The organism is Anaerobutyricum soehngenii, assembly GCF_009697165.1.
GTDB lineage: Bacteria > Bacillota > Clostridia > Lachnospirales > Lachnospiraceae > Anaerobutyricum > Anaerobutyricum soehngenii.
Map to the genome: position 1 here is coordinate 1 of NZ_VULP01000003.1, position 115343 is coordinate 115343.

Consider the following 115343-nt stretch of genomic DNA (forward strand, 5'->3'; position numbering starts at 1 on the left):
TGGTGTTTGTGGTGAACTCATTATACTTCATTTAAGGGGGTAATGCTCTTTTTATTTGCAAACCTCCGATAAATCAAGGTTTTTAAACGTTTTAGAACAATAAAAAAGGGTAGTTTTTGACACTACCGAGCTTTAAAGGGGAGGAAATATATGAAAAAGGAACTTACAAATCAGGAGTATGCCAAAAGAGTGAAGCAGTTAACACCAAAGTTTAGCTCCTTTTCAAATTGCTGGCATGCATTTGTATCAGGAGGTGCCATCTGTGTTCTGGGGGAAATCATACGTCAGATTGCATATAATAAAGTGGGAGTAAATGAGGAAAATTCCTATATTGTAGTCAGTATCTGCCTGGTATTTTTGAGTGTGATTCTTACTGGGTTTCAAGTGTATGAGCCACTGGCAAAATGGTGTGGGGCTGGAACGTTAGTTCCAATTACAGGATTTGCGAACTCGGTTGCCTCACCAGCGATTGAATATCAAAAAGAAGGACAGGTTTTTGGAATCGGCGTAAAGATTTTTACAATAGCAGGACCTGTTATTTTATATGGTGTATTTAGCAGCTGGGTAGTAGGAGTAATCTATTGGCTCTTTTCTAGATAAAATATTTTGCAAAGTAATTCCCAGTAATATATAATGATATTAGGGTCAAAAGATATTTTGCCCCTAACTTGATGCCACGAATTACTCCGTAGCTAACTAGACTACCGTAATTCTGAAAATAACAGGGAAAAAGATTCCCTGAATTTCAAGTCGAGCAGCCGCGAGACTTGGCGCGTGATTCTGGTCAGCGTAAGCTGACATATTCTTTACAGAATCACTGCGCATCCTCGCGGAGCGTTTATCTCAGTCGGAGATTGGACTCCCACTGAGACAAATTTGCTGTCACTCACCATCTGAAAGAGGTGGGAGTCTTCTCGACTGAGATAAACATTTGGAGAATGAAATGACAGGGAAAGAACATTTAGAAAAAATTATCCTATCGATGGATTTGAAGAAGGAGTTACACCAAAAAGTATTTGATAATTATGAGGAAATGCTCAGGGAAGGATTTAGGGAAGGGGATGCGTTGTTTCTTGTAGCAGCGTATTTTACAGGTAAGCCCGATGAGACCATCGGCCCATTATTACGAAGACTTAAAAAAATAATGGAAAGTCGGAAGGATATGATAAGTGGTGCAGTATTAGCAGCATCCTATTATGGTATAGAAGAACTTTCTATGCGTCTTACAATTTTAGAAGAGGGAGTAAGGAATTTATATACAGACCAAAAGTGTGTAGAAGCGCTTACAGGAAGTATTATGATTGCTGACGGAGGACCGGCAGAAGTAGCCAAGGCGATTCAGTGGTATATGTTTTTGATGAAGAATCAGTACGATATGAATAATGAACGTATGGCAAGGCTGCTTGGAATATTGGCAGTAATCTCTTCACCAAATATCCTGGGGAAAAAGATGCTAAGCAAAATAACAGAGAAGATTGAGCAGAACACAAAAGAAGAAAGTGCAGCAGACGAAGAAACAATCTTTTTTGAAGAAGCCTGTCAATTTATCAAACAGTTACAAAGGCAGGAAGAAGAACGTGTAAATAAGATGGAGAGAACAAGTTACAAGATGCTGACAGGCGAAAAGAATGTTACGGCATCGGACTTTGATTATAGTAAAGAATATCATCAGGAAGAAGAGATTAGTCTGAATGGAAGTAACCTTTTTACCGGTATGAAACAAGAGGTAGATATTATTTTATCAACGATATATTTTGATTTGGTGTAGACTGAGATATAAATAATGAGACAGGTAAAATAGAGAAAAGCCTGGAGTCAGGCAAAAAGAAAGAAGAGGTACATAGTGAAAAAGAATTATAAATTAACAATATGCTATGATGGCAGCAGGTATTATGGATGGGAGCACCAGCCGGACAGAGATACGATACAGGGAAAACTGGAAAATGTATTAACGAAAATGTGTGGAGAATTCATAGATGTACTTGGTGCCGGAAGAACGGATGCAGGAGTGCATGCAAGAGGAATGGTTGCGAATGCAGTATTTGATGCAGCAGATAAGGAAAGAGGCGGCAGGGAACGGACACCAGATGAAATTCGTGATTATATGAATCGCTATCTTCCGGGTGATATTGCGGTAAAGGAAGTGAAAGAGGCATCCGAACGATTTCATGCAAGATATAAAGCGGTTGGTAAGTTGTATCGTTACACTTGTTATGATGGTCCGGTAAAACCGGTATTCCAGAGAAAGTATGTAACGATTTTAGAAAAAAGACCAGATTTAGAAAAGATGCAGCAGGCGGCAGCCTATCTTGAAGGAAAACATGATTATAAAAGTTTTTGTGGAAATCCTCGGATGAAGAAGTCAACAGTACGAGTTGTTGACAAAATCGAAATTACGAGAAAGGGAAGTTTTATTTACTTTGATTTTCATGGAACAGGTTTCCTTCAAAATATGGTGCGGATTCTTGTTGGAACACTTTTAGAAGTAGGAAAAGGAAAGATAAAACCAGAACAGATTCCGGACATACTTGAGGCAAAGAACCGGCAGATGGCCGGACCGACAGCTCCTCCACAGGGATTATGTCTGATTAAAGTGGATTATTAATTAAGAAAAACAGATGAAACGGGATAAAGTATAGGAAACGTATAATTATGACGATACTTTATTCCGTTTTTTTGTTTTTCTAATGAAAATATCATACATAAATTTATGGAAAAGGGAAAATACTATTCCTGAAATTTCTATGGAGAGGTGGTATTATATGCTGCAAATGAAAGGAAAACAGAGTGTTTTATTTCAAGAACCGGTGAAAATAATGAGTCATGCGTGTGTGGGCGGAAAAAAAGAAGGGGAAGGACCCATAGGGAAACATTTAGATTTAATTGTAGATGACCCGATGTTTGGAAAAGAAAACTGGGAAGAGAGTGAAAGCAGTTTTTTGAAAACAGCAGGTGAAATTGCTATTCGAAAAGGAAAAAAGAAAAAAGAAGATGTAAGAATGGCCTTTTGTGGGGATTTATTAGGACAGCTCATTGCTTCCTCTTTTGGAATTGCTGAACTGGGAATCCCTTATTACGGAGTGTATGGAGCCTGTTCTAGTATAGGGGCAGCCTTATCTATTGGTGCGATGACGGTAAATGGAGGATTCGCAGATTTGGTATTGACCGGTTGTTCCAGTCATTTCGCCAGTGCGGAAAAAGAGTTTCGTTTTCCTCTTGGATATGGAAGTCAGCGGCCGTACAGTGCGACCTGGACGGTGACCGGAGCAGGAGCTTTTTTACTGAATACACAAAAAGGTGACGTACAGATTCGGGGGATAACAACAGGGAAGATTAAAGATTACGGTGTGCAGGACCCATTTAATATGGGAGCGTGTATGGCTCCGGCTGCAGCAGATACTATTTATCAGAGTCTGTTGGATTTTGAGATGAAACCAGAAGATTTTGATCAGATTATTACGGGAGATTTAGGAAGTGTAGGTCAGAAGTTGTTATTTGAACTTCTTGATGAAAATCATAAAGATATTAAGAAAAACCATATGGACTGTGGAATGCAGATTTTTGATGCAGGCAGTCAGGATACACACGCAGGTGGCAGCGGGTGTGCCTGCTCTGCGCTGATGTTATCAGCAGTGATTTTACCTAAAATAGCCAGTGGAGAATGGAAAAAAGTTCTTTTTGTTCCAACAGGAGCGTTACTGTCTCAGGTTTCTGCGAATGAAGGACGGACAATTCCGGCGATTGCACATGCAGTATGGCTGGAATCCGGAAAGGAGAAAAAATGATATATGTAAAAGCGTTTGGAGTAGGAGGAATTATCTGCACATTAGTACAGATCTTTTTGGAGCATACAAAGTTAATGCCGGGAAGAGTAATGGTGTTACTCGTAATAACAGGAGTAATCCTTGGGGCGGCAGGCATCTATGAGCCTTTAATAAAATGGGCAGGATGCGGAGCAAGTGTTCCGCTGTCCGGATTTGGATATAACCTGTCCAAAGGTGTGATAGAGGCAGTAAAAGAGGAAGGGACCATTGGTTTATTTAAAGGAGGATTAAAAGCCGCCGCTGCCGGTACGAGTTCTGCATTGATTTTTTCTTATCTGGCAGCACTTATTTTCCAGCCTAAAATGAAAAAGTAGCAGCAGCAGAGGGATATGAACTATCGCAGGATATTGATTATTTTAGTCGGTTTTTAAATTCCTGAATAGAAATTCCCTCTACCTTCTGAAAGACTTTCTGAAGATAGCTGCTCTCATTAAAGCCGAGCATGAAAGCCACATCGGAGGTATTATGAGTAGTAAAAATAAAGTTGATTTTAACCATTTGAATTTTACGAAGACGGATATACTCCATCATACTAATGCCAAACTGATCACGAAAAATACGGCTAAGATATCCCTGGCTTATCATACTTCCTTCTGTAATCTGTACTAAAGAGATTTTTTCTTTAATATGTTGTTCGATAAAAAGGAAGACACCTTCTAGAATACTGTAACGCCGTATGCTTTTTTGCTGATAAATATAATCTGCTATCTTAAAAAGCCATATTTTCATAATTTCCTGATTGATCAACCAGGTATCAGGTAAAGGAAATAAATCGGTGACTTCATTGTGTGGGCTGGCATATTCAAGAGAGTCTAAGAGTCCCTGTCCAATTTCGATAAAAGTTTTTTTCAGGGATTCTATGTTTGTATTCTGATTGGAATAAATCTTGTTGATAATATCAGAAAGTCCGGTATAAGTTTTTGAAAAATTCTGAGAATTCATCAATTCTAAAGCTAGAGAGAGATGAGGACAGATACTTTCAAAAGAAGAAAGAGAAAAATTCTCCAAATAATGATTAATATCAAGAATGGATACCGGTTTGGAAAAGTATTTCTTTATATGCAGTTCCATTGCTTCTTTAGCAAAGTGAAAATCCGAATAAGCAGAAAGAATACATATTTCTGTTTGTGGAGAAACTTCTTTTATTTTTTTACTGGCTTCGATCCCCGTAATTCCGGGCATGATAATATCCATAAAAATCAGATGTACAGGATAATGGCGGCAGATAGAGAAAGCCTCAGAGCCACTAGCTGCTTCTCCTATAATCTGAAAATTTTTAAAACGTGAAATCATAGCACGTAACGTATCTCTCATTAATGTGTCATCATCTACAATTAATACATTATACATTACATAATCCTTTCCTCGTGAGATATTGGCAGTTTAATTATATCATGGATTTTAGAATTATCCTGATAGCTTTCCTTGATCTCATAATCATTACCAAAAATACTGTGAAGTCTCTGGCGGATATTTTTGATCAGAGAGTGGAAGGTTGTGTTATCCGGAAAATTTTTGAAAGAAGAAGCAGGATTGTCTTCTGTATGCTCCGGATTAAAATCAGATACGATATCAATAATTATGTAGCCGTTCTCATAGGAGATACAAATAGCAATGTCAAGATGTCCGGTATTTACTGTGATCAATGATGCAGCCCGGTCTAAAAAAGGAAAAAGGATATGGGAAGGTATCCGTAACATATCTATATTCTTTTTTATCGTAATTGAATAAGTGAGCGCATCTTCATAAATAAAATCCTTTCGTTTGCCATAGGCGGAAACCCACTACCTTTAGGTGGTGGGAGGAGCCTTGTTAACTGTTACCCAATATGCTACAATAGCCGTAGCAGTTCTTAAAGAGAAAACCGTTAGATGTGCTGCTCATTAAAGACACTCTTTTGTACATTGACAAGATATGAGGTTGCAATACGAAATTCGTGTATTGCGTAAAATCTTAACCGTAAAAGATTTTTTTACTGTATAGCATGGGAAGTTTAGTACCTGATACAGTTACAGATGAGCATGTCTTGTCTGTAAAGGGTGCTGTCAGCCACCCTATGATGTAACGCCACTTTAGATAGCAATATCTATCGGGGATTAAAGGTCGGAGGTGTAATCCGTTAGTACGACTGGGCAGTTACAAGCCCATGACCTTTAGGTCGTGGGTAGTTGACTTTCAGCAAGCTGGTTTATCATCTGATAAATAAGTTCAGCAATATTTGAAAACTTTTCATATTCATAGACAGGAAGCTGCTGGAAATATTCATTAATCTTTGTCTGATCTTCTTCAAGGTATTCTGGATGAATAAGACCGGAAAAGCGAGGAATATCATCGGGGGCATCGTTGCATCTTACCTGTCCGGAAAGAAAGCCGCCTAAGAACTTTCCATGAACAATAATGGGAATGGCAACTTCCATTAATCCGCATGGACAAAAATAGATGCAGTATTTTCGGGTAATCGCAGAGCGGACAATACCAAACGCATCTGAAAGATTACATAGTTTCCCGTTATTTCCTCTTTCTCTTGTAAACTTGCAAAAAGGGGTAAAAGAAGTCATAGTAGTGAGTGGTTCACCACGAAAATCAGCAGTAACGAGACCCAATCCAGTAACTTTAGCAATAATGGATTGTAAGTTTTCTAATGTCTCTTTTCCAAATAATTCAAGTATGCCAACATCGGTGTCAAAATTGTCTCTGTTTTCTTCATCATTGTTGGCAAGTAAATCTTTTTCGGTATGCAATGCAATCTCCTTTCTAAAATACTCAAAGGGGTTGTCACAGTAAGAGGATAGGATAAGACCTCCTGTGACAGCCCCGGAAAATTTATGATGCAAAAGGATTATAAATTAAAAATCAATAAGTTTCTAAAATAATTTTTGAAATTAAATTTTTATGTTTGTTTACTCAGTTCGTGTTGATTAAAATTTAGAAATGCTGTTCTGTTCTGCTGATAATATCATCCTGAACTTCTTTTGCAAGCTCAGTAAACATTGCGCTGTAGCCGGCAACACGTACAACTAAATCTTTATAGTTTTCTGGATGTGCCTGTGCATCAAGAAGAGTTTCTTTGTCTACAACGTTGAACTGAACGTGCATTCCCTTCTTATCAAAGTAGCTTCGGATAACAGCAGCAAAGTTCATTAATCCCTGATCTCCGGCAACTGCGGAAGGAAGGAACTTCTGGTTATAAAGAGTACCGTTAGAAGCAACTTCGTGGTCAAGTTTTGCAACAGAAGCAGCGGCAGCAGTAGGTCCCTTTACGTCTTTACCGGCTCTTGGGGAACAACCGTCAGCCAGAGGCTTTTTAGCAAGACGACCATCAGGAAGAGCACCGACATCTTTACCAAATAATACATTAGCAGATACAGGATAGATACCAGCCTGGAACTGACCGCCACGAGGATTTCTGTATTTTTCAACTTCATAGCAGTAAATTTGTGCACAACGTCTTGCAATCATATCAACTTCGTCAATATCATTACCAAAACATTCTGTTGCATCCATCATAGCACGAATACGTTCGTATTTTTCATTGTTGCTGCATACAGCAGGAGCAACGGCAGCAGTAGACTGTTTACTAAAACTGATACCTTCTTTTCCAAGAATCTTACAAATCTGGTCATATAAGTCTTTTTCGATATCTGTTTCAGCGGATGCAGAGCAAGGAGCAGTATCACTATCTACAGGATAACCGAAGTTGGCATCCATAGCTTCTTTTAACTCAGCAAACGTGATGTCTTTATTGTCAAAGACGTGCTTTTTAATTGCGTACACAGAGTCTCCACTATCGGCAACACCAAATGCCTGAGGACCGGTAAAGTTGTATTTTGCACCACCGGCACAAATACCTTTCGCGTCAGAGATACAATTTGCAACAAAGCTTGAAAGGAATGGGAGTTCGCCACGTTCCATATGTGCATAGTCTACACAGTTATCAGCTTCAGCCACGTAGTATACAAAATATTCGATCTGTTTCTGGAAGGCCTCCATGAAGTCTTCTAAAGTATTAAATGTATCAACTTCACCTGTCTTAGGTCCAATCTGAAGATCGCCAACTTTACCATTATGAATAGTAATCTCGAGAATCTTAGCAACATTTACGAAAGCCGCATCATGCCAGCCCTGTTCTTTTCCAGGAACAGAAGGTTCTACACAGCCGATCAGACCATAACCACGTGCATCATGAAGGGAGATTCCGCGGTTTGTAAGTGCAGGAATAATAACTTCATCATTATACATAGCTGGAAGTCCATAGCCAAGTCTGGCAAGTTCGCATGCACGATAAAGGAATTCATCCGGAGTTCCCTGCCATACACGAATTGAGAAAGATGGTGCGCTAAGACGAAGGTGAGCAACTGTTTCCATCATCATGTAAGATAATTCATTTGTTGCATCCATACCATCTTCAGTTTGTCCACCAGCACCGATATTCTGAAATACCTGGAATCCGGCAAATGCCTGTGCAGAAATCTGGTCACGTACTTTATTAAGATCATTTAATTTTACGAATACACAGTCTAACAGTTCCTGAGCAAAATCTTTAGTAATAGAACCATTTGCAAGATCTTTTTCAAGATATGGGTACATATACTGGTCAAAACGTCCCGGAGATTCAGAATGTCCACTGGATTCTACCTGAAGGATCATCTGTGTGATAATGAAGGACTGACATGCTTCATAGAAGTTTGTAGCGCCATTTGCAGGAACATTTTCACAGTTAGCGGCAATCTGAAGTAATTCTGCCTTTCTTGTTGGATTTGTTTCAACAGCAGCCATTTCTCTGGCTTTATCAGAATAACGTTTTGCAAAGTTGATAGCAGCAGATAATACAGTGATAACAGCTTTACAGAACTGTGTTTTCTGAATGAATTCAGGGTCGTTACAATCAAAGCTTTTCAGCGCTTCTACAGCATCCTGAATAATTGCCTTATAACCACGACGGATGGCTTTATCGTAATCAATGATAATATGACCAACACCACCAAAGAAATAGTTACCTACGGTAAAGATACCATTAGCAATACATTCCTGTGTTTTTTCGGACATATAGCTGGAAGCAAGGTCACTGATCGTTTTATCTTCCCAGTACGGAAGTACTTCCCTTAAAGTAGCCTTGTCTTCTTCTGAAATTTTAAATGGATCAGCCATTCTGGTTTCGATTGTATCGAATTCATCCATAACCCATTTGTAAGAGTTTTCAGGGAAAAGCTGGCAGGAACGAACCGCTTTTGTAAGAGTACCAACAACAAGTTCGTCATCTCGAATGGTAACAGTTAAATTATTTAAAATATTTTCCAATGCTTTTGCGCGGCGCATGATCATTGGAAGACCTTCGGTTGCCTTGTAAGACTCTGTAATCAGTACAGCTCGTTCTGCTTCGATACAAGGAACAGCATTAACAATCATACTTCTAAGACGTTCAACTCGATCAGTTGGTTTTGAAAAACCTTTTGCTAACATAAATTCATCCTCCTTTAAATTTGTATGTACTCTTGGAGTTTTTCTCACAAAATCAAGCACAAAAAGATTCCGAGAGTACATTTGGTTAATTGGTTTTCCTGTGTCAATGTATCATCATACGAAATACATAATATAATTATATTGTTTACAGGAAAGGAATACCAATACGGAACAAACCAAAAAAAGGATTTTCAAAACTAATTCAAGTTTAACTTTTTAAGTGAAAAATCGAGTAGTAAAAAAAGAGATATTTTGTTGGAAAAAATGAAAATAAAAATGTTGAAAGAATAAAAAAATATCCTATCCGGACAACAAAGATACCGGATAGGATATTTTTTTGCGCTGTTTGACACGCATCTTAAAGCAAGAATACCAAGGTATTCTGGAATGTTGTGAAATTATTGATTAAGTATTTTTTTAATCTGGTTACTTATATCATCTGGAGTAGTGATATTATTGTTATTCTGCTGTTCCTGCTGTTTTTTTAATTTATCTTCCTGTTTTTTCTTTTTCTTTTCCTGCTTCTTTAAATACCATTCATTGGTATGGATATTACATTTCTTCTTGTTGATATCAATATTCAGGAAGTAAGGTTCATCCTCTGTTTTACCGGTAGAATGTTTTGGTCTCACGCGGAAGACTTTAGTATATCGGAACTTTTCAGGACAGAACTTCTGTGCAACTAAATGAGATTTAGAACAGAAGGTGACAGCAATATGTGCATCACAACTGTCTTTTGGTACAGTGCCGGGTGCAAAGTATTCTGTACGAACCATAGATTTTTGAGGATCCTTTGCACATATATCAGGAAGAGGCTTTTTACCTGATTTCATACAGATAGAAGCCTTTTTAATGCTTTTGCATGCAGGAAAGCTTTTTGCAGACTGTTTCGTTTCTTTGATGATACGGTCCATAATCTTCTTCCAGATTACTTTATGATAATCTTTATCATTATCAAACGAAGTGTTGTAGTCGTACCCGGTCCACACAGAAGCTGTGTAGTAAGGGGTATATCCACAAAACCAGTAATCGTAGTTATTAGATGTAGTACCGGTCTTTCCAGCAACTGCCATATCAGAATCAAGCTGCGCCTCCCTGCCGGTTCCCTTCTTTATAACATCTTCCATGGCATTTGTAAGAAGCCATGCAGTTGACTTTTTCATTACCTTTCGGGAAGAAGTTTTATTACTGAGGAGAACATTACCATTACTGTCTTTTACTGTAGTGTAAAGAACAGGTTTGTTATAAGTTCCCTGATTAGCAATTGTAGCATAGGCAGCAGTCAGTTCAACATTAGTTACGCCATCGGTGATTCCTCCAAGAGAGAGTGACTGGTTCACATCACTTTCATAAGCACCATTTGTATTTACACGATTATTTACTAACGTTGTAAATCCAAGCTTTTGAAGAAAGTCAAATCCAACCTGTGGGGTAAGAGCTGTGATTGCCTTTACAGCCACAATATTATTAGAATCGATAATGGCATCACGAAGTGTTGTGAGTCCCTTATAGCTGGTAGATACATAGTTTGTAACTTTCTGACCATTTTCATAGCGGTAAGGTGCATCATCAAATACGGTTGCGAGTGTCATACTTCCGGTATCAATGCCAGGGGCATACGTCGATAAAATCTTAAAAGTAGATCCTGGCTGGCGCTTTACAGAAGTTGCCCTGTTTAAGGCAAGATCATCTTGTTTCTGACCACGTCCCCCTACGAGAACTTTTACCTGACCGGTTTTCTGGTCAATTAAAGAATAAGAAAGCTGCGGTTCCATAGAATAGTGTATGGATTGCGACTTCTTTGCATCCCCTTTTTTTATGACAGACTTTCTAAATGTCTTTACGGCAGCCTTCATTTCTTTTTTTGAATTATAAATTGTTTTATAACCTGGATCCTTTTTCTTCTTACGGAAATAGGCAGCTACATTAGATTCTGTATAAGTACTGGTAGTACCGTCTTCATGTGTAACTTGAAGCTTATACTCCAGGGAAAACTTTGTGTCTACCGGATAATTATCAGGATTGTTAATTACAGAATCCGCAATCTTTTGCAGCTTGGTATTTTGCGTGGAATAAATACGAAGTCCTCCACGATAAACAAGCTGATAAGCCTGAGACTGTGTATATCCTTTTTGTTCCTGTAGATCAGAAACTACTTTAGTGATTACAGCATCTGTAAAATAGGAATATACAGAATTCTTTCGTCCTTGTGCTGTTTTATTCGCAATTCTTGCATATACTTTATCTTCAAGAGCAGATTGGTACTCCGTATCTGAAATGTAGTTTAACTGGTACATTTTTTTCAAGATCAGTTTACGTCTGGCATCATTATCTTCCGGATAATCAACAGGGTTTAAGAAAGTTGGATTCTTTGTGATGCCAGCTAATACAGCACATTCTGACAACGTAAGTTCATTTACAGACTTGCCAAAATAATACTTTGAAGCGGCTTCCACTCCAAGATTTCCCTTACCAAGATTAATTGTGTTTAGGTAATTAGTCAGAATATCTTCTTTGTTGTATTTTTTCTCAGCGATTATAGCAAGATATTGTTCCTGAATCTTTCTCTTTACTTTTGCGATAATATTAGTTTCTCCGCCAGCTTCAAATACATTATTCTTAATGAGCTGCTGGGTAAGAGTACTAGCACCCTGTGAAGTAGATCCTTTTCGGATATCTGTCCACAAAGCACGAAGGATTCCCTTGAAATCAATGCCATCATGCTCGTAAAAACGTTCATCCTCAATAGAGATAAATGCATTTTTTAAATTATCGGGAATCTGTTCATAGGCAACAGGAATTCTGTTAGAAGAATAATCAGAAAGCTGCTGCACTTGTTTATTGTCATCATCGTAAACAATGGTGGCAGAATACTTCGGTGCGAGAGAAAAGTCTTTTGGTGCACTGTCAATGATTCCTCGAAAGGAGCCGTATAGTAAACCGGATCCACTGACGATTACAGCGCAGATCAAAATCAAAACAATTCGAAAAACAATTGCAGAAGCAGTAGTTTGCTTTCGCTTCTTTTTGGAGAATACTTCTTCTCTTTTCTTTTTTATAGATGGTTCATTATAATTCATAAGTATATCCTATTATCGGATGAAACTCCTATCTTACAGGAACAATTTCGATCCAGTATCCGTCAGGGTCATTAATAAAGTAAATTCCCATAGAAGGGTTTTCGTAGCAGATACAGCCCATCTCTTCATGCTTCTTGTGGAATGCATCATAGTCATCTGTTTTAAATGCAAGATGGAATTCTTCATCGCCAAGGTTATAAGGTTCCTTTCTGTCTCTCATCCATGTAAGTTCCAGATTGAAGCCTGTTCGACCGTCACCGAGATAGACGATTTTGAAACTGCCATCACTGGAATCTTTTTCGCGGACAACGGAAAGACCGATTGCTTCCTTATAAAAAGCAATACTTTTTTCAAGGTCTAAAACATTAAAATTAAAATGGTTAAATTCAATCATAGTGAGCCTCCTTTAACATTTCAAGTCGAGCCGCTGCGAGACTTGGCGCGTGATTCTGGTCAGCGTAAGCTGACATATTCTTTACAGAATCACTGCGCATCCTCGCGGAGCGTTTATCTCAGTCGGAGATTGGACTCCCACTGAGACAAATTTGCTGTTACTCACCACCTGAAAGAGGTGGGAGTCTTCTCGACTGAGATAAAACATATATTTGCTATGTTTTGTATTATAACATAGAAGAACGTACAGGGCAAATTTACAAATTTACAAACTTCTTCTTTACAAAAACCAGAAAGATTATATAATAAAAATGGAGTTTTGCGTACTTACCTGAATAGAAAGATTTCATAATGAGAGGAAGGAGAAGAGATGAAGCAAAGAAACAAGCAAAAAAGAATACTTTTACTGACAGCGATGCTTATGTTTGCATTTGCATTCTTTCGATTTAATACGATTGATGCGCAGGCTGCAAGTAAATATACTATTTATGTAAATCGAAAGACAAATCTCGTGAATGTAACAGATTCAAGAACTGGTAAGCTTGTAAAAGCAATGTATTGTTCTACAGGAAAGAATTACAGAACGATAAGTGGTACATATAACACAACAGCAAAGTATAAGTGGCGTGCATTGATACATGGTGTATATGGACAGTACAGTACAAGAATACATGGTCCTTATTTATTCCATTCTGTACCGTATTATAGTGTGAATAAGAGTAAGGTATCCACGAAGGAATATAATAAGTTAGGGGTGCAGGCATCGGCAGGATGTATCCGCCTGGCTGTTACTGATGCAAAGTGGATATATGATAATTGCAGGATTGGAACAAAGGTTGTTATAGGCGAGAGCCGTACCTTAAAGAAACCGGCACGCCCTAAAGTAAAGGTATCAACAAAGCGTAAAGCATGGTGGGATCCAACCGATCCGGATACACGCAATCCATATCGTCCGAAGCTGACATTAAAGAAAAAAGGAAAAAGAACGATTGATTACGGAAGTACATTTGAGATAAAAGATGTATTAAATGTAAGTTCGCCGTATGCATCCGCCTCCGCTTTACTTGAAACATTAAGTGTAAGAGGAAGTGTAAATACAAAGAAGGCTGGGACATATAAAGTGAGCTGTACGATTACAGACCCATATACAGCCGTAAGCGTAACGAAGAATTTTAAGTTTAAAGTTGGCAAAAAGCCGGTGAATACAACAACAGAAGTGAAAGTACCGGAAAAGGACAGTACGCAGATAAAAACACAGAAGTAGCTAACTATCATCCACCCTTTTGATAAGATTAAGATAAGAACAAAAGGAATTGGATATAATTATATTATATTTTATGATGCAGGAGGAAAAACCTATGGCAGAACCTTATAACCATAGAGCCGTTGAGCAAAAATGGCGCCAGAAATGGGAAGAGAACCCGATTAACGTAAATGATGGAAAGAAACCGAAATATTATTGTCTTGATATGTTCCCATATCCATCAGGAAGTGGACTTCATGTAGGACATTGGAGAGGATATGTAATCAGTGATGTATGGAGCCGTTACAAGATGCTTCAGGGATATTATCTGATTCATCCAATGGGATGGGATGCATTTGGACTTCCAGCAGAGAACTATGCGATCAAGATGGGAACACACCCGAAGATTACAACAGCATCCAACATTAAGAATATCAAAAGACAGATCAATGAAATCGCTGCAATTTATGACTGGGATATGGAAGTAAATACAACAGATCCAAACTTTTATAAATGGACACAGTGGATTTTCGTAAAAATGTTCAAAGCAGGTCTTGCTTATGAAAAAGAGATGCCGATTAACTGGTGTCCTTCCTGTAAGACAGGTCTTGCAAATGAAGAAGTAGTAGACGGATGCTGTGAGCGTTGTGGTTCTCCAGTAACAAAGAAGAACTTAAAACAGTGGATGCTTCGTATTACAAAGTATGCAGACCGTCTTTTAAATGATCTTGATAAGCTTGACTGGCCGGAAAAAGTTAAAAAGATGCAGACAGAATGGATCGGTAAGAGTTACGGTGCAGAAGTAGATTTCCCTGTAGAAGGAAAAGATGAAAAGATTACCGTATACACAACAAGACCAGATACTCTTCACGGAGCAACATTTATGGTATTAGCGCCAGAACATGCCATGGCTAAAGAACTTGCTACAGATGAAACAAGAGAAGACGTAGAGAAATATATCTTTAACGCTTCTATGAAGTCGAATGTAGACCGTCTTCAGGATAAAGAAAAAACAGGAGTATTCACAGGCTCTTATGCGATCAACCCATTAAATGGAGCAAAAGTACCAATCTGGTTATCCGATTATGTACTTGCTGATTACGGTACTGGAGCGATCATGTGCGTACCTGCTCACGATGATCGTGACTTTGAGTTCGCTACAAAGTTCAATATTCCGATTATTCAGGTAATTGCCAAAGACGGAAAAGAAATCGAAAATATGACAGAAGCTTATACCGAAGCAGCAGGAACAATGATCAATTCCGGCGAGTGGAACGGAATGGAATCCTCTGTACTTAAAAAAGAAGCTCCTCTTATGATCGAGAAGATGGGAATCGGAAAGAAAACAGTAAACTACAAGCTTCGTGACTGGGTATTCAGCCGTCAGCGTTACTGGGGTGAGCCAATTCCAATCGTACACTGTCCAAAGTGTGGTGCAGTACCGGTTCCAGAAGAAGACCTTCCATTACTTTTACCAGAAGTAGAAAAATACCAGCCAACCGGAACAGGAGAATCTCCACTTGCTGACATTACAGAATGGGTAAATACAACATGTCCATGCTGTGGCGCTCCGGCGAAGAGAGAAACAAACACCATGCCTCAGTGGGCAGGATCTTCCTGGTATTTCTTACGTTATATTGACAGCAAGAATAATGAAGAATTAGTAAACAGAGAAAAAGCAGATAAATACCTTCCGGTCGATATGTATATCGGTGGTGTAGAACATGCCGTATTACATCTGTTATACTCCAGATTCTATACAAAGTTCCTTAATGATATCGGAGTAATCGACTTTGATGAGCCATTCAAGAAGCTCTTCAACCAGGGAATGATCACTGGTAAAAACGGTATCAAGATGAGTAAATCCAAAGGAAATGTCGTATCCCCAGATGATCTTGTAAGAGATTACGGATGTGACTCCTTAAGAATTTATGAACTCTTCGTAGGACCACCAGAACTTGATTCCGAATGGGATGACAAAGGAATCGAAGGTGTAAACCGTTTCCTCAAACGTTTCTGGAAACTTGCTCTTGATAACAAAGATAAAGATGTAAAAGCAACACCAGAATTAATCAAAGTACGTCATAAACTTGTTCATGATATCACAAACCGTCTGAATACTTTCAGCTTAAATACAGTAATCAGTGGATTTATGGAATACAACAATAAACTGATGGAACTGTCGAAAAAAGGCGGTGTAGATAAAGAAACATTAGAAACATACATTATCTTATTAGCACCATTTGCTCCACACGTTTCCGAAGAACTCTGGGAACAGTTTGGACATACCGATTCTGTATTCCACGCAACATGGCCAGAATACGATGAGGAAGCTATGAAAGACGATGAAATCGAAATTCCAGTACAGATTAACGGAAAGACTAAATGTACAATCGCCATCAATCCAGATGGAGATAAAGACGAAATCCTCGCAAAAGCAAAAGAAGCACTTGGGGATAAAGTCAATGGAACAATCCGCAAAGAAATCTATGTACCGGGAAGAATCGTAAACTTAGTTATTAAATAATAATTTGCTGGGGACACAGACGCCGCTTTAGTAGAAGATATTGAGCTGAATTGTAGTTGGTCTTCTAAAGAAAAAAGAATTGTGATAAGTTAGATTTTGTTCCGTTGCGCTAAACATTCCATTCTGCCCAGGAAAACAGGAACTTGGGAAAAACGAGTCCCAAGTTCCTATGGTCAGAATTCCACAGCGCAAAGTCACAAAATGCAATACTTATAACAATTCTTTTTTCGTTATCGCAGTTCTCTTACAATTCAGCATAAAAGTTTATTTCAGCGGCTGTCTGGTTTTGATAACAAATAGCAAATTAGTGATTTCTGTTGGAAAGAGAAGGGGATTGCCCAGAAGATTATGAGAGTTAACCTGAGAAAAATTCTCCATAAGTGAGGAGTAGGTAAATATAATTTTTATACAATCGAGTAAGAAAGTATCCCTTTCTGGAAATGTTCATTCTAATAAAAACCATAGCCTTCTGGGCAATCCCCTTATTCCCATCCAAGATTTAAATACTAATTTTCATCTGGAGCCAAAGAACAGAAAACCAAAAATTTAATAGAAAAGAAAATGTGATGTCGGAGCTAGTAAAAATGCCGAACAGGCATTTTCTGCGAAGCGACTATCTTCACAATTTCTTTTCTATTAAATTTCTGGTTTTCGTTTCTTTAGTCCCTCAAATTAGTAGTTAAAGAATTTTCCCTTGATTTTGGTTCGAAATAGTAGTAGAGTTTTATTTGAATAACGATTATACTATTTGAAAGAAGGGTTTAAGTTGAGTAAAATCGAAGAAGTCCGTACCGCAATGTACGCCGCAATGAAAGCAAAAGATAAAGAAAGAAAAGATGCATTATCTATGCTTCTTGGAGCTTTAAAGGCAAAGGCAATTGATAAGAGAGAAGATTTAACAGAGGCAGAAGAGAATAGTATTATTGCAAAAGAAATCAAACAGTGCAAAGATACGATTGAGATGTCTCCTGCTGACCGTACAGATATTATCGACCAGTGTAAACTGAGAATCGCTGTTTATGAAGAATTTGCTCCAAAGCAGATGAGTGAGGATGAGATTAAGGCAACGATACAGTCTGTACTTGATGAACTTGGAATTACAGAACCAACTGGTAAAGACAGAGGTAAGATTATGAAAGACCTCATGCCAAAAGTAAAGGGCAAAGCTGACGGTAAGCTTGTAAACCAGATGGTAGCTTCCATGCTTAAGTAAATTTGTTTGAGGGACGAAAGAAACGAAAGAAACGAAAGAGACGAAAAGCAGAAATTTTATATTAAATAAAATGTGAAGATAGTCGCTTCATAGAAAATGCCTGCTCGGCATTTTTATTTGCTCCGACATCACATTCTGTTTAATATAAAATTTCTGCTTTTCTGTTCTTTGGCTCTAGATGGGAATTAGGATTGGAGTCTGATGGGAAGAGGGGATTATCCAGAAATCTAGAATCCCCATTCTTACTAACTGTAGATTTAGATAGTCAGAAAAAAGAAAAAACACTCTATCCCAGATGCGGCTTCGGAGCGTGTTTAAGATGCGGATGAGCATCTTAAATACAGCGACTACAGAGCAGATGTGATAGAGTGTTTTTTCTTTTTTCGTCTACACCAAATCTACAAATTAGTAGTTAGCTCTTGCCAAAAGTTCTTCCCATTTCCTATCAACCTCTGCCTGGATTCTTGTGATTAATTCTTCTTTTCCAGGTTTGAATAAATGTTTGAATCTTCCTTGTGGACGTAAGAAGTCTTCGATTGGGAGCTTTTTCTTTGGAACGTAGTTTACGATCCATTTACCGTCAATGACTTCAAATAATGGCCAGAAGCAGGTGTCTACTGCAAGCTGACATATTTCAAGAATATCAGGGGTGTTGTAGCGCCAGCCTCGTGGGCATGGAGCCATAACGTTTAAGAAGGCGGCTCCCTCGGTATAGATTGCTTTTTCTGCTTTTGTGTGCAGATCTTTAAAGTTTTGTACAAAGGTGGTCTGTGCAACATAAGGAATATTATGTGCGGCGATTACCTGAGTCAGATCTTTTCTGTTTTGTGCTTTTCCGTCAGATTCGGAACCAACAGGTGTGGTTGTTGTATCAGCGTACATTGGAGTTGGAGAGGAACGCTGGATACCGGTGTTCATGTAAGCACCGTTATCGTAACAAACATAAACCATATCATGATTTCGTTCCATTGCACCGGATAAAGACTGGAATCCGATATCGTATGTACCGCCGTCACCACCGAAAGTGATGAATTTATGAGTGTTTTTTACTTTTCCTTTTTTCTTTAAAGCACGATAGGCAGCTTCTACTCCACTGCAGGTTGCTCCGGCATTTTCGAAAGCGTTATGAATAAAAGAATCTTTCCATGCGGTGTATGGATACATGAAGGAGGATACTTCAAGGCATCCGGTTGCACAGGTGATAACGGCTTCGTCTTCTTCGTGAAGGCCGCGCAGTACATTTCGTACAGCGATGGTAGCGCCACATCCGGCACACATTCTATGGCCTGGTGATAAACGTTCTTCTTTATTTAATGTTTGTTTTAAATTATAAGCCATGATTGTTTCCCCTATTCTCTGACAGATAAATAACGGTAAGTTTCACCGAGCTTGCCTGTTTCCTCGACAGTTTTTAAATCTTCAAAAACAGAAGCGAGGCTTTCTACAGTAACATCACGACCACCGATACCATAGCAGTAGTTTAATGTAGCTGGGTGAAGGTCTGCGTTGTAAAGAGCAGATTTGATTTCTGCATCAAGAGGACCACAGTGACCATTGTAATCTTCGGTACGATCCATGATCGCGAGATATTTTACATTTTTAAGGGCTTCTGCGATTTCTTCTGCAGGGAATGGACGGAAAAGGCGGATTTTTAAAAGTCCGGCACGAACTCCCTGTTTGCGAAGCATATCTACAGTATCTTTTCCTGTTCCGGCGGCAGATCCAATGATGACCATGGCATAGTCTGCATCTTCCATACGGTATTCTTCAAATAATCCGTAGGAACGTCCGGAAATTTTTTCAAATTCTTTTGCCACATCAAGGGTAACCTGTTTTGCATTACGGAGTCCCTGCATCTGAGCACGTTTTGCTTCCATAACATAGTTTGTAACGGCATAAGGACCGACAGCAAATGGTTCGTTATCTTTCAGTAAGTAATGTTCTGGTTCATATTCACCAACAAAAGTTTTTACAATATCGTCTTCTAATAATTCGATATTTTCTACAGCGTGGCTTGTGATGAAGCCGTCCTGACAGATCATAATAGGAAGACGAACATCTTTATGTTCTGCGATGCGGTAAGCCTGCACCCTGACCGCCGCGTCCATGCCAACGGATTTCAACTAAATCTTTCATGTTAACCTCCAATGTATTCCTATTAAAAACTCATGTCCGCCATGCACGGAAAAAAGACGCAAAAAATATAAACAATGGTAATTGCATAAAAAATCATTGTTTAAAAAAGCCTTATATATGAATTCTTATAAAATTTATGTACTATCATAAACCGGACTGAAAATAAAGGAAATAAAAACAAGAGAAATGCCGATTTATGATAGAAACGAATCAATTATAACAGAGAAGATTCAATTTGTGAAGTAAAAATGATAAAAACTTTCAAAAATATCGTATAAAGTTCTCTATTCTTTTATGACACTGCTTCCGCTTCTATTATTTTTCAAATAAACATTTAAGGTGTTTTGCTGGTTTCCTGTTGCAAGGAAAACATCAGAAAGACGTTTGCATCCATGGGAAGAAAGTTGCTTTTTTAGCCATTCTTCGTCCTTTCCTGAATGAAGGAGATTCTCATAAAGAATTTCTCCGTCCATTACATAAGTTGGGAGCAGCCATTCTTTTTCAGGAGTGAGATTTAAGTCGGAAGGGCAAGCGGGGCGGTTTTCGGATTTTGCAAGAAAACTAATTCTTCCATTCTCTTCAAGAATTGCGGTTTGTAATTCTTTCAAATCAAAAAATCCATTCAGACGGCACTGCACGAGGAATTCGGACAGGTCGATATGTCCTTTTTTAAAATTTCCTTCATATAAATGTCCATCATTAAACAAAATGTATGGAGAACCTGAAATAAAACGTCGAATTTTCATATTTTTACTTGTGATAAAAGCAAGCAGAGCGGTTATAAGTCCGTACACAATCATAGCAGTAAGTGGTTCTAAAAAACTCGAATCAAGAGCGGTTGCCATCTCAGCGGCAATCGAACCAATCGTAATACCGCTGATATAATCAAACATACTCATTTCAGACATCTGACGATAACCGATGAGCTTCGTTAAAAGAAAAAGAACAATGAGAGAAAAAACAGAAAGCAGGATAACATATAAAATATTCATGAAAACCTCCTTAAGGAATTAATGTACTCTCGGAGTCTTTCTTGCACTTGCTTTTGTGTTTGATTTCGTGAGTACATATTGTTACTGAAACCGAATCAATAGTTAAGATGTGAGACCATGATGAAAAATATACATTTTACGATAGAAAAATTTCATGTTAAAATTACTTTATCAATGTTTTAGATTATCAGGAAAATGCGATCAATATGATGCAAATGATGAAGGTTGGTTTTACAGCCCAGGGAGGACATAATATAATGAATAAACAAGACAGAAAACTAATCGAAAAGATGATGGAATATTATGCAGGAGATCCGAAGAGAGTGCAGCACTTTTTAAAAGTGTATGAATTTGCGAAGTTAATTGGTGAATCGGAAGAATTAGAGTCGGAAAAGCTGCATATTCTCAGAACCGCAGCGATTGTTCATGATATCGGAATTAAAATAAGTGAAAAAAAGTACGGAAGTTCTGGCGGAAAATATCAGGAAAAAGAAGGTCCGGCTGTAGCAGAACCAATGTTATGCGCACTTGGATACGACGAAGCAGTCATTGACCGGGTACTATTCCTTATCGCTCATCACCATACTTATACAGGAATAGAAGGAGAGGATTATCAGATTCTTGTGGAAGCCGACTTCTTAGTAAATCTATTCGAAGACGGAAGCAGCAGAGAAACAGCCGAAAAAGTGAGGGAAAACATTTTTAAAACAAAAACAGGAATGAAGTATCTTGAGACGTTATTTTTAACGGAAAGAAGGTCTTAGGAAATTCAAAAATAACAGGCAATCCAGATATAGAGATATTCCTGAATTATAAAGAAATAACCGAGAATGTTAAAAAAGTAATTTAATTGACATGATACCCTAATCTGGTATATGATAACGCTATATTACTTTATGTGTAAAAAGGGATTTTCCCTTGAACAAAAGGAGGAGCAAATGGTTTTTGGAGTAATTTTAGCCGGAGGAATCGGCAGCAGAATGGGAAATGTTGAGAAGCCAAAGCAGTACCTTAATGTTGGTGGCAAGCCGATCATTCTTCACACATTAGAGAAGTTTTATGTGAACAGTAAGTTTGAGAAGCTGATCGTACTTTGTCCTTCTCAGTGGATTAACCATACGAAGAATCTGGTGAAGAAGAACTTTAATGATGATAGTAAGATTGTAGTGATCGAGGGTGGTTCTACTCGTAATGAGACGATCATGAACTCTATTCGTTATATTGAAAAAGAATATGGTCTGGATGATGATACGATTATTGTAACACATGATTCCGTTCGTCCGTTCCTGACATATCGTATTATTGAAGATAACATTCGTTATGCACAGGAATATGGTGCATGTGATACAGTTATTCCTGCTTCTGATACTATCGTAGAGAGCGTAGGTCACGAGGTCATCAGCAATATTCCTGATCGTTCTGTTATGTATCAGGGACAGACTCCACAGTCTTTCAAGGCGAAGAAGTTAAAAGAGCTTTATGAAGGTCTGACAGAAGAAGAGAAAGAGATTCTTACAGATGCCTGCAAGATTTTTGTTATTAAAGGACAGGATGTACATCTGGTAGAAGGAGAAGTTTTTAACATTAAGATCACTTATCCATATGACTTACGAGTTGCTGAAACGTTGATTAAAGGAGAAGATAAATAAATGTTGAATACAGTGTATCGTCTGGTAGCACCCAGAAGATTTGAAGTAGCATTTAATGATATTGATTTAAATAGTGACAAGGTAGTTGTGCGTCCGACACATTTATCTATCTGTCATGCGGACCAGCGCTATTATCAGGGAACACGTCCGGCAGATGTTATGGCGAAGAAGCTGCCGATGGCTCTGATTCATGAAGCGATTGGCGATGTAGTTTATGATGCGACAGGAGAATTTAAACCAGGGGAACTGGTTGTTATGATTCCGAATACACCAGTTGAGAAAGATGATATTATTGCAGAGAATTATTTGAGAAGTTCTAAGTTCCGCGCAAGCGGTTTTGATGGTTTTATGCAGGATAATGTCGCTTTAGACAGAGACAGACTGGTTCGCTTACCACAGGATATTGACAGAACTGTAGCAGCATTTACAGAGATTGTCAGTGTCAGCGTACATGCTCTCCGCCGATTTGAACGTTTTACTCATGCAAGAAGGAACGTTGTAGGAATCTGGGGAGATGGTAATCTTGGTTATATTACCGCTGTATTTTTCCGGTATATGCATCCGGATACGAAGCTTATTATCTTTGGAACGAATGAAGATAAGCTTAGCAGCTTCACTTTTGCCGATGAGACCCATCTGGTATGGGAGATTCCAGAGGGACTGACGATTGATCATGCAATCGAGTGCGTAGGTGGAGATGCATCCCAAAAGGCAATCGATCAGATGATCGATCTTATTCAGCCAGAAGGAACAATCGCACTTCTTGGTGTTTCTGAATATGCGGTTCCTATTAATACACGTATGGTATTAGAGAAGGGGCTTCATCTTTATGGAAGCAGCCGAAGCGGAAGAGCTGATTTTGAAAAAACAGTGGAATTATATCAGGAGTATCCGGAGATTCTCGGTTACCTTAGTAATATCGTGGGAGCGCAGGTTGAAGTTAGTTCTATTGCAGATATGACTAAGGCTTTTGAGATGGATATTAATAAGATGATGGGTAAAACTATCATGATATGGAATAAGTAGAGAATCCTTTTCTTTTTGCAGGACAGATAACCTGAAAGTGAAAATGAAGGAATCTTAAGTGAAAATTGCATATTGACATACTTGTCATATATGATATACTTGATTCATAAGTTGAAGGAGCAACGAATATTCGTTGCTCCTTTTGTTATTTTCTGATATATAGGAAATCCGAAAAAAGAGAGGAGAGAGAAAGATGTTAAGTATAAGTAAAATGGTAGCCCAGATTGATGCATTTGTCTGGGGACCAGTCATGTTAGTTCTTTTAGTCGGAACAGGAGTACTTTTAACGGTTCGCTGTAACTTTCTTACATGGAGAAATCTTCCATGGGCATTAAAAAAGACTCTGAGTAAAGAGGCACGAACAAAGAGTCGTGGAACAGGAGATGTTTCCCCGTTTTCGGCACTTACAACCGCCCTTGCGGCAACAATTGGAACCGGCAATATCGTAGGTGTTGCAACTGCTATGGTTTCTGGTGGAGCAGGAGCATTAGTATGGATGTGGATATCCGCCTGTTTTGGTCTTTCTTCTAAATTTTCCGAATGTATGTTAGCGATTAAATACAGAGAAGTTAACGAAAAAGGCGAAATGTCCGGAGGACCAATGTATACTATGAAAAAAGGGCTGAAAAATAAAAAGCTAGGTGCAGTACTTGGCTGGCTGTTTGCCCTGTTTGCAGTAATCGCTTCCTTTGGTATTGGAAATATGACACAGGGAAATTCCATTGCAACATCCGTTCACGCAACCTTTGGTGTGTCAGTAACGATGGTCGGTGTCGTGATCACAGTACTCGCACTTTTAATTATTATTGGAGGAATTAAGACCATTTCTAAAGTTTCTTCCGTAGTAGTCCCTGTTATGGCTATTTTTTATGTAGCTGCCGGAATTATCGTCATTCTTGGAAATATACATAACCTTCCAGCAGGAATCTCTATGATATTTAAAATGGCATTTAGTGTGAAAGCAGTAGGTGGTGCTTTATGTGGAAATATCGTAGCATCCATGATGAATGCAGCACGTTACGGTGTAGCACGAGGCTGTTTCTCAAATGAAGCGGGAATGGGATCAGCCGCCATTACAGCTGCCGCAGCAACAACAGATAATCCGGTAAGGCAGGCATATATCAATATGACTGGAACCTTCTGGGATACTATCGTTGTCTGTACGATCACAGGTTTTGCTATTGCAAGTTCTGGTGTACTTGGGCAGATTGACCCGTCAACAGGCCAGCTTTATGTCGGCTCTGCCTTAACAATCGCAGCCTTTTCTACAGTACTTGGAAAAGCAGGTGGCTATCTCGTAACAATCGGTATCGCCTTATTTGCATTTTCCACAATACTCGGATGGGAATATCATGGAGAAAAAGCTTTTGAATATTTAATGGGAACCCATAAATGGAATATGATCTATCGAATTGTTTTCTCACTTGTAGTTTACACTGGAGCAACCCAGACATTAGAACTGGTATGGAACTTCTCCGATATTGCCAATGCTTTGATGGCAATACCGAATCTTATTTGTATGATACTTATGAGTGGGGAAATCGCAAAAGATGTGAAAGAATTCCAGAAAATTAAATCTTGATTATAGGTTTTGTATAGACGAAAAAAGAAAAAATAATATATCCCATCTGCTCTGTAGTCGCTGTGTTTAAGATGCTCGTCCGCATCTTAAACCCGCTCCCAAGCCGCATCTGGGATATATTATTTTTTCTTTTTTCTGTCTACTCCAAATCTACAGTTGGGTAAGAATGGGGATTCTCCAGAAGGATATGGATTTCCATGGAATTAAATCCCAAAAGGCTGACATTCCAATTGTTGTGTATACTTAAAATTTAGTTATATCAGATGTGGAATAACTTTATTCTAGAACTAACTCCGTTGCAAAAATTGTACATACTCCTGCAAGTAAGCTGAGCACCATATAGAGAAAAGCCACCTTAGGATGTCCCTCTTTTATGAGAGTGGTGGATTCAAGTGCAAAGGTTGAGAATGTAGTAAATCCCCCACAAATTCCAGTCTTTAAGAAAAGAATAAACTTTGGATTTGAAATGGATCCTTTTGAGGCAAGCATGGCAACAAGGGCGATAGCAATGCAGCCTGCGATGTTGATAAAAAATGTTTTGACGGGAAACAGGGTGGTTTCACAGACGGGAATTAATCCGATAAGATAGCGGAGTGTTGCTCCGATAAAACCACCGAGCCCGACAGCAATACAATTTGTCATACATGTCTCCTGATAATATGATGTCAGGGTCAAAAGGTCAAAACGCCGTTCGTGCTTGTACGATAAGGTGTTTGACTTTGGGACCCGCGGAACATGAGAAAGTAGCGTTTTTCTAAGTCTTCTAGATGTAAGATCATAGAATCTGTCATTTTACGCTATCTCATTGTAATATAGCAATGGTTACTAAGCAATTAGTATATACATAATGTAATATAAAAGTCAATAAATATTTGTAAAATCTCCACAAGAAAGTTTTAGTGCAGAAGACGGTTTCCAACTGCAGATTTGCACAGTTAGAAAAAAGAAAATATCCCCTATCCCAGATGCGGCTTGGGAGCGTGTTTAAGATGCGGATGAGCATCTTAAATACAGCGACTACAGAGCAGATGGGATAGGGGATATTTTCTTTTTTCGTCTATACTAAATTTACAAATTAGGATTTAATTTTTAATATTGGTAAATATAAGATGTATGGTATAATAAAGTGAAATGTATAAAAATAAAAAAACTCGCCTAAGCGAGTTTAGTCCACAACCGCGTGGAACCCCGAAGGGTGATTACGAAAATTCGTTATTTGAACATGTAGTGTATCTCATATGGTAATCTATTGAGATATATTTATTATAGGGGGAGTAAAGTCTTTTGTCAAGAAGGGAGAAAGGTACAAATGAGTAAAAAATATTATTTAGGATTGGATATTGGAACGAATTCTGTAGGATGGGCTGTGACAGATGAAAATTATAATCTTTGTAAATATGCTGGTAAGCGGATGTGGGGAATTCGTTTATTTGAAGGTGGAGAAACAGCAGAGCAGCGAAGAATAAGTCGTTCGAATCGTCGTAGGCTTTCCAGAAAGAAACAGAGAATTGATTTATTACAGGAGTTATTTGCAGAAGAAATTGCAAAAATAGACCCTACATTTTTTATTCGATTAAATGAAAGTAGATTACATTTAGAAGACAAGTCTACAGGAGAGAAATTTCCGTTATTTACAGATAAAGATTATACAGATATTCAATATTATAAGGAGTATCCAACGATGTATCATTTAAGAAAGGAATTAATAGAAAATCCAAAAGCACATGATATACGCCTGGTGTATTTGGCATGTCATCACATATTGAAAAATAGAGGGCATTTTTTAATTAATGGAAGTTTTAGTGATGTGAAAAAATTATCATCTGTTTGTGAAAGTATGTTAAATTCATTTAATGGGATTTCTAAATATCAGATTGAAATAAATGATATAGAGAGATTAGAAGAAATTTTGAGCGATAGGAAAAAACAAAAATCTGTGAAAGCGAAAGAACTTATTCAAATATTTGAATGTGGACCATGTGAAGATAAAACGGATGAGAAAACTTGTAAAGCGATCGTTTCTAATTTGTGTAAATGGTTGACTGGATTAAAAGGAAATATAAATAGTATTTTTGATATGCAATTTGAAGAAATAGATACAAGTAGTTTTTCATTTACAGAGCCTAAATATGAAGATACAATTAGTGCAGCTTTGGAAGAAAAATATCCAGATTATGCAGATGTGATACAAAAGATAAAGGCGGTGTATGATTGGAGTGTCTTAGTTGAGATTATGGCAGGAGAGGATTATCTGTCCTTTGCAAAAGTTAATGCATATAACAAACACAAGGAAAATTTATGTATTTTAAAAGAAGTTATTAGAAAATACTGCGACTCCGAAATGTATCATAAATTTTTTAATGGCTTCGATGAAAAGAATGGTTATGGAAATTACATTGGCTCTATTTATAAAAATGGACATAGCTATGCGATGAAAAAATGTAGTACAGAAGATTTTTATAAGACATTAGGAAAAATTCTGGATAAAATACAGCCAGAGAAAGAAGACGAGAATGTATTAGAAGAATTAAAAGTTGAAGTGAAAAATCAAACCTTGTTACCATTGGCGAGAACAACGGCTAATGGAACGATTCCAAATCAGATACATATTCAGGAATTGAAAGCAATTTTAGATAATGCTAAGAAGTATTTACCATTTTTGAATGAAAAAGATGAGTATGGGACAGTAGCAGAGAAAATTATAAGTATTGCAAAATTTAGAATCCCATATTATGTAGGACCTCTTAGTACACGTCATAAAGAACAGGGAGCTAATTCATGGATTGTTCGTAAGCAAGAGGGAAGGATTTATCCATGGAACTTTGAAGAAATGGTAGATTTGGAGCAGTCCAATAAAGAATTTATTCAGCGTATGACAAATAAATGTACCTATCTTATCGGAGAAGATGTTTTGCCGAAGAATTCGTTATTATATTCAAGATATATGGTATTAAATGAACTGAATAATTTAAGAATTCGCGGAAATAAGATTTCTGTAAAGTTAAAGCAAGAACTTTATAAAGAATTATTTTGTACAAAAGCAAAAGTTACTGGGAAAGGACTTTTTAATTATCTAAAGAAAGAGGATGAAGAGTTAGCGTTAGAAGATATTAGCGGTTTTGATATAGATTTCAAATCTTCATTAACTTCATATTTGGATTTCAAAAAACAAATTTTAGGAGAAAAGATAGAGAAAGATAAATATAAAGATATCGTAGAAAATATTATCAAGTGGAAAACGATTTATGACGATGATTCCAAAATGATGAAAAAAATGATAGAGCGGGAATATCCAAATGTATTTAGTAAGGATCAGATAAAGAAAATCTGTCGTTTTAAATATAGTGGATGGGGAAATTTTTCTCTTAGTTTCTTGAATGGGATTCGTGGAGCGGATAGGGAAACGGGAGAAAGCTTTACAATTATAGAAGCTTTATGGAAGACAAATTATAATCTTATGCAGCTTTTAAGCAAGCAGTTTACTTTTAGAGAAGAAATCGATTTAATTAATGCAGAAAAAGTAGGAAAAATCAATAAAGTTAGTTATGACAATACGGTAAAAGATTTGATTGTGTCTCCAGCTAATAAACGTGCGATATGGCAGACAGTTCAGATTACAGAAGAAATTAAAAAAGTCATGAAATGTGAGCCAGAAAGAATCTTTATTGAAATGGCACGAGGAGGAGAAAAAGAGAAAAAGCGAACAGTTTCCAGAAAGGCAAGATTATTAGAGTTGTATGCAGCTTGCAAAGATGATGTTCGGGACTGGACAAAAGAAATTGAAGACAGAGAGGAACGAGAGTTTAACAGTAAGAAACTTTATTTATATTATACGCAGATGGGACGTTGCATGTATTCTGGTGAAGAAATTGATATAGATGAATTGATGCAAAAAAACTCTAAATGGGACATTGACCATATTTATCCACAATCGAAAATTAAAGATGATAGCCTTGATAATATGGTTTTAGCGAAGAAGGTGATAAATAATAGTAAACAGAATAAATTATTGTCATCAGATATTCGCATAAAAATGAAAAAATATTGGAATGCGTTGTACAAAGGTAATTTCATATCTAAAAAGAAATACGACCGTTTAACCCGAACAGAAGATTTCACTAATGAAGAGTTGTCAGGATTTATTGAAAGACAAATAGTAGAAACAAGGCAATCATCAAAAGCGGTGGCAGAATTATTGAATCGTTTATATGAACATTCCGAAATTGTTTATGTAAAAGCAGGTTTAGTTTCAGATTTTCGACATGATAATAAATTGCTAAAATCTAGAAGGATTAATGATTATCATCATGCGAAAGATGCATTTTTAAATATCGTAGTTGGAAATGTTTACAATGCGAAATTCACATCAAATCCTAGAAAGTGGATTAAAGAAAATAGAGGTACGAATTACAGCATTCGAAGAGTATTTGATTATAATGTAAAACGTGGGAATACGGTCGTCTGGCAGGGAGTAGAAGATGGTGGGCACAGTATTGATGAAATCAGAAAGACAATGGCTCGAAATGATATTTTATATACAGAATATACTTATTGTGACAAAGGAGAACTCTTTAATGCAACGCTGATTAAGAAAGGAAATGATAAGGCAATCAATTTAAAGAAAGCCCTTGATTCAGTAAAATATGGTGGATATAACAGTCCGAAAACATCGGCATTTGCATTTATAGAGTTTGATGGTAAAAAGAAAGAACGGAAAAATCATATTGTAGAAATTCCTGTGTATATTGTTAATATAGCAAAAAGACAGCCAGATACAATTAAAGAATATTTAGAACAGAAAAAAGGATATAAAAATGTTGTTGTAAAGAAATATCCGATTAAAAAGAATGCATTGATAAAGATAGATGGATATTTGGCGAGGTTAAGGGGAGCGAATGAAACAGATATATTATTAAAAAATGCTGTACAATTAATTTTAAATGATAAATACTATGAAATAATAAGACGAGTAGAAAAATATTTAGAGTACAATGTACGGTATGAAGCAGAATCTATGTTTGAAGGTTTTGACCATGCAGATTTAAATAGTTTATATGACGAATTAACATCAAAATTAGGAACGAGTATATATAAAAAAAGACCGGCAAATCAGCTAAATGCTTTAGAAAAGGGGAAAGAAAAATTCAAGAACATACAAACATTAAGAGAAAAGGCTCAGATAATCAAAGAAATGCTTATAATGTACAGATGTGATGCAGCAACGGTAGCAAATCTTAAGGCAATTGGAGGATCAGCAAATGCTGGAAGCATGAAAATAAAAAAGAATACATTTACTTCCCGAAGCTTAGTGTTGGTAAATCAATCTATTACAGGCCTATTTGAAACAGAAGAGGAATTGGTATGAGTTGGAGAACGGTGGTTGTTACGGGTAATGCAAAGCTAGATTATAAGATGGATTATTTGGTAGTCCGAAAAGCAGAGGCAACCACACGCATATTTATAGGAGAAATTGGTCTGTTGATTATTGAGTCAACAGCCGTTTCTCTAACGACAATGTTGTTAAGCGAATTAGCAAAGCATAAAATAAAAGTGGTATTTTGTGATGAAAAACATAATCCGCAATCTGAATTAATATCATATTACGGCAGTCATGATACCAGTGCCAAAATAAGGACTCAGATACAATGGACACGAGAAGTAAAAGAAAACGTATGGACAGAAATTGTAGCTGAAAAGGTAAAGCAGCAAAGTGAACATTTGAAGAAATATGAATTGAAAGTTCCTGCAGATATGTTAAAACAATATATTGAAGAAATGGAATTGGGTGATAAAACAAACAGAGAGGGACATGCAGCAAAGGTTTATTTTAATGCTTTATTTGGAATGGACTTTTCTAGAAATAAGGATTGTGCGATAAACGCAGCATTAAATTACGGATATGGAATTTTATTATCCTGTTTTAACAGAGAAGTGATTGCAAATGGATATATTACCCAGTTGGGATTGTTTCATAACAATATGTTTAATCAATTTAATTTATCTTCTGATCTGATGGAACCGTTTCGTATTCTTGTTGACCGTATTGTAGTAAAGGATAAGCCAGAGAAATTTGATTCGGAAGAAAAAATGAATTTTATATATATGTTAGAAGACGAAGTAAAGATTGATGGAAAACATCAGTATATCAGTAACGCTATAAAAATATATTGTAAAAGTATTTTTGATGCATTAAATGAAAATGATGTTTCTTTAATTAAATTTTATGAAGTGATATGAGTTATAGATTTATGAGAGTGATTGTGTTTTTTGATTTGCCGACACTTACTTTAGAAGATAAAAAAGAATATCGGAATTTTAGAAAGTTTCTTTTAAAAAGAGGTTTTGCTATGATGCAGGAAAGTGTGTATAGCAAGTTGGCATTAAATACGACGGTAGCGAATGGTATTGTAGCAAGTGTAAAAGAACATAAACCGAAAGACGGACTTGTACAAATGCTTGTTATTACCGAAAAACAATATTCCAAAATGGAATATGTAGTTGGAGAAAAAGGCTCTACGATTATTGATTCAGACCAGAGGACGATTATATTATGATATTTGTTAGTCATCAAAATGGAATAGAAAGTAATTTGATAACAGGAAGAATAAATGCACTTATTTTAGAAGATTCGGAAGAATATACTTATTTAGTTGAAACTTTATGGAATCAAATTCATAAAATAGAGGAAAAATTACTTTTCTATGGAAAAGAAAATGAATTACTTGATATGAGTAAGCGATGTGATATTATTTTTTCTCCAAGAGATTTGAGTTTTCAAAATTCTAAAATCTCCAAAAAGTTATTTGCTTATCTTACAGAGCAAATACAAATGAGTGGATTAAATGATGAGATTATAAAAAATCATGCAGAATTATTACGACTTATGGACGAAGTAAAAAATATTTCGGAATATACTATTTGCATAGAGGAAGAATACAGTCTTTCTGATATTTTAAAAAATGGAGGAATAAAATTAGTAGATCCAGAGGGGAGTTTCTGTGAGAAGTTAATAGATTATGCCAAAATAAATTATGATTTCTTAAAAATTGATGTATTATTTCTGGTGGGATGCAAAGCTTATTTAAAGGAAAGTGATTATTATCATTTAGAAAAATGGACAGAATATCAGAGTATTACGATAGTGCTTATAGAAAAGGATGATAACAGATTGCCATTAGGCATAAATAAGTATATAATTGATAAAGATAAGTGTGTTATACACTAAGCCATATGGAAATATAACGTGCCTCGTAGTGGCATGACTTAAAAATTGAGGTTTGAGAGTAGTGTAAATTCATATGGTAGAAAAACTCCCATGAAATCACTCCTTTTTATTTATTTGTTTGAGAGTAGTGTAAATTCATATGGTAGAAAAACAAAATCACAAAGGAAGAACTGTTAGTGTCTGTTTGAGAGTAGTGTAAATTCATATGGTAGAAAAACCAGAGTCACCTGAACCAGATACGCCGGAAGGTTTGAGAGTAGTGTAAATTCATATGGTAGAAAAACCACAGCTTGACCTCAGTAATTTCGACACAAGTTTGAGAGTAGTGTAAATTCATAAATAAAATCCTTTCGTTTGCCATAGGCGGAAACCCACTACCTTTAGGTGGTGGGAGGAGCCTTGTTAACTGTTACCCAATATGCTACAATAGCCGTAGCAGTTCTTAAAGAGAAAACCGTTAGATGTGCTGCTCATTAAAGACACTCTTTTGTACATTGACAAGATATGAGGTTGCAATACGAAATTCGTGTATTGCGTAAAATCTTAACCGTAAAAGATTTTTTTACTGTATAGCATGGGAAGTTTAGTACCTGATACAGTTACAGATGAGCATGTCTTGTCTGTAAAGGGTGCTGTCAGCCACCCTATGATGTAACGCCACTTTAGATAGCAATATCTATCGGGGATTAAAGGTCGGAGGTGTAATCCGTTAGTACGACTGGGCAGTTACAAGCCCATGACCTTTAGGTCGTGGGTAGTTGACACTTTAACCAACTGAACCCATTGCTGTAAATGATAATCAGCAGCAACCGCTGTAGTAATAGAACTCATAGGAAATGCCTCCTAACCAGTCCTAAAAGTTGAGTACTGAACTTTTAAGACATTTAATAATCATAGGACTATTATAGCACTGGTTAGAGGTGGAATCCAGATACGTACTATTTACCACTTACATAAAATCTCCACAAGGAAGTTTCACTACAGAAGACGGTTCCCAACTGCAGATTTGCACAGTCAGAAAAAAGAAAATATCCCCTATCCCAGATGCGGCTTCGGAGCGTATTTAAGATGCGGACGAGCATCTTAAATACAGCGACTACAGAGCAGATGGGGTAGGGGATATTTTCTTTTTTCGTCTGTCTAATCAAGCAAGATTACAGCTTAAGTCCTGCCAGTAATGCCCCTAATCCTGTTGTTGCATCACCTTCGTCTTTATAGCTTACAGTTTCTTCTCCGTTTGTATCTTCTTCTTCAGGAGCAACTTCCTCTAAAGCTTTCATGCTGAGGCTGATCTTGCCATTCTCAACTTTTAATACTTTCACATTAACTTCCTGTCCAACTTTTAATACTTCTGCTGGAGACTCGATACGTTTCTGTGCAATCTGGGAAATGTGTACCAGGCCGGAAATATCATCGCCAAGGTCAATGAATGCACCATAAGGCATCAGAGATTCTACTTTACCGGTAAGAACAGCACCAGCTTCGATTGCGTTGATACGCTGTTCTTTTTCTGCACGCTTTTTGTCGTAAAGGACTTCTTTTACAGATAATACAAGACGGTTCTTCTCAGGATCGGCTGTGATAACCTTTGCTTCTACCGTTTTTCCGAGGTATGGGTTTGTATCTTCTACATAACCAATCTCAAGATGGGAAGCAGGGATGAATCCGCGGAGTCCATCTACATAAACGATAACTCCTTTATTCACGATACCGCCGATTTTTAAGGAGAGAACAGTGCCATCTTCTAAATACTGCTGAACTTTATCCCAGGCATTAAATCCAGTTTCTTCTTCAGGAGCCTCGCCTTCATTCTCTACAACGTTGAGAGTTTTCAGGGACTCATCAATTTCTTTTTCAAAATCTGCCATTGATTCACTCATGATAATATCCTCTTTTCTTAAAAATAAATTACTAATCAGTTAGTTTCTTAAAAAGTATTATAACATAAGTTTGAAGTCTTTGACAAAGAAAACAGAAAATAAAAATGGCAGCTATTTCTTCTGGAGCCAGCAAGCAGAAAATAAAAAAGGCAGCCTATAGCCAATGTAATGTGAGAGCAAGTAAAAATGCCGGTTAGGCATTTTCTACGCAGTGATATCTTTACATTGGCTATAGGCTGCCTTTTTTATTTTCGTCTATTTCCCCAATGAATAATAAAATAGTAATTTTAATGGAAAAAATTTCTCTTTTCTGGTATACTAATACAGCATTAGAAATAGAACAATGAAAATTTTGGAGGTTTTAAAATGGCTTTAGATACAGGAATGAAAATGATAAAAACGGAGAAAGTAACAGTAGAGAATGCGGCTAAGACATTAGGAAGCGGAAGTCTTTTAGTATACGGAACTCCTGCGATGTTATTATTAGTGGAAAAGACAGCAGTTGCTTTATTAGATGGCCATCTTGATGAGGGAATGACAACGGTTGGTACGAATTTAAATGTAGATCATGTTTCTGCCAGTCCGATTGGCTGTGAAGTAAGTTGTGAAGTGACACTTACAGAGATTGATAGAAAGAAGCTGACTTTTGTAGTGGAAGTGAAGGATCCTGCAGGTGTGATCGGTAAGGGAACGCATGAGAGATTCATTGTAGATGCAGAGAAGTTTCAGAATAAAGCGAATGGAAAGTTTGATAAGTAATGACGGATACAGGAAGAAAGAATCAGGATTTTAAAGAAAAGATTTCTACAGGGGAGCCGATGCGCCTGAATAAGTTTCTAAGTGATGCAGGTGTGTGTTCTAGAAGACAGGCAGACCGCTATGTGGAGCAGGGCCGTATTTTGATTGATGGAGAGCCGGCACAGTTAGGGCAGAAGGTTCATGCAGGACAGGAAGTTCGTGTCGATGGTAAGTGCATTTCGATAAGCCGTAAGCAGATCGTTCTGGCTGTGAATAAGCCAAAGGGAATTGTCTGTACTACGGAGAAGAGAGAAAGAGATAATATCGTTGATTTTTTGAAGTATCCGGAGAGAGTTTATCCGGTAGGAAGATTGGATAAGGATTCCGAAGGTCTTATTTTAATGACGAACGATGGGGAGTTAATGAATGAGATTTTAAAGGCGAGAAATTATCACGAGAAAGAATATGAAGTGACGATCAATCGTCCGGTGACGAATGCCTTTTTAAAGCAGATGAGTGAGGGAGTGGAGATTCTTGATACAGTTACCCGCCCATGTAAAGTAAAAAAGACAGGTGTGTATACATTTCGTATTATTCTTACACAGGGAATGAATCGCCAGATTCGTCGTATGTGTGAGGCATGTGGCTACAGAGTAAGAGAGTTAAAGCGTCTTCGTATTATGAATATTCATCTGGGAGATCTTCCGACAGGAAAGTATCGGGAAATTACTGGCGAGGAGCTTTCTAAGCTTGAAAAACTTGCTGGAAGAAAACCGGAAGGGGTTTATCATGGATAAGCAGGCAAGAATGAAAGAACTTGTAGAAGTATTGAATAAGGCTTCTAGAGCATACTATCAGGAAGACCGGGAAGTATTTTCCAATAAAGAATACGATGAATTATATGATGAACTGCAGGCGTTAGAGAAAGAGACTGGTATTGTTATGAGCCAGTCTCCGACACAGAATGTCGGCTATGAAGTACTTAGTGAACTCGAAAAAGAAACACATGAAAGTCCGATGCTGTCTTTAGATAAGACAAAGAGCCCGGAAGCATTACGAGACTGGTTAGGTGAAAGGGAAGGGCTTCTTTCCTGGAAAATGGATGGTCTTACGGTTGTGCTTACGTATCGTGACGGTATTTTGCAGAAGGCAGTAACGCGGGGGAATGGTGTTGTAGGTGAGGTTATCACGAATAATGCCAGAGTATTTAAAAATCTTCCGGCAAGGATTCCGTTTGCAGGTGAGGTCGTTCTTCGTGGTGAGGCAGTGATCAAGTATTCGGATTTCCGAAAGATCAATGAAGGAATTGAAGATGTTGATGCGCGTTACAAGAATCCACGTAATCTGTGCAGTGGTTCTGTAAGACAGCTGAATAATGAAGTGACAGCCAGAAGAAATGTATTTTTCTTTGCATTTGCGCTTGTAAAAGCAGAAGGAAGAGAGCTGGAGAATTCTGTTGAAAGCAATATGCTCTGGGTACAGGATCTCGGCTTTGAAATTGTACCGTATAAGAGAGTGACAAGAGAAAATATTATCGGAGAAGTTCAGCAGTTTTCAGAAAAAATCGTAGAAAATGATTTCCCTTCAGATGGACTGGTTCTTATTTATGATGATATTGCTTACGGGAATTCTCTTGGAAGAACGGCAAAGTTTCCTCGTAATGCTATTGCGTTTAAATGGGCAGATGAGGAGGCAGAGACAAAGCTTTTACACATTGAGTGGAGTCCGTCAAGAACAGGGCTTATTAACCCGATTGCTGTTTTTGAACCGGTGGAACTTGAGGGAACGACAGTCAGTCGCGCGAGCCTTCATAATATCAGCATTATGGAAGGACTGGAGCTTGGAGAGAATGATCATATCAAAGTTTATAAGGCAAATATGATCATTCCTCAGATCGCTGAGAATTTGACGAGAAGTGGAACATGCAGTCCGATTGCCCATTGTCCTGCCTGTGGTGGTGCGACAGAAGTGCGGATTGAGAATGATGTGAAGACGTTATACTGTGTGAATCCGTATTGTAGCGCAAAGAAAGTAAAGCTCTTTTCTCATTATGTGAGTCGTGATGCGATGGATATTGAAGGATTGTCAGAAGCAACATTGATGAAGATGATCGAGCAGGGATTTTTGTCTGAATTGAATGACCTGTACACTTTAGAACAATATAAAGAGCAGATTATTGCTATGGACGGATTTGGTGAGAAGTCGTATAATAATTTAATACAGTCTATTGAAAAGTCAAGAGAGACACAGTTATTCCGTTTTGTTTACGGAATCGGAATTCTTAACGTTGGAAGTTCAAATGCGAAGCTTTTATGCCGTCATTTTGGCAATTCGTTAGAGAATCTCCGAGGAGCATCCGTAGAAGAGATGACACAGATCGATGGAATCGGAGAAGTGATCGCAGCAAGTGTAAGAGATTACTTTGATAATATCCATAACCAGAAGCTCCTTGAAAAGCTGCTGCCATATTTGCATTTTGAAGTGGAGAATATATCAGCAGAAGGAGAATCGGCACAGAGCCTTTTAGATAAGACATTTGTTATTACCGGAACGGTAGAGCACTTCACAAACCGAAAGGAATTAAAAGAGAAGATCGAAAGCCTTGGAGGCAAAGTGACAGGTTCTGTTTCTAAAAAGACAGATTATCTTATCAATAACGATACGATGTCTTCTTCAAGTAAGAATAAGAAAGCGAAAGAACTTGGAATACCTGTGATTACAGAAGAAGAATTTCTTTCGATGATTGATAATAATTGACAAAGATTAAAAATGATGAAATAACAATAGAATGTTTTACAAAAAAGAGACTTAGCGGCAGTAGCGGGTTGAAACAATAATAGAAAAGAGATGAAAATATATGCCAATCAGAATAAATACTGATTTGCCGGCAAAAAAAATACTGGAACATGAAAATATTTTCGTAATGGATTATGAACGTTCTTTAAAACAGGATATCCGTCCATTAAAAATTATTATCATGAATCTGATGCCTACAAAGCAGGAAACAGAGCTTCAACTGTTACGGAGTCTTTCGAATACACCGTTACAGGTTGACATTACCTTTTTAAAAACAGAAACACATAATGCGCAGAATGAATCCAGAACCCATATGGAAACTTTTTATACGATTTTTCCTGAAATCAAACAGCAGTATTTTGATGGATTACTTATTACAGGAGCACCTGTAGAAACACTGGATTTTGAAGAAGTAGATTACTGGCCGGAGTTAGTGGAAATTATGGAGTGGTCTAAAACACATGTCACTTCAACCTTCCACATCTGCTGGGCAGCGCAGGCAGGTCTTTACTATCATTATGGTGTGCGTAAGGAACTGTTAGATGAAAAGATATTTGGAATTTTCGAACATCGTACAATTCACAGAAAGACTCCTCTTGTCCGGGGATTTGATGATGTATTTAATGCACCACATTCCAGACATTCCAGGATTGTCAGAGAAGATGTGGAGAAGAATCCGGAACTGACGATTCTGGCAGATTCCGAAGAAGCAGGTCCTTTTATTATCATAGCAAAAGAAGGACGACAGATTTTTGTAACCGGACATCCTGAATACGACGTTATGACACTTGACGGGGAGTATAAGAGAGATCTGGCAAAAGGAATGGATAATGTTCCGTTCCCAAAACGTTATTACAAGGATGATAAGCCGGAATTAGGACCGGTAAAGTCATGGAGATGCCATGCCAATACGTTGTATACGAACTGGCTTAACTACTATGTATACCAGATGACAACTTATGATCCATTAGAGATTCAGAATCTGAAATAGGGGATTTTGAAAGTTTTCGGGGGTCTGTTCGTTGGCAACCTGCAAAAAGAATTCTCGGAGGATTTCTATTTCAGATTTTAGGGGGGAGAAAAGGGGAGGGCTCCGAAGATTTCATTTCTCTCCCACAGGCTCTTTTATACAGCATTTTCTAAATAAATACCATCGTTTATTAAAGTAACAGAGCACAGAACAAAGTCTACGAGAAAAGAAGAGTATTTCATATAAAACTCCAAGTCGCACTCGTCTCTTTTTAATAACACTTAAAGTTTTGACATAAAAAATAGTGAAGCGCAGCACATAGCCTACAAAAGAAAAAGAATTTTTTATATAACAATGAATCTGACATTTGAAAAACATCTGCCGAAATATCTCTATCGGGGCGGACAGGTTTTTTGTCCGAATCCGAAGAGATATTTCGGCAGATGTTTTTCAACAGGCACGATTCATGTTATATAAAAAATTCTTTTTCGTTATACAGAACTAAAAGCTGCGCGCATCATAGTCTGTGAAATTTACTTGTTAAAAAGAGCCGGACGATAAGCCGGGTTATGTCGTGAATGATCATCTGTCTACTTCTGCTGTTGCCAGCAGCCTCTAGCGACCCACCTGAAAACAATCCGGGCCAGATTATCGTTTTACATTCGGTCTTGCTTCGGGTGAGGTTTACATGGCATTCTCTGTTACCAGAGAATCGGTGGGCTCTTACCCCGCCTTTCCACCCTTACTGGCATAAGCCAGCGGTATATCTCTGTTGCACTATCTTTGGAGTCACCTCCACCGGACGTTATCCGGCACCCTGCCCTGTGAAGCCCGGACTTTCCTCTTCCCAGACCTTTCGGTAACGAAGGGAAGCGATCATTTATCCGACTCTTACAAACAAATATAAGATGCAAAGCATCGCTCATCATTCTAGCAAATAAGGTGAAAAATGTCAAGGTAAGAAGTTTGTAAGGACTTTTAGAGTAGTTTTATGGTAAAATGTAACCATTCAATGTTATGCAGAATTTTAATAAAAACATAAAGGAAGGGCAAATGTATGGAAAAGAATGCTAGTATTCTCGTAGTAGATGATGATAAAGAGATTGCGGATCTCGTGGAGATTTATCTGGTGAATGATGGATATCAGGTATTAAAGGCATCGGATGGAGAACAGTGTTTAGAAACGCTGAAGCAGCATCCGGAGGTTCGTATGCTTATTCTTGATATTATGATGCCGGGAATTGACGGGTTAGAAGTGTGTCGTGAGATTAGAAAGACCAGTAATATTCCGATTCTTATTTTATCAGCTAAGGCGGAAGATATGGATAAGATTGTTGGCTTTGGTACGGGCGCAGATGATTACCTTACGAAGCCATTTCATCCGTTAGAGCTTCTTGCAAGAGTAAAGTCGCAGATGAAGCGCTATACGACAATACAGTTAGGAGAAGAGCAGGAAGCGGCTGGGAAGGATGAGATTGAGATTCAGGATCTTACGATTAACAAGGCAGCGCACGTAGTGAAAAAGAACGGAAAGGAAATTGCACTGACACCGATTGAATTCGATATTTTATATTTGTTAGCATCGAATCGAGACAGAGTATTCAGTACGGATGAGATTTTTGAAAAGGTATGGAACGAGAAAGTTTATGAAGTGAATAATACGGTAATGGTTCATATACGAAGATTGCGTGAGAAGATTGAAGATAATTCCAGAAGTCCGAAGATTTTAAAAACAGTATGGGGGGTAGGCTACAAAATTGAAGGTTAAGCGATTTAAAAGCTTTCGTTTTAAGATGATTATGTACATGTTTTTAAGTCTTCTTGCAACAATTGCAACGGAAGGCCTCATATTCATGGGAATCTATTTGTATGAGACGGAGATCATAGCTGGCGAATATAAGAAAGTGTGGGGAGCATCCGGGCAGGGAAAGATGAGTTTAGGAACATTTACGATGTCACAGTCTGTGGCGCTTGATGCCTGGGTGATCGTAATATTTACCATATTGCTTCTGGTTATTTATTTTATTTTGATATCGAATAAGTTCGTTATGTATGTCAGGGAGATCATCAGTGGCGTAGAGCGGATGAAGTCGGGAGATCTGATGGAAGAGATTCCTGTGCAGGGAGAGGATGAGTTCTCAGAAATCGCTGCTTCGATTAATGAGATGCGACAGAACCTGTATGAAACGATGGAATCCCAGAAAGCAGTAGAGAAGACGAAAGATGAACTGATTACCAATGTAGCACATGATCTTAGGACACCGCTTACATCGATACTTGGTTATCTTGATCTCCTTACACAAGGAGACTTTCTTACGGAAGAACAAAAGCAGAAGTATCTTGGAATCGTATCATCGAAAGCAAAGCAGTTAGAGACACTTGTAAAAGATTTATTTGATTATACAAGATACGATAAAAACAAAGTAAAGATAAAGAAAGAGATTCTTGATCTGAATCTCTTTGTTCCGCAGTTAGTAGATGAATTTTATCCAAGCTTTATGGACCATAAGTTAGAGTGTCGCACAGACTTTTATGAAGGGGCACTCAATATCGAGGGAAACGGCGAGCTTCTTGCAAGAGCGATCGGTAATCTGATTTCAAATGCGATTAAGTATGGAGTAGATGGAAAGCTTGTAGAAGTGCATACCGGTCTGAAAGATAAGATGGCATTTGTAGCGATCGTTAATTACGGAAAGATTATTCCGGCAGAAGATCTGGATAAGATTTTTGATAAGTTTTACAGAGTAGAGAATTCAAGATCCTTAAAAACAGGCGGAACCGGGCTTGGACTTGCGATAGCCAAAAACATTGTGAATCTTCATGAGGGAGAAATATGGGCAACAAGTGATGAATCCGGAACCAGATTTCAGATTGAGCTTCCGGTCGTGCAGGCGCATGCACCAAAAGCCGGAAAATAACAGAAAAGATACGAGGAATGAAGTATGATTAATGATTTATTCCGTACTTACAAAAAAATTATAATATTACTTCTTTTACTTCTGTGTTCCGTTGTTTTCTGGTTTTACGGATGTCGGCATCAGCAGCGGGGACAAAAGATAGTCGTAGAATGGGATAAGAAGACATTAGAAGGTACGAATGGATATTGTTACAAGTTTAAGACAGAGAACTGTACCGGAAGTGTTGTTTTTGGTGTGGCGGGATATGTTGCCAGAGATAAGGAAATGCCAGTCACATTAAAGATTCGTTCTACAGATAAGAGCTTTGCCGGCGTAATGAAAGTTACACTTCCGGGAGAGAACGGAAAAGGAATTGCCTATCAATCGGCGATCCGGTGCCAGCGCTCAGAAGAACAGACCATTACGTTGAATGTTCCGCAGCTTGGGAATCCATCGGTGATCTGTTTTGAAATCAAGGATTCCTTTGGGGTAACACAGTTGTCAGAGAATGTTTCTTTTTCTGATAAGAAGAATAAAGAAGAGGAAAGTAGCGGGCAGAGCGAAAGCCTGATCGGTGTGTTGAGTAGCCAGTCGAGACAGTTATCTTATTTAAACAGTATAGAAGTTGGAGAAGAGAGCGAAGAAGACATCAGGATGATTACCTTTTCAAGAAAAAGCTTTCCACAAAGTGTAGAAGCTTTTCAAGGGCTGGATGGAATCATCATTGATTCGTTTGATACCGGACAGTTATCTAAAGAACAGAAGCGCGCCCTTAGAAAGTGGGTTAAAAAGTCAGGAGGGAAGCTGCTCCTTACGGGAGGAAGCCAGCAGGAAGGCTCTAAAGATTCATTAGAAGGAATCGGAAAGAATTTTGGTATCGTACAGGAAGGAGTCGAAGTTTCTACTCTGCCTGATCTGGAAGGAGAAGAGAGTGGGCAGGAGCTTTCGATTCTTATGAGTACGTTGGAGTTTTCAAAAAAATACACCTGGAATTCCTATAAAAATCTTAATCCAGCGATTGCATATACAGCAGTGGTTGGGGCAGGAAGGGTATCGGTACTTCGTTTCAGTCTTAGTAACACTTCTTATTTGCAGTGGAGTGGAAGAGATAAGATGACTTCTACTGTAATGACACATTTTCTGGAAAAAGATAACGAAATGGAAAGCAGTGATACGAGTCTTTGGTATGTAAAGAAATCTTTGTATGCCTTTATGAAGTCACAGTTACCGAATACATTTTATTATGGCGTTTTCTTTATTTGTTATATTTTAATGCTTGTAATGATTGCCTATTATTATCTCAGAAAGATTAAAAAGAGAGAGTACATCTGGATTGTCGTTCCTGTTCTGGCAATATGCTTTACAGCAGGTATGCTTGTGCGCTCAAGAGGAATGACTGGGAACAATGACAGTGCTTTTTCTGCGTTAAGAGTAAGGGATAGTGAAAAGCAACAGGAAACCATTTACTTTCTTTATCAGACAAACGAGGGAGAAGAAGCAAGTGTGAATCTGCTTCCATCCGTTACTTCTGTAGTTCCGGTAGATTATAATTATCGGACGATTATTGGAAAGAATGTAAAAACTTCTGGCGAGGACGTTACGATAAACAATACAAAAAAAGGATTTGATATTGCTTTTGAAGAAAGTGTGCCGGGAAGTTCAAGAGTTTTAAAATTATCAGGAGATGTCGGTGAACATTCAGAAAAAGAAGTGTTTCGTCAGAATCTGACCGGAACATATACTGCATTTTCCGGAGATATTACAAATATTTCTGCAAATAATTTTTCCAGAGTTATTTTAATGAGGGACAATCAATATGTGATTCTTAAGAATATAAAGGCAGGGCAGCAGGTTTCAGTTTCTGAAAGTATGGTGAAGTGCTGGAATCGTTATGATGAAGAAAATACAGTTTTTGGAACAGATAATGAAAATACAGTAACAGGGAATCTGATGGAATATATTCAGCAGACCTATATGAATACAGAAAAGTCGCAAAATGAACTGCTCATCGTTGGTATAACGAATGAAAATGATTTCAAGCTCTTTTCAGATAAAAATGTTTTGAAGAATCATGTCACAATGATAGTTAACCATTTTCCTATAAAGGAGAAGAATACCAGCGAGAAGATTTTGAATATTAATATATCCTGTCTGGAACAAAAAGAAGAAGGTCTGGCGATTGAAGAAGATACGTTAGATGAAAAAAAGACAGAAGCGACGTACATCTTTGACCGAAAAGAGGAGATACAGGCGCTTGTGAGAAACAAGGATAATTTCACCGGCAAGATTTATGCCTATAATTACCGTACAAAAAAGAAAGACAGGATTTTTACCTCGGCAGGTGAGTGCCTGTATGAGGAGGCTCTTAAACCGTATTTATCAGATTCCGGTGAAATGATGATTACGTATCAGTTAAAAGAGAGCAATGAGTATACGACTGCACCGGTGATTTCGTTAATTTATAAAGAATAACAGGGGGAAAAGAATGCTGGATTTTCAAAATATTTCTATTTACAGAAAAGGGGAAAAAGTATTAGATCATTTCAATCTCAAGGCCCCGGATGGAGTAATACTGGCATTGCTTGGAGAGGATAAAGAAGCGAAATCCATGCTTCTAAAGGCGGCTTCCGGTGGAGAAAAGCCGGAAGAAGGACAGATTTATATGGATGGCATCTCTATTTATGAAGAAGGCAGGAATGCTTACTGTAATTTTGGATATATGTCAAAAGAATATGGCTTTTATAATCTTCTGAAGGTGGAAGAGTATTATGAGTTGTTTTTGTCCTTGTATAAAGTAGGAGGACGTTACCGGAGCAGGCGGATCGAAGAAGTTCTTGAGATGCTTGAGATGACCCAGTATAAAAAAACATTTATCGGAGAACTTCCAATAGATACTTTTCCATTTTTATATCTTGGAAAGGCAATCTTGCAGGAACCGGAATGGCTCTTAATGGATGACCCTTTTGACAATATGAGTGTTACAGCAAGAAAAAAGATGATAGGAATTTTGCTGAGTCTGCATGAAAAAGGAACATCCATGATAATCAACACATCCATGTATTCCGAAATGATGGGTTTTATTACAGATGTTGTTGTAATAGAAGAAGGAAAGAATCTGACCTTTGGACCAGTAGAAGAAGTATACGCAGAAGCATTATGTAAAAGTCCAGTGCGGATGCATATTTTAGCCCAGATGGAAAAAGCACTGGAAGTATTAAAAGAAAATCATCTGGTTGACAGGGTGACGGTTGACGGAGATGATGTCATTTTCCGGTTTAACGGCGGAGAGAAAGAAGAAGCAGAGCTTCTGACTGATTTAGTTGCATCCGGTGCATTAATTCACAATTACATGCGGGATCTGGCTAATATAGAAGAAATTTTCCGGAGGTAAGAGCTTATGCTAAATCCCTTTTTAAAAGTAGAATGGTTAAAAGAAGGAAGAAATGTCCGTCTTCCGATGATCATTATTTTTTATAATGCAATTCTTGCATTTATCACAATTTTATTTATGTTTTTTAATGCAGAATCTTTACAGGAAGGCTATTCCTATAATACTTCTTCTTATCTGTATCAGTTTTTGATCATAAGCACTTTTCAGATTGGTATGATTTTTGTTTTGATGCCGTTTTCTGTGTGGGGATTCTATGCGACAGATAGAGAAAAGCATATGTTAGAAGAATTCGCTATGATACTAGGTTCTTCCAAACAATTTGTAATCGCAAGAGTTTCTGTAATTATTGCCATATATATGATGCTCTTTGTATCAAGCCTTCCGATTATTTCTCTGTCCTGCATCTACAGTGGCTTACCATGGCGAAAAATCCTACGCCTTGGAATCATGATGCTGATCTGTACTTTTTGGAGTGCATCAATCTCTGTTTTTTCATTCAGTTACTGCAAGAAAGGAATCTGGGCATTTGCACAGAATACAGCAATCGAAGCAATGTTTGTTTTGGGAACAGTTTTAGCAACGGAAATAATACGGTCGTTTTCGATTTCAGTAACAGGAGCAGAAAGTCTTGCACCGATCGCTATTAATTTATGTATGCTTTTTAGTTTGTTGAATCCTCTGGCAGCATATATGGGGTATTATGGAAACATTACAGGAGACAGCGGACTGATGAATCTTTACTGTGGAAGAATCGGAATAGACAGTTCTACACAGACATTTTCTTTTTTATTTTATAAGGCAGCAAGTATCGTGTGTATTCTTATGGGAATTGCCTTCATTGCTCTGGCAGTATGGCAGATGGAAAAGCAGGCAAAAGAATAAAAGGCGTAAAAATAAAAACATAAAGAATAAAAAATAAATGATAAAAAGGAATAAAAACAGGCAGAAATTGTTCGAAAATTTTGTTGAAAAAATAAAAAAGAATAAATAAGAATGAAAACCTGCAAATTATGCGTATACAAAAAGTTTGGATTATGCTATAATTGTGACGTTTATTTGATTGTGAAACACACTTGTGTGCGGCTGACGCACACTGCATACAGGAGGTAAAAATGGATTTAATTTATAAAAGTACGAGAAATAATCAGGAAACAGCAACCGCTTCCGAGGCTATTTTAAAAGGACTTGCCGGAGAAGGCGGTCTGTTTGTTCCTTCATATATTCCAAAGCTGGATAAGTCATTAAAAGAACTTTCTGCAATGAGTTACCAGGAAGTAGCTTATGAAGTTATGAAGCTTTTCATGACAGATTTTACAGAAGAAGAATTAAAACACTGTATTAACAGTGCTTACGATAAAAAGTTTGACACAGAAAGTATTGCAGAATTAGTAAAGAAAGAGGATGCCTACTATCTTGAACTTTTCCATGGTGCAACAATCGCATTTAAAGATATGGCACTTTCCATCCTTCCATATTTAATGACAACAAGTGCAAAGAAAAACCACGTAAAGAACGAGATCGTTATTCTTACAGCAACATCCGGCGATACAGGAAAGGCAGCTTTAGCAGGCTTTGCTGATGTACCTGGAACAAAGATTATCGTATTCTATCCAAAGCATGGTGTAAGCCCGATCCAGGAAAAACAGATGGTAACACAGCGTGGAGATAATACATACGTTATCGGAATCGAAGGTAACTTTGATGATGCACAGACAGGCGTAAAGAAGATGTTCTCTGATGCAGCCCTTGCACAGGAAATGAACGAAGCAGGATATCAGTTCTCTTCCGCGAACTCTATCAATATTGGCCGTCTTGTTCCACAGGTTGTATACTATGTTTACAGCTATGCAGCATTATTGGCACGTGGAGAGATTTCCGAAGGAGAACAGATCAACGTTGTTGTTCCAACAGGAAACTTTGGAAACATCCTCGCAGCATCCTATGCAAAAGAGATGGGTATCCCGATTGCGAAGTTAATCTGCGCATCCAACGAGAACAAAGTACTTTTTGATTTCTTTACCACAGGATGTTATGACAGAAACAGAGACTTCATCCTCACATCTTCTCCATCCATGGACATCTTAATCTCTAGCAACTTAGAACGTCTCATTTACCAGACAGCAGGAAGAGATGCCGAGAAGAACAGAGAATTCATGAAAGAACTCAACACAGACGGTATTTATACGATCACCGAAGAAATGAAAGAACAGATGAAAGACTTCTACGGAAACTACGCAACAGAAGAAGAAACAGCACAGACGATTAAAGAAGTTTACGATAAGACAGGTTACATCATCGACACACATACCGCTGTAGCAGCCGCTGTTTATAAAAAGTATGAAAAAGAAACAGACGACAAGACAAAGACAGTGATTGCATCTACAGCAAGTCCATATAAATTTACAAGAAGCGTTATGAATGCAATCGATCCTTCTTATGACAGTAAGACAGATTTCGAACTTATTGACGAATTAGAAAAACTGTCAGGAGTAAAAGTACCACAGGCAATCGAAGATATCCGAAGCGCCGCAGTACTGCATGACACAGTATGCGAAACAGCAGACATGTGTAAAGAAGTAAAGAAGATCTTAAAGATAAAATAATTTGCTGGGGACACAGACGCCGCTATAGTAGAAGATATTGAGCTGAATTGTATTCAGTCTTCTAAAGAAAAAAGAATTGTTATAAGTTAGATTTTGTTCCGTTGCGCTAAACATTCCATTCTGCCCAGAAAAACAGGAACTTGGGAAAAACGAGTCCCAAGTTCCTATGGTCAGAATTCCATAGCGCAAAGTCACAAAATGCAATACTTATAACAATTCTTTTTTCTTTGCCATAGTTTTCTTACAATTCAGCATAAAATTTTGTTTCATCGGCTGTTTGTTTTTGATAACGAATACCAAATTATTTCATTTGCATGTTTTTGAGCAATCCGACAAAATGTATATATAGCGGCGTTTATCACTCATCTGGCAACTTAGTAATTTAGTAAGTACATTTTTTTAAAGAAGGGACAGATAAAGTATTATTATGAAAAGTTAAGAAATCTTTAGAGTGAACTAAGTTGAATATATGTTACTATTTGTTTGTATTACAGCATGGATTGAAGTGGAAGAAACAAAGCAGTTTTAGATTTACGGATACAAACAAAAGGAGTATATAGTGATGAAGAAATATAAAAGATTCGTATTTTTATTTCTTATGATAGGTCTGCTGGTACTGGTAATTGTTAGCGTGGCGGTTATATACAAGCATAATTCGGATATTAATAAAAAGGAAAAGGCAGTAATATCTAATGAAATAGAGCGGCTTTTAAAGGACAGAGCAAGTATTATGATTTCTGATGAACAAATAGTGAGTGAAAGTCCATTTATATCGAAAAAAGAGAATCTTAAAGAAAAAGAACTGCGGGAACAAATCGCACAGTTTAGAGATGAATTGAAAAAATCAGGGGAAACATATTCAGCAATAAAAACTGCGGTAAATCTCATAAGTTCTAAAAAAATATCTGATTCAATAATCAGTACAAAAATCAAAGAAGAAACATATTTAACAATATCAAACACAGATACCGCGACAGGATATGATGCAGAACATGAAATTATTTTAAAGAAACACAAAGATACTTGGAAAATTGTTGAGGATAAACAGCTAGAACCCATTGGCTTATTACCATTAAATGAAGCAAAGAAGTACATAGAAAAGTAATACAAACTATAGATTACAACCACAAACTTCCCCATCTATTTTGTCATAAAAAGGGCATTGCAGAAGTCAGAAAAGATTTGAAAACTACAAGGCGATGAACTACGGGAAAGAAGGGTTTCTTTCAATATTACTTTTTATGACTTTTGTGCTGTGGAATTTTGACTATAGAAACTTCGCATTCATTTCTGCGAAGTTTCTGTACTATTGGGCAAAATGGAACGTTTAGCACAACAGAATAAAAAGTAATATTGGAAGAAATTCTTCTTTATCAAGATCTAAAATTGTAGTTTTCAGATCTTTTCGTCCATTTTCGCTCACTTTTTATTGACAAGCCTTTTTTTTTGGGGTATTATGTTGATAACATGAGATTATAATAGGTTGAGTGTCGCCACTGGTAATGGAGGTGAGCTATGTTATTAGTTACTACAGAACAGATTGCAGGAAGGAATGTTGAGCCGTTGGGTATTGTAGAAGGTTCTTCGATCCAGACTGTTCATGCAGGAAAGGATATCATGAACAGTTTAAAGACTTTAGTGGGTGGAGAACTGACTTCGTATACGGAGATGATGGAGAAAGCCAGAAAGCTTGCAACAGATAAGATGGTGAAGAATGCACAGCAGATGGGAGCAGATGCAGTAATCTGTGTTCGCTATTCATCCAGTGAAGTGATGCAGGGGGCTGCTGAAGTGTTAGTATATGGTACAGCAGTTAGATTGGTATAGTAAAGTTGGGAGAACAGAATGGAAGATACAAGATTAGTTTTTTCGAATATTATGGAGAAGCTTCTTAAGCAGGCACAGAAGAATAAGAATGTGTTAGAGTATAAGGAAGTTAATGATGCGTTTAAGAACATCGAATTAACTCCTGAGAAGTTTGAGTGGATTCTTGATTATTTTGAAAAACAGGGTGTTGATGTTTTAAATACCAACGAAGATGAAGATAACGATGATAATTTTATAGACGATGATGCAGAGGAAGTAGAGATTATTGACGATGCGGATATTCTTGAAGGTGTAAGCTTAGAGGATCCGGTTCGTATGTATTTAAAAGAGATTGGTAATATTCCTTTGCTTACTGCGGAAGAAGAAGTTTTTCTGGCGCAGCGTATTGAGAAAGGTGATGAGCAGGCGAGAAAGCAGCTGATCGAAGCGAACCTTCGACTGGTTGTCAGCATTGCTAAGAAGTATGTAGGAAGAGGAATGTCTTTCCTTGACCTGATTCAGGAAGGGAATATGGGTCTGATGAAGGCCGTTGAGAAGTTTGATTATAAGAAGGGGAATAAGTTCAGTACATATTCTACCTGGTGGATTCGTCAGGCAATCACAAGAGGTATCGCTGATACAGCGAAGACAATTCGTGTACCGGTACATATGGTGGAGACAATTAATAAAACTCTTCGTACTTCAAGAATGTTACTTCAGGAGCTCGGAAGAGAACCTACGAATGAAGAGATTGCTAAGAAGATGAATATGCCGGTTGCCAAGATTGATGAGATTTTAAAGACATCAAGAGATCCGGTATCCTTAGACACACCGATTGGTGAAGAAGAGGACAGCCAGTTAGGTGACTTCATTGAAGATGAGTCTCTCCTTTCGCCAGTTGATTCCGCATCCTTCTCCATGTTGAAGGAAGAGCTTGAAGAAGCGATGGCTTCTCTTACAGAAAGAGAACGTAATGTAATCAAGCTTCGTTTTGGTCTTGATGATGGCAAGACAAGAACTCTTGAGGAAGTTGGTAAGGAATTTAACGTAACAAGAGAGCGTATCAGACAGATTGAGGCGAAGGCGCTTCGTAAGCTTCGTCATCCAAGCAGAAGCAGAAAGCTTAAGGATTTCCTTGAGTAAGCTTTTTATGAAGATGTTGTCACAATTTTTGTGATATACACATTTTTCGTATACTGTTTGTTGCCAAAAGATAAATAATTGATTACAATAATGGGAAGACTAAGGTACTTAGGATTCCCATTTTGTATTTTTGGAGGTTTTTATGAAAGACGGCTTTTTAAAAGTCGGAGTGGCATCTGTCGATGTGGAAGTTGCCAATCCGATTCACAATAAAGAAAAAGTAATGGAAGTAATGAAAAAGGCAGATAAGAATGGAGTGAAGCTTTTAGTTTTTCCGGAACTTGTGCTTACTGCATATACATGTAATGATCTGTTTTTACAGAAGACATTACTAGATGAAGCAAAGAAACAGCTTTTTGTTATTTTAGAGAAAACAAAGGGGCAGGATATGGTTACTGTTCTAGGTCTTCCGTTAACAGTGAATCATAAGCTTTATAATTGTGCGGTATTTGTACAGGGAGGTAAGATCTTAGGGGTAGTACCGAAGCATTATCTGCCGAATTATTCGGAGTTTTATGAGGCAAGACACTTTGCTCCGGGAGAAGAAGAGGTAAAGATGATTCGTCTTGGTGGAAAGGATGTACCTTTTGGGATGAATCTTTTATTTTGCTGTGAGAATATGGAGGAATTAGTGATTGGCTGTGAAATCTGTGAAGATTTATGGTCTCCGCTGCCGCCATCTACACATCATGCATTAGCTGGTGCAACGGTAATCTGTAATCCGTCAGCCAGTGATGAGACAACGACAAAGGATACGTACCGTCGTAATCTTGTTTCACAGCAGTCTGCGCGGCTTGTCTGTGCCTACCTTTATTCTTGTGCCGGCGAAGGAGAATCTACACAGGATTTAGTATACAGCGGGCATAACATGATCGCAGAGTATGGCGCTATTTTAAAAGAATCAAGAAGATTCCAGAACAGTTATATCGAGACAGAGATCGATCTGCAAAGATTAGAGGCAGATAGAAGAAGGATGACTACCTTTGTGACTGAGGGCGCAGATAAGAAGTATGAGAGAGTGTATTTTAGATTAAAAGAAGAAAGAACCCAGATTAGCCGGACGTTTGAACGAACACCGTTTATTCCTTCAAATAAAGCAGACAGAGAAAGACGATGTGATGAGATCCTTACGATTCAGGCAATGGGACTGAAAAAGCGCCTTGCGCATACACATTGCCAGTCTGCGGTTGTCGGAATCAGCGGAGGTCTCGATTCAACACTTGCGGTATTAGTGACAGCGAGGGCATTTGATATGCTGAATATTCCAAGAGAGAACATTGTCTGCGTGACGATGCCTTGTTTCGGGACAACAGACAGAACCTATTCGAATGCGGTAACGCTCACAAAGAAGCTTGGAGCAAGTTTAAGAGAAATACGTATTAATAAAGCAGTAGAACAGCATTTTTCAGATATCGGCCATAATCCGGAGAATCACGATGTGACCTATGAGAATTCACAGGCACGTGAAAGAACCCAGATTCTGATGGATATCGCAAATCAGACGAACGGAATGGTAATTGGAACCGGAGATATGTCCGAGCTTGCACTTGGCTGGGCGACCTATAATGGGGATCATATGTCCATGTATGCAGTGAATTCTTCTGTACCAAAGACTCTCGTAAGACATCTGGTACGGTATTACGCAGATACAAGCAAGGAGCAGGAGCTAAAAGAAGTACTTCTTGATATTTTAGATACTCCAGTAAGTCCGGAACTGCTGCCACCGGTAGATGGTGTGATCTCACAGAAAACAGAAGATTTGGTAGGACCTTACGAACTACATGATTTCTTCTTATATTATATGCTTCGTTTTGGCTTCCATCCGGAAAAGATTTTCCGTCTGACCCGCCAGGCATTTGGAGAAGAATATGATGTGGCCACCTGTTATAAATGGCTTCGTACATTCTGCTGGCGTTTCTTTGCACAGCATTTTAAGAGATCCTGCCTCCCGGATGGCCCAAAGGTTGGTTCGATTGCGGTTTCACCGAGAGGAGATTTGCGAATGCCGAGTGATGCAAGTTCAGCAGTCTGGATGAGCGAATTGGACGAGTTAAAGGATAAGCTGGGGCTGTAAAGTTTTTTCACTTTAAAATGCTGCTTTGTCAGGATTTTGCTTTGGAAAGCGCATTTTTAATTGCTTGCTGGAGAATCAGTCCCGTATATTTGTTTTCTGAATTTAATTTCAGATCATCGATTGAAGAAATATTTTCAAGCTGTGCATTGATTTCTTCAAGTGATGGCTCAAGGAGCGGGTACATGGCACTGACACTGTCCGACAGATGATTTAAACTGACGGAGGTAATGTGATCGGCATCGACCGAAACGGCAACATCTAATGTATTATCACCAAGTGCGATGGTAGAAGTATAGACTCCGGGTGTGTAAACACCTGCACTTGTTTTTGTACTTTTTTCTTCCGGAGCAAACATAAAGATCAAAAGAAGGATCAGTATGATACCCAGGCAGACAAACAATGCAGTATAGATAAGTTCTTTTGCTTTTACAACAACAATTTTAGTTTTTGCACTCAAAAAAAACAGTCCTTCCGATTACTATTTATTAAAGTGTATTCTGAAAATAAAAATATATGCTACATCTTGAAAATGTACTCTCGGAGTTTTCGTTTCAAAAAGGTTCCGAGAGTATACTAGAGCGTGTTTGAAAAATCATTCCAGCAACCTGCACGCCTCAATTTACGGTATATTTTGCCTTCATTCAGTTGACGTAGCCCGCTACGCCGCCCTCATTCAGGCGAAATCTCCCGCAAATTGCAACGCACATCTTGCAGAAAGCATTTTTCAAACAAGCTCTAGAGCGTGCAGATTACAGAAAGTATTTTTCAAACAAGCTCTAGAGCGGAAAGGAGGAAAAAGATGCTTGAAGGACAGACATTTCCAGAAGTATTTCCAGATTATACGGTTCCTGACAATTTAAAATATATTTTGTCCAATGCGGTTGTTTCTAAAGTGGTAATGAAGCAGCAGAAAAGGCAGTTAGTGATTCATTTAAAGAGTGAACATATTATCCAGAGAAAAGTTTTAAATAAAGTTGCTTACGATCTCAAAAAGGAGCTGTTTGGAAAGACCTCTGTTTTTATTTCATTTGATGATACGTATGAGTTATCCGCAGCTTATACACTAGAAAGTATTACAAATGATTACTGGGGCAGTATTCTTCATGAAGTAAAGAACATGGGGCGTGTGGAATACAGTCTTCTTGCGAATGGAGAATGGGGATTTGAAGGGAATATTATGACGATTCTCTTAGAAGATTCCTTTCTTGCAAGAGATAAGTCGCGGGTTTTAAAAGAATATATGGAACATCTTTTTTCTCATCGTTTTGGCAAAGAGATTCAGGTTGGGTTCGACTTTACCGATGATGCGAAACAGGCTTTTTATAAGGCGAGAAATCATAAGCTGAATCTGGAAGTGGATATGGTTATGAGCCAGATTAAAAAGGTGGAGAGTGAGAAGAAAGAGAACGGAGCGGAAGAAGGGGAAACGCCAAAAGAAGAAAAGAAGCATCATAATTATTCCGGTAATTTCTTTGAAGAGCGGGCAAGAAGGCAGGAATTTAGTCAGAGAAGACGTTCCAAAGATCCGGATGTTATTTATGGGAAGGATTGTGATGGAGAAGTTGTTCCTTTGGAGGAAATCGTGGACGAGATCGGACAGGTTGTCGTGCGCGGAAAGATTCTGAAGATGGAACTGAGGGAAATTCGAAGAGAGCGAACAATCGTCAGTTTTCATATTACGGACTTTACGGACACGATTGTTGGAAAGATATTTATTGCCAACAACCAGCTCCCGGAATTTTTAGATTTATTTGAAAAAGGAAAGTTTTATAAAGTAAAGGGAATGCCTCGTATGGATACCTTTGAGCACGATCTGACCCTTTCTTCTATTTCCGGTATTAAGCCGATTCCTGACTTTACAGAAAAAAGAATGGATAAAAGTCTTGAGAAACGTGTGGAACTGCATCTTCATACCGTAATGAGCGATTTAGACAGTGTAGTTGACATTAAAAAAGTAATCAATCAGGCAAAAGAATGGGGACATCCGGCGATGGCGATTACCGACCATGGCGTATTGCAGGCATTCCCGATCGCAAATCACTGTATCACGATGGACGAACCATTTAAGATTATTTACGGAGTAGAGGGATATTTTGTAAATGATTTAAAAAAGCTTGTTACGAACGATAAAGGACAGACGCTTTTTGATGATTATGTAGTATTTGACTTGGAGACTACCGGTTTTAGCCCATTGCACGATGCGATTATCGAAATTGGTGCGGTGAAGGTAAGTAATGGGGAAATAGCAGACCATTACAGTGTGTTCGTCAATCCACAGCGGCCGATTCCTCTGCGGATTACCGAACTGACAAGTATTGATGATGCGATGGTTGCAGATGCAGGAACGATTGAAGAGATTCTGCCGGAATTTCTGGAATTTTGCGAAGGCTGCAGCCTGGTTGCACATAATGCAGAGTTTGATGTCAGCTTTATTGAAGAGAATGCAAAGCGGCAGGGATTTACGACCGATTTTACGGTGCTTGATACGGTACAGATGGCAAGACTGCTGCTTACGGATCTGAATAAGTTTAAGTTAAATACAGTATGTAAGCGTTTAAACATTAAGCAGGAACATCATCACAGAGCAGTGGATGATGCAAGGGTAACGGCAGAAGTCTTTCTTCGTTTTGTGGAAATGCTTGAAGAAAAGGATGTGCATACGCTTGCAAAGTTAAATGATATGGGAGCGATGTCCCCGGATCTGATTCGGAAAGCACCGGCATATCATGGAATTATCCTTGTAAAGAATGACATCGGCCGCGTCAATTTGAATCGTTTGGTATCGGCCTCGCATCTTGATTATTTTAACCGTCGTCCGAAAATGCCGGAAAGTCTCATTCAAAAGTACAGAGAAGGGTTGATTTTAGGTTCTGCCTGCGAAGCCGGAGAGCTATTTCAGGCGATTATTCGGGGAAAGAGCGAAGAAGAATTAGCAGAACTGGTACGCTTCTATGATTATCTTGAGATTCAGCCAATCGGCAACAACATGTTTATGCTTGAGAGTGATAAATATGATGCAAAAACAGTAGAAGATCTGCAAAATTATAACCGGAAGATCGTGGAACTTGGCGAGCGTTATCACAAACCGGTTGTCGCGACCTGTGATGTACATTTCCTAAATCCAGAAGATGAGCAGTACCGCCGGATTCTTATGGCAGGAAAAGGTTTCTCCGATGCAGATAATCAGGCACCGCTGTATTTTAGAACGACAGAAGAAATGCTAGAAGAGTTTGCATATCTTGGGGAGGCAAAGGCGAAGGAAGTTGTTATTACGAATACGAATAAGATTGCCGATATGATCGAAAAGATATCGCCGGTACATCCGGATAAGTGTCCACCGGTAATTCCAAAGTCTGATGAGACATTAACAAATATTTGTTACGATAAGGCGCATGAAATCTATGGACCAGATCTTCCAGATATCGTAGAAGAACGACTCCAAAGAGAGTTGAATTCCATCATATCCAATGGATTTGCCGTAATGTATATCATCGCGCAGAAGCTTGTGTGGGATTCAAATGACCATGGATACCTGGTAGGTTCAAGAGGTTCGGTAGGTTCCTCTTTCGTAGCGACAATGGCAGGAATCACAGAAGTTAATCCTCTGTCTGCACATTACATTTGCCCGAAATGCCATTATGTAGACTTCGATTCAGATGCAGTAAAGCCATATGCAAAAAAAGGTATGTCCGGATGCGATATGCCTGACCGGGACTGTCCGGTCTGCGGGACACCTTTACAAAAAGAGGGGCATGATATCCCATTTGAGACCTTCCTTGGATTTAAGGGAAATAAAGAGCCGGATATCGACTTAAACTTCTCAGGAGAATATCAGTCAAAAGCGCATAAATATGTAGAAGTTATTTTTGGAGAAGGGAAAGCATTTCGTGCCGGAACTATCGGTACACTTGCAGAAAAAACAGCCTACGGATATGTATACAAGTATTTTGAAGAAAGAGATATTCACAAAAGAAGATGTGAGATGGAGCGTTTAGCGGAAGGCTGTACGGGAGTAAAGAGAACAACCGGTCAGCATCCGGGAGGAATTATCGTAGTACCACATGAGTATGACATTTATGACTTTACGGCAATCCAGCATCCGGCAAATGATGTGAATACGGATATTATCACGACACATTTTGAGTACCATTCCATCGATCATAACTTATTAAAGCTTGATATTCTCGGCCATGATGATCCAACAATGATTCGACGGTTAGAAGACTTAACAGGAATGGATGCGACAACGATTCCGCTCGATGATCCGGAAGTTATGTCGCTGTTCCACAGCACCGATATTCTTGGAATCACACCGGAAGATATCGGTGGAATCGAGATGGGTTCCCTTGGTGTACCGGAGTTTGGTACAGAATTCGTTATGCAGATGTTAAAAGATACGAATCCAAAGTGTTTCTCCGATCTGGTACGTATTTCCGGTCTGTCCCATGGTACGGACGTATGGCTTGGCAATGCACAGACATTAATTGAAGAAGGAAAAGCAGAGATTTCTACAGCAATCTGTTGTCGAGACGATATCATGACTTATCTTATCAACATGGGGTTAGATAAAGAGCAGTCCTTTACCATTATGGAATCCGTCCGTAAAGGAAAGGGGTTAAAGCCGGAGTGGGAAGAAGAGATGACTTCTCATGGCGTGCCGGACTGGTATATCTGGTCTTGTAAAAAGATTAAATACATGTTTCCGAAGGCACATGCCGCTGCCTACGTTATGATGGGATGGCGTGTAGCATGGTTTAAAGTACATAAGCCACTGGCATATTATGCCGCCTATTTTGGTATTCGTGCATCCGCATTTTCTTATGAAATCATGTGCAGAGGAAAGGAACGATTAGATATAGCACTTTCAGAACTGCTGAAAACACCAAAAGATCAGCAGACGAAGAAAGACCAGGATACGATTCGTGATGGAAGAATCGCGCAGGAAATGTATGCAAGAGGCTTTACATTCATGCCGATTGACATTTATAAGGCAAAAGCAAGAGAATGTCAGATTATAGACGGTAAGATCATGCCGCCGCTTTCTAGTGTGGAAGGACTTGGCGACAAGGCATGTGAGCAGGTGGAGGAAGCGGCAAAACATGGACCGTTTACTTCCCTTGAAAACTTTAGAAATCAGGCAAAAGTCAGCAAGACAAACGTAGATAAGATGGTGGAACTTGGCATCCTTACTGGATTACCGGAAACCGATCAGCTTACATTTGATTTCTTTATAACACAAGGTTCCGCATGATTTGAGTATGTTCTAATCTGAGGCAAAAACAGGAGGAAAAAATGAGTTATATTAAAAATGCAGATATTCAGGGAAATGCATGGGTAGCACCCGGTGCATGTGTAGTAGGTAATGTTACATTAGGGGATGAAAGTTCAGTGTGGTACAATGCGGTAATACGTGGAGATATGGCACCGATCGTTGTTGGCTGTGGATCAAATGTACAGGATGGTACAGTTGTTCACGCAGATGCAGGCTTTCCATGTGAGATTGGTAACGGCACATCAATTGGCCACAATGCGATCATTCATGGCTGTACGATCGGTCATAATACAGTGATCGGAATGGGCGCAATCGTTATGAACGGTGCGAAAATCGGTTCGGACTGTATCATCGGGGCAGGAAGTCTTGTCACACAGGGAACCGTTATTCCTGATGGAATGTTAGCTTTTGGTTCTCCGGCAAAGGTAGTCCGCCCACTGACCGATGAAGAGAAAAAAGAGAACCAGACAAACGGAATCAGCTATATGTTAATGAAAAATATACAAAAAGATTGAAAAAACTTGAAATATGACTAAAGATTGATTTATAATAAGGCAGATATGGCCTTTGACGACTTCTTTCTGGTAAGAGCGTCAGAGCATATAAAAGTGTACTTTTGAATTCTTTCTTGCCTGGAAAGATACAGCAGGAGTACATAAAACTAGAAAGGAGAACATTTTTATTTATGGCGGATACTACAAATGCACAGAAATATAAAGGCTATGACTTAGACCGTAATTCGTCTCATCGACGAAGAAAAAATCAACCATGGTTCTGGAAAGTTTTAGGCATTAGCTTATTACTTACGATCATTATTCTTGCAGGTGTTGTTTTTGGTGTGCTGCATAAAACACATAAGAATGCAAAGCACATGGAAGAAATCAATGCAGCGAATAACATCGAGGCTTTATTAAAAGACCATAAGAACGTAACGATCACAACCTCCTATTCTCATCTGGCAGAAGGTTCAGATTACACAACAACTCGTCAGGTAAGAAAGGATAAGAAAGGCAACTACTTCTCTTACTTTAAGAAAGAAGGAACCGATGCAGATTATAAAGAAGTAATCGCAAATAAAGAATTATACCGTTATAACGATAAGTATGTACAGTATTATGGACTGATCGGAGATGACTACGAGCAGGAATGTGTAAAGAGCATCGAAGACAGCGTTTTCCAGGGAGATACGAAAGACCAGCTGCAGAATGAGAAGGAACGTGATAATACTATCACCTTACAGCTTACAACAAAGGTACAGGCCAGTGATGAGTACGCAACAACGTACGGATTCTCTGTTGGCGATACGATTGAGAAGACAATCACCATGGATAAAAAGACACAGATCGTTACTTCTGTAGAAGAGAAGTGTGGAGATGAAGTATTTTACGGATATAACGTAGAATTCGACGGACAGAAGAAAGTTCCGGTATTTTATCAGAAGCTTGAAAAAGAGAAGCGGGTATGTACCGTATACTCCGATTATAACGGAGAGAATAATCAGGAATACACATATAATATCCCTGTAGATGTATACTTTACTGTACTAGATCACGAAGGTTATAAAGTATATGAAGACGAAAATGGTAACAAGGAATTTACGGAGTATCAGATGCAGATACAGAATCCGGAAACTGATCTTTCATTATATGTAAAGACCGCATCATCTAAATAGAAAACAGACAGGATTATGAAGACAAGAAGATTATTTTATGAAGATGTATATATCCAGGAATTTGAGGCGATTGTCCTTTCCTGCGAAGAAAAAGATGGAAAATATCACGTCATTTTAAACGCAACCGCATTTTATCCGGAAGGCGGCGGACAGCCGGCCGATAAAGGAATGATTGACAACATCCCGGTAGTTGATGTGCAGTATATCGACGGGGAACTCTGCCATATCATGGAAAGTCCATTAGAAGAAGGCGCACAGGTCGTCGGAAAGATAGACTGGAACTGGCGCTTTGACCTGATGCAGCAACATTCCGGAGAACACATTGTCAGCGGAATGATCCATGAGAAATACGGCTATGAAAATGTCGGTTTCCATATGGGAGAAGAAATCATCACAATTGATCTTAGTGGAATGCTTACCTGGCAGCAGGTACAGGAAATAGAAAAGAAAGTAAACCATTACATCTGGATGAACCAGAAGGTGAATATTTTCTATCCGGACGAACGCCAGCGCAAGTTTATCCCGTATCGCAGTAAAAAAGAACTAACCGGAGAAATCCGTTTAGTCGAATTCCCGGGAGCGGACCTTTGCGCCTGCTGTGGCTTACATGTTACTCACGCCAGTCAGATCGGACTCGTTAAGATACTTTCCTGCAAAAAGTTCCGGGATGGTGTCCGCATGGAAATGCTTTCCGGCAAACGTGCTTTAGACTACCTGTCCGGCAGCACAGAGCAAAACAGCCAGATTGCGGTCAGCCTTTCCGTAAAGGAGAATGAAACAAAAGAAGCGGTACAGAGATTGCTTGATGAAGTCTATGATCTAAAAGGACAACTGGCACAGGAAAAACAAAAAAGCTTTGAGGCAAAAGCAGCTTCCTTTGCTGGGAAAGGCAATGTACTTCTCATCGAGGATACAATGGAAGCAGCAGAAGTCAGAAAGTGCACCGATTCCATTTTAAACACCTGCGGCGGCATAGCAGCCCTCTTTGCCGGCAACGACACAGACGGATATAAATATGCCATTGGAGAACGGAACGGGGACATTAAAGAACTCGTAAAAAAGGTGAACAAAGAATTAAACGGCCGCGGCGGTGGTAAACCATTCTTTGCACAAGGTTCCGTAAAGGCAGCCAGAAAACAAATAAAAGCACTATTTTGCGATTTCATTTCTGAATAGAAAAAAGAGAAAAAACAAAAAGAGAAAAAACGAAAACAAGAACTCTATCACATGATACATGTAAAGATCGTCACAGCATTAGGAAATGCCGCATCCGTATTTTCAGCATTTTTACCTGCATTGATCTTACATGGATTATGCGGAAGAGTTCTTGTTTTTTTGTATGTGAATAAATTCTAAAATTTTAAATAAATAGTGTAACCTTTTTCTTCTTTGATTGTTATATAGATGCAAGAAGTCGAAAAGTATCGGAATGAGGGGGTGAGAATCTGGATAAACATTTGTTAGAAGCATTGTATCAGCGATATTATAAAGAATTATATATTTTTGTCTGTTCACTTTGTGGAAGTGAGAGCGTAACAGATGATATTTTGCAGGACACCTTTTTAAAAGCATTACTGACATTGAAGGATTCTCATACCAATATGCGGGCATGGCTTTATATGGTAGCGCGTAATCTTTACTATAACTATTATAACAGGCAGAAGAAGCAGATGACGATCGAATCATCTGATTTCGAGCATGCAACCATGGAGGTACATACATCAGGAAGAGAAGTCTTAATACAGAGTGATATTTTGGAAGAAGTTCTTCATAAAGAAGAGAAGAAGCAGCTTTTAGAAGCGGTAAGTCAGTTAAAGGGACAGAAAAAGGAAGTGATTCTATTACAGTATTTTGGGGACTTTTCACAGAAAGAGATTGCGGCGATGCTTAAGATCACTCCGGGTAATGTGAAGGTTCTCTCTTACCGGGCGAAGAAGGAACTGAAGGATTATTTAACGAAGGAGGAAGGAAGATGACCTATCGTGAATTATTAGAATTATATAAGGCAGGGGAGCTGGAATTAGAACAGAGAAAGCGGATCGAGAAAGATATCGAGAAGCAGGAAGCAATCAGTGATTATCTCTATGAACAGGAAGGAATTCCCGGTTTGGAAGACGTTTTTGCAGAAGAAGACCGGAACAGCTTCGTTTTTGCAGATGGAAGACAGACAGAGACAGGGAAAGAGAAAGCAGAAGCTGATGCTCAGGAACAAAGAGCGAGAGGTCAGCGAGGGAAGAACAAGAAAAGAAGAAGTACCAAGGAAGAGGATATCGATACAGAATTTATCACAATGATCAATCGTTCCATCAGACGGGCATTTCGAAGATTAGGGTTAACCGTTCTCGCCTTAGCGTTCGCATTAATTCTATTTGTACAGTTCTGCTTTCCGACCATAGTATCCTGTTTCTATTATAATCCAGCGGAAAATATCGGGAATAAGGATTATACGATCAACAAGATGAGTCGTGATATGGCAGTATACTCAGAAGTCTTTCTTCCGGGAAAGAGAAGAGTTTCTGTTGAAGCAGAATCAAAAGGATATGGAAAGTATAATATTACAGTGAACCAGACTTCGAGCTTTACAAGAAACCTGACCGATGTATCCGGAGAGATTGTCCGGGGCAAGCTGAGATATTACGATAATAATATTTTAAAAACACCGGTCAGCAATGCTTTTGCATACAGTAACCTTGTTGGAAAAGAAGAGAATACATTAGAAGAGAATTTACAATGTACCAGAAAGTATTTTCAACTGAAAGAGAACGAAGAAGTCAATATGTGCGCTGCTGGTACAAAAGAACAATCTATAGAATCATTAAAAAATCTGGATTCTCAAAAAATGTATATAGGTTACATATCTCTAGATAAGATCATGCCTTATGCCGATTTTAAAAAGTACGTAGATAAGCAGGATCTTTCAGAAGTATGGTGTGCAGTACAAGTATTAGAACCACAGAAAGACGAAGGAGATCTTGAAGAGGCTGCCGATTTTTCAAACAAGGATAAAGCAGAGGCAGGAGAAGAGTATATAACGGATTTCCTCTCCGGTGCAGCAAATATTGGTTTCGTATGCGTACCATCTTATAATGCAGCCTTCAACTGGGACGATAAAAAGTATCCTGCCCTTCTGCCGGGATGTGAAACAGATCAAATGGATGAACCAGATCACTGGGACAGCGTAGAAAACAATCTCAAAAAAGAAAACTATGCCAGACAGCATTTTGTAAGTCTTCTTAATTATCTATCAGATCAGAAACAGTTTCTGGAAATGATAGCAGGAGATGATTACTCGCCGGAAGCATTAAAAGAAATGGCATCCTACGTTAAAAAGAATGGTCTTAAAATATATGGTTTTACAACGATCGCAGATAAAGATACCTTACTAAAACTCAGTAAGCAGAGCGAAGTATATGAAATCTATACCGAAGAACTGAACTAACCATTCCTTTACCTGTTTTCTATTCATTCGTAAAATCAGAATAGCGTAAAAGCCAGGAAAGAAAATAAAGAGAAATACCTTTACAATTTTTTTTAAGTGCGCTATTATTTCCATGAAAATATTTTACGGAAAGGAACGATATTATGATTAAAAATAAACTGAAAAGAGTGCTTGCAGTAGCATTAGCCGGAATGATGGTAGCAGGTGTTGCGGGATGTTCCAGCAGTAAGGATGCGAAGAAAAACAACACAGCTAAGAGTGAACAGGGAACAGAAGCAACGACAGAAAGTAAGGCAAATACAACAGCAGACTACGTAGCATCGAATGTGACACTTCCTGACAACTTCGACAACATGATTTATCCAATCGAAGCTTTAATGGTACAGAAGCTGTCGAAAGGCTATGCATATTACACGAACGACACGAGCGAAGAAGAAGCAGATTCCTTCTGGTTTTCCATGGCAGTTCTCACATCCTTAATGGAAACAGAATCCGCATACGGAGATGGCGTAGAAGAAGACTCCTTCTACTATCTTAAAGAGAACACAACGAATATGTATGCCTCCGCATTATATAACACATACGGAAAGGGTGACATGGAATTCCCTGAAATTTCAGACGGAGATAAATACGCAACCTACGATGATGATAAAGACATGTATGGATTCTTAAAAGGTGACGTAGGAAGCCTCGTTCCATATATCACAGACTGTACAAAGGACGGAAGTGACTATATCATCACAGCAGAACTTCGTAACAAAGATACAGACGAAGTAAGAGGAACTTATCAGGTAACGATCACAGAGACATCATTCGATGGCGATGATAATAACTTCGCTTACTCCGTAACAGATATCACAGCAAAGAAAAACAGTTCCTACGGCTTTGACGAAGAAAACACAACAGACAAGAGCGAAGAAGAAAAGAGTACAGAAGAAAGTACTTCTGAAGAAGGAAGCACAACAGAAGCAGACAGCGAAACAGATACAGACTCTGACTCATCAAGCAGCAGCTCCGAAAGCATTTCCCAGGATGATGCGTTAAGCCAGGCAAAAGATTACTACGGCAGTGATGCAGAATACTCCTACAAGAAAAAAGTAACCGTAGGTGATAAAGAATATTATGACTTCTCTGTAAAAGGAGACGATATCAGCAGCACAGACGTATTAGTATCCGTAGATGGACAGGATGTCATTGGCGGAACACAAAACGATGACGGCAGCTGGTCATTTGATCAATAAAGTTACGTTATATATAAGAAAAAAGTAAGAAATAAAATAAGAAATAAAAATGGAAGAATCCTATGAATAGCAGATGGAAGAACGCTATGATAGGACTCTTCCATTTTTTTGTCGTTAACAGGTCAGAAAGAGAACAGGGACAGAAAAAGGATATGCAGGAAATAAGGAAAATTTCCAAGAAATTTGTGAGTAGTAATTGAATTTGTAAAAAGCTATAATAAAAAAGAGTATATGAAAAAAAGATAAAATATTTTTCTGTCTGGTCAGTCTGTAGAAAATCGAAAGAGGATAAAAATACAGCCTGGACATTTTCTGTCTATCTTTATTCGTATAATAGCAGTAAGAAAGGTAGAAGAGAATGCTCATGAAGTATATGGAAAACAATGATGAAAAGAAAAAAATGAAACAGGACAACATAAAAAATGGCAATATTTAACGAGAGCAATCCGGAAAGTTACCGTTCAATATACGGTTCCTTATTTTCTGAATTTGGGGAAGAACTGACAATAAAAATACATAAAGCATACGCAGGACGACAGATTTCCTTTCCGAAAAAGCTTTATACAGAAGAATACATAAGCTATTATGTAGAAAAAAATAAAGCAAAAAAGCCTCCGTCAGTGATAGCAGACAACTTAGAATGTACGGAACGTATCAGCGAACAAAGTAATTATCGGGAGAATCGGAGATATGTGGATTCAGCGTTTTTTAATCGGAGTAATGTTTGGCTGGATTTTAATTCCGGTAGCTTTGATTAAGCGTTGGCTTTTCAGGTAATTATTTTAAATAATGGGAGGAATCATCAATGGCAAAGAAAGAGAAAAAAGAGAAAGGATTCATGGAATCTGTTCATGACGGCTACATAAGAGGAAGTATGGGCGGAGAAGAGGATACTTCGCAGGCAAGAACAGTCACCTCGCCGGAACCATTACCGGATGAAATCAAGAAATTCCGTAAATTGTATATCCTGGTTCCAATCAGTTTGATAATTGGAATTCTGAAAGGGGATTTCACAGGATGGCTGGCAATTGCTGCATTTATCTTGCTGTGTCTTGTATGTCTGATCGATACATATGCAGACCATAAAGTAAGGCGGCTTCGCAGAATGAAGTTCAAACTTCCGGCAGGGGTCACATCTGATGAATTCTTTAAAAAAATGCAGCCAGTTTTTATTTCAAAGTATGGCTGGGATGTCGAGCGGGGAGATCATGGGGAACTAACTGTACTTGATAAAAAATACAAATATGATGTTAATCTTGAAGAAGACGGAACGTTTGTCATTTGGTGGAGAATGTCGGTAGCAAAGGCATTTTTGTCTACAAGGCATTATCCTATTTACAAAAATGCAATCGCAGCAATGGGAATTATCGCTTATGAAGTACAGCAGGTTTTTCTGGTTGTAGAAGAGGCATAGACATTGTAGCACATATCTTATGGAAAGGATATTAAGTCATTCTTATTGTGAGATGCGTATCATTTCACACCTGGTATAAAATCGTATACCGGCAGCTGTAGATCAGAGGCTGGTATACGATTTTTTTTACATTTTCTTGTAAAATGCAAGGTCTTCGTATAAAATAGAGTATACGGTCCGAGGTGAAATGGTGATTTTGATCGGATCAGGAAGTCTGTAGGAATGAAACGGATACGAGGGGGTATGTGTGTGATTTCAGATGAGATGGCTTACAGAGAGTACTTAGAGGGAAGGGAAGAAAGTGCGGACATACTGGTTGACCGATATGGAGATGCACTTACTTATTATATAAATGGTTATATTCATGATATCCATGAGTCGGAGGATTTGATGATTGAGGCGTTTGCGAGGGTTTTTGCGAAGGAGCGTTCGATTGATGGAAAGGGGAGTTTTCGAGCTTATCTTTATAAAACAGCGAGAAATCTGACAATTCGTCACACACAAAAACATAAGTTGTGGTTTTTGCATTTGGATGAGGTGGATTTTGAATTGCCGAGTGAAGAACTGGTGGAGACAAGGCTTTTGCAAAATGAGAGGGAGAAGTGTCTTTATGAGGCGATGGCGAAGTTGAAGACGGAGTACAGAGAGGCGTTATATCTTGTGAGTATAGAGGGGATGAGTTATAGTGAGGCTGGAAAGATTCTTGGGAAGAGTGAACAGCAGATGACGAATCTGGTACATAGAGGAAAGAAGAGTTTGAGGAAGATTTTAGAACAAGGAGGGTTTTCATATGCGGACGAATAAAGAGCGTCAGCAATTGATTTATAGAAGAACACGGGAGCTTCGGTGTAAGGAAAGACGTAAGAAACAGTGTATGTTTAGTGTGTGTGGTGTAGCGTTATGTCTGATGCTTGTTATCGGAATAGGAAGTTTCATGCCGGGGGTAGTGAAGCAGGCTTCTGCAGGTAATATTGATTATACGATGGGAACGGCGAGTATGTTGGGGCATTATGAGGCATTGGGATATATTTGTATGGGTGTGTTAGCATTTGCGCTTGGCGTATGTGTGACGGTATTGTTGTATCGTTTGCGAAGGGTTGAGGAACATAAGCGCAGAACGAGGGAATATCAGTACAGAATGGAAACAGACGGACAGCCTGAGAAGAAAAAACAACAAGAAGAACAAGAAAAAGAACGAGAAGAACGAGAAAGAGAACAGAGATGAATTTTGAGATTATTGATAATGTATTTCAGGTAGCGGTATTTTTTACTGCGGCGCTTGGAGATATGGTATATTGGTTTTATAAGAGAGACCGTTTGTATATTATACTGGCGCTGGTATATAGCTGCTTTATGATGGGAACGCTTTACTTTGTGCTTCATCTTGTAATTCGGGGCGTTGTACCGCAGGTGTTTTATGTGTCGGAAATTTCATGGATTGCCAGTTACTTGTTTATGCATACCTATCAGATCGTGCGCTACAGGATAAAAAAGATACGGATTGCAAAGATTCAAGTGATATGTGGGGCGGGAGTTCTGATCGCTTCTATGTGGAGCGGAATTTTTGGGCCGGTATTTCTTACTACCGGAACTTTTGCGATGGTAGCAGGGGTGATTGTTTCTATCGCTGTATTCCGGATTTTGTATGAGAAGGAGCCGCATGGGGTGTGTTACTGTATGATTGTGTGTGTTGTGCTAGAAGTGGCGCTGTATGTGAGTTCGAATTTTATTCATGACTATACAAGGTTTAATTTGTATTTTCTGATTGATTTTGTTTTGACGATTGTCAATATGTTATTATTACCATGCACAGTTTGGGAGGTGACAGGAGATGATGTATATTGAGAATATTTTTATATGTATTTCGATTCCGCTTTTCCTCTCATTGATTTTTATACGGGGAGATATGCGTAAATATATGCTGTTTATCTGTATCGGGATGGGAATGTGTGTGTTGTCTGCTTATGTCAGCAGTTTTTTTATGGGGTATTATCATACAGATGCGGTTGTGGCAGCGATAGAGATCGTACCGGTTTGCGAAGAAGTGATGAAGCTTCTTCCGCTGTTGTTTTATCTTTTGATTTTTGAACCGGAAAGGAAGGGAATTCCCGGAGCTGCGGTTGCGATTGCGGTAGGTTTTGCTACATTTGAGAATGTATGTTATTTGACGGAAAATGGAGCAGCAGATTTTGATATTTTGCTTGTACGTGGTATTTCAGCAGGGGCATTACATATATTATGTGGCATTTTGCTCGGTTTTGGAATGGCTTATATATTTTGCTGGGGTTTTTTGAAAGTGACAGGAACAATCGGTTTGCTTGGGGCTAGTAGTGCTTTTCATGCTATTTTTAATTTACTTGTTTCGGCAGATGGAATATGGAAATGGATTGGATATCTGTTTCCGTCTGTTATGATTGTGCTATTGATCATAGGATGGCATTTGCTGATAAAAATGAATAAGTATTCGATGTAGAATATATAGAACAGGTTAAAAATCTTTTCAGATCTTTTCATTTATTTTTGATTTTTTCAAAATAGGTGAAAGGATTTTTTTTTATATGTCTTTATATAAATAAGATTTGCAAATATGTATCATTTGCAAAAAAAGAATGAGGAAGGAGGGAGGGAATGAATCAAAGGGAGATCAGACGGTGCAAGATTCACCGGCGGATGAATGTTCTTCGCAATCGATATGACAGAAGGATACTTGGCAGTATGACAGTTCTGATTGCTGGATTAACGGTATGTATGGGAATCCTGCTTCAAATGGCACATGTATCCGGAATTCCTACGGTTAATGACGGGTATGGATCTGTTCTCCTGCGGAATGGAGCAGATGTTTATGTGATTATTGGTATAATAGCTTTTGTGGCAGGAGTTATTTTTACGGTGATTTGTATTCGGTTTCGAGACAGGAAGGCACATAAACAACAGGAATAAAAATGTTGTATGGGAAAATATTGTATAAGAATAAGAGGTGAGAGTATGAAGTACAAAGGAACAAGGCAGTTGTTAACAGGTATTCTTACAGTGATGCTTACGATACCGGTCGTGGTTGGCCTGGCATCTCCAATTAGAACCCAGGCGGCTTCTAAGGTGGGAGTGCAGTACCGGTTTGCAGATGGTGCGGAACATGAAGCAAAGAATCGCGTGGGAATCCGGTCAGTAGTGATTGATGGCAAGACATATTTTGATATTCATGATGGCAGCAAGACGGGGCGCACCGATCCGACCAATCAGCTTGCTTTTTTACAGGCTGTTTTACAGAGTGGGAAGGATATGGCTGATGGAAGCGACAGTGTGCTTGGCCAGTGGGCTTCTCTAGCAGAACAGATTTATGGAACGCATAGCCATTATACAGCAAGAGTGAATGCTGACGGTGGATTTAAGAAGAACTTTACAGGAAGCTCGAACCGGGAGAGAAGTGGATACGCGGATCTGGCATATGCATTAGCGCAGACAAAAGAAGGTACTGTTGGAAGCCGAAAGAATGATTACACAAAATGGAAAGGGCTTTCTTATGCTACGGATTTAAAAAAAGTACGCCAGGAGGCAGCGGATGAGATTGCGGGAGCAATCAATCGAAAAATCAGTGGCAGTGATGTACTGAAAGAAACGGATGGAGATGATACATTAAGCCAGCTTAATGATGAGACACCGCAGGATGTTTTATATACGCTTGTGACGTGCGTAGACAGGGCAGGAAAGACTTATAAGTATAATTACAATTCGTTTGGTATAGCTTTTTATGATTTCCAGTTATCTGTGCTTGCGGGAGAAGGACTGGAATATGTTACAAAGGCGCAGAAGTATGAGTCTTTGCAGCAGGCAGTGGAGAATAATGTTTCTGGTGTCACATATAAAACAAGTGGGAAGAATAATCCGGTACTTAGCTACTATAAGAATGAATCGAAACAGGAAGCAGATGTCGGTATGGAATTTACGCAGTCGAATTCTGTGACGACCTCAAATACTCTTGAAACTGGAAAAAGTTATTCTTATAGCCAGATGATTGGTTCTGAAACAACACTTTCGGGAGGAATTCCTCTTCTTGGTGAAGTAGAACAGACCTTAAAGCTGGAAGTGACGTGTGAACAGGCATTATCTACAGCTTATTCCGAAACAAAGGAATATAGTGAAACATCAGAGAATAAAGTGTCTTCAAGTATGACACTTCCGGCACAGACGGCTGTTGGAATGGAGTCATCTAAGGCAGTAACGAATATAGAGTTAGGATATGACTGTCCGGTTGCGATTACTTATAAAGTGGCGATCTTCTCTTTGTCTGGTGTTGTATATGATGACAGTGCAGCGGTACAGTCTTTTAGTACTTCCGGTTATCGTCAGAGTCATTTTAGTACAATATTTGGCTCTTCCTCTGCAAAAGGCGGGATAACGGCAATGGATAATCTGTATAATCGTGCAGTCAGATATACCGCAACGAAAAACTACGAGCAGTCGTATGGACAAACTTATGGATGGACAGAAAAGCGTAATGATGGTTCTTCTGCGGATGAATTAACTGGACTGGAATGGAAAGATATTTTAAGTGGAACAATCAATGAGGAAGATGTTGGCGTGGAGACGGCGAAGGTTAGGATTCATCGAGTCCTGGTTGATGATAAAGGTGAGATCCAGCAAACATTTGAATCGAAAGATTTAGAAGAAGAATATCCTGTAGATTACGAAACATTGATTACAATGGGATCTGTTTATAAGTTATCAGGGAAAACGTATAATCTGTATTCGGGACAGGTAAAAGATAGTAATGGTGATGCTGTAGATAATGAAATGGGATATGATAGTTCATCAGGACGTTACAGTAAAGTGATTCAGCCGATTGGCGAAGCGGAGAAGAACTCCTTGAAAAATGAAGGGGTAAGTGACGACATTATTGCTGCGATGAACAGTATAACATTTTATTATACGGAAGATACATCAGGAAGTGGGACATCCGGTCAGAATACGAAGAATGGCAAGGCAGTCAGAAGTTCGATCAATCAGTCTGCTAAGGCAATCCAAAGAGCTGTAAGTAACGGAGAGGTAACTTTGAAAGATAAGGTAACCTGGCTGGCAACGAAGTGTCCAATGTCTGTGACAGGCGGAGTACTCAGCTATGATGCAGTGAGTATGAATTCTAATATTAATGCGATCGTACCGTTATATCCGTTAAAGAATATCAAAGTGGTTAACGGTGTGAAGACATTGAATATGATCGGCGGGGATACATTTGATCTTAGTACAGTTACTTTGAATGGAACGAATGAAAATGATGTTGATTATTATGGATTTGATCAGGATAAGGGACATTGGATACTTACGGATACCGAAGGACATGAATTGACGGGAAGTAAGAAGGCATCGATTGAAAGAAATACTGCGACAGGTGAAGAGATTCTTACAGCAGGGGAAGAAGAAGGAACGCTGTATCTCAAATATGTGATTGATGAAGATGTCTATACGAGTTTAGAAAAATCTTCTCCATCAACGAATGAATTTCTTGATTCAACCGCAAGAATTAAAGTGAATGTGACGACAAAGCCATTTGACGGAAGTGTGCAGGCAGAAGGAACGGTAACTACTTATGTGGGAGAAACACCGGTAAATCTGTTTGGCAATGAAGATATCAAAGGTTATGCATTAGACAGCACAGATAAAAAGATTTCCGGTGCACCGATCGTATGGGAATCAAGACTGGATGAGGAAGATGGAATTAAGCTTGAGAATAATCAGCTTTCCTTTACAAAGAGTGGAACATTCCAGATTCGTGCGACTTATCGTGGGAAGCATTCAGAATGGATTAGTGTAAAGGCGCTGCCGAGGAAGGCATTAACAACCCTTACGATTTCTGATGACACGCAGCCGGCTACGTTGGAGAGTTTTATTTATAATGATCAGGGCGCTCCAAAAGAGATTGATTTATCTAACCTGACTGTAAAAGCATTCGATCAGTATGATGGTGAGTGGAAGGATACTTCTGATGTGAAATGGGCAGTAGAGATTGATGGGCAGAGTGCAGCATTTACAGAACTTTCTCAGAATAAACTTCCGATACATAAGGCGGGAATATATAAGATTACGGCAGTTTCTCAAAAGTATAACGTGACATCTAATGTAGTAGAGCTTAATGTAAAGCCAGCAAGAAAGTTAAGTTCGGTTACGATTCAAACAGACCTTGAAACGAATGGTATAGGTATTGGAAGTGCTTATGAAAGTGATTTGAAGAAGGATGTAACAGTAACAGCGCTTGACCAGTATGGTGAGTCTTATGACTGGACAAAGGAAACGTACCAGTGGATTACCGGTGGAAAGTATTCTGCAGTAACTGCGGATACACTGCTTGGGCTTGTAAAAGGTTCTGATACATTACAGCTCGCTGTAGGTGAAGGGGAAAACATGGTTGAATCGAACACCATCAACTTTAATGTTATCGCCAAACCATATGTAAAGGAATTATATACCGGAGATTCTGCAGTAGTAAGAGAAGGTGAAGTTTATGATCTTTCCAAAGTGAATTTTACTGCCAAAGACCAGAATGGAGATCCTTACGAACTTTCTGCAAAAGAAGTCGATAGTATTACATGGGAACTGACGGATAGGGGAACGATTAAGAGTGCGCAGGTATCTTTTGATTCGAAAGCAAAGAATCTGTCAGTAACAGAGGGAACCGTAGATTATGGTGAAACTGGAAATGTGATTTTAAAGGGAACATTTACAAATGTAAATGGTGAGAAAGCGTTGGCAGCGCAGTTTACTTTAAATGTGAGACAAAAACCAGTTCTTGGTACATTAAAACTGGAGCAAAAAGATGCAGATGCTACATTGAAAAATGGAGAGAATGCTTATGTTTCCGAGTATTTTATCGTAAAGGGTCTGGATCAGTATGAAGAAGACTATAATCTAAACGGTGTACCGCTTACATGGAATTCTGATAATGAAAAGGCATTTCGATTTGATAGAAATAATATAATTGCTGCGGTAGAAGCCGGTAAGAAGGCCAATATTACTGTTCGAGCAACGAATCGACTGAATAAAGAAGTCATAAGTAACGCTTTAGAATTGAAAGTGCCAAGAGTGCGCTCACTTCAGAAAATCGTATTAGAAGATGTTCCTGAAGCTATTGCATTTAACACTGTGTTAGATGTAACAACATTAAAAGCAATTTGTTATGATGATTTAGAAGAAGCGTACAGTGAAGAAGAATTAAAGGCTTATCCGGCAAAGATTGCATATTCATTGGATGCGAATGGAACAGATTGTAAGTTAGATACAGCAAAGAACATTTTAAAGACCAGTAATAAATATGGATACATTACGATTTCTGCAATGGCAGTAAATAGCAGTACGACAACTACAGTGCAGGATGAGAATGGCCAGGATATTGTTTCTAGCGTAAAAGTCTGGGTAGGACCGAAAGTAAAGTCAGTAAACGTAACGGAAAGAATGATTGCTACCGCAGGAAAGAATGAAGTGGCATTGGAAGGTAAATGTCTTGAAAACGCTATGAAGGTTGGTCTGTTTGATGCATCCGGTAAGCTGATCGATGAAAAAGATACGAAAGGTAATGCCGGCACACAGAAAGCGACCTTGGATGTCCCTTCAAATATCGGTGGAAAAGCAGACGTGACCTATACAGTGAAATATGCAATTACAGATACGTATATGGATGAACCGGCAGGAAAGATCATAGTAAGTAATAAGATTCCGGCAACTGGAGTAAGACTCAATAAAAATAGTATCGTCCTTTCTCCTAATGCCAGAGAACAGCTTATAGCATATCTGTCACCGGAAAACAGCACAGATTGGTTAAGCTGGAAGAGTTCACAGCCTGCTATGGCAGCAGTTGACCAGAATGGTAATGTAAAGGCAATCGCACCAGGTAAGCTTGCGATTACAGTTACAACAGAAAGTGGTAAGAGCGCGTCTTGTAATCTGCTTGTCGGACTGCGAAAAGGTGATGTGATTACAAATGGTATTTACAGATATAAAGTGACAAACACAATGGTTGACGGAAGCGGAGAAGTGGAAGTGATCGGATTTGTAAAAGGCCGCAGTGCGAAGAAAGTCTCTATTCCAAAGAGCGTGGCATGGAATGGAATTAAGTACAATGTAACTTCCGTTGGAACGAGAGCTTTTATCAAGAATAAGAAGATCAGAAATATTGTGATTCCGGATTCTGTAAGAAAGATCAGACATAAAGCATTCTATGCATGTCCGAATGTGAAGAAGCTTACGATCGGAAAGAATGTTTCCTTCATGGGAGCTCACGCATTCTGTCTGAATAAAAAGCTCGAAAAGATTGTGTTTAGAGGTACAAAGTTAAAACAGTTAAGAAAACCACATGTGTTTATTGAAGTGAAGCACGCAAAGGTTTATGTACCAAAACGTAAATACAAAGCCTACAAAAAGATGTTATCTGATTATGGACTTGACAGATGTAAGTTTGTAAAGAAGTAATCCGATGATATAAATAAAAGTTTTTATAATTTGCCTTTATGACAAAAAAGAGGAGACAGCAATGCTGCTATGAAAGAGGAGACATTGCTGTCTCTCCTTTTTTCTATGCCATATGTCCAGCGCTTTTTAAATACGCATGAACAGGTATTGCACTGTAAAAAATTTACGAAAATAACATTGCGTTTCTGTGAAGAGTATTATAGAATGTAACTGTTTGGAGCCGTATAGATTTTTTAAAAATCTCGTCAGATTCCATAAGGTTTTTAAAGAATTTCAAGACCGGCTTTAGATAGTGAAAATAAAAAGAAATAAAAAGAAAGAGAAAGAAAAAAGAGAAAGATGAAGAATCAGAACAACACAGAACAAAGTGTAGGAAAGCAGAGCTTTCTAAAAAGGAAAAATGTAGAGATTTCTTTTAAGAGATATGCGATTGATGCGATGGGAGCGATGGCTCTTGGATTATTTGCATCTCTCTTGATCGGGACGATCATTAAGACATTAGCAGAGAATGTCGGCACAACAGGTCTGATGGCAGCATTGGCATCAGTGACAGATACGGGAGAGTTAGCGGCAAAGGTCGCAGGACTTAGTACATGGAATCATTTTTGCTGGATTTTATGGCAGATTGGTAATTATGCGACCATGGTAACAGGAGTTGCTATGGCAGCGGCAATCGGCTATGCATTAGATGCACCACCACTAGTGTTATTTTCTTTATGTGCGGTAGGACAGGCGACAAATACATTAGGCGGTTCTGGCGGACCGCTGGCAGTTTTGTTTGTTGCGATTATTGCCTGCGAAGTTGGTAAGCTTGTTTCTAAAGAGACGAAGATCGATATTCTTGTCACACCGGCAGTAACAATTATTGTCGGTGTAGGATGCGCCATGGTACTTGCACCGATTTTCAAAACAATCTGTGATTCCCTTGGTACATTTATCGGCTGGGCAACGAATTTACAGCCATTCTTCATGGGAATCATTATTTCTGTTGTCGTCGGTGTTGTACTTACTCTTCCAATCAGCTCCGCAGCAATCTGCGCAGCAGTTGGTATTAGTGGCGGTGCCGTTCTTGCAGGCGTTTTAGATGGCAGTATCTCTATGGGCGTATGGAATGGGCTTGCGCTTGCCGGTGGAGCAGCTACCGTAGGATGCTGCTGTAATATGCTTGGCTTTGCTGTGATCAGCTATCCCGATAATGGAGTTGGAGGTCTCGTAGCACAGGGGCTTGGGACGTCGATGCTGCAGGTACCGAATCTGATGCGTAAGCCGATCTTGTGGATTCCACCGGTACTTACTTCCGCGATTTTAGGTCCGGTCGCCACATGCATTTTCCAGCTTCGCAATAACGGTGCGGCGATTTCTTCCGGCATGGGAACCGCGGGCTTAGTAGGTCCGATCGGGATTATCACAGGCTGGTCGAATATGCCAGAAGGATATGCCGTTGGAGCATTTGACTGGTTAGGAATGATTTTAGTCTGCTTTGTACTTCCTGTTCTTTTAAGCTGGGCAATTGGTAAGTTTATGAGGAAAAAAGGCTGGATTAAAGAAGGAGACTTAAAGGTAGACTTGGGATAATATTAAAAAATCTGTGGATTTAAAACAGACAGAAAAAAGAAACAACGATACATTCCAGATGCGGCTTGGGAGCGTATTTAAGATGCGGACGAGCATCTTAAATACAGCGACTACAGAGCAGATGGAATGTATCGTTGTTTCTTTTTTCGTCTTCTACACAAATCAAGAGTTAATAAAATGTTTTTCCAGTCGATTGAGTATTCCATACAGTAATGCGGCAATCAGGCAAAGCAGCACGATAGAGAGCATTACCCAATCCATTTTAAAGACCTGTGAGCCATAGATGATCAAATAACCAAGTCCTTTTCTGGCGGCGAGAAATTCTCCAATAACTACTCCGATCAGGCAAAGTCCAATATCGACTTTCAAAATACTAAGGATTGCAGGAAAGTTGATCGGAAGAATAACTTTGGTAAGACAGTCAAATCGGTTGCCATGCAGGGTATAGATCAGTTTTAATTTATCTGGGTCGGTTGTCTGAAAGCTGGTAAAAAGATTTAAGATGCTTCCAAAGATTGCAACGGATATGGCGGTGATGATAATGGTTTTCATGTTGTTGCCAAGCCATACGATAAAGATCGGAGCCATTGCTGATTTTGGAAGGCTGTTTAAAATCACAAAGTACGGTTCAAAAATCTCACTTAATGTTGTATTCCACCAAAGGAGTATGGCAACAAGAAGACTTATGGAGGCAACGAGAAAAAAACTGCCGAACGTCTCTGCAAGTGTGATGCCAATGTGTTTTAAGAGGTCTCCGGTGAGGAATAGTTCCTGACAGGCAAGAAGCATCCGGGAAGGGCTGCTGAAGATAAAGGCATTGATGATTCCGTTATGGGAAGATATCTCCCATAAAATAATAAAAAATACAAATATAAAAATTTGAAAGAACAGGACAAGGTGTTTATGTTGTCTTGTTTTTTTCATATAGAATTGTTGTTCTTTTGATAGATTGTTTGCTGATTCATTCATCATGTTTCAGCTCCTTCCATATCTGGTTAAAGTAATTTTGAAATTGAGGATGAATGCGGGCTTCTTTGGAAGAAAGCTGGTGTTCTGATCCAAAATCAATTGTTATGATTGATCGTATGTGGCCTGGACGTTTTCCAAGTACAATAATACGGTCGGAGATACTGATTGCTTCGGACAGATCATGTGTGACTAAAAGGGTGGTGACACCGCTTTGGCGAATGATTTTTGCGATGTCATCTGAGACATCAAGCCGAGTTTGGTAATCTAGGGCGCTGAATGGTTCGTCAAGAAGAAGAAAGTCCGGTTTTAAGGCAAGTGTTCGGATAAGGGCAGCGCGCTGGCGCATTCCGCCGGAAAGTTCTCTTGGATAAGAATCTGCAAAATCAGCAATATCATATTGCCGCATTAATTTCTGGACATATTCTAAGTTTTTTTCAGTAAGACGGTGTTGTATTTCGAGACCTAAAATGATATTTTTATATATAGTTCTATATTCTAATAAATGGTCTTTTTGCAGCATGTAGCCGATGGAAGGCGGCTGATTTAAAAAGGGATAACGAAGGCTTCCTTTTTGTAAGGGAATCAGACCGGCAATCAACTCTAAAAGAGTGGATTTTCCACAGCCGGAAGGTCCGATGATCGCTGCAAATTCGCCAGTGAAAAGGTCGAAGTGAATATCTTTTAACGCAGGGGTTTCGCCATTTTTTGTGTGATACGTATGGGAAAGTCCGCGCACAGATAAAAAAGCATTTGGTTGTGGCAACGTAGTTCAGTCCTTTTCTTTGAGGTATAATTTAACATATGCACAGGAGGTATCAAAGTGATATATTTCATAATTGTAACATTGATTATTGCAGGAGATAAGTTTTTAAAGGAATATTTCAGGAGTTCTCTTAGAGGAAAGCATCGAAAAGAACATTTTACCAGGTCTGGGGAGGGAATAAATACGGTAGATGCTATGCAGGATGGATGGAGAAGGAAGTTGTCTCCAAGAATTGAATTCCTAGAGAATAAAGGAGCAGCCAGTGGTATCCTTTCTTCACATCCAAAGATATTAAAAGGGATATCCGGTGTCATGCTTTGCTTTTGTGCGTTCGTATTGGGAAAAGAACGGCAAAAAGGAAGAGTGAGTGTTGCAGGACTTGGTTATGCGTTACTTCTTGGAGGAGGACTTAGTAACTTTATAGACAGAATGAAAAAAGGTTCTGTGACAGATTATATTCGTTTTCCTGAATTTCCAGTGAAGAAAATCAGTAACCTGGTTTTTAATATGAGTGATTTTGCGATTTTTGCAGGAATATTCTGCCTTTTGTTTCGGAAAAAGTAAGGAGGTTCGACTGAAAAGTCTAAAATTCTAGGTGAAATGTCGGATAATAAAGAATACTTTCAGAAAACGGTTAAAAACGGATTTCTCTATGAGAAATGGCTGAAAATTGTGCATAATAGACAATGAAATATACATAAATTTACAAAATGCAAAAAAGAACAAAGTGTCGGTGTATAACTCTTTGCAGTTATCCACGAAGAAAAAAACTGAAAAATGTTGAAAAACAGACTTATCCACTGAGTTATCCACAATATCCACAGTGGAAAAACAAAAGAAAAAAATGGAAAAAACACGTCAATATAAAACATCTGTTTTGTGTGATTTTTTTAAATAATTCATTGCCAGAATGAAGAATTGTTGGTATAATAATTATAATATAAGAAAAAAGGAGTGTGATCGTATGCGTTACATTATTTACGGCAAGAATCTGGAGGTTTCCGAGGGATTAAAGCAGGCTGTACACGATAAGTTCAGCAAGCTGGAGAAGTTTTTCACTCCAGAGACAGAAGTTCAGGTCACATTAAGCGTGCAGAAGGATAATCAGACAGTAGAAGCTACAATTCCTATGAAGGGAACGATCTTAAGAGTAGAACCTACAAGTACAGATATGTATGTTTCTATTGATATGGCAGTAGATTTACTGGAGCGTATGATTCGCAAGTATAAGACGAAGATTTCCAAGTACGGTAAGGGCGAAGTGAAGTTTAATGATGAGTTCATGGAAGAAGATGTGGACAATCATGAAACAGTAACGGTTACAAAGAGTAAGAGATTCGCTATTAAGCCGATGGATGTTGAGGAAGCCTGTGTACAGATGGAGCTGTTAGGGCATAGTTTCTTTGTATTCCGTAATGCAGAGACTTTTGAAGTGAATGTAGTTTATAAGAGAAAAGATAAAACATATGGTTTGATTGAACCAGAATTTTAAACATACATGAATTCATTTAGAAACGAAGGAAGAAGGCAGATGATTATCTGCCTTCCCTTTTTCTGTATATTAAGGGGATTAAAGCTTGAAAAGAGAGCTTATCAATGTTACAATATAATCTGTATGTTTAAAATTAGAAGAAGATTACCAACTCAGGAGGTGTGACCCCATCTTCTGTCAGTGGGGCCATACGTAAGTTTATGACGTGATTTACGATAGAAATAGGAGGTAAAGATGAGTTTTGTTGATAAACTTTTTGGCAATAAAAGTGAGAAAGAAATCAAGAGAATTGAAAAGTATGTAGATGCGATCGAGGCTCTTGATGAGAAGATGCAGGCATTAAGCGATGAAGAACTTCGTGCCAAGACACAGGAATTTAAAGATCGTCTGGCAGCAGGAGAGACTCTTGATGACTTGTTAGTGGAAGCCTTTGCTGTTGTAAGAGAGGCAGCAGACCGTACGATCCATCTGAAGCATTATCGTGTGCAGCTGATGGGTGGTATTATTTTACATCAGGGTCGTATTGCCGAGATGAAGACTGGTGAAGGTAAGACTTTGGTTTCTACTCTTCCAGCATATTTAAATGCGCTTGAGGGCAAGGGTGTTCATATCGTTACTGTTAATGATTATCTGGCTAAGCGTGATGCGAACTGGATGGGTAAGGTTCATCAGTTCTTAGGTTTAAGTGTCGGTGTTATTTTGAACAGTTATGATAATGCAGAACGTCAAGCTGCATATAACTGTGATATTACTTACATTACGAATAATGAATTAGGTTTCGATTACCTTCGTGATAACATGGTTATTTATAAGAAGGATCTTGTACAAAGAGAACTGAATTATGCCATTGTCGATGAGGTCGATTCCGTATTGATCGATGAGGCAAGAACCCCTCTTATCATTTCCGGTCAGAGTGGTAAGTCCACAGATCTTTATAAGGCATGTGATGTCCTTGCAAGACAGATGCAGCGTGGTACTTCGGATGGTGAACTTTCTAAGATTGATGCCATCATGGGTATTGATATCGAAGAAGATGGAGATTTCCTTGTTAACGAGAAGGATAAGCAGGTTATGCTTACAACAGAAGGTGTTAAGAAGGTAGAGCAGTTCTTCCATATCAAGAACCTTGCGGATGCAGAGAACCTTGAGATCCAGCATAATATTATTCTTGCTCTTCGTGCACATAACCTTATGTTCCGAGACAGGGATTACGTAGTAAAAGACAACGAAGTTCTTATCGTTGATGAGTTTACCGGACGTATTATGCCAGGACGTCGCTATTCTGATGGCCTTCATCAGGCAATCGAGGCAAAGGAGCATGTAAAGGTTAACAGAGAGTCTAAGACTCTTGCGACGATTACATTCCAGAACTTCTTTAATAAGTATACAAAGAAAGCCGGTATGACTGGTACTGCTATGACCGAAGATAAAGAGTTTATGGATATTTACGGCATGGACGTAGTAGAGATTCCTACGAATAAGCCAATGATCCGTATCGATCATGAAGATGCTATTTACATGACAAAGAAAGAAAAGTTAAATGCAGTTATCAACGATATCGTAGAGTCTCATAAGAAGGGACAGCCAGTTTTAGTTGGTACGATTAATATCGATACATCAGAAGAAGTCAGCGAATTATTAAGTAAGAGAGGAATTAAGCATAACGTACTGAATGCGAAGTTCCATGAATTAGAGGCAGAGATTATTTCACATGCTGGTGAAAAGGGAGCTGTTACGATCGCAACGAATATGGCTGGTCGTGGTACGGATATCAAGTTAGAAGATGGTGTTGCAGAACTTGGTGGATTAAAGATCATCGGTACAGAAAGACATGAGAGCCGTCGAATCGATAACCAGTTACGTGGTCGTGCCGGTCGTCAGGGTGATCCTGGTGAATCGAAGTTCTACTTATCTCTTGAAGATGACCTGATGCGCCTGTTCGGTTCTGAACGTATGATGAGCGTATATAAGGCGTTAAAGATTCCGGAAGGGGAAGAGATTCAGCATAAGACGATTACAAAGCAGATCGAAAAGGCACAGAAGAAGATTGAGAATAACAACTTCGGTATTCGTCGTAACCTGCTCGATTATGACCAGGTAAATAATGACCAGAGAGAAGTTATCTACGCAGAAAGACGCCGTGTATTAAATGGTGAGAGTATGCGGGATGTTGTTTACAAGATGATCAAGGATGTTGTTGCTGACGATGTAAATATGATCGCAGGAGAACAGCCATTAAAAGAGATGAATCTTGTAGAGCTGAATGAATCTTTAAGAAGAAAGATTCCATTAGAGCCAATCACTCTTACAGACGAAGAAAAAGAGAAGAATGATAAAGAAGCACTCATTTCCCGTCTTCAGGATGAGGCGATGAAGATTTACCATAAGAAAGAGAAAGACTTTAATGAATTTGCCAAGGTGAATGTACCGGAAGAAGGAGTAGAACTTGGTGAAGAAGATGCAGCAATCTTTAATGATGGTATTCGTGAAGTAGAACGTGTTATTCTTCTTAAAGTTATTGACAGTAAGTGGATGAACCATATTGATGATATGGATCAGCTTCGTGAGAGTATCGGACTTCAGTCTTATGCACAGAAGGATCCGGTTGTTCAGTACAAGTTCCTTGGATATGAGATGTTTGAGGAGATGACAAAGAACATTCGTCACGATACGGTTGGTGCTTTAATGCATGTTCAGATTGAGCAGAAAGTTGAAAGAAAGCAGGTTGCAAGAGCAACAGGCACAAACAAGGATGAGCTTGTCGAAAGAGGACCTTACCGCAGAAAAGAAGCAAAGATTGGACGTAATGCTCCTTGTCCTTGCGGAAGCGGAAAGAAATATAAAAACTGCTGTGGCAGATTTGCAAATTAAGGCAGGAAAAGTTTCGCACAGTGAATATTTTGCAGCAGATGTCAGGAAACGCACCTGTGAATGAATAGGCACTGTGCCTTTCTTTATCATATTATCATATATAGAAAGGGTTTTATAATTGGTTGAATTAGAACAATACAAATTTACGGTAAATCAATATAAAGAACCGATGAAGGAACTTGGTCTTTCTTTATCACTTTCCCATAAACATGAACAGATTAAAGAACTGGAAAGCGAGATGCGTGAGGAAGGCTTTTGGAATAATCCGGATAAGGCGCAGGAAGTGACAAAGAAGCTGAAGAACCTTAAAGATACGGTATCAGCATATCATGCATTGGAGATGACACTTGATGATGTCTCTACCATGATCGAGCTTGGGAATGAGGAGAATGATGCCAGTGTGATTCCGGAGATTGAAGAATTACTTGGTGAGTTTGAAATAGAGTTTGATAATCTAAAGATCCAGACATTGTTATCCGGTGAATACGATAAAAATAATGCAATCGTAACGCTTCATGCCGGTGCAGGTGGAACAGAGTCTTGTGATTGGGCGGGTATGCTGTATCGTATGTACAGTAAGTGGGCCGACAGTCATGGATTTAAGACAGAAGTTCTTGATTATCTTGATGGAGATGAAGCAGGAATCAAGTCCATTACTTTTGAAGTAAATGGAGAGAATGCCTATGGCTATCTTAAGTCAGAAAAAGGCGTCCATCGTCTGGTAAGGATTTCTCCATTTAATGCGGCAGGAAAGAGACAGACATCCTTTGCTTCTTGTGATGTTATGCCGGATATTGAGGAAGATTTATCTGTAGAGATTGCGGACGAAGATATTCGTATTGATACGTATCGTTCCAGCGGTGCAGGTGGACAGCATATCAACAAGACAGATTCGGCGATCCGTATCACCCATATTCCTACAGGTGTTGTTGTGCAATGTCAGAATGAACGTTCTCAGCACAAGAATAAAGATAAGGCAATGCAGATGTTAAAGGCAAAGTTATATCTGATTAAAGAGCAGGAAAACAGGGAAAAATTATCAGATATACGTGGCGAAGTATCCGATAACGGCTGGGGAAACCAGATTCGTTCTTATGTTATGCAGCCATATACGATGGTAAAAGATCACAGAACCGGGGAAGAGACCGGAAATGTACAGAGCGTGATGGATGGAAACCTGGATGCATTTATGAATGCATATCTCCGATGGATCACTACACCGCAAAAAGCATAACAGATCGTAAAATAAAAAGTACAGACATAAGGAGCAGACAGATTAATGGATATTATAAAGAAACTGGCGCAGGAGCTTACGATTAAGGAAGAACAGGCAAAAGCAGCGGTACAGCTCATTGATGAGGGAAATACGATTCCTTTTATTGCCAGATATCGTAAAGAGATGACAGGAGCCCTTAACGATGAGACTCTTCGTAATTTACATGAGCGCCTTCTTTATCTTCGTAATTTAGAAGAAAAGAAAGAGCAGGTTATTAACGCGATCACAGAACAGGACAAGATGACTGATGATTTAAAGAAAAAGATTTTAGCGGCAGAAACTCTTGTAGCAGTAGATGATCTGTATCGTCCATATCGTCCAAAAAAGCAGACGAGAGCGACGAAAGCAAAGGAAAAAGGGTTAGAGCCACTGGCGAACATTCTTCTTTTGCAGGCAACTTCTAAGAGTATGGAAGAAGAAGCACAGAGCTTTGTAGACGAAGCAAAAGGAGTTGTTAATGCAAAAGAGGCGCTTGCCGGAGCAAAAGATATTATTGCGGAGATGATCGCAGATAAAGCAGATTATCGCAAGAGTATAAGAAACTGTACGATGAAGCAGGGGCGTCTTGTAGTGAAAGCCAAAGATGAAAAGGCTGAATCTGTTTATGAAATGTATTATGATTTTAGCGAGGAACTGTCTAAGATTACAGGGTATCGTGTGCTGGCAATCAATCGTGGGGAAAAAGAAAAGTTTCTTACGGTTAAGGTAGAGGCTCCTGATGCACAGATTGTCAATGCGTTGAATAAAACAATGATAAAGGACAATCCAAATACAAAGACACTGATGGAAGAAACAGTGCTTGATGCTTATAATCGTCTGATCGCACCGGCAATTGAAAGAGATATCCGCAGTGAGATGACGGAAAAAGCACAGGAAGGTGCAATTACTGTTTTTGGAAAGAACTTAAAACAGCTTCTTATGCAGCCTCCAATGGAAGGAAGAACAGTTCTTGGCTGGGATCCGGCTTTCCGTACAGGCTGTAAGCTTGCTGTTGTAGACCCAACCGGTAAGGTATTAGATACCGTTGTCGTTTACCCAACTGCACCACAGTGTAAAGTAGAACAGGCAAAGAAAACAGTGCATGAGATGATTAAGAAGTATCATGTTTCTGTAATCAGCGTAGGAAATGGTACTGCCTGTCGTGAATCAGAACAGGTAATTACTGAACTGATTAAAGAGATTCCGGAAAAGGTAGCTTATGTTATCGTAAATGAAGCCGGAGCTTCTGTATATTCTGCAAGTAAGCTTGCCACAGAAGAATTTCCGGAATTTGACGTAGGACAAAGAAGTGCCGCATCTATTGCCAGAAGATTACAAGATCCGTTAGCAGAACTGGTAAAGATTGAACCAAAAGCAATCGGTGTTGGCCAGTATCAGCATGATATGAACCAGAAACGCTTAGAAGAAGCGTTAAATGGTGTAGTAGAAGACTGTGTAAACAAAGTAGGTGTTGATCTTAATACAGCTTCTGTTCCATTACTTTCTTATGTTTCTGGAATCAGTAAAGCAGTAGCAAAGAATATCGTAGCCTATCGTGAAGAAAATGGACGATTCCATACAAGAAAGGAACTTTTAAAAGTACCAAAACTTGGACCAAAAGCATTTTTACAGTGTGCAGGATTCTTACGGATTCCGAGAGGAGAGGAACCGCTTGATAATACAAGTGTACATCCGGAATCCTATGAGACAGCAGCGAAGTTGTTAAAGGATTTAGGTTATACTTCTGAAAGTATTCGTAATGGCGGACTTAGTACTCTTCACTCTCAGATTACAAATGAAAAAGCAACAGCGGAAAGTCTTGGCGTTGGAGAAATGACACTGCATGATATTGTAGAAGAACTGGAGAAGCCGGGAAGAGATCCAAGAAGTGAGATGCCAAAGCCTGTATTAAGGACAGATGTTCTTGAAATGAAAGACTTAAAAGAAGGTATGGTTTTAAAAGGAACGGTACGTAATGTGATCGACTTTGGAGCATTTGTTGATATTGGAGTACATCAGGACGGTCTTGTGCATATTTCTCAGATGACAGAGCGCTACATTAAGCATCCGCTTGAAGTAGTCAGCGTAGGAGATATTGTAGATGTGCAGGTTATGAGTGTGGATTTAAATAAAAAGAGAATCCAGCTTACGATGAAGATTGACCACAGCAAGTAACGCTGTGGCCATTGCAGGAGGAGTAACGCGTGAAAAACTTTGAAAAAATAAGTAAGATGAACCTTGCTGATCTTGACAGACCGGAGGGAATTCTAGAAGAAGAAAGTATACAGGATGCAGATCTGTGTGTAGAAAAAACAGCTCAAAATCCAGAAGATGAGGAGCGTTCTGAAACAATCGTAACAGAGAATGTACAGGAACAGCCGGAAGAACTTGCGAAAAAAGAAATGATGGAGCCACAGGGCAGACATTTCCGAGTTGATGCCAATGTAACAGAAAAGGAATTGAAGGCATTTCTTTTTGGTCATACGTATCGTCAGCCATTAATGATTATCGTAACGATATTAGCAATCGTATGGCCGCTTGCTGTGTTAATTAAGAAGCAGGGAAGTGTTACGATGCCGTTGATCTGTTCTTTATTTATTCTTATATGGATTCCATTTACAACAAATCTTCGTGCAAAGAATGCGAAAAAGCTGAATCCAATTTATAATGAAGAATTTCACTATATGTTTGATGAGTGGGGACTGCATCTGGAATTAGGAGATGATGCAATTGATGTAGAATGGAAAAAGATTACAAAATTAATTTTTTATAAGTCAGTTGCAGTGATTTATACCGGAAAGAACAATGCATTTTTAATCCCAAGTGCGGCAATGGGAACGCAGCGGGAAGAAATCATGAATTTCATAAAAGAGATGAAAAAGAGGTAAAAAAGAGGTAAAGATGAGAATAGAAAGTAACAGCGCAGAGGATACATTTGCACTGGGAAAACAATGTGGGCAAAAGGCAGCAGCAGGACAGGTCTATTGCCTTTATGGAGATTTAGGAGTAGGAAAGACAGTATTTACACAGGGATTTGCTGCGGGTCTTGGAATAAAAGGTCCGGTCAGCAGCCCGACCTTTACTATTTTGCAGGTATATGATGAGGGAAGACTTCCGTTTTATCATTTTGATGTATACCGGATCAGTGACCCGGAAGAAATGTACGAAATTGGTTTTGAAGAATATATTGAGGGAGAAGGAGTCTGCTTTATCGAGTGGGCGAATCTGATCGAGGAACTGCTCCCGGAACAATATACGGAAATCCATATCGATAAAGATTTGTCGAAAGGATTTGATTATCGTCTGATTACTGTTGAGGAGGTGCAAAGATAGATGAAACTTCTTGCATTAGACAGCTCTGGACTGGTGGCTTCCGTTGCCATTTTAGATGGAGAAACCTTAGTTGCAGAGTATACATTAAATTACAAAAAGACACACTCACAAACACTTTTACCTATGCTTGATGAGATTGTGAAAATGACACAGACAGAACTTTCTGAAGTGGACGCCATTGCTGTTGCAGCAGGTCCGGGTTCTTTCACAGGTCTCCGAATTGGTTCTGCCACTGCAAAAGGATTGGGTCTTGCGCTTAATAAACCAATCATTTCTGTTCCGACATTAGAAGGAATCGCCTGTAATTTTTATGGGACAGATGCGCTGATCTGTCCGATGATGGATGCCAGAAGAAAGCAGGTTTATACAGGAATCTATCATTTTGCAGGAGGGACAGAATTTGAAGAACTTGTAGCTCAGGAGGCAGGTCCGGTAGAAGACATTATTAAAAAGTGTAATGCGTTTGGACAAAAGCTTGGAAAACAGGTTATTTTTCTAGGAGATGGTGTTCCGGTATACAAAGATATTATTGAGGAATTCTGTACAGTAGAACATTCTTATGCACCGGCACATTTAAGGCGTCAAAGAGCAGGAGCGGTTGCCATTCGTGCAGTGAGATTATACGACGAAGGCAAGGCAGAACCGGCGAGTGACCATGCACCAATTTATTTGAGAAAGTCACAGGCGGAGCGCGAACTTGAAGCGAAGGGAAAGAAGTTAGAAGAATGAGAATTTGTCCAATGGCAGAAACAGACTGTGAACAGACAGAGATTCTGATGAAAGAATGTTTTTCGGTACCATGGTCAGTTGATGCATTAAAGGAAATGTTTCATACTAAGGGATATTGTTCTTTTCTTGCAAAAGAAGAGACAGAGGTTATCGGCTATATCGGGATGAAAGTAGTTCTAGATGAAGCAGATATCACCAATGTTGCCGTACTTCCCGCTTACAGGAAGAAAGGAATTGCCAGAAAGCTGCTGCAGCAGTTATTAGACGAGGCGAGACAGCAGGGAATTTATAGTATATATCTTGAAGTGCGGGATTCTAATGCAGCGGCGATTACTTTGTATAAACATGCCGGATTTAAAGAAGTCGGAAAAAGAAAGAATTATTATGAACATCCACAAGAAGATGCCAGGCTTATGTTATGGCAATCTTAAAAATACCAATAGTTACTAACGTTTTTCAGCACATTTTTCTGTATAATTAAGAGGAACTTCCATATGTAAGAGAAACTTTCATATGAAAAATGTTGTAGGATAATCATTTAGAAAAAGTTTTAAAAAGATGGAGGCTATGGAGAATAGAATGGAGAAAAAAGTGTATGAAGTATACTGTAATTCCTGTGGGAAAAAGATAGAAACAACAGACAGTACCAAAAGAGAAGATTATATTTCCATTAAAAAAGAATGGGGATATTTTTCAAATAAAGATGGACAAATACATATATTTCATATATGTGAGTCCTGTTATGATACATGGACAGGGCAGTTTCGGATTCCGGTAAAGGTGGAGGAACAGACGGAACTGCTATAGAAAAGTGAGGGAGATTATGCTGGAATTGTGTTTGCTCGGTTGTGGCGGAATGATGCCGCTGCCATATCGCAAACTGACATCATTGATGGCGAGATACAATGGAAACAGTATTTTAATAGATTGTGGTGAAGGAACACAGGTGGGAATCAAGGAAAAAGGCTGGAGTTTTAAGCCGATTGAGGTCATCTGTTTTACGCATTATCATGCAGATCATATCAGTGGACTGCCGGGGCTTCTTTTAACGCTTGGAAATGCACAGAGAACAGAGCCGCTATTAATGGTAGGACCAAGAGGATTAGAGCGTGTAGTGAATTCACTGAGGGTAATTGCACCGGATTTACCATTTCCGATTGTTTTTCGTGAGCTAAAAGAAAAAGAAGAAGTTATTGAAGCAGCTGGATGCCGGATTACGGCATTTCGTGTGAATCATAATGTAACCTGTTATGGATATACGATAGAGATTGACAGAGCAGGTAAGTTTGATATCAATAAAGCAAAAGAGAACAATGTAGAAATGCAATACTGGAACCGCCTGCAAAAGGGGGAAACCATTGAATTGCCAGACAGAATACTGACAAGTGATCTGGTTCTTGGACCGGCACGAAAAGGAATTAAATGTACGTATACTACAGATACAAGACCGACAGCATCTATTGTAGACCATGCAAAAGGTGCGGACTTGTTTATCTGTGAAGGAATGTATGGTGAGCCGGAGAAGAAAGCAAAAGCAATAGAATATAAACATATGACATTTTATGAAGCAGCAGAAATGGCAAAGAAAGCTGACGTGAAGAAGATGTGGCTTACGCACTACAGTCCTTCCCTGGTAAGACCGGAAGTATATCTTGAAGAAGTGCGGAAGATATTTGCCCGTACCAGTGCGGGAAAGGACGGAAAAAGTACGACTCTGTTATTTGAGGAGGAATAAGAAACATGGAAGAAAATAAAAAGGATGTGCTCATTCTGGCAATAGAGACTTCCTGTGACGAGACAGCGGCGGCTGTTGTAAAAAACGGGAGAGAAGTTTTATCAAATACCATTTATACGCAGATCAAACTGCATACATTATTTGGCGGCGTAGTACCGGAAATTGCATCCAGAAAACATATAGAGAAGATTAATATTGTAATTGAAACAGCATTAAAAGAAGCAGGTGTTTCTTTAGAGGATATTGATGCCATCGCTGTTACTTACGGACCGGGACTTGTCGGTGCACTTCTTGTCGGGGTTGCCGAAGCAAAAGCAATTGCGTATGCGACGAAGAAACCATTAGTTGGAGTGCATCATATCGAAGGCCATATCAGCGCCAACTATATTGAACATAAAGAGTTAGAGCCACCGTTTTTATGTATGGTAGCTTCCGGAGGACATTCACACCTGGTTCTCGTAAAGGATTACGGAGAGTATGAGATTATCGGAAGAACGAGAGACGATGCGGCCGGAGAAGCATTCGATAAAGTAGCAAGAGCAATTGGACTCGGCTATCCGGGCGGACCGAAGATTGACAAGCTTGCAAAAGAAGGCAATAAAAAGGCAATCGCATTTCCAAGAGCTAAAATAACAGATGCACCGGATGATTTCAGCTTCAGTGGTTTAAAATCAGCAGTACTGAATTATTTAAACCAGTGCCAGATGAAAGGGGAGGAAGTGAATCGTGCCGATGTGGCAGCTTCTTTCCAACAGTCGGTAACAGATGTGCTTACAGAACATACAGTGGGAGCGGCAAAGCGCCTTGGAATTAAAAAAGTCGCAATCGCAGGAGGGGTAGCGTCAAACTCTTCTCTTCGTGCGCAGATGGAAGAAGCCTGCCGCAAAAACGGATTAGAATTTTACCATCCGTCACCAATCTTTTGTACAGATAATGCAGCGATGATCGGTGTTGCAGGATATTATGAATACAAGAAAGGTATCCGGGATGGCTGGGATTTAAATGCAAAGCCAAACTTAAAGATTGGAGAACGTTAGGAATCTGTACCAGGAATCTTTTTATATAATCAAGTACAAAAAGATTTCAGGAGTATAAAGGAATGTACTCTCGGAGTTTTTCTCACAAAATCAAGCACAAAAAGATTCCGAAAGTACATAGGAGAGTACAGGAGGGGAGTACATGAAAGAGAAAGTGACAGCAGTTGTCTTAGCAGCGGGAAAAGGAAGCCGTATGCATTCTGATATACAAAAGCAGTATATGACTCTTTTAGAACGACCGGTTATTACCTATGCGTTAGAAGCTTTTGAAGACAGTTCTGTTGATGAAGTTATTCTTGTGGTCGCTCCAGGTGAGGTAGAATACGCACAGAAGAATATTTTAGATAAATATTCATATAAAAAAGTAAAGAAGATTGTTACCGGAGGAGCAGAACGGTATCATTCGGTATATGAAGCGTTGTGTGTTATCCCGGAAGAGAATTATGTTCTGATCCATGATGGAGCCCGGGCATTTATTACGCCAGAATTAATAGAATTTTGTATTGAGCAGGTAAAAAAAGACAAGTCCTGTGTTATGGGAATGCCGGTAAAAGATACGATCAAGATCGTAGATGATAATTGCTATGCAGTTTCTACACCACCAAGAAGCAGTATGTGGCAGATTCAGACCCCACAGTGTTTTATTACAAAAGAAATAAAAGAAGCCTACCGGAAAATGATGGAGGCCAAAGATGATTCTGTAACGGATGATGGCATGGTGATGGAAACATATGGTATTCGTGGTGTCCGCATGATAAAAGGAAGTTATGAAAATATAAAGATTACCACACCGGAAGATATGCTGCTTGGGGAGGCAATCTTAAAAAGCAGAAGGCAGAGTCAGTAACTACGGGAGATAGAAAGAGATAGAAAAATGAAGAAAGAAAATACAAGAAACCAGGAAGAACTGGTATTAGAGGATGCTCTGACACAAATTATTTTCAATGAAAAAGAAGAGCAGGATATGGTTGAAGATGACAATGCGGAAAAAATTGACGACGAGGACTATGAAGTAGAAGAAGATGACGAGGACGATGATGAGGATGACGATTCCAAAAAGAAGATGGATTCCTGTTGTGTCTGTCATCGTACAGAATCGCAGGGAGCAAAGCTTATTCATATGCCAACAGGCTTAAGCATTTGTTCTGACTGTATGCAGAAGTCCTTTGATTCTTTTAATTCTGGGTTTGGAGGAGGGAATGGTATTCAGTTCCTTGACCTTTCCAATATGGATTTTAATAACTTAAAAGATATGAACCTTGGAGAGTTATTATCAGGAAACCTTTCCAATCAGAAACCAAAAACAAAGAAAGCAAAAAAGAAAAAGAAGAAAAATAAAAAAGAAGAACCAAAGCTTACATTAAAGAATATTCCTGCTCCGCATCAGATCAAAGCGCAGCTTGACGAGTATGTGATTGGACAGGACTATGCAAAAAAAGTCATGTCTGTGGCAGTATATAACCATTATAAACGTGTAATTACAAATACTATGGATGAAATCGAGATTGATAAGTCCAATATGCTGATGATCGGACCAACTGGTTCCGGTAAAACGCACCTGGTAAAAACACTGGCGAGACTGTTAAATGTACCTCTGGCAATCTGTGATGCCACTTCTCTTACCGAGGCAGGTTATATCGGAGACGATGTGGAGAGTGTACTCTCAAAGCTGCTTGCGAATGCGGATAATGATGTAGAAAGAGCAGAAACAGGTATTATTTTCATTGATGAGATTGATAAGATCGCAAAGAAAAAGAATACGACAAGCCGCGATGTAAGTGGAGAATCTGTACAGCAGGGTCTGTTAAAGCTTTTAGAAGGTAGTGAGGTAGAAGTACCAGTAGGAGCAAGTTCTAAAAATGCAATGGTTCCAACGGCGGTTATGAATACAAGAAATATTCTTTTTATCTGTGGAGGTGCCTTCCCGGGATTAGAAGATATTATCAAAGAAAGAATGACGCAGCATTCTTCTATTGGATTCCATGCGGAATTAAAAGATAAATATGATCACGAAAAGAATCTTTTACAGAATGTAACAGTAGAAGATATCAGAAAGTTTGGAATGATTCCGGAATTTATTGGAAGATTGCCAATCATTTTCACATTAAATGCCTTGACGAAGGAAATGCTGGTTGATATTCTTAAAGAACCTAAGAATGCAATATTAAAACAGTATCAGAAACTTCTGGCATTAGATGAAGTTGATTTACAGTTTGAAGATGGTGCACTTACTGCAATTGCAGAAAAGGCATTAGAAAAAGATACCGGTGCCAGAGCACTTCGTGCAATCATAGAGAAGTTTATGCTGGATATTATGTATGAGATTCCAAAGGATGACAATATTGGTCGTGTGACCATTACGGAAGATTATATTCGTAATAACGGGGCGCCGCTTATTGAGATGCGTCCATATCTTCAGCTTGAACAAAAGAAGAAAGAGCTTGCTTCCATGGAGAGGGAACAGAAAGATAGAACTAAAGATAAAAACGAAGATGAAACAGAAAGATAATGATACTGATTTACATGAGTAACATAGGTAAGGCATAAAGCAGCAGTTTGGAGAAATATAGGAATATGGATCATTCCATAAGGGGGAGGAATTATGGAGAAGTTGAATCTGAAGTTTTTACAAAGCCTGGCAACACAGTATCCAAGTGTCGCAAAAGCATGTACAGAGATTATTAATCTGCAGGCGATTCTGAATCTGCCAAAAGAGACAGAGCATTTTGTTTCTGATGTACATGGTGAGTATGAGCAGTTTTTACATATATTAAAGACAGGCTCAGGAGCGATTCGTAATAAGATAGAAGATGTTTTTGGTAATACATTATGTGCCAGGGATAAGAAGAGTCTGGCGGCTTTGATTTATTATCCAGAACAGAAAGTGGAGCGGATGCGTTTAGAGATGTCAGAAGAAGACTTTCAGGACTGGTATAAGGTATCATTACACCGCTTGATTGCTGTATGTAAGGAAAGTTCTGCCAAGTATACAAGATCGAAGCTTAGAAAGAGTCTTCCACCAGATTTTTCCTATATTCTTGAAGAACTTTTAAGTGAGAATAATCGTGTTGTAGAAAAGGAAGAATATTATAATGAGATTTTTGATACGATTATCCGTTTGAATCGTGCCAAGGAATTTATCGTTGCAATCGCAGGGGTAATTCAGAAGTTAGTTGTCACAAGACTGCATGTGATCGGTGATATTTTTGACAGAGGACCAGGACCGCATATTATTATGGATCATCTGATGCAGCATAGTAATGTGGATTTCCAGTGGGGGAATCATGATGTTGTATGGATGGGAGCCGCTTCCGGAAATAAAGCCTGCATTGCCAATGTCATTCGTCTTTCGGCAAGATATAATAACCTTAGTGTATTAGAGGATGGATACGGAATCAATCTTGTTCCTCTTGCAAGTTTTGCAATAGAAACTTATGCGAATGATCCTTGCCAATGTTTTCGTGTGCATGCACAGGAAGATTCTAATCTGCAGGAAGTATCTCTTAATATGAAGATGCATAAAGCGATTGCGATTATCCAGTTTAAGTTAGAAGGACAGCTTATTAAAAGAAGACCGGAGTTTAATATGGACAGAAGACTTCTTCTTGATAAGATTGATTATGAAGAAGGAACGATCAAAATTGATGGAAAGAAGTATGAACTTCTTGATAAGTCCTTCCCGACGATAGATCCGAACAACCCGTATGAGCTTTCCGAAGCGGAAGAATCCCTGATGAACCGCCTTTGCATGAATTTCCTGAACTGTGAGAAATTACAGGAGCATATTCGTTTCTTGTTTAATAAGGGAGGTCTGTATCTTTGCTATAACTCTAATCTGCTTTATCATGGATGTGTACCCCTTGATGAGAACGGTAAGTTTCGTAAAGTAAAGATCGGTAATAAACAGTATTCTGGAAAAGAACTTTATGATGTGCTTGAATACTATGCAAGAAAAGGGTATTACGAGCAGGATGATAAAGATGAACATGAATATGGTAAGGATATTATGTGGTATATCTGGTCTAATGAGAATTCTCCGGTATATGGTAAGGAAAAAATGGCAACATTTGAACGCTATTTTATCGCAGATAAAGAAGTACAGATTGAAAGAAAAGACCATTATTATCGACTGATCGAGAAGGAAGAGGTAGTGAACAATATTCTCAAAGAATTTAATGTGGACGTAGAAAAAGGACACATTATCAATGGTCATATGCCTGTTCATGTAAAAGAAGGAGAATCCCCGGTTAAGTGTAATGGAAAGGTCATGATTATCGATGGAGGCTTTTCAAAGGCATATCGTGGAACAACCGGTATTGCAGGCTATACATTAATCTATAATTCCAGAGGACTTCGTCTGGTTTCTCATGAGACATTCACTTCAACAGAAGATGTGATCGAAAAAGAAATTGATGTACATTCTGATACGGTTATTCGTGAGATTTCCGCACAAAGAGAGAAGGTAGGAGATACCGAAACCGGCCGCCAGTTAAAAGAGCAGATCAGCGATCTTGAAAAACTTCTTCATGCATACCGTACCGGCCAGATTCTTGAAAAAGAGTAGAGGAATTGCTTTAAATCGAAAAGAAAAAAGTGAAAGGTATATTTCTTTTCATAGGTTACATATATTTAGTAAAACATTATAGATGCCTTTTTAAAAGATGTATTATTAGAATTTTTTAGGAAGCGGAGGTTTTACTATGAATATGGACAGGAAGTATAAAGAAGCAGAGAATAGAACAAGTGAATATTTAGAATTAAAATACGGGACAGATGTGCAGTCTGGCCTTAGTCTTGCAGAAGTAAGGCGCAGGCGGCATATCTGTGGTACGTATAATATTGCAAAAGAGAAAAAACGGATTTGGCTTATTTATTTAAAAAAAGAATGCCAGAATCCGTTTTTCTTTTTCTTTCTTTATCTGTGTGGGATAAGCCGGATATTCTATTTTCCAAAGAAAATACAACTTTTGTTATTCTTTACTTTATTTTTTCTCATTATTATAAATATAAGGACAGCATTCCGGAGTAGAAAAATATTTTTTAAACAGAAGGAAGCGAAAGCAAAGAAAGTAATTGTACTCAGAGAGGGTGTTTTTCAGAGAATACCATGGAAGTATGTACTAAGAGGGGATATTGTCCGATTAAAAAAGGGAGAACAGATAAGCAGCCCGGTGATTAGTTTAACGAAACCATATAAGGAATATCAATCAGGACAGGTTTTTACGGAAAATACAGGAAGAGCAATCGTGATACATACCATGGACAGTTCACAACAAGATTCGCAATGGGATGATTCGAACTTAAGGGACTTACAATCAGGAGACCTACAAGAAGAGTTACAAGAAGATGTACAAATTGAACATTCCCAATTAAAAGCTTGCGGAGTAGAAAACACTACCTTACAGGAAAAATTTTCATCCACATTGAAAAAAGTAGAAGAACAGATTTTAGACAGCTTGTGCATATTTATGTGTTTGTCAGTTGTAATATCGCTGTATATACATCAAGAAGGGAATATGAGGCGGATTCTGGAAGTGGGAAGTCTCTTTATTGCAGTATTCATGATCGGAAAAGTGATAGCACGAGAAGTTTTTCGTAGATATGCAAAGCGTCTTGAGAAAATTAATAACACTTAAGTATTATTGAATTTTATCCTGCGTTTATGCTAATATAATTAACGTATGCAGTGATGCGGAAATTATCAGATATCCGTATCAACGTAGTTTATTTATTGATATAGCCTCTGGCGGATTGCTTTAGATGCGCAGAAAAAGATAGGATGTGTTGCTTGATGTGCATTTTGTGGCAAGAGTGTCGAGGTATTTTTGAATTTAGGAAAGGAAAAGCTATTTGAGCAAAGACTTTAATAGCAGGATAGAATGATGGAACTGTTAAAAACAGGAGCGTATCTTGTAAACGGAACAGAGATTATAGAAGATACTTCGGAGGCAGCAGCGCAGCTTCAGGCAGTAATTGGTCCGAATGCACCTTCTAAAGAAGAAGCAGCAAAGGGAACGATTGCATATGGTATTTTAGAAGCACATAATACTTCCGATAATATGGATAAGTTAAAGATTCGTTTTGATAAGCTGACTTCTCATGATATTACTTATGTAGGAATTATCCAGACAGCTCGTGCTTCAGGTTTAGAGAAGTTTCCGATGCCATATGTTCTTACAAACTGTCATAATAGTTTATGTGCAGTAGGTGGAACAATCAATGAAGATGATCATATGTTTGGACTTACCTGTGCGAAAAAGTATGGTGGAATTTATGTACCTCCTCATCAGGCAGTTATCCATCAGTTTGCAAGAGAGATGCTTGCCTGTGGCGGAGCGATGATTCTTGGATCGGATTCTCATACACGTTACGGAGCCCTTGGAACAATGGCGATGGGTGAAGGTGGACCTGAACTTGTAAAGCAGCTTTTAAATCAGACATATGATATCAATATGCCAGGCGTTATCGGAATCTATATGACAGGAGAGCCAATAAAGGGTGTCGGACCACAGGATGTGGCGCTTGCTATTATTGGAGCTGTATTCCAGAACGGTTATGTAAATAATAAAGTCATGGAATTTGTTGGTCCTGGTGTGGAGAAGTTAAGTGCGGATTTCCGTATCGGAGTTGACGTAATGACAACAGAGACAACCTGTCTTTCTTCTATTTGGAAAACAGATGATGTGATTAAAGATTTTTATGATATTCATGGCAGAGCTGGTGATTATAAAGAACTCAATCCTGCACCAGTTGCTTACTATGACGGAATGGTTAAGATTGATTTAAGTAAGATTCGTCCAATGATCGCAATGCCGTTCCACCCAAGTAACACATATACAATCGAAGACATGAATAGAAATCTTATGGATGTTCTTCATGATTGCGAGCAAAAGGCACTTGTAAGTTTAGATGGGCAGGTAGATTTTAAACTTACAGATAAAGTACATAACGGAAAGCTTTACGTAGAACAGGGAATCATCGCAGGCTGCGCAGGTGGTGGATTTGAAAACTTATGTGCAGCAGCAGATATCATCAAAGGGAAATCCATTGGAGCTGATGAATTTACTTTAAGCGTTTATCCGGCAAGTACCCCTATTTATATGGAACTGGTAAAGAATGGCGCAGCAGCAACACTTATGGAAAGTGGTGCAATCGTAAAGACTGCTTTCTGTGGTCCATGTTTTGGTGCAGGAGATACTCCTTCAAACAACAGTTTAAGTATTCGTCATTCTACAAGAAACTTCCCGAACAGAGAAGGTTCTAAGTTACAGAATGGACAGATTGCTTCTGTAGCTTTAATGGATGCCCGTTCGATTGCAGCAACAGCAGCAAATAAGGGATATCTTACACCTGCAACAGATCTTGATGTAGAATATAGCGGAAGAAAGTATCACTTTGACAGCAGTATTTATGCAAATCGTGTCTTTGACAGTAAAGGGGTTGCAGATCCTTCTGTAGAGATTAAGTTTGGACCAAATATTAAAGACTGGCCAAAGATGAGCGCCCTTCCGGAGAATATGATCCTTAAAGTTGTTTCAGAGATTCATGATCCGGTAACAACAACAGATGAATTGATTCCTTCTGGAGAAACGTCTTCTTACCGTTCTAATCCACTTGGACTTGCAGAATTTACTCTTTCAAGAAAAGATCCTGCGTATGTAGGACGTGCAAAAGAAGTAAGAGCAGCGCAGGAAGCAGTAGAAGCAGATAAGAATCCTGCAGAGGCACTGACAGAATTAGCACCGGTTATCGATGCGATCCATACAAAGTATGCAGAGATTACTAATGAAAATATCGGAATCGGAAGTACAATCTTTGCGGTAAAACCAGGAGATGGTTCTGCCAGAGAACAGGCGGCATCCTGCCAGAAAGTATTAGGAGGATGGGCTAACATTGCAAACGAATATGCAACAAAGCGTTATCGTTCCAATCTTATCAACTGGGGTATGCTTCCATTCCTCATTGAAAAAGGTGACTTACCATTTATGAATGGAGATTACATTTTCCTTCCAGATGTAAGAAAAGCAGTAGAGGCAAAAGCATCTGAATTTGAAGCGTATGTTGTAAAAGATGGAAGTCTTGTTCCATTTGTATTGAAAATGGGAGAATTAACAGACGACGAGAGAGAAATCATTCTCAAAGGCTGCCTGATCAACTATAACAGACAGTAAGCATTGTTTTGCGCCCGGTTCACCAGACAGAATTGTATACATAGACATACTATTGACAAAAGGAAAGTATTTGGTATATCATAAAAAAGATTATTAACTTTTGAATGTAAATTTTCTAAAAGTTATAACCAAAGACAATTAATAATAATGAAAATGAATGAGAAAAGAAGGAGTGAAGTAAGAATGAAGGTTTCGGGAAATGACCTGTTTGTAACCGCAATGAAAAAAGAAGGCGTGGATACGATTTTCGCATATCCAGGTGGCATGGTCGTCAATCTTCTAGACGCACTCCATGATTGTCATGGTATTGATCTTGTATTGCCAAGACATGAGCAGGGTCTGATTCATGCAGCAGATGGTTATGCCAGAGCGACCGGCAAGGTTGGTGTATGTCTGGTAACCAGTGGTCCGGGTGCAACGAATCTGGTAACTGGAATTGCTACAGCCAATTATGATAGTATTCCATTAGTATGTTTTACAGGACAGGTTCCAGAACATTTAATAGGTAATGATGCATTTCAGGAAGTAGATATTATTGGTGTGACAAGAAATATCGCGAAGTTTGTTATTATGGTTCGTGACAGAGAGATGCTGGCACAGCGCATTAAAGAAGCTTTTTACATTGCAAGATCTGGAAAGCCGGGACCGGTTCTCGTAGATCTGCCGACAGATGTTATGGCAGAACTTGGTTCTACATCTTATCCGACCGAAGTGAATATCCGTGGATATAAGCCGAATAAAGGGGTGCATGTAGGACAGCTTAAAAAGGCAATAACGCTGTTAGAAGAGGCGAAAAAGCCAATGTTTTTAATTGGCGGAGGTGTGAATCTTGCACATGCACAGCAGGAGATGACAAAGCTTGCGGAAAAGATAGATGCACCGGTAATTACAACGGTTATGGGAAGAGGTGCGATATCTACAGAACATCCATTGTATATCGGTAATATCGGAATGCATGGTTCTTATGCGGCGAATAAGACAGCAGATGAGTGTGATTTGATGTTCTCGATCGGATGTCGTTTTAATGATCGAGTAACAGGTGAGATTAAGAAGTTTGCACCGAATGCGAAGATTGTACATATTGATATTGAATCAGCAGCAATTTCAAGAAATGTAACCGTAGATATTCCTATTGTTGCTGATGCGAAGGCAGCTATTTTAAAGATATTAGAACATACAGAGCCTATGGAGCATAAAGAGTGGCTTGATGAGATACAGGGCTGGGACAAAGAATATCCACTTCAGATGGAAGTGAAAGATGGAGTGAATCCACAGCGCATTATTGAGACATTGAATGAAGTATATGCAGATAGAGATACGGTATTTACCAGTGACGTAGGACAGCATCAGATGTGGGCATCTCAGTATCTGAAGTTAGATGCTACACATAGGCTGGTACAAAGCGGAGGACTCGGCACGATGGGATTTGGTCTTCCTTCCGCCGTAGGTGCACAGATCGGATGTCCTGAAAAGTCAATCGTATCAATCAGCGGAGACGGCGGATTCCAGATGAATATGCAGGAGCTTGCAACAGCAGTATGTCAGGAACTTCCGTTAGTTAATATAGTATTTAATAATAATCGACTTGGAATGGTTCGTCAGATGCAGGAATTGTTCTTTAAAAAGCGTTATACGATTACCTGTCTGCGTTATCATAAGTCATGTAAGGGTAAGTGTGGTACACCAGGCTGGGTATGCCCGGAATATGTCCCTGATTTTGTGAAGATGGCAGAGGCTTACGGTACAAAAGGATATTTTGTCACAGAGGATGAGCAGTTAAGAGATACGATTCTTGAAGCGAGAGATTATGCGGAAAAGAATAAGAAGCCGGTTATTGTAGAATGTATGGTAGCTCCGGATGAATTGGTTATGCCGATGATCAAAGGTGGAGCAAGTTTTGAAGACATTATGTTATAGGAGGATACAGAGATGAGAGAGATAAATACAGAAAAGAAAAAAAGATGGGTATCTCTGTATGTGGAGAATAGAATTGGTGTTTTGGCACGTATCTCAGGAATGATGTCAGGAAAGTCCTATAACATTTCCAGTATTACTGTAGGCGTTACAGAAGACCCTACTGTATCAAGAATGACAATCGGTCTGTCTTCGGATGATGCAACTTTTGAACAGATTAAGAAGCAGTTAAACCGTTGTGTAGAAGTAATTAAGTTAAATGATATTACTGATGCACCGACTCATATGAAGGAGATTCTTTTTGTAAAGATACATGAATGTTCTGAATTTGAAAAAGGTGAGATTTTCCGTATATCACAGGTATTTGGAGCAAAAGCAATTGATTATGGCATTAATAGTGTATTACTTGAGAGTGTCAATACAGAAGGAAGAAATAATGACCTTATCGCACTCTTAACAAGGAAGTTTGACCATGTGGAAGTAGTACGTGGAGGTATCGTAGCTATTGAATCAATCAGTATGATCGATCGATAAAAGCATAGTATTGCAGATATAGTAATAATGGAGCAGGTAAAAATGCAGTTTGACATTTTACCTGCTCCTTTTTTATCCCTGCAATACTGTGTTTTTTTATCTCAGTCGAGAAGACTCCCACATCTATCCCCTTCCTTCATCTCTGAACAAGTTAAAATAAAACATTAAAGTAAAATATTGACATAAAATAAAAAGGATGATAAAATAAAATGGAAAAAAATTCCTAGATAAGAAAGGGGGATAGATGATATAAAGATATTTTCATAGATAGGAATATATGATTTTCAGGAGGTTAGAACGTGCGAAGAGTGTTAAAGCAGATACTCTTATTTATACTGGTGACAGCTATTTTATTTACGAATATACAGATCAGTCAGGCTGCCGGTACAGGTACAGTAAGAGTTAACGATTTCTACCAGATGAAAAGCCAGGAAGAAAGTACGATAATAAAGGAAGAGAAGAGTCAGGAAGAAAGAGATCAGGAAAAAGATTCATCGGACTATAAGGATAAAGAAGATAAGAAAGAAGATAAGAAAGAAGAGAAAGATAAGGAGGATGTTATAAATAATACCGTAAGAATACAGGAAGAAAAGAATGAGGTGATACCAGAAGAACAGGAGATGACAGAGAAGAAAGCAGAAAGCCAGACAGAGAAGGAAGAAGATATTGAAGATATTTCAATAAAAGATGCGAAGGAACCCGAACAAGTACAGGAAGCGACAGAAAGTCAGCAATCGAAGGAGGAAGAAGAGAGGGAGCAATTAGAAAGAGTAAGTGGATATACGCTTAGAACTGTGCGCCCAGATACGAATCATTCGGTGACTATGCCGGATATTACAAGTCATTATTTTCTGTTACAAAAAAACAGTAAGAAGGTAAATGCAGCTTCTGGAGGTAATCTTGCAGTAGTTGCGGATGCTAATGTTGCTTCTAAATATATTTATGAAAGTTATTCTAATGGGAAGCAATACAATTTTACCCCTCGTTTTACAAGTAAAACTACGGTTACTGTAGGTGGAGGCAATGGTGGGGGAGTTTCTTTTGCAACGGTAAAGAAAGGACCTGAGAAGCAATTTGGTGATGTATATGATGCGGTAAAAGATGGGCGTATTGTGTCTAAAGTATTTAATCTTGATAAATGCAGTGAGAATCCATATGCGATCTATACTAATGTAGGAACCTGGTATGATTATGGTTCTAAGAGAACGTATGCCATAGATATGAAGATGACCGTTACAGGATATAAATTTCCAGGAGCAGCTGTCAGAAAGCAGTTGGCGAATAAAGATTTAAAAGCACCTTATATAGGATTTGGAAAGTCTAAAATCGGAATCACAGTTATGGGAACGGATTATCTACAGACTCGTCTGGAATTCTATTATAGTGGAACAACAACAGCAGTAGCCGGCATAAAGGGCATGATTCAGTTTTGTGATATTGATGCACAGCAGGGGGTAGACTTTGGGAATGGTTTTGAAAAGATAGTCATGTTTAATACATCACAATCAAAACTACAATATAATAAAAATGGTTTGATTGCAGGCTCTAAGGGATATGTATCTTCCCGAATAAGTACAGATTTAAATAGTAATAATGAACATACAACAGCAATGGGAATTTTTTCAGGCAGTAGTGTGAACTGTCGCTGGACAGTAGCAAAATGTGATCAGAAAGATACTGGTGGTGATGCAGCCTATGGTGTAAAAGGAGGATATGGAATTCCGGCAGAAAGTACACTCGAAAACTCTAATTCATACTATTGGTCTAACAGTACAGGCTTTTTAGGAGTCAGAGCGGATGTTGGAATTGCTCCATTACCAGAGGAAGTAATTAAGTCTGTTTATGTGGGAAATGTGAATGGTCAGAATTCAGAGAAAGGAAGCAGGTTTGCAGGTCTGTCTGAGAGAAATCAGGTGTTTACCTATGTACTTTCCGCCGTTGCACCAACACCTTCTAATGTGAAGAATGCACAGTATACGATGTTCCAGATTGAAGACAGAGTGGATGCACTTCTAAATGTAAAATCGGTGAAAGTCTATGCAGATGAGGCAGTAAGTAATAATTTCCAGACAATGGGAATTAATTATAGTGATATGACTTCATATTTTCATATTATAAAGAGAGAGGAGGCAGATCACAGCACAACGGTTCAGGTAAAAGCAGTAGATGAAAGGCTTGGAAAGGCAGCTTTTTATGGGAGAACTTATTATATACATATAGAAGTGGAAGTAAAGTCAGACCAAGAGCTTCATGCGATTCATCGTTCAATCGCAGAGTGGTATCAGGAGAATGAGACACTTAAGCAAAAGGTACCAGAGGCAGGAAGCTGCAAAGGTAGTGTTGCAGTAAGTAATAACGGTACTTTATATGTTAAAAATGATAAAGGGAGTGCTGTAGAGAGAAAATCTAATGATGTAGCTTCTAAAATTGCAATGAAGCTACGTGTTAAAAAACTAGATGAGGAGTCAGGTAAACCAGTAAAAGGCGTTGTATTTGGATTATTTGGAGGTTCAGATAAGAATTCTGCCAAGGAACCGTTGTATACAGCAACAACGGATGATAACGGTGTTGCATTGTTTACATCCATGCCATCCTACACTTTTTACAAAGAACCGTTTGGTAATGGACCATACTATATAAAAGAGATTTCTATTCCAGAAAAATATAAAAATATCTGGAATCCTTCAGTGAATACGAACTGGTCTTATGAGATAAATACATTAAAAACAGAGGAGCTATTTGATAATACAGCAAGCATTACAGAGAATAAACAGTTAATCAATAAGAATTATGAGGCAGGAAAAAATATTGTAAAGGTTTATAAAAAAAGTACGGATACCGGAGCATATTTATCCGGAGCAGAATTTGTATTATCCCAGTGGTCAGCTGCAACAGGTACCTATCGTGAATTATTTGTACTAACAGAAGGGAAAGATGAAGAAGGACATCCGGTTTATCAGAATAAAGAGACATTTAAAAATACGCTGGATAATCTGGGAAAATATAAGATTACAGAAAAGAAAGCGCCAAAAGGATGTATCTTAACAGGACAGGAGTGGACTTTTGAACTGTCTGAGAACAGTAAAGAAGATGGAAGTAATATTATTTTTGAAAATACGGTTACGGGAAAGAGACAGACGGGAGCTTTGATTTATCGTAATCCATTACAGAAAGCAAAGCTAACAATTACGAAAAAAGATGACGAGAATCAGAGCGTAGAAGGTGCTGCATTTACAGTAAAAGCAGCAGAAGATATTTATGCCCCTTGGGATTTACAGGAGGATAAAAAACCGTTGAAAGAGGCGGAACCACTTATTTCTAAAGGCAGTGTTGCAGACAGAATTGTTACAGGAAAAGACGGAAAGGGAACAAGCACTGAAGGAAGTGAGCTGTACATTGGAAAGTATGTCGTAGAAGAAACAACAGGAGCCTTAGATCATATTAAGGGAGATGGCATTTATGAAGTAGAACTTACTTATGGAATTGAGCAGAATAATCCATTTGTAATCTATATGCTTGATGCATCAAATATTTTGATGCGCCCTGCTTTTTCCATTGCAAAGATTGCAGATAAGACAACGAATGAAGAAGGAAAAACAGTGTTGTTTGATGAGAAGACTGGCCGTTATATAGAGAAAAAACAGGCAGGAATATATAAAGCAGGGGAAATGGTAGATTACACTATCCGAGTAACGAATACAGGAAATGTTCCTCTTTATCAGATTCGGCTTACAGATGATATGGATAGAAAAGGAGAATTTTCAGAACAGACACTTTCTAAATATGCCGATATGGAAACAGCAGCATTTGTTGTACCGAATTCAGGAATTTTGAAAACAAGAGAAGGGGATAAAGTAGCAGCATATTTATCCTTAGAGTCCGATCTGGTGCTAGTACTGCAGCATTTAAATGTGAATGACAGTGTGGACATTCATGTAAAGGTCCGATTAAAGGAAGATGCAAAAGATGCATGGAAACTTCGTAATGATGTGTATGCAGAAGCAAAGTATGCAGATAATGGAACAGAAGAAAAAGGAGATATTCATTTAAGAGATGTTTCAACAGATAAGCTGGTAGACGGAGAAGGGAATAGCCTTGTCACAGATTGGGATTTTATCAATGTTCCAGGAAGTCCGGGAGAAGATGTCATAAAGACAGCAGATAAAACGACAGGAATCACAATTGAAAATGGAGAAATTACATCAGGAATAAAGGTACCAGGAATTTATGGTGCAAGGGACAAAGTCAGATTTTCTATTATAGTAAAAAACAATGGAGAAGCGGCATTAAAGAATATTACGGTGAAAGATGCTATGAGTGATGAATTAAAAGCAATCGTAAATTTAGAAAGTGCAAAATTTATTTTTGATGAAACGCAGACAACAGAGGAAGGCTTGTATATTCTTACTACAGCTCATAAGAAGAAAATCACAGCTAAGGTAGTAGATAAAAATACGCTCCTTTTATGCAGTACAGGAGAAGATGGAGATGGAACAGACCGACTGTGGGCAGATGATTATATTGTCTTATATTATGAAGCTGATTTGCTGCCGGGCATAGCCAACATTTATAATGTTTCTAATAAAGTATGTATTAATGGATGGTATTTTGATGGAAACAAAGATGTGGAAGTACCAGAAAAAGAAGATGAAGATAAAATAGAGATACCGGGTGTACCGGAAGGAAGAGCGGCTAAACTTGCTGACAGAACAAAAGGAGCAGTATTAGAAGCAGGAAGATATAATGCAGAAGCAAAAATTTCAGGAGTATATGAAAACGGAACGACTGTTACCTATAAGATTACAGTAACAAATAATGGAACATCTAATTTGTATGATTTGTATTTGCAGGATACACTTAGCGAGGAGCTGGAAAAAGCCTTAGAAAAAGAAAGCGTATCTTTTGAAGAAAGTATATATACATCACAGAATGGAAGAAAAGTTCGAACTAGTCTAGAAGAACCACAAAGATTATGGATGGATTTCCTGGCAGCAGGAGATGCCGTTGATGTATTCTTAAAAGGAAAAGTCCGTCTAGATGTTGGGAATCTATTTGAACTGAAAAATATAGTAGAACTTACAGCTCGTTATAAAAAGGGCAACGAAGAAGCATACAAAGAGTACGAAGAAAAGATGGAAAAAGAGAAAAGAAGATGGAAATTACAGTATGATGCGAACAATGGTTCCGGCGAGATAGAAACTGACAGTGAAACTCCATGCAGGGAAGGAAACAAGATCACTGTAAATGGCAATGCCTTTTTATATGAAGGACATTATTTTACAGAATGGAATACCAATCCGGATGGAAGCGGAGAAAGATGGAATCCAGATACAGTATATAATATGCCGGGAAATGATGTAAAGTTGTACGCACAGTGGAAGAAAAATCCGGATGAAAAAGAAGAGGAAGCAAGTCAAGATTATAATAATCAGAGAAAATATCCAGTTTATAATCTGATTTATCATTCAAATAATAAAAAAGAACAGATAGAAGCGGATGAAGAGAATTCTAGACTGGCAGGTACTTTATTAACGGTAAATGAAAATCGTTTTTCTTATCCAGGTTTTACTTTCAAAGGATGGAATACCAGAAAAGACGGAAAAGGAAAACAATATACTCCGGAAGAGGTAGTGGCAATGCCAGCAAGAAACCTGAATCTGTATGCACAGTGGGAGAAACGACCGGTATATCATTTACAGTATGATGCCAATAATGGAAGTGGAAAGAGAAGAACAGATGCAGAAACTCCATGTGAAGCAGGAAACAAAGTCCAAATTGATGGAAATGCCTATCGCTACGAAGCCGGCAGGGATTGTTACATGTTTACTCAATGGAACACAAGACCGGATGGAAAAGGGGATGCTTATAAACCAGGAGAAGAAAAAGAAATCAATACAGACATAATTTTATATGCACAGTGGGAAAAACTTCAGGATAATGCAGAAGACATTGAAAAGTATCATGTTTTTTATCGCGCAAATAATAATACAACAGCATTTTCTGTAGATCCACAAACTCCGAAAGAGGCAGGAAACAGCATTTTATTGCAGAATAACAGATTTTTCTATGCAGATTATCTTTTCGCTGGATGGAATACAAAAGCAGATGGAAGTGGAAAGCAATATAATTCCGGAGATACCTTCGTTATCCCATCAAAGAATATTTATTTATATGCACAGTGGAAAAAGATTGAGCAGAAGAAGCTCATCTATTCTTCTAATACGAAAGAAGAAGAAAAATACACAGATGCAGAATGTTTTTCTGATGATGGTGAAGATGAAGAAAAAGAAGTGCTAATAGACGGAAATTCATTCCACAATAATGGAAAGAAGTTTGTAGGATGGAATACAAAGACAGATGGAAGCGGAAAGCGTTATGCACCATCTGAAAAGTTTACTTTAAAAGAAAACACTGTATTATATGCACAGTGGTCAAAAGATGTAAAACAATATAAATTAGTGTACCACTCAAATTATCCATCAAAAGCAGAAGAAACGAAAGAAGAACAAAAAGAAATCGATTCAGAAACACCAGCATATGCAGGAACAAAAATAAAAATAAATAAAAATTATTTTTCATGCGGCGGATACAAATTCACAGGCTGGAGTACGAAAAAGACCGGAGAAGCAGAATATCTGCCAACACAGTGGTATGTAATGCCGGAAAAAGATGTAGATTTATATGCATGCTGGAGCAAGGCGGATGAACATAAAAAAGAAGATACGAATAATCCGGAGGATAAGGAAGAGGATAAAAAAGAAGATAAAGAAGAAGATAAAAACGAAGAAGATAAGAATGACAATAATAAAGGCGATGAAAAGAAAGACGAAGCGGAGGAAGATACAAAGAAAGATCCGATGGCAGAAGAAGCCAGGAAAGCAATTGAGAAAGCCTATGAAGAGATTCAAAAGCTGGCAATAGAGGAGTTAAAAGAAGAAAGTAAAAAGTATACAGAAATTCCAGTTACGGAATTAATGAAAGATGAAGATACTATCAATATTCCAGGTACTCCGGTTGCTAAAGTTTCTAAGCTTGCAGATAAAACACAAGGAGTCACTTTAGTAAAAGGGCGTTACGAAGGCATAAAAAAAGAAGGCATTTATGAATACGGAGATGTGATAGATTATACAGTAAATATAAGTAATGAAGGAACAGCGGACCTGTATGATTTGGTAGTAGAAGATTTCATGGATAAATCATTACAGGAAATTATAAAACCAGGTACTGTTACAATTGTTTCAGGCCAGATTACAACAAAGCAGGGAAATACAGTTTGTGTAGAACGGATGCCAGAAAAAGAAGATGAAGAAGGAAAATACATAGTACATTTAGATAAATTAAAAGCAGCAGACAGTGTAGTACTACACATGAAAGCAGAGGTACAGACAGGTGTACAGGCAGGCACACATTTGAATAATGCTATCCATATCACAGCACAATATGAAACAGTGAATGACAATGGAAAGAGAGAAAAAATCTATATAATCGAAACTCCGGAAATGACAGATAACGATACCGTAGGAATAGGAGTGCCAGACATTGTTGTTGCGAAAAAATCAGATAAAACAAAGAATATTGTTTTAGAGAATGGAAGGTATACAGGAAAAAGAAAATATGGAACATATAAAGCCGGAGAAGAAATTAAGTTTACAATTACTGTATCGAATAGTGGAACAGCAAGTGCAAGAAATATAACAATAAAAGAAGAACCGTCAAAAGAGTTGAAAAAATATGTACAAATGAAAGGGTTTGCTCATAAAGCAGGAAGCAGTATACGAAGTAAGAAGAGCAATACGGTTAAAGTAAAAGAAATAAAAAACAAAAAAGTCTTTTTAGATAAAATAGAAGCGGGGGATTCTGTGGAATTAATTTACACAGCAAAGGTAAAGAAAGATATTCCATCAATAAAATTTTTGAAAAATGAAGTTTCTTTAGAAGGAAAGAACAAGGACGGAAGTGATATTCCGATTACACCAAAAATGAACGATTATGATAAAGTCAATTTAAAAGAAAATAACAAACCTATGAAAAAAAATAAAGATCAGGGAACACCAGGAGCGAAAACAGGAGATAACAATACGATTGCGGTGTATCTTTTAGTAGGTTTACTTTCACTCTCCATGATTTTTATTATCCTATATTTCCAAAAAAGAAAAAAGGATAATATTTAAAAAGAAAGTCTCGCTGATAAATGTATTTGAAATAAGACTGCCTTAACCCACTGGATTTAGAAGAGGGTAGTTCGCAGAATTTGTTCTCGTAAAAACTTGACATGTCTCGTTAATTTTGATATTATAATCGTTGTGAAAACGAGGCGTGGCTCAGTTTGGTAGAGCGCTGCGTTCGGGACGCAGAGGCCGTGGGTTCGAGTCCCGTCGCCTCGACTATTGGTAAGATGTCGGAAGACCGTTTAAAATAGCGGTTTTTCGGCATTTTTTCTTTTTAATTATTTGGTTACAGTGGCTCAAAAAACAGGAAAAATTAACTTACCGGAATACCTTTTGTTATTATTATTGATGAGTGGGACTGTGTGATTAGAAACAGTACAGATAAAGAATTGGTACACAAATATTTGCAGTTTCTGCATACATTATTTAAATCAGAAGAATCCAAATCCTTTTTGGCATTATCATATATCACCGGAATTTTGCCAATTAAAAAGATAAAGGATGAAGCTGTATTAAATAATTTCAGAGAGTATACGATGTTGAAGTCAAGAATGTTTACAGAATACTATGGTTTTACAGAAGAGGAAGTCAAAGATTTATGTCAAAAGTATGATATGGATTTTGATAGTATCAAAGCATGGTATAATGGATATCTCATTGATGGCAGGCATATGTATAATCCGAATTCTGTGGTTCAGGCAATAGAAGAAAAAGAATATGATTCTTACTGGAAGAATACTTCATCTTTTGAAACGATTAATACCTTTATCACGATGAATTATGAAGGGTTGAAAGATGATATTATGACGATGTTATCCGGTGGAAAGGTAATGGTGGATACAACATCTTTTCAAAATGATTTTTCAGAGATTCATTCAAAGGATGATGCTCTAACCGCATTGATCCATTTGGGATATTTAGCATATGATGAAACCATGCTAAGTGCATATATTCCTAATTATGAAGTTGCCAAGGCTTTTCAGATGGCATTAAAATCAGGAAGCTGGACAGAAATATCAAGAGCGATTTCCACATGTGATGAACTTTTAATGGCAACGATTGCAGGGAAAGAAGAAAGGGTAGCGGAGTTGATTGAACTGGCTCATGATACCTACACTTCAGTTTTGAAATATAATGATGAGAATTCCCTGAGCTGTGTCATCACTATGGCATATTTTACAGCACCGGCGTATTATAATATTGTGCGTGAAATGTCGTCCGGAAAAGGATTGGCAGACTTTGTATTTATTCCAAGAGCCAATGCAGGCAATCGACCGGCTATGGTTGTAGAATTAAAATACAATAAATCTGCAGAAACCGCAATTAAGCAGATCCAAGAAAATCGATATCATGGAGCATTATCCGATTATCAGAATAAGATTCTTCTGGTCGGAATTAACTATGACGCAGAAGGAAAAGATAAAAAGCATCACACCTGCGTGATAGAAGAGTGGCAGCAAAGGGCAACCTAAGAAACAAAAGAGGGTTGACTTGAAAAATAAAGTTTGTTAGAGTATAAAAAAGGGAGTAGCTTACCGATTAGACTCGGTTCACTTCTTCGTCAGGACAGTTATTGAATAAGATAACTCGGAAAGTGATGAAATTGCGAGACTTTTACTGTATATGCAGTAGGAGTCTCTATTTTTATACCTACTGCGAAATTAACAAAGAAGGAGAGGTAGTTATTATGTTCTTTCAAATTGGTAGTTTGGCAGTAGGTTTTTTGTTTTTGGTTAAAGGGGCAGATTGGTTTGTTGAGGGATCAGCAAACATCGCACAAAAACTGGGAATTCCACAATTGATTATTGGCCTTACGATAGTCGCAATGGGAACCAGTATGCCTGAAGCAGCAGTTAGTATTACAGCAGCGATGCAGCAAAATGCAGGCATCACTATTGGTAATGTCGTAGGCAGTAATATTTTAAACATTCTGATTATACTCGGTATTACAGCAATGATTACGAATGTTGCAATTCAGAAATCCACCCTATGTTATGAAATCCCATTTATGATGTTTGTAACAATTATTTTAATTATATTTGGGATCACAGGTGCAGAAGTAACTTTTGTTGAAGGTGTAATTTTTTTGATACTTTTTTTAATATATCTTGATTATCTTTTTATAATGGCAAAACAAGGAAAGAGTGATGAGGAAGAAACAAAGAATATACCAATCTGGAAATGTGTTTTGATGATTGTGATTGGTGGAATTCTGGTTGTGAAAGGGAGTGATTTCACAGTCAGTGGTGCATCTGAAATTGCTCGATGTTTTGGGATAAGTGAAAGGTTTATTGGACTGACAATTGTTGCTTTTGGAACATCTCTTCCGGAACTGGTGACATCATTGATCGCTGCAAAACGTGGAAATGCGGGAATTGCAATTGGGAACATTGTTGGAAGCAATATTTTTAATATTCTTTTTGTTATTGGAACAAGTGCTCTCATTTATTCTGTTCCTTTTGAAAACAAATTTATTGTGGACACGATAATTGCAGTTGCAGCGGGTGGTATTTTATGGATTGGCACGTTTAAAAATAAAGAATTAAGGAAGAAATGTGGCGTTATTATGCTGTTATGCTATACGGCATATTTTATATATTTGTGTATAGTCTGACTCAAATATGGCTTATTTAAGACATATTTGAGAGATTATCTATAAAAATCCCCGACACCAGTGAGATGCCGGGGATAATATAATATTACGGACTATTTAAAAGAAAAAATGCCGGAACTTGACTATTCTTCCCCTTTAACAATTTCAGTTGTAGGCGATGGAGATGTTGAAGATGATGGTGATGGATATTTGAACTTTATATTTCGTGTCAGTGATGGGGTTAAGAAAATTATTGTAAAGCAAGGGCGTACAACTGGAAGAATCGAAGGATTTACGAATCTTTCCACAGAGAGAACTCGTCTGGAATATGAATCTATGAAGATTCGAGAAGCCATTGTCCCTGAGTATATTCCAAAAATATATTTATATGATGAAGATAATCAGATATTTATTACAGAAGATGTATCTCTACTGTGATATATTCTTCAGAGTATAGCTCTCTTGAAGATTTGGAAAAACAGTATCATGCCATCGGTGTTTCTGTTGTAATGGATCAGAAAATGATTGTAAATCGGGATAAATACAGGAATACCGATGAGTGGCTGGATGATATGATTGAGATAATGAAAATATATCAAAAAATCTGTAACGAATAAATTATTTAAATGAGAAACTTTTAAACAACAAGGTGTGAACATTGGCATAACGAGCTGGAGATTGGACTTGTTTTGGAAGGCTCTATGTCAGTAAGATGTTCCGGTAAACATAATATAATGTTGGACAAAGGCGAAGTATATTTTTGTAATCGAAATGTGATGCATTCCATGAGGCAGGAAAAAAGAAGACTGGCTGGCGGTATGGATTGGATTTATTATTATTACAATAGGTGCAATTGCTGTGATTACAGGAACATTCGATTTCAGCGCTGCAAAGTTTAGTACATGGGGAAATGGTACAGACTTCCGAAATTTATTCTTGGTTTCTTCGCAGCCTCATTAATTGCTTCCTTTGTAGTTCTTCCGGCAGTGGGAAAAGAAACTGTTTCGGCAATCAATGGTATATTGGATCAGTATAAGGACTGGGCATTTGTTCTGGCATTTACCAGTATCGGACTGGATACCAATTTCCGTGAAATCGAAGAACAGTTCCAGGGTGGAAAACCTTTGACTCTTTATGTGGTAGGACAGTTATTTAATATTATTTTGACATTTGCTGCTGTGTATCTTTTGTTAAGCGGAAAATTCTTCCCGCTACCAAATCTTGCAGTATAGACGACGGAAAACAGATTTTTTCGAGTTGAGAAAAGGATGGTAACTATGAGAAAAAGGGCAGGGAAGAAGAGAAATCTTTTTCATATCATAAATTATATCGTTTTGGCATTAACAATAATCACAGCAGTTTATATCATGGCAAATGGTATGGGACTGGTCGACAGCCTGGATTTTGGAGCGGGTGTATATTATTATGCGGATATTCCTGAATTTTCGAAATATACAGATGGAACATGGTACACATCACCGGTTTCCATGCAGGTACTTATCGCATTGTTTATCATCTGGGGTATCTTCATGTATAAAATCTGGGGATGGATTGAGAAAAAAGATGATCACAGATGAGGATTTGAAAAAGGGGGATTAACCAGTTAATCCCGGATTTGAGCAAGGGCCTTTTTAAATTGTACTGAAAATAAAATGGCTGTGAATGTTACTGCAATAATATCAGCCACCGGTTCCGCCATATATACTCCTAAAGTAGGATTGGATACAATGTGAGGCATAATATAGATAAGTGGAAGCAGTAATAATAAGTCACTTTTTGTTGACATACATAGATGTAGGTGATATATTTATAACACAAAAAGTTATAAATATATCACTTGGAGGCGTTGCCATGAAAACTAAGGTATCATTAAAAGAATTAGTAGGTACGAAAATTGTGTATGCACTGTTGCTCTTCTGTTATTATTGGATGTGGGCGAGACGGGACTGGCATGATTACTATATGTCCATTCAATATGCAGTTGCAGGATTTACGATTTTATTTTTATTAATGCAGGTAGACCGAATCCGGAAATACAGTAAAGAAACAAAAGATGAGATGGCGATTCAGAATCTGAGACGGGCCGATGCAATCTGTTTGAAGATTATGATTGTAGCTGCTGTTGTCATCGCATTTGCGGGAGCAATCACAGTATTTGATGGTATCATGTCTGGATATGCTCTTGTCGGAACCATCCTTGTTTTGTCAATTATTCGCTTTCTGATATTCTGTATTATGGACAGTAAGGGGGTCTAAGTATGGCTCTCAAAACCAAAATAAAAGAATATCGTGAAAAAGCCGGACTTAAGCAGGTTGAGCTGGCTGAATTGGTACATGCACGGCGTGAAACGATTGTTCATCTGGAAAATGGACGATATAACCCATCTTTAAAATTGGCTATGGATATTGCAAAAGTTTTTTCCGTTTCTGTTGAGGAATTGTTTGAATTTATAGAGGAAGAGGATAATTAAGGAGCTTCCTGATACTTCGTTATTTTGGCTCAGCATTTTTCGAGGTATAAACATGGTACATACTTGCAAATATAAATCGCCGATTGGGAATATGCTTTTAGCTGCGGATGAAACAGGACTTACCGGTTTGTGGTTTGAAGGAAAGAAATATTTTGCAAATACACTTCCGGATGAGCATATTTCACAGGAAACGGAGATTCTCACAAAAACAAAAAAATGGCTGGCTGTGTATTTCTCTGGCGTAGAACCGGATTTTACGCCACCTCTCCATCCGACCGGATCCGCATTCAGACAGGCTGTGTGGCAGATTTTATTACAGATTCCCTACGGACAGACGATTACATATGGAGAAATTGCGCATAGAATGTGCGAACAGAAAAACATTTCCCGTATGTCTGCCCAGGCAGTTGGCGGTGCAGTGGGACATAACGAAATTTCGATTATCATTCCTTGTCATCGCGTTGTAGGTTCAAACGGCAATCTGACAGGCTATGCAGGAGGAATTGACAAAAAAATTGCACTTCTTGAGCTGGAACATGCAGATATGAGTCAGTTATTTATTCCAAAGAAAGGAACCGCACTCTAGGATGTACGGATCCAAAACAGGAAATTGAGAATCAGTTCGTAAAAAAATGGTTGCCATACGGATTAAAAGAGAAAAATTGTGAATCGATTCGTACAAAAAACGAGAAAAATACGAATTAAACTTGAGAGTTGTTGATTTAAGCTGTACATAAAGTGAAAAAAATCGGCTTGGAATTGAGAATTACAGATTTCGTCCGTACAAATGACGTGAAATGTACGGACTGGATTTCGACATTGAACATTTCATTCGTATCATCCTATTCACACCGACTACCGTAAAGATTCCAAGTCCGATAGAGTCCATCACAAGCATGATCCTGTCGTATGTGACTCTTCTGCTCCCTTCCAGAAGCCCTTTCTTGTAATAAAGCACCAGGAAAACAATACAGGATGTGACCACGGCAGTAAGCGCATAGGTGGAATTCTGGAATACACTGGGCGGAATGATTCCCAGCACAATGTCCAGGATCATTCCACCGCCTACTGCGGTCACAACTCCCAGGATGCATACTCCGAATATGTCCATCTTTTTCTCCATTCCCACCATGGCACCTGATGCTGCGAATGCCACGGTTCCCATTATTTCCATAATAAATGTAATGATATCTTGATAATCCATAATTTTTCTAATACAGTCCTTTTTTGTTACAAATCTGATTGTTTCATTCTCTGTATGTAGAGCAGTCAAGCAGATTCGCTCCCCGCATGATCAATCAGCAGTTCCGCATTGATGCCAAACATCTTATAGAGCCAGTCCTCAGAAATAACAGACGTATAAGCAATATCTCCCATGGTATGGATCCCATATCCGGCAAGCTTTTTCTCCGTCCTGGATTCAATCATCCTGAAATCGCTTTAGAAATGAGGTATTGTTATGACATTCGGTGAGAAAGTAAAAACATTGAGAAAGACAAAAGATATGAGTCAGACCCAGCTGGCTCAGGCAGTCGGTGTATCTCTAAGAACAGTAGGCGGATGGGAGAAAGAAGGACGTTACCCAAAGCA

Annotated in this window: 92 protein-coding genes, 1 tRNA gene, 1 other RNA gene and 3 pseudogenes (1 of these 97 running past the window's edge); 78 read left to right on the forward strand and 19 right to left on the reverse strand. The window is 38.5% G+C overall.

From position 1 onward, the window contains the following. Window positions 1-150: 150 nt before the first annotated feature. The 5 genes from FYJ25_RS02365 to FYJ25_RS02385 all read left to right on the forward strand — a co-directional run bounded on the left by FYJ25_RS02365 (window position 151) and on the right by FYJ25_RS02385 (window position 4138). Window positions 151-600, forward strand: a complete 450-nt coding sequence (locus FYJ25_RS02365; RefSeq protein WP_021906314.1) for a SpoVA/SpoVAEb family sporulation membrane protein — start codon at window positions 151-153, stop codon at window positions 598-600. 343 nt (window positions 601-943) lie between these two features. Then, complete coding sequence (locus FYJ25_RS02370) at window positions 944-1768, forward strand: hypothetical protein (RefSeq protein WP_154580443.1); 825 nt, start codon at window positions 944-946, stop codon at window positions 1766-1768. 75 nt (window positions 1769-1843) lie between these two features. Further along, entirely contained in the window at window positions 1844-2605 is a 762-nt protein-coding gene (gene truA / locus FYJ25_RS02375) for a tRNA pseudouridine(38-40) synthase TruA (protein ID WP_330578232.1), read from the forward strand. A gap of 157 nt (window positions 2606-2762) precedes the next feature. Continuing rightward, a complete protein-coding gene (locus FYJ25_RS02380; protein ID WP_021906317.1) occupies window positions 2763-3785 on the forward strand; it encodes a stage V sporulation protein AD in 1023 nt (340 codons plus the stop codon). Further along, on the forward strand, window positions 3782-4138 hold the full coding sequence (locus tag FYJ25_RS02385; RefSeq protein WP_154580444.1) for a SpoVA/SpoVAEb family sporulation membrane protein: 357 nt from the start codon (window positions 3782-3784) through the stop codon (window positions 4136-4138). The genes FYJ25_RS02380 and FYJ25_RS02385 overlap by 4 nt, the downstream gene beginning before the upstream one ends. Before the next feature lie 37 nt (window positions 4139-4175). On the opposite strand, the gene FYJ25_RS02390 is transcribed toward FYJ25_RS02385, so the two are convergent. The 6 genes from FYJ25_RS02390 to FYJ25_RS02415 all read right to left on the reverse strand — a co-directional run bounded on the left by FYJ25_RS02390 (window position 4176) and on the right by FYJ25_RS02415 (window position 12758). Then, window positions 4176-5174, reverse strand: coding sequence for a response regulator transcription factor (locus FYJ25_RS02390; RefSeq protein WP_154580445.1), 999 nt, complete (start codon window positions 5172-5174; stop codon window positions 4176-4178). Further along, complete coding sequence (locus FYJ25_RS02395) at window positions 5174-5524, reverse strand: hypothetical protein (protein ID WP_154580446.1); 351 nt, start codon at window positions 5522-5524, stop codon at window positions 5174-5176. The genes FYJ25_RS02390 and FYJ25_RS02395 overlap by 1 nt, the downstream gene beginning before the upstream one ends. Before the next feature lie 453 nt (window positions 5525-5977). Beyond that, on the reverse strand, window positions 5978-6565 hold the full coding sequence (locus FYJ25_RS02400) for a PocR ligand-binding domain-containing protein (protein WP_167513759.1): 588 nt from the start codon (window positions 6563-6565) through the stop codon (window positions 5978-5980). 184 nt (window positions 6566-6749) lie between these two features. Further along, window positions 6750-9284, reverse strand: a complete 2535-nt coding sequence (locus tag FYJ25_RS02405) for a glycyl radical protein (protein ID WP_154580448.1) — start codon at window positions 9282-9284, stop codon at window positions 6750-6752. A gap of 398 nt (window positions 9285-9682) precedes the next feature. Continuing rightward, window positions 9683-12364 (reverse strand): transglycosylase domain-containing protein, encoded by a 2682-nt coding sequence (locus tag FYJ25_RS02410; protein ID WP_154580449.1) that lies wholly within the window; start codon window positions 12362-12364, stop codon window positions 9683-9685. Between the two features lie 28 nt (window positions 12365-12392). Beyond that, complete coding sequence (locus FYJ25_RS02415; RefSeq protein ID WP_021906320.1) at window positions 12393-12758, reverse strand: VOC family protein; 366 nt, start codon at window positions 12756-12758, stop codon at window positions 12393-12395. 369 nt (window positions 12759-13127) lie between these two features. Between FYJ25_RS02415 and FYJ25_RS02420 the strand changes: the two genes are divergently transcribed. The 3 genes from FYJ25_RS02420 (at window position 13128) to FYJ25_RS02430 (ending at window position 17740) form a co-directional block, all read left to right on the forward strand. Then, complete coding sequence (locus tag FYJ25_RS02420) at window positions 13128-14021, forward strand: L,D-transpeptidase (RefSeq protein WP_154580450.1); 894 nt, start codon at window positions 13128-13130, stop codon at window positions 14019-14021. A gap of 94 nt (window positions 14022-14115) precedes the next feature. Then, window positions 14116-16527 carry a leucine--tRNA ligase gene (leuS, locus tag FYJ25_RS02425; RefSeq protein WP_096240932.1) on the forward strand — a complete coding sequence of 804 codons (2412 nt, stop codon included), beginning with the start codon at window positions 14116-14118 and terminating at the stop codon, window positions 16525-16527. A 766-nt stretch (window positions 16528-17293) separates the two neighbouring features. Next, entirely contained in the window at window positions 17294-17740 is a 447-nt protein-coding gene (locus FYJ25_RS02430; RefSeq protein ID WP_021907052.1) for a GatB/YqeY domain-containing protein, read from the forward strand. A gap of 405 nt (window positions 17741-18145) precedes the next feature. On the opposite strand, the gene FYJ25_RS02435 is transcribed toward FYJ25_RS02430, so the two are convergent. The 3 genes from FYJ25_RS02435 to FYJ25_RS02445 form a co-directional block, all read right to left on the reverse strand. After that, window positions 18146-19078 (reverse strand): thiamine pyrophosphate-dependent enzyme, encoded by a 933-nt coding sequence (locus tag FYJ25_RS02435; protein WP_154580451.1) that lies wholly within the window; start codon window positions 19076-19078, stop codon window positions 18146-18148. 11 nt (window positions 19079-19089) lie between these two features. Beyond that, a complete protein-coding gene (locus FYJ25_RS02440) occupies window positions 19090-19863 on the reverse strand; it encodes a hypothetical protein (RefSeq protein ID WP_330400005.1) in 774 nt (257 codons plus the stop codon). A 297-nt stretch (window positions 19864-20160) separates the two neighbouring features. Beyond that, a complete protein-coding gene (locus FYJ25_RS02445) occupies window positions 20161-20868 on the reverse strand; it encodes a DUF421 domain-containing protein (RefSeq protein WP_096240928.1) in 708 nt (235 codons plus the stop codon). A gap of 257 nt (window positions 20869-21125) precedes the next feature. Here FYJ25_RS02445 and FYJ25_RS02450 point away from each other — a divergent pair, with 257 nt between their 5' ends. From FYJ25_RS02450 to FYJ25_RS02470, 4 genes are all read left to right on the forward strand, one after another. Further along, complete coding sequence (locus tag FYJ25_RS02450) at window positions 21126-21632, forward strand: HD domain-containing protein (protein WP_096241665.1); 507 nt, start codon at window positions 21126-21128, stop codon at window positions 21630-21632. Window positions 21633-21806: 174 nt separating this feature from the next. Further along, window positions 21807-22517: an IspD/TarI family cytidylyltransferase gene (locus FYJ25_RS02455; RefSeq protein WP_096240927.1), complete on the forward strand. Its 711-nt coding sequence runs from the start codon at window positions 21807-21809 to the stop codon at window positions 22515-22517. Further along, on the forward strand, window positions 22518-23543 hold the full coding sequence (locus FYJ25_RS02460; RefSeq protein ID WP_021907046.1) for a ribitol-5-phosphate dehydrogenase: 1026 nt from the start codon (window positions 22518-22520) through the stop codon (window positions 23541-23543). 193 nt (window positions 23544-23736) lie between these two features. Further along, complete coding sequence (locus FYJ25_RS02470) at window positions 23737-25125, forward strand: alanine/glycine:cation symporter family protein (protein ID WP_154580452.1); 1389 nt, start codon at window positions 23737-23739, stop codon at window positions 25123-25125. A gap of 276 nt (window positions 25126-25401) precedes the next feature. Here FYJ25_RS02470 and crcB read toward each other — a convergent pair whose 3' ends face one another. Beyond that, window positions 25402-25767, reverse strand: coding sequence for a fluoride efflux transporter CrcB (gene crcB / locus FYJ25_RS02475; RefSeq protein ID WP_096240925.1), 366 nt, complete (start codon window positions 25765-25767; stop codon window positions 25402-25404). A gap of 667 nt (window positions 25768-26434) precedes the next feature. Here crcB and cas9 point away from each other — a divergent pair. Genes cas9 through csn2 form a run of 4 tightly spaced genes read left to right on the forward strand, consistent with a single transcriptional unit; the run spans window position 26435 to window position 32350 of the window. Then, on the forward strand, window positions 26435-30490 hold the full coding sequence (gene cas9 / locus FYJ25_RS02480; RefSeq protein ID WP_154580453.1) for a type II CRISPR RNA-guided endonuclease Cas9: 4056 nt from the start codon (window positions 26435-26437) through the stop codon (window positions 30488-30490). Next, on the forward strand, window positions 30487-31362 hold the full coding sequence (gene cas1 / locus FYJ25_RS02485; protein ID WP_154580454.1) for a type II CRISPR-associated endonuclease Cas1: 876 nt from the start codon (window positions 30487-30489) through the stop codon (window positions 31360-31362). The genes cas9 and cas1 overlap by 4 nt, the downstream gene beginning before the upstream one ends. Continuing rightward, window positions 31359-31679, forward strand: coding sequence for a CRISPR-associated endonuclease Cas2 (gene cas2 / locus FYJ25_RS02490; RefSeq protein WP_243145662.1), 321 nt, complete (start codon window positions 31359-31361; stop codon window positions 31677-31679). The genes cas1 and cas2 overlap by 4 nt, the downstream gene beginning before the upstream one ends. Further along, window positions 31676-32350, forward strand: coding sequence for a type II-A CRISPR-associated protein Csn2 (gene csn2, locus FYJ25_RS02495; protein WP_154580455.1), 675 nt, complete (start codon window positions 31676-31678; stop codon window positions 32348-32350). Before cas2 ends, csn2 begins: the two co-directional genes overlap by 4 nt. Window positions 32351-33504: 1154 nt before the next feature. Here csn2 and FYJ25_RS02500 read toward each other — a convergent pair. Beyond that, entirely contained in the window at window positions 33505-34230 is a 726-nt protein-coding gene (locus FYJ25_RS02500) for a S1 RNA-binding domain-containing protein (protein ID WP_021906592.1), read from the reverse strand. A gap of 366 nt (window positions 34231-34596) precedes the next feature. Between FYJ25_RS02500 and FYJ25_RS02505 the strand changes: the two genes are divergently transcribed. The 4 genes from FYJ25_RS02505 to metA all read left to right on the forward strand — a co-directional run bounded on the left by FYJ25_RS02505 (window position 34597) and on the right by metA (window position 38755). Beyond that, window positions 34597-34989 (forward strand): thioesterase family protein, encoded by a 393-nt coding sequence (locus tag FYJ25_RS02505; protein WP_096240918.1) that lies wholly within the window; start codon window positions 34597-34599, stop codon window positions 34987-34989. Further along, on the forward strand, window positions 34989-35765 hold the full coding sequence (locus FYJ25_RS02510; protein ID WP_096240917.1) for a pseudouridine synthase: 777 nt from the start codon (window positions 34989-34991) through the stop codon (window positions 35763-35765). The genes FYJ25_RS02505 and FYJ25_RS02510 overlap by 1 nt, the downstream gene beginning before the upstream one ends. Continuing rightward, entirely contained in the window at window positions 35758-37725 is a 1968-nt protein-coding gene (ligA, locus tag FYJ25_RS02515; RefSeq protein WP_154580456.1) for an NAD-dependent DNA ligase LigA, read from the forward strand. The genes FYJ25_RS02510 and ligA overlap by 8 nt, the downstream gene beginning before the upstream one ends. Before the next feature lie 100 nt (window positions 37726-37825). Then, window positions 37826-38755 (forward strand): homoserine O-acetyltransferase MetA, encoded by a 930-nt coding sequence (metA, locus tag FYJ25_RS02520; protein ID WP_096240916.1) that lies wholly within the window; start codon window positions 37826-37828, stop codon window positions 38753-38755. A 521-nt stretch (window positions 38756-39276) separates the two neighbouring features. Here metA and rnpB read toward each other — a convergent pair. Continuing rightward, window positions 39277-39626, reverse strand: an RNA gene (gene rnpB / locus FYJ25_RS02525) — RNase P RNA component class A. Window positions 39627-39791: 165 nt separating this feature from the next. On the opposite strand from rnpB, the gene FYJ25_RS02530 reads away from it, so the two are divergent. The 10 genes from FYJ25_RS02530 (at window position 39792) to FYJ25_RS02575 (ending at window position 52648) form a co-directional block, all read left to right on the forward strand. Beyond that, a complete protein-coding gene (locus tag FYJ25_RS02530; RefSeq protein ID WP_021906420.1) occupies window positions 39792-40502 on the forward strand; it encodes a response regulator transcription factor in 711 nt (236 codons plus the stop codon). A 37-nt stretch (window positions 40503-40539) separates the two neighbouring features. Next, window positions 40540-41652 carry a sensor histidine kinase gene (locus tag FYJ25_RS14350; RefSeq protein ID WP_167513760.1) on the forward strand — a complete coding sequence of 371 codons (1113 nt, stop codon included), beginning with the start codon at window positions 40540-40542 and terminating at the stop codon, window positions 41650-41652. A gap of 24 nt (window positions 41653-41676) precedes the next feature. Then, the gene (locus FYJ25_RS02540) at window positions 41677-44103 is read left to right on the forward strand and encodes a DUF8725 domain-containing protein (RefSeq protein ID WP_154580457.1); all 2427 of its coding nucleotides are present in this window, start codon (window positions 41677-41679) and stop codon (window positions 44101-44103) included. Between the two features lie 13 nt (window positions 44104-44116). Continuing rightward, window positions 44117-45022 (forward strand): ATP-binding cassette domain-containing protein, encoded by a 906-nt coding sequence (locus tag FYJ25_RS02545; RefSeq protein WP_154580458.1) that lies wholly within the window; start codon window positions 44117-44119, stop codon window positions 45020-45022. Window positions 45023-45028: 6 nt separating this feature from the next. Beyond that, window positions 45029-45904 (forward strand): hypothetical protein, encoded by an 876-nt coding sequence (locus FYJ25_RS02550; RefSeq protein ID WP_154580459.1) that lies wholly within the window; start codon window positions 45029-45031, stop codon window positions 45902-45904. Between the two features lie 230 nt (window positions 45905-46134). Further along, the gene (gene thrC / locus FYJ25_RS02555; protein WP_154580460.1) at window positions 46135-47625 is read left to right on the forward strand and encodes a threonine synthase; all 1491 of its coding nucleotides are present in this window, start codon (window positions 46135-46137) and stop codon (window positions 47623-47625) included. A 562-nt stretch (window positions 47626-48187) separates the two neighbouring features. Further along, the gene (locus FYJ25_RS02560; protein WP_021906414.1) at window positions 48188-48730 is read left to right on the forward strand and encodes a hypothetical protein; all 543 of its coding nucleotides are present in this window, start codon (window positions 48188-48190) and stop codon (window positions 48728-48730) included. A gap of 410 nt (window positions 48731-49140) precedes the next feature. After that, window positions 49141-49452, forward strand: a complete 312-nt coding sequence (locus FYJ25_RS02565) for a YbjQ family protein (RefSeq protein ID WP_021906413.1) — start codon at window positions 49141-49143, stop codon at window positions 49450-49452. A gap of 18 nt (window positions 49453-49470) precedes the next feature. Next, window positions 49471-50574: an RNA polymerase sigma factor RpoD gene (gene rpoD, locus FYJ25_RS02570; protein WP_021906412.1), complete on the forward strand. Its 1104-nt coding sequence runs from the start codon at window positions 49471-49473 to the stop codon at window positions 50572-50574. 142 nt (window positions 50575-50716) lie between these two features. Then, window positions 50717-52648 carry an NAD(+) synthase gene (locus FYJ25_RS02575; RefSeq protein WP_154580461.1) on the forward strand — a complete coding sequence of 644 codons (1932 nt, stop codon included), beginning with the start codon at window positions 50717-50719 and terminating at the stop codon, window positions 52646-52648. A 28-nt stretch (window positions 52649-52676) separates the two neighbouring features. Here FYJ25_RS02575 and FYJ25_RS02580 read toward each other — a convergent pair whose 3' ends face one another. Beyond that, entirely contained in the window at window positions 52677-53105 is a 429-nt protein-coding gene (locus FYJ25_RS02580; RefSeq protein WP_021906410.1) for a hypothetical protein, read from the reverse strand. A 184-nt stretch (window positions 53106-53289) separates the two neighbouring features. Then, window positions 53290-53355: a DUF6783 domain-containing protein gene (locus FYJ25_RS15110; RefSeq protein WP_308806062.1), complete on the reverse strand. Its 66-nt coding sequence runs from the start codon at window positions 53353-53355 to the stop codon at window positions 53290-53292. 92 nt (window positions 53356-53447) lie between these two features. Here FYJ25_RS15110 and FYJ25_RS02585 point away from each other — a divergent pair, with 92 nt between their 5' ends. The 16 genes from FYJ25_RS02585 (at window position 53448) to FYJ25_RS02660 (ending at window position 75718) form a co-directional block, all read left to right on the forward strand. Continuing rightward, window positions 53448-57899: a PolC-type DNA polymerase III gene (locus tag FYJ25_RS02585; protein WP_154580462.1), complete on the forward strand. Its 4452-nt coding sequence runs from the start codon at window positions 53448-53450 to the stop codon at window positions 57897-57899. Between the two features lie 41 nt (window positions 57900-57940). Continuing rightward, a complete protein-coding gene (locus FYJ25_RS02590; protein WP_021906408.1) occupies window positions 57941-58435 on the forward strand; it encodes a gamma carbonic anhydrase family protein in 495 nt (164 codons plus the stop codon). Between the two features lie 170 nt (window positions 58436-58605). After that, entirely contained in the window at window positions 58606-59592 is a 987-nt protein-coding gene (locus FYJ25_RS02595; protein WP_147608422.1) for a hypothetical protein, read from the forward strand. 15 nt (window positions 59593-59607) lie between these two features. Next, a complete protein-coding gene (locus tag FYJ25_RS02600) occupies window positions 59608-60768 on the forward strand; it encodes an alanyl-tRNA editing protein (RefSeq protein WP_154580463.1) in 1161 nt (386 codons plus the stop codon). 281 nt (window positions 60769-61049) lie between these two features. Further along, entirely contained in the window at window positions 61050-61568 is a 519-nt protein-coding gene (locus tag FYJ25_RS02605; protein WP_243145663.1) for an RNA polymerase sigma factor, read from the forward strand. Then, on the forward strand, window positions 61565-63031 hold the full coding sequence (locus tag FYJ25_RS02610) for an anti-sigma factor C-terminal domain-containing protein (RefSeq protein WP_154580465.1): 1467 nt from the start codon (window positions 61565-61567) through the stop codon (window positions 63029-63031). The genes FYJ25_RS02605 and FYJ25_RS02610 overlap by 4 nt, the downstream gene beginning before the upstream one ends. Window positions 63032-63174: 143 nt before the next feature. Beyond that, the gene (locus FYJ25_RS02615; RefSeq protein WP_154580466.1) at window positions 63175-64272 is read left to right on the forward strand and encodes a hypothetical protein; all 1098 of its coding nucleotides are present in this window, start codon (window positions 63175-63177) and stop codon (window positions 64270-64272) included. 422 nt (window positions 64273-64694) lie between these two features. After that, a complete protein-coding gene (locus FYJ25_RS02620; protein WP_154580467.1) occupies window positions 64695-65030 on the forward strand; it encodes a hypothetical protein in 336 nt (111 codons plus the stop codon). 47 nt (window positions 65031-65077) lie between these two features. Next, window positions 65078-65686, forward strand: a complete 609-nt coding sequence (locus FYJ25_RS02625; protein ID WP_154580468.1) for a hypothetical protein — start codon at window positions 65078-65080, stop codon at window positions 65684-65686. Window positions 65687-65908: 222 nt separating this feature from the next. Then, window positions 65909-66490 (forward strand): RNA polymerase sigma factor, encoded by a 582-nt coding sequence (locus FYJ25_RS02630; protein WP_243145664.1) that lies wholly within the window; start codon window positions 65909-65911, stop codon window positions 66488-66490. Further along, entirely contained in the window at window positions 66477-66911 is a 435-nt protein-coding gene (locus FYJ25_RS02635) for a DUF4179 domain-containing protein (RefSeq protein ID WP_154580469.1), read from the forward strand. The genes FYJ25_RS02630 and FYJ25_RS02635 overlap by 14 nt, the downstream gene beginning before the upstream one ends. Continuing rightward, window positions 66908-67531: a hypothetical protein gene (locus FYJ25_RS02640; RefSeq protein WP_154580470.1), complete on the forward strand. Its 624-nt coding sequence runs from the start codon at window positions 66908-66910 to the stop codon at window positions 67529-67531. Before FYJ25_RS02635 ends, FYJ25_RS02640 begins: the two co-directional genes overlap by 4 nt. Continuing rightward, window positions 67518-68159 (forward strand): PrsW family glutamic-type intramembrane protease, encoded by a 642-nt coding sequence (locus tag FYJ25_RS02645; RefSeq protein WP_154580471.1) that lies wholly within the window; start codon window positions 67518-67520, stop codon window positions 68157-68159. Before FYJ25_RS02640 ends, FYJ25_RS02645 begins: the two co-directional genes overlap by 14 nt. Before the next feature lie 155 nt (window positions 68160-68314). Further along, window positions 68315-68626, forward strand: coding sequence for a hypothetical protein (locus tag FYJ25_RS02650; RefSeq protein ID WP_096240880.1), 312 nt, complete (start codon window positions 68315-68317; stop codon window positions 68624-68626). Between the two features lie 45 nt (window positions 68627-68671). After that, window positions 68672-74143 carry a leucine-rich repeat protein gene (locus FYJ25_RS02655; RefSeq protein WP_167513761.1) on the forward strand — a complete coding sequence of 1824 codons (5472 nt, stop codon included), beginning with the start codon at window positions 68672-68674 and terminating at the stop codon, window positions 74141-74143. 339 nt (window positions 74144-74482) lie between these two features. Beyond that, window positions 74483-75718: a PTS sugar transporter subunit IIC gene (locus tag FYJ25_RS02660; RefSeq protein ID WP_147608442.1), complete on the forward strand. Its 1236-nt coding sequence runs from the start codon at window positions 74483-74485 to the stop codon at window positions 75716-75718. A 162-nt stretch (window positions 75719-75880) separates the two neighbouring features. Here FYJ25_RS02660 and FYJ25_RS02665 read toward each other — a convergent pair whose 3' ends face one another. After that, window positions 75881-76687, reverse strand: a complete 807-nt coding sequence (locus FYJ25_RS02665) for an ABC transporter permease (protein ID WP_154580526.1) — start codon at window positions 76685-76687, stop codon at window positions 75881-75883. Continuing rightward, window positions 76680-77450: an ABC transporter ATP-binding protein gene (locus FYJ25_RS02670; RefSeq protein ID WP_096240877.1), complete on the reverse strand. Its 771-nt coding sequence runs from the start codon at window positions 77448-77450 to the stop codon at window positions 76680-76682. The genes FYJ25_RS02665 and FYJ25_RS02670 overlap by 8 nt, the downstream gene beginning before the upstream one ends. Before the next feature lie 57 nt (window positions 77451-77507). Here FYJ25_RS02670 and FYJ25_RS02675 point away from each other — a divergent pair, with 57 nt between their 5' ends. The 28 genes and pseudogenes from FYJ25_RS02675 to FYJ25_RS02810 all read left to right on the forward strand — a co-directional run bounded on the left by FYJ25_RS02675 (window position 77508) and on the right by FYJ25_RS02810 (window position 112859). Continuing rightward, the gene (locus FYJ25_RS02675) at window positions 77508-78014 is read left to right on the forward strand and encodes a signal peptidase II (protein ID WP_154580473.1); all 507 of its coding nucleotides are present in this window, start codon (window positions 77508-77510) and stop codon (window positions 78012-78014) included. A gap of 400 nt (window positions 78015-78414) precedes the next feature. Beyond that, the gene (gene hpf / locus FYJ25_RS02680) at window positions 78415-78942 is read left to right on the forward strand and encodes a ribosome hibernation-promoting factor, HPF/YfiA family (protein WP_021908115.1); all 528 of its coding nucleotides are present in this window, start codon (window positions 78415-78417) and stop codon (window positions 78940-78942) included. Window positions 78943-79176: 234 nt separating this feature from the next. Further along, on the forward strand, window positions 79177-81813 hold the full coding sequence (secA, locus tag FYJ25_RS02685) for a preprotein translocase subunit SecA (protein WP_096240875.1): 2637 nt from the start codon (window positions 79177-79179) through the stop codon (window positions 81811-81813). A 118-nt stretch (window positions 81814-81931) separates the two neighbouring features. Then, complete coding sequence (prfB, locus tag FYJ25_RS02690) at window positions 81932-83047, forward strand: peptide chain release factor 2 (RefSeq protein WP_021908113.1); 1116 nt, start codon at window positions 81932-81934, stop codon at window positions 83045-83047. A gap of 45 nt (window positions 83048-83092) precedes the next feature. Continuing rightward, window positions 83093-85243, forward strand: coding sequence for a Tex family protein (locus tag FYJ25_RS02695; protein WP_154580474.1), 2151 nt, complete (start codon window positions 83093-83095; stop codon window positions 85241-85243). A gap of 29 nt (window positions 85244-85272) precedes the next feature. Next, window positions 85273-85956, forward strand: a complete 684-nt coding sequence (locus FYJ25_RS02700; RefSeq protein ID WP_154580475.1) for a hypothetical protein — start codon at window positions 85273-85275, stop codon at window positions 85954-85956. A 13-nt stretch (window positions 85957-85969) separates the two neighbouring features. Further along, window positions 85970-86401 carry a tRNA (adenosine(37)-N6)-threonylcarbamoyltransferase complex ATPase subunit type 1 TsaE gene (gene tsaE / locus FYJ25_RS02705; protein WP_021908110.1) on the forward strand — a complete coding sequence of 144 codons (432 nt, stop codon included), beginning with the start codon at window positions 85970-85972 and terminating at the stop codon, window positions 86399-86401. Continuing rightward, complete coding sequence (gene tsaB / locus FYJ25_RS02710; protein ID WP_154580476.1) at window positions 86402-87130, forward strand: tRNA (adenosine(37)-N6)-threonylcarbamoyltransferase complex dimerization subunit type 1 TsaB; 729 nt, start codon at window positions 86402-86404, stop codon at window positions 87128-87130. Beyond that, window positions 87127-87561 carry a ribosomal protein S18-alanine N-acetyltransferase gene (gene rimI, locus FYJ25_RS02715; protein ID WP_096240871.1) on the forward strand — a complete coding sequence of 145 codons (435 nt, stop codon included), beginning with the start codon at window positions 87127-87129 and terminating at the stop codon, window positions 87559-87561. Before tsaB ends, rimI begins: the two co-directional genes overlap by 4 nt. 148 nt (window positions 87562-87709) lie before the next feature. Further along, window positions 87710-87937 carry a hypothetical protein gene (locus tag FYJ25_RS02720; protein ID WP_021908107.1) on the forward strand — a complete coding sequence of 76 codons (228 nt, stop codon included), beginning with the start codon at window positions 87710-87712 and terminating at the stop codon, window positions 87935-87937. 16 nt (window positions 87938-87953) lie between these two features. Beyond that, the gene (locus FYJ25_RS02725) at window positions 87954-88865 is read left to right on the forward strand and encodes a ribonuclease Z (RefSeq protein WP_021908106.1); all 912 of its coding nucleotides are present in this window, start codon (window positions 87954-87956) and stop codon (window positions 88863-88865) included. Between the two features lie 5 nt (window positions 88866-88870). Next, complete coding sequence (gene tsaD, locus FYJ25_RS02730) at window positions 88871-89902, forward strand: tRNA (adenosine(37)-N6)-threonylcarbamoyltransferase complex transferase subunit TsaD (protein ID WP_154580477.1); 1032 nt, start codon at window positions 88871-88873, stop codon at window positions 89900-89902. A gap of 142 nt (window positions 89903-90044) precedes the next feature. Beyond that, complete coding sequence (gene ispD / locus FYJ25_RS02735) at window positions 90045-90749, forward strand: 2-C-methyl-D-erythritol 4-phosphate cytidylyltransferase (protein WP_154580478.1); 705 nt, start codon at window positions 90045-90047, stop codon at window positions 90747-90749. 117 nt (window positions 90750-90866) lie between these two features. Next, window positions 90867-92411 (forward strand): ATP-dependent Clp protease ATP-binding subunit ClpX, encoded by a 1545-nt coding sequence (gene clpX, locus FYJ25_RS02740; protein ID WP_243145669.1) that lies wholly within the window; start codon window positions 90867-90869, stop codon window positions 92409-92411. A gap of 93 nt (window positions 92412-92504) precedes the next feature. Further along, window positions 92505-94466, forward strand: coding sequence for a fructose-1,6-bisphosphatase (locus FYJ25_RS02745; RefSeq protein ID WP_154580480.1), 1962 nt, complete (start codon window positions 92505-92507; stop codon window positions 94464-94466). Between the two features lie 136 nt (window positions 94467-94602). After that, on the forward strand, window positions 94603-95538 hold the full coding sequence (locus tag FYJ25_RS02750) for a cation-transporting P-type ATPase (protein ID WP_154580481.1): 936 nt from the start codon (window positions 94603-94605) through the stop codon (window positions 95536-95538). Window positions 95539-95781: 243 nt separating this feature from the next. Beyond that, window positions 95782-98073, forward strand: coding sequence for a hydratase (locus FYJ25_RS02755; protein ID WP_154580482.1), 2292 nt, complete (start codon window positions 95782-95784; stop codon window positions 98071-98073). Window positions 98074-98256: 183 nt separating this feature from the next. Continuing rightward, on the forward strand, window positions 98257-99990 hold the full coding sequence (gene ilvB / locus FYJ25_RS02760) for a biosynthetic-type acetolactate synthase large subunit (protein ID WP_021908099.1): 1734 nt from the start codon (window positions 98257-98259) through the stop codon (window positions 99988-99990). A 12-nt stretch (window positions 99991-100002) separates the two neighbouring features. Then, a complete protein-coding gene (gene ilvN, locus FYJ25_RS02765) occupies window positions 100003-100521 on the forward strand; it encodes an acetolactate synthase small subunit (RefSeq protein ID WP_005347646.1) in 519 nt (172 codons plus the stop codon). A 299-nt stretch (window positions 100522-100820) separates the two neighbouring features. Next, window positions 100821-108692: an InlB B-repeat-containing protein gene (locus FYJ25_RS02770; RefSeq protein WP_154580483.1), complete on the forward strand. Its 7872-nt coding sequence runs from the start codon at window positions 100821-100823 to the stop codon at window positions 108690-108692. 139 nt (window positions 108693-108831) lie between these two features. Further along, window positions 108832-108905, forward strand: a tRNA-Pro gene (locus FYJ25_RS02775). 146 nt (window positions 108906-109051) lie between these two features. Then, window positions 109052-110161 (forward strand): PD-(D/E)XK nuclease domain-containing protein, encoded by a 1110-nt coding sequence (locus FYJ25_RS14815; RefSeq protein ID WP_287725352.1) that lies wholly within the window; start codon window positions 109052-109054, stop codon window positions 110159-110161. A gap of 215 nt (window positions 110162-110376) precedes the next feature. Then, window positions 110377-111303 carry a calcium/sodium antiporter gene (locus FYJ25_RS02785; RefSeq protein ID WP_154580484.1) on the forward strand — a complete coding sequence of 309 codons (927 nt, stop codon included), beginning with the start codon at window positions 110377-110379 and terminating at the stop codon, window positions 111301-111303. A gap of 108 nt (window positions 111304-111411) precedes the next feature. Continuing rightward, window positions 111412-111720, forward strand: coding sequence for a hypothetical protein (locus tag FYJ25_RS02790; protein ID WP_154580485.1), 309 nt, complete (start codon window positions 111412-111414; stop codon window positions 111718-111720). Beyond that, a complete protein-coding gene (locus FYJ25_RS02795) occupies window positions 111717-111899 on the forward strand; it encodes a hypothetical protein (protein WP_154580486.1) in 183 nt (60 codons plus the stop codon). The genes FYJ25_RS02790 and FYJ25_RS02795 overlap by 4 nt, the downstream gene beginning before the upstream one ends. A gap of 48 nt (window positions 111900-111947) precedes the next feature. Continuing rightward, window positions 111948-112181, forward strand: a pseudogene (locus FYJ25_RS15115) (cupin domain-containing protein); the annotation flags it as partial. A gap of 3 nt (window positions 112182-112184) precedes the next feature. Next, window positions 112185-112514, forward strand: coding sequence for a putative sulfate exporter family transporter (locus FYJ25_RS02805; RefSeq protein WP_243145665.1), 330 nt, complete (start codon window positions 112185-112187; stop codon window positions 112512-112514). 45 nt (window positions 112515-112559) lie between these two features. After that, complete coding sequence (locus FYJ25_RS02810; RefSeq protein WP_154580487.1) at window positions 112560-112859, forward strand: hypothetical protein; 300 nt, start codon at window positions 112560-112562, stop codon at window positions 112857-112859. A gap of 26 nt (window positions 112860-112885) precedes the next feature. On the opposite strand, the pseudogene FYJ25_RS14960 reads toward FYJ25_RS02810, so the two are convergent. Next, window positions 112886-113047: pseudogene (locus FYJ25_RS14960) on the reverse strand (MATE family efflux transporter); the annotation flags it as partial. An 86-nt stretch (window positions 113048-113133) separates the two neighbouring features. On the opposite strand from FYJ25_RS14960, the gene FYJ25_RS02815 reads away from it, so the two are divergent. From FYJ25_RS02815 to FYJ25_RS02825, 3 genes are read left to right on the forward strand one after another with little or no spacing between them, the layout of a single operon-like run. After that, a complete protein-coding gene (locus tag FYJ25_RS02815) occupies window positions 113134-113538 on the forward strand; it encodes a hypothetical protein (RefSeq protein WP_154580488.1) in 405 nt (134 codons plus the stop codon). Between the two features lie 2 nt (window positions 113539-113540). Continuing rightward, window positions 113541-113753: a helix-turn-helix transcriptional regulator gene (locus tag FYJ25_RS02820; RefSeq protein WP_154580489.1), complete on the forward strand. Its 213-nt coding sequence runs from the start codon at window positions 113541-113543 to the stop codon at window positions 113751-113753. 52 nt (window positions 113754-113805) lie between these two features. Continuing rightward, window positions 113806-114339, forward strand: a complete 534-nt coding sequence (locus FYJ25_RS02825; RefSeq protein ID WP_154580490.1) for a methylated-DNA--[protein]-cysteine S-methyltransferase — start codon at window positions 113806-113808, stop codon at window positions 114337-114339. A 180-nt stretch (window positions 114340-114519) separates the two neighbouring features. Here FYJ25_RS02825 and FYJ25_RS02830 read toward each other — a convergent pair whose 3' ends face one another. Both FYJ25_RS02830 and FYJ25_RS02835 read right to left on the reverse strand, forming a co-directional pair. Next, window positions 114520-114957, reverse strand: coding sequence for a trimeric intracellular cation channel family protein (locus FYJ25_RS02830; RefSeq protein ID WP_154580491.1), 438 nt, complete (start codon window positions 114955-114957; stop codon window positions 114520-114522). Between the two features lie 83 nt (window positions 114958-115040). Further along, window positions 115041-115193 (reverse strand): annotated as a pseudogene (locus FYJ25_RS02835) (DNA repair protein); the annotation flags it as partial. Window positions 115194-115212: 19 nt separating this feature from the next. On the opposite strand from FYJ25_RS02835, the gene FYJ25_RS02840 reads away from it, so the two are divergent. After that, on the forward strand, window positions 115213-115343 hold the 5' portion of the coding sequence (locus FYJ25_RS02840; protein WP_154580492.1) for a helix-turn-helix domain-containing protein. Its footprint extends 130 nt past the window's final position; 131 of the gene's 261 nt are visible here — the first part of the coding sequence; it begins with the start codon at window positions 115213-115215; the stop codon falls past the right edge of the window.

Bases quoted from the DNA above. Each gene is read 5' to 3' on its own strand.
- crcB (WP_096240925.1), bottom strand. From the start codon at position 25,767: ATGACAAATTGTATTGCTGTCGGGCTCGGTGGTTTTATCGGAGCAACA.
- FYJ25_RS02530 (WP_021906420.1), top strand. From the start codon at position 39,792: ATGGAAAAGAATGCTAGTATTCTCGTAGTAGATGATGATAAAGAGATT.
- hpf (WP_021908115.1), top strand. From the start codon at position 78,415: ATGCGTTACATTATTTACGGCAAGAATCTGGAGGTTTCCGAGGGATTA.
- FYJ25_RS02395 (WP_154580446.1), bottom strand. From the start codon at position 5,524: ATGTTACGGATACCTTCCCATATCCTTTTTCCTTTTTTAGACCGGGCT.
- FYJ25_RS02505 (WP_096240918.1), top strand. From the start codon at position 34,597: ATGGCTTTAGATACAGGAATGAAAATGATAAAAACGGAGAAAGTAACA.
- csn2 (WP_154580455.1), top strand. From the start codon at position 31,676: ATGATATTTGTTAGTCATCAAAATGGAATAGAAAGTAATTTGATAACA.
- FYJ25_RS02695 (WP_154580474.1), top strand. From the start codon at position 83,093: ATGGATATTATAAAGAAACTGGCGCAGGAGCTTACGATTAAGGAAGAA.
- FYJ25_RS02660 (WP_147608442.1), top strand. From the start codon at position 74,483: ATGAAGAATCAGAACAACACAGAACAAAGTGTAGGAAAGCAGAGCTTT.
- FYJ25_RS02650 (WP_096240880.1), top strand. From the start codon at position 68,315: ATGAATCAAAGGGAGATCAGACGGTGCAAGATTCACCGGCGGATGAAT.
- FYJ25_RS02575 (WP_154580461.1), top strand. From the start codon at position 50,717: ATGAAAGACGGCTTTTTAAAAGTCGGAGTGGCATCTGTCGATGTGGAA.
- FYJ25_RS02625 (WP_154580468.1), top strand. From the start codon at position 65,078: ATGGCAAAGAAAGAGAAAAAAGAGAAAGGATTCATGGAATCTGTTCAT.
- FYJ25_RS02635 (WP_154580469.1), top strand. From the start codon at position 66,477: ATGCGGACGAATAAAGAGCGTCAGCAATTGATTTATAGAAGAACACGG.
- FYJ25_RS02510 (WP_096240917.1), top strand. From the start codon at position 34,989: ATGACGGATACAGGAAGAAAGAATCAGGATTTTAAAGAAAAGATTTCT.
- FYJ25_RS02415 (WP_021906320.1), bottom strand. From the start codon at position 12,758: ATGATTGAATTTAACCATTTTAATTTTAATGTTTTAGACCTTGAAAAA.
- FYJ25_RS02785 (WP_154580484.1), top strand. From the start codon at position 110,377: ATGTTCTTTCAAATTGGTAGTTTGGCAGTAGGTTTTTTGTTTTTGGTT.
- ligA (WP_154580456.1), top strand. From the start codon at position 35,758: ATGGATAAGCAGGCAAGAATGAAAGAACTTGTAGAAGTATTGAATAAG.
- cas1 (WP_154580454.1), top strand. From the start codon at position 30,487: ATGAGTTGGAGAACGGTGGTTGTTACGGGTAATGCAAAGCTAGATTAT.
- FYJ25_RS02805 (WP_243145665.1), top strand. From the start codon at position 112,185: ATGGGGAAATGGTACAGACTTCCGAAATTTATTCTTGGTTTCTTCGCA.
- FYJ25_RS02655 (WP_167513761.1), top strand. From the start codon at position 68,672: ATGAAGTACAAAGGAACAAGGCAGTTGTTAACAGGTATTCTTACAGTG.
- FYJ25_RS02380 (WP_021906317.1), top strand. From the start codon at position 2,763: ATGCTGCAAATGAAAGGAAAACAGAGTGTTTTATTTCAAGAACCGGTG.
- FYJ25_RS02820 (WP_154580489.1), top strand. From the start codon at position 113,541: ATGGCTCTCAAAACCAAAATAAAAGAATATCGTGAAAAAGCCGGACTT.
- FYJ25_RS02370 (WP_154580443.1), top strand. From the start codon at position 944: ATGACAGGGAAAGAACATTTAGAAAAAATTATCCTATCGATGGATTTG.
- FYJ25_RS02390 (WP_154580445.1), bottom strand. From the start codon at position 5,174: ATGTATAATGTATTAATTGTAGATGATGACACATTAATGAGAGATACG.
- cas9 (WP_154580453.1), top strand. From the start codon at position 26,435: ATGAGTAAAAAATATTATTTAGGATTGGATATTGGAACGAATTCTGTA.
- FYJ25_RS02585 (WP_154580462.1), top strand. From the start codon at position 53,448: ATGCTTGAAGGACAGACATTTCCAGAAGTATTTCCAGATTATACGGTT.
- FYJ25_RS14350 (WP_167513760.1), top strand. From the start codon at position 40,540: ATGTTTTTAAGTCTTCTTGCAACAATTGCAACGGAAGGCCTCATATTC.
- FYJ25_RS02825 (WP_154580490.1), top strand. From the start codon at position 113,806: ATGGTACATACTTGCAAATATAAATCGCCGATTGGGAATATGCTTTTA.
- FYJ25_RS02560 (WP_021906414.1), top strand. From the start codon at position 48,188: ATGAAGAAATATAAAAGATTCGTATTTTTATTTCTTATGATAGGTCTG.
- ispD (WP_154580478.1), top strand. From the start codon at position 90,045: ATGAAAGAGAAAGTGACAGCAGTTGTCTTAGCAGCGGGAAAAGGAAGC.
- FYJ25_RS02750 (WP_154580481.1), top strand. From the start codon at position 94,603: ATGAATATGGACAGGAAGTATAAAGAAGCAGAGAATAGAACAAGTGAA.
- FYJ25_RS02595 (WP_147608422.1), top strand. From the start codon at position 58,606: ATGGCGGATACTACAAATGCACAGAAATATAAAGGCTATGACTTAGAC.
- thrC (WP_154580460.1), top strand. From the start codon at position 46,135: ATGGATTTAATTTATAAAAGTACGAGAAATAATCAGGAAACAGCAACC.
- FYJ25_RS02610 (WP_154580465.1), top strand. From the start codon at position 61,565: ATGACCTATCGTGAATTATTAGAATTATATAAGGCAGGGGAGCTGGAA.
- FYJ25_RS02420 (WP_154580450.1), top strand. From the start codon at position 13,128: ATGAAGCAAAGAAACAAGCAAAAAAGAATACTTTTACTGACAGCGATG.
- FYJ25_RS02470 (WP_154580452.1), top strand. From the start codon at position 23,737: ATGTTAAGTATAAGTAAAATGGTAGCCCAGATTGATGCATTTGTCTGG.
- ilvN (WP_005347646.1), top strand. From the start codon at position 100,003: ATGAGAGAGATAAATACAGAAAAGAAAAAAAGATGGGTATCTCTGTAT.
- FYJ25_RS02745 (WP_154580480.1), top strand. From the start codon at position 92,505: ATGGAGAAGTTGAATCTGAAGTTTTTACAAAGCCTGGCAACACAGTAT.
- FYJ25_RS02830 (WP_154580491.1), bottom strand. From the start codon at position 114,957: ATGGATTATCAAGATATCATTACATTTATTATGGAAATAATGGGAACC.
- FYJ25_RS02725 (WP_021908106.1), top strand. From the start codon at position 87,954: ATGCTGGAATTGTGTTTGCTCGGTTGTGGCGGAATGATGCCGCTGCCA.
- FYJ25_RS02620 (WP_154580467.1), top strand. From the start codon at position 64,695: ATGGCAATATTTAACGAGAGCAATCCGGAAAGTTACCGTTCAATATAC.
- FYJ25_RS02540 (WP_154580457.1), top strand. From the start codon at position 41,677: ATGATTAATGATTTATTCCGTACTTACAAAAAAATTATAATATTACTT.
- FYJ25_RS02455 (WP_096240927.1), top strand. From the start codon at position 21,807: ATGGTTTTTGGAGTAATTTTAGCCGGAGGAATCGGCAGCAGAATGGGA.
- rimI (WP_096240871.1), top strand. From the start codon at position 87,127: ATGAGAATTTGTCCAATGGCAGAAACAGACTGTGAACAGACAGAGATT.
- FYJ25_RS02450 (WP_096241665.1), top strand. From the start codon at position 21,126: ATGAATAAACAAGACAGAAAACTAATCGAAAAGATGATGGAATATTAT.
- FYJ25_RS02365 (WP_021906314.1), top strand. From the start codon at position 151: ATGAAAAAGGAACTTACAAATCAGGAGTATGCCAAAAGAGTGAAGCAG.
- FYJ25_RS02545 (WP_154580458.1), top strand. From the start codon at position 44,117: ATGCTGGATTTTCAAAATATTTCTATTTACAGAAAAGGGGAAAAAGTA.
- FYJ25_RS02410 (WP_154580449.1), bottom strand. From the start codon at position 12,364: ATGAATTATAATGAACCATCTATAAAAAAGAAAAGAGAAGAAGTATTC.
- FYJ25_RS02385 (WP_154580444.1), top strand. From the start codon at position 3,782: ATGATATATGTAAAAGCGTTTGGAGTAGGAGGAATTATCTGCACATTA.
- FYJ25_RS02815 (WP_154580488.1), top strand. From the start codon at position 113,134: ATGAAAACTAAGGTATCATTAAAAGAATTAGTAGGTACGAAAATTGTG.
- FYJ25_RS02755 (WP_154580482.1), top strand. From the start codon at position 95,782: ATGATGGAACTGTTAAAAACAGGAGCGTATCTTGTAAACGGAACAGAG.
- tsaB (WP_154580476.1), top strand. From the start codon at position 86,402: ATGAAACTTCTTGCATTAGACAGCTCTGGACTGGTGGCTTCCGTTGCC.
- FYJ25_RS02630 (WP_243145664.1), top strand. From the start codon at position 65,909: ATGAAACGGATACGAGGGGGTATGTGTGTGATTTCAGATGAGATGGCT.
- tsaE (WP_021908110.1), top strand. From the start codon at position 85,970: ATGAGAATAGAAAGTAACAGCGCAGAGGATACATTTGCACTGGGAAAA.
- FYJ25_RS02590 (WP_021906408.1), top strand. From the start codon at position 57,941: ATGAGTTATATTAAAAATGCAGATATTCAGGGAAATGCATGGGTAGCA.
- cas2 (WP_243145662.1), top strand. From the start codon at position 31,359: ATGAGTTATAGATTTATGAGAGTGATTGTGTTTTTTGATTTGCCGACA.
- FYJ25_RS02645 (WP_154580471.1), top strand. From the start codon at position 67,518: ATGATGTATATTGAGAATATTTTTATATGTATTTCGATTCCGCTTTTC.
- clpX (WP_243145669.1), top strand. From the start codon at position 90,867: ATGGTTGAAGATGACAATGCGGAAAAAATTGACGACGAGGACTATGAA.
- FYJ25_RS02810 (WP_154580487.1), top strand. From the start codon at position 112,560: ATGAGAAAAAGGGCAGGGAAGAAGAGAAATCTTTTTCATATCATAAAT.
- FYJ25_RS02435 (WP_154580451.1), bottom strand. From the start codon at position 19,078: ATGGCTTATAATTTAAAACAAACATTAAATAAAGAAGAACGTTTATCA.
- tsaD (WP_154580477.1), top strand. From the start codon at position 88,871: ATGGAAGAAAATAAAAAGGATGTGCTCATTCTGGCAATAGAGACTTCC.
- FYJ25_RS02405 (WP_154580448.1), bottom strand. From the start codon at position 9,284: ATGTTAGCAAAAGGTTTTTCAAAACCAACTGATCGAGTTGAACGTCTT.
- metA (WP_096240916.1), top strand. From the start codon at position 37,826: ATGCCAATCAGAATAAATACTGATTTGCCGGCAAAAAAAATACTGGAA.
- FYJ25_RS02500 (WP_021906592.1), bottom strand. From the start codon at position 34,230: ATGAGTGAATCAATGGCAGATTTTGAAAAAGAAATTGATGAGTCCCTG.
- FYJ25_RS02550 (WP_154580459.1), top strand. From the start codon at position 45,029: ATGCTAAATCCCTTTTTAAAAGTAGAATGGTTAAAAGAAGGAAGAAAT.
- ilvB (WP_021908099.1), top strand. From the start codon at position 98,257: ATGAAGGTTTCGGGAAATGACCTGTTTGTAACCGCAATGAAAAAAGAA.
- leuS (WP_096240932.1), top strand. From the start codon at position 14,116: ATGGCAGAACCTTATAACCATAGAGCCGTTGAGCAAAAATGGCGCCAG.
- FYJ25_RS02445 (WP_096240928.1), bottom strand. From the start codon at position 20,868: ATGAATATTTTATATGTTATCCTGCTTTCTGTTTTTTCTCTCATTGTT.
- FYJ25_RS02720 (WP_021908107.1), top strand. From the start codon at position 87,710: ATGGAGAAAAAAGTGTATGAAGTATACTGTAATTCCTGTGGGAAAAAG.
- rpoD (WP_021906412.1), top strand. From the start codon at position 49,471: ATGGAAGATACAAGATTAGTTTTTTCGAATATTATGGAGAAGCTTCTT.
- secA (WP_096240875.1), top strand. From the start codon at position 79,177: ATGAGTTTTGTTGATAAACTTTTTGGCAATAAAAGTGAGAAAGAAATC.
- FYJ25_RS02600 (WP_154580463.1), top strand. From the start codon at position 59,608: ATGAAGACAAGAAGATTATTTTATGAAGATGTATATATCCAGGAATTT.
- FYJ25_RS02640 (WP_154580470.1), top strand. From the start codon at position 66,908: ATGAATTTTGAGATTATTGATAATGTATTTCAGGTAGCGGTATTTTTT.
- FYJ25_RS02565 (WP_021906413.1), top strand. From the start codon at position 49,141: ATGTTATTAGTTACTACAGAACAGATTGCAGGAAGGAATGTTGAGCCG.
- FYJ25_RS02665 (WP_154580526.1), bottom strand. From the start codon at position 76,687: ATGAATGAATCAGCAAACAATCTATCAAAAGAACAACAATTCTATATG.
- FYJ25_RS02615 (WP_154580466.1), top strand. From the start codon at position 63,175: ATGATTAAAAATAAACTGAAAAGAGTGCTTGCAGTAGCATTAGCCGGA.
- FYJ25_RS02460 (WP_021907046.1), top strand. From the start codon at position 22,518: ATGTTGAATACAGTGTATCGTCTGGTAGCACCCAGAAGATTTGAAGTA.
- FYJ25_RS02790 (WP_154580485.1), top strand. From the start codon at position 111,412: ATGCCGGAACTTGACTATTCTTCCCCTTTAACAATTTCAGTTGTAGGC.